Below are 113,603 nucleotides of genomic sequence, written 5' to 3'. Positions count from 1 at the left end.
TCATGCTGTTGGGCTTGGCCAAGACGATGCTGACCGTGGTGCTGTTTTGCAGTGCGATGATGTACGCCCGCTGGAAGAGTATCCTGCAGGGAATGGAATCGCCACAGAGTCCAACTCAACCGCCTTCGGTCTGAGCGGATTTCACTTGCGCGTTTAAGAGCGCTGGAGTTCAGGGCCTTGCGGCTCGGACGACGGCGCCTTAGCCGCCGGCAACTCGCCCCTGCCAGCCTGATAGAGCGCTCCGGCCTCCAACATGATCAGCACCATCAGGGTCAGCAGTACCGGTGCCACCGCCACCCGCTGTAAGGCCACGAACATCAACGCTTCCATCCGTGGATCGGCCTGGCTCATCGACAGCAGCCAGCCCACACCGATCAACGAAGCCCCCACCAGATAGGCCAGCAGCAGAATCCGATTTCGCGCCACGGCCAGACGCCAGTGGGCGGCGATAAAGGCCTGCTGGCTACCGGTCTCCCGCTGCAATTGGTTTGCCTTCCAATGGGTAAACAGTATCACCGCCAATGACAGGCTTAGAGGGCCGGCAACCAGCCACCAACGATACTCCAGCAACGCCGATCCCTGGGGCAGAAAACTGCCGGCCAGCACCGCAATCAGTAACAGCAGATTGATCATCAACAGATTGATCATTGAAAGTTCGTGGGGTGAACGGGCCCGTCGACGGGCGGATTCCGGCATTGAAGCGTCCATGGCGTCAGTCCTTACTGGGGCGAGCATCCCTAGCCTGCAGACCCTGACACTCCAATCCGTTGGTGAAATGCTCAGGTCAGGCTTTAATCAAAAACCGCTTTATTATCTTCTTCTAATAAACAAAAAGCTACCATGCCGCTCCCGATGGTCAGGCCCGCGTCGACATCCGTAGGAAATTAAGAGGATTCGCTCAAAACCGATAGCAGCTGGGCAGCAGCTACCAGTCCATCACCTCTTTGACGAAAGGAATCGTGATCCGTCGCTGCGCCGCCAGCGAAGCTCGGTCGAGCTGATTGAGCAGTGCGAACAGTTCACCGGTGCGGCGCGGGCTGCGGTGCATAATAAACTGTGCCACGTCGTCGGCCAGATCAATGCCCCGCTGCTGGGCGCGGGCTTTGAGCGCTTCGCACTTGCCTTCATCATCCAGCCCCCAGACCCGATAGACCAGCCCCCAGCTCAATCGGGACTTCAAGTCCGGCAGCTGCAGCGGCAGTTGCCGCGGAGGGCGATCGGCGGCGATCAACAGGCTCCGTCCCGCATCGCGCAGACGATTGAACAGATGGAACAGCGGCTCTTCCCATTCCGGTGAGCCGACCGCCAGCTGCAGCTGATCGATACAGACCAGATCCAGTGACTCGAGCCCTTCCAACACCGAGGGGCCATGGCCGAGTAGTTGGTCCAGTGGCAGGTAGAAGGCACTGCGCCCGAGCGCACCGGCCCGATGGCAGGAAGCCTGCAACAGATGGGAACGGCCAGCGCCGCTCTCACCCCACAGAAACAGGTAGGGCTCCCCCTGTCCGGCAGCCAATTGCTTCAGCTGGCGCACCACCGACTCATTCCGAAGCGGGTAAAAGTTTTCCAGCGTCGTATCGTCCCGCATGCCAAAGCTCAGGGCGAGCTGAAACGGGTTATCGACGTCGAAACTGTCAGGCTGGTCGAACAAGGGTGATGAGATCCTGATGCTATAACAAACCACTCGGCACAGAGTGATCCCCGAAAACAGGGTCACCGATTATAGCCCAAGGCTTGGACGCAACGAAGATCTAACCCGAGCAGAATTTCACGACCTGTCCCGATCCAGTAAAAGACAGGGATGACGGCTCACTGATGACTTGCAGTCGCAACCCCGCTCTCCAGCAGTTGCTTCAGCACCGCCACCGCGTCTTCACGCTCGGCGCGGCTGCTGTGGGCAAACCCCAGCACTATGCCCTGGCGGGGTTTGGTGCCCTCGAGGTAGTAGCTCGACAGTGGCGTACCACCAAAGCCCTGTTCATGAAACGCCCGGCATAACACCCGATCATCGACCCCATCGATCTGCAACACCAGGTGCATACCGGCGCTTTCGGCTAACGACTCGACCCGGCCAGCCAGTGGTATCAGCAGGTCGTGGATATGATCCCATTTGCGCTGGTAACACTGCCGCATCCGACGTAGATGACGAACAAAATGTCCCTCGGCGATAAAGTCGGCCGCTGCCGCTTGCAGCAGCATCGGACTATCCCCTCCCTGGTAGCGCTTGGCCGTGGCAAAGGTGTTGGCGAGACTCTCAGGCACGACCAGATAGCCCAAGCGACTGGCCGGCAGCAAGGTCTTACTAAAGCTGCCCATATAGATCACCGGCGTATGCGGCGCCATCCCCTGTAACGCGGCGATCGGCTTGGCGTGGAAGTGAAACTCACTGTCGTAGTCGTCTTCGATAATCCACAGCCTCTGCGAAGCAGCCCAGTCCAGCAGCTGCAAACGCTGAGCTGCCGACAGAATACCTCCCAGCGGATACTGATGAGTCGGGGTGCAGTACATCAAGCGTGCCTCGGTCTGAGACGGCAACGCAGCCGTATCCACCCCCTGCGGCCCCATCGGCAACGGCTCCAACTTTGCCCCGCGAGCAAGTAGGGCTTCGCGGGCTCCGGCATACCCGGGGTTTTCCACCAGTACCTGCTCACCGGGATTGAGCAGCACCAGGGCGCACAACGCCAAGGCCTGCTGTGCCCCCTGGGTGATCAACACCTGTTCGGGCTTACAACGTACCCCTCTGGATGCCGCCAGGTAATTGCTCAACGCCTCGCGCAGCGGCGGATACCCCATCGGGTCGTCAAAGCCCATCAGGCAGGTCCGATCCGAATGGCGCCGTAGGATTCGGCTCCAGGTGGCAGCGGGGAAGCAGGTCAGGTCGGGCAGCCCCACCGTAAAGGGCAGATCGGCGCTCCCCTCATCCGCGTCCGCGCGCATCCTGTATTCCTCAAGCCCTTGGGCATACAGGGACAGCTCGGGAGGGTGGACCGAGCTTTCCCACACGGCCGCATCCAGGCCCAGACAATCCTGCGGTAGCTGCCGGTTGACGTAACAGCCACTACCCACCCGGCTGATCAGAAACCCTTCCTGCTTCAACTGTTCCAGCACCAGCGTGACGGTATTGCGGCTGACGCCAAGGGTTTCAGCCAGCCGCCGGCTCGAAGGCAGTCGAAACCCCGGCCGTAGCCGTCCCTGCAGGATCAGTTGATGAAGCTGTCGATACAGCTGCTGCTGCAAGGGCTTGGCCCGATCCAGCAGAATCTCATCCAGATGGGGCAACTCAATAATTGGACTCATTACTTTGAAAATATCGGAACTATAAATGGAGCCAATAGCATAGAACAATGGTCACCTCATTCGCCAATATCAGGAGTAGAGCCGATGCAGAATCATCCCCAGCCGGCAACTGTCGAATCGAACCAATTGTCCCCCACCGAACGGAGTCGGATTCGCCGCTGTGCCGACCGCGCCAGCTACCGTCGCGACGATATCTACCGCCTGATTGATGATCTGAAAACCGGCCATATCGGCTTTGTCAGCGATGGACTGCCGGTGGTGATACCGATGACGGTATGGCGGGTCGACGATCACCTCTATTTTCACAGCCTGAATAAAAGCCGCTTGCACAAGCTTTGTGAAGCCGGAGCTCAGCTGTGTATCTCCTTCGCCGAGTGCAGCGAGTGGGTACTGGCCAAGTCGGCCTATCACCACAGCGCCAACTACCGCTCCGCAGTCCTGTACGGTCAAGCCGAGCGTGTTACCGACCCGGTGGAGTTCGACCGCGCGTTTGAGGTCATCATCAACCAAATTGAAGCGGGACGCTGGGATCAAGTCCGTGCACCCAACGCCAAAGAGAGGAAGATCACCGCACTGCTGCGGATGCCCATCGACGAAGGTTCTTTCAAGCGTCGCCAGGCCGGCCCCAGCGAAGAACCCGAAGATATGGAGCTGCCGGTCTGGCATGGCACCGTCCCGGTCTGCCCCTTTCATTCCAACGACAAACCCTAAGCGCTCAGTCATAACTTCGACCGGCGGCTACGAATACGTAGCTGCCATCGCCCCCTGACAACGCTTCTCCCGGTGTCGCTCTACAAGATCAGCTTGAATTTCTTGCCCTATGTCACACTAGCGACACATTCTCCCTCGCCTGCGCTATCAGCCTCTAGCCGCCGCTGTGACATATTGCTAATGTCGGCTAAAGTTGGTAAATCCTGCACCAATTGCATGGATATAGCAGCATCAGGGATTTCTCAAAACAATGCAGGTTTCCACCGACCAGAAATTACTACGACTGATCAAGATTACTCCCGTGCTGGTGGTGATGATCTTTGCCGTGCTGGTCAACATCTTCGTGATTCAGGACAACCGCACTCAGGTCAAAAAGGATACCGAAAACCTGCGCAGCGACTTTCTAGAGCAGCAGCGGGAACAGATCAAAGCCCAGATCGATCAAGTCTATCGACAGATCGAGTATGCCAAGGCCAACACCGAGAACCAGCTCAAGCAAACCATCCGCGAACGCATCCACGAAGCCCACCGAATAGCCGAGACGATCTATCAACGAAACTGGGACAAGCCCGAGGCAGAAGTCACCCGGCTGATCACCGACGCACTGCGCAGCATTCGCTTTAATGAAGGTCGCGGCTACTTCTTTATCTATAAAACCACTGGCGAAAACGTCATGCACCCGCTGCTGCCACAGATGGAAGGCACCTCCAAGTGGGATCTGCAGGATGTTCGCGGCAGCTACATCGTTCGGGAGATGGGTGCCAAGGTTAAACAGCTGGGCGAGGCCTACTATCGCTGGTGGTTCGTCAAACCTTCCGACAAAACCAAAGAGTTCAAGAAGATCGGCTTCGGGAAGTATTTTGAGCCCTACGACTGGTTTATCGGCACCGGCGAATACGTGGTGGACGTTGAAAACGACATCAAGGCGAACTTACTGGACCGGATCAACAGCATACGGTTCGGCGATAACAGCTATATTTTCGTGTTCGATTACCAGGGCCATGTGCTGGCCCACGCCCTTCGGGATACGATCGGCTCCAACCAACTGGCGGAGCGAGATAGCAGCGGCCAACCCTTCATTCAAAATCTGATCCAAACCGCTCGCGAAGGCGGCGGCTACGTCCGCTATATCAACCCATACACACCCAGCACAGGTGAAGCCGCCGATAAACTCAGCTATGTCCGCGGGATAGAGGACTGGCAATGGGCCTTGGGCACCGGAATCTATCTGCAGGAGATCGAGGCTTATCTGGGCCAGCGTGAGCAGCAGATCCTGCAACAGAACAGCGATAATTTGACCAAACTCTTGGTCCTGAGTTTTCTGGTCACCGCGATCGTCCTGCTCTTCTCGCTCAGCCTGAGTAAAAATATCGCCCACCGTTTTAACAAGCTGCAGCACCGTATCTCCAACGATTTCAACGAGCTGGAGCAGACCAAAAACCAGATGCAGCAGATGGCCCAGCACGATGCTCTAACCGAGCTGCCAAACCGGCTGCTATTGACCCAGCAAATTCAGCAGTCGATCGAACTCTCGGACAAAGATCATCAGCAACTGGCGGTCATGTTTGTCGACCTGGACGACTTCAAGAAGATCAATGACCTCTATGGTCACTCCACCGGCGACAAGCTATTGCAGGCGATCAGTCACCAGTTTGCCGCATTGATCGGTAAGGGCGATTCCGTGGCCCGCTTCGGCGGCGACGAGTTTGTGTTCTGCTTTCCACAACTGACCAGCCACAATGACGCCCTGAACCGGGTCGAGTTGATCAAGCAGGTGTTCGCCCAACCCTTCGAGATAGATGGCAAACAGCTCTACTCCAGCTGCAGTATCGGTGTGGCGATGTACCCGGCCGACAGCGACAACCCGGAAGAGCTGATCAGCAAGGCCGATATCGTGCTGTATAAATCCAAGGCACGGCAGAAAGGCGATGTGCTGTTCTTCGATCAGAGTATCAACGAGCAGGTTCAGCATGACTTCCTGCTGGAAGAGGAGCTGCGTCACGCCCTATCCCGCGACGAGTTCTATCTGACTTATCAGCCCCAGCATCTGATCGATGGCGATCAACTGCACGGGGTGGAGGTTCTACTGCGTTGGAACAACCAAAGCCTGGGGCAGGTACCACCGTTTGAGTTCATCCCGCTGGCCGAAGATACCGGTCTAATCCACGAGATCGGCTTGTTTGTGATCGAACATGCCTGCCGGGATATCGCCAAGTTCAACGCCGAACAGGGCCAACAGATTCAACTGTCGATCAACCTGTCGCCGAAGCAGCTCATTGCGAAAGACTTTATTAACCAGCTGGTGAAGCGGGTCGATTGCACCGGATTGTCTTACCAGAGCATCACCCTGGAGATCACCGAGAATGTATTGATCAGCGACCTGGTGGCGGTCACCCCGGTACTGCAGCAGCTGCGCGATCTCGGTTTTTCGATCTCGCTGGACGATTTCGGAACCGGCTATTCGTCGCTGAGCTACCTCAACACGCTGCCTATCAACGAGATCAAGATCGACCGTTCCTTTATCAACAAGCTGCTCAGCAGCGATCAGAGTGACTCTCTAGTCAAAACCATCATCGCCATCGGCGCATCCTGCCATATGAAGGTGGTCGCAGAAGGGGTGGAAACCAATGAGCAACTGCAACGCCTGGCCCAATACCGGTGCGACATCGCCCAGGGCTACCTACTGGCCCAGCCGTTGAAGTTTGAACAGTTGTGCGAGCGTTACCCGTCGAGCCAATCGGCGATCAACAGTCCCGCCTGAGTATCCCGTGTGGCGTCGTAGCCAAGTTTACTGCGGGGTTGACGGGGAATCGGTGGAACTGTCGTCCCCACTTTCCAGCGCCCTTCCCTCATTGGCCTGATACAGGTCGCTATCCAGATACCCGGCATGCAGGTGGCGCAGCAGCACCATGATGACTGCAGCGACTGGCAGAGCCAGCAACACCCCGGTAAAGCCGAACAACTGCCCCCCGGCCATGATCGCAAAGATCACCGCAACCGGGTGAAGACCGATCTTATCGCCCACCAGCACCGGGGTCAGGAACATACCTTCGAGCAACTGACCGGCACCAAAGACCAGCCCCACCAGCGCCAGGTAGTAGAGCTCATTGAACTGCAGCATCGCCGCGATCAACGACGCACCGATGCCGACGATAAAGCCCATGTAGGGGACGATACTGGCCAGCCCGGCCAGCAGACCCAGAATCAACGCCAGTTTGAGTCCTACCAGCGCCAGCCCCAGGGCGTAGAACGCCCCCAAACAGAGCATGACCAGCAGCTGCCCTTTCATAAAGGCACCGAGCACCTCGTCGCACTCACTGGCCCAGCGGCTGACATGGGGTTCGATATTGCGAGGCAGCATCAACCGGATCCGCTCGACCATCGCATCCCAGTCCCGCAGCAGATAAAACGCCACCACCGGAATCAGGGTCAGGTTGACCAACCAACCGACAAAAGCCAGCCCCGAACGGGTCGCCTGCCCCAGCAGTTGGGTGGCCAGGTCCCCGCCGGTCTGCCAGTGCTGCATCAGCACCTGACGCAGCCGATCCAGCTCCAGTTTCGGCGCCGGCATACCGGTTACCCGCTCCAGCCAGGGGATCAGGGTCTGTTTAATCCAGTCGAAGAATAGTGGTACCTGGCTGACCAGGTTGTCGATCTGCTGGCCCAGCTTGGGCAGCAACAGCAGCATCGATACGACCAGCAGCAGGCTCAGCCCGGTGAACACGATCACCACCGACAACGTGCGCGACAGCCCTTTCTGTTCCAACCGGTCAGCCAACGGGTCGCCCATATAGGCCAGCAGCATACCGCTCAGAAAGGGGAATAGAATCGGCTCAAGCAGATAGAACAACCCGGCGCAAAGCAGCACCAGGGTCAATACCAGCCAACGTTGTGAATCGGTCATCGTCGTTTCCTTGACTCGGTTGGCGTCAACCCGCCATTACGGGCGCCAACGGTAAAACAGCTGCCCGGGCTGATCCGGCTGCATCAGCTCCAACGGTTGCAAATGCTTGTTCAACCCCAGCGCACCGCGAAGCTGGCCGATGGTACCGTCGATCCGCAGTTGCAGTTGCAGCCGATCCTGGTCCAGCTGCTGCAGTTTGACCTGCTTCACCGCCGGCAGGTCACTCAGATAGCGATTGATCTCGAAATAGCTTTCGATCGAATTAACCTGGTCAATCTCCAGCAGCACCGCGCCGGGATCCAGGTCATCGGTGGAGGCAACAAAGTCGACAAACAGCAGGTCGGCGGCCTGATCCACCGCCGAGCCCAGATGGTTTTGCAGCACGGAGCCTTCGCCATCGAAGTTAAAGCGCTGGCCCTGCCCCTTGAGCAGCAACCACTGACTGCGCCAGCCGCCGCCGCTGCGGTACAGCCGTCCAACCAGCACCGAATCGGCCTGATAACGGCTAGAGGCACGGCGGATTGAATCGGTAAAGAAGCCCCAGGCATCGCCGCTGGACAGCGCCTGCTGGTCCTGCAGGTCCAGCAACGGCCGGAATACCGGCAGGCCACGCTCTACGGCACGTGATTTCATCGCCAAAAATGCCGGATCTTCTTCATCGCCGATAAATTCTCGCTGACCGTTACGCTCTTCCAACAGCCACACCAGCACCCCGGGGCGGATCGTCCCCAACGGTCGCAGGCCGGCATCGGACAGCAGTTGATTGATCAGGGTGCGCTCGAAGTCGATCTTCAATCGATGGGCCAGCACCTCACGGCCATCGTCGGTGGGCAACGGTCTGTTGGTCTGTTGGTAGCTGAACTGCTGGATATAGCGGTTGGCTTCGCCCATCGCCGCTTCGATCGCCGCCTGACGGGTCACATCACGACGCCCACTGACCTTCACCAGCACCTGCGCCAGCGCCTGACTGACCAGTTCCGGCGCCACCCGCACCGATTGCTCGGCCACCAACAGTTCGGCACTGTAGAGGCCGCCGATCCGGGCCGCCTGCGCATTCCCGATCAGCCCCAGCAGCAAACTGCCCAGCACTACCAGTCTTGTCAAAATCGTCAGCCGTCGCACACCCGTTCCTTTCGCTTCAGTGCTACCCAATGCCCGAAAACCGAGCTCAGGAGGCCAAGCATAAACCAACCCGGCCCAAGCACAAACCGCCACCCTGCGACTCAACCGACGGTAAACCATCCAATCGCACAGTCAACGTTGAAAAAATCGACAATTTCGCCTCTCGATAGATGCCCACCAAGGACCGAACTGGTAGAATACGCGCCTTTCAATTTGCGACCCGTTCGCATCTCACACAAGGTCCGCCAGACAGGTTCTAACTCCTATGAGCAACTCTAACGAATCCATCAGTTACAAAGATGCAGGTGTTGATATCGACGCCGGTAACGCGCTGGTCGAGCGCATCAAAGGAGTGGCTAAGCGCACCCGTCGTCCCGAAGTGATGGCGGGACTGGGCGGCTTCGGCGCGCTGTGCGAACTGCCGGCCGGTTACAAGCAGCCGGTACTGGTGTCCGGCACCGACGGTGTCGGCACCAAGCTGCGCCTGGCGATGGATCTGAACAAGCATGACAAGATCGGCATCGATCTGGTCGCCATGTGTGTTAACGACCTGGTGGTCGCTGGTGCCGAGCCGCTGTTCTTCCTCGACTACTACGCCACCGGCAAGCTGAATGTCGATATCGCTGCTGACGTGGTTACCGGTATCGGTGAAGGCTGCGAACTGTCCGGTTGTGCGCTGGTCGGTGGTGAGACCGCCGAAATGCCAGGCATGTACGAAGGCGAAGACTACGACCTGGCCGGATTCTGCGTCGGCGTGGTCGAAAAAGACGAGATCATCGACGGTTCCAAGGTCAGCGTCGGCGACACCCTGATCGGCCTGACCGCCTCCGGTCCGCACTCCAACGGCTACTCGCTGATCCGCAAGATCATTGAGGTGCGCGGTGCCGACATTAACGCTCCGTTTGGCGAAGGCACCCTGGGCGATGCGCTGCTGGCGCCGACCCGGATCTACGTTAAGCCGCTGCTGAAGCTGATCCGCGAATCCCAGGTTAACGCCCTGTCCCACATCACCGGTGGTGGTCTGCTGGAGAACATCCCCCGCGTACTGCCTGAGTCCGCCAAAGCGGTCATCGACGTCAACAGCTGGCAGCGTCCGGAAATCTTCAACTGGCTGCAGCAACAAGGTAACGTCGAAGAGCGCGAGATGTACCGTACCCTCAACTGCGGTATCGGTATGGTGATCGCGGTTCCGGCCGACAAGACCGATGAAGCACTGGCGCTGCTGAAGGCCGAAGGTGAAGACGCCATCATCATCGGCTCGATCCAGGCCGCAACCGACGGCGAAGAGCAGGTCGAGCTGCAAGGGCTGGGTAACTGATGCAGGCGGCAGCCCCCGAGAAGCCGCAGATCCTGGTACTGATCTCCGGCGGTGGCACCAACCTGCAAGCGATCATCGATGCGGTCAAAGCCGAACAGATTGATGCCGAGATCTGCGCGGTGGTCAGCAACCGCCCCGACGTCAAAGGCCTGCAGCGCGCCAAGGATGCCGGCATAGAGGCCGTTACTCTGGATCATACCGACTACACCAGCCGTGAGGCCTTCGACGCCGAACTGATCCACCTGATCGATGGCTTCCAGCCCGATCTGGTGGTACTAGCCGGCTTTATGCGGATCCTGACCGCCGACTTCACCCGCCGCTACGAAGGAAAAATGTTGAACATTCATCCTTCGTTGCTGCCCAAGTACCGCGGTCTGAAAACCCACCTGCGGGCAATTCAGGCCGGTGATAAGGAACACGGCGTCACCGTCCACTTCGTTACCGAAGAACTCGACGGCGGCCCGCTGGTGATCCAAGCGATCGTCCCGGTCCTCGATGACGACAATCCGATCAGCTTGGCCGAACGGGTGCAGCAACAGGAGCACATCATCTATCCTTTGGCGGTCAAGTGGTTCTGCGAAGGCCGTTTGACCTACAACAACGGTCAGGCGTTGATGGATGGGCAGCCATTGCCCAGCAGCGGTTGCCAACTCGATAGCCGCGAAAACGCCTGACCCGCTAATTAAGAAGGGATCTATGCTGCGCTTCACCTCGCTGAGCCGCCGACCGGAGCTGCCGCTATTGCTGGCAGCTCTGCTGTTTCCTGCCATCGCACTAGCCGGTGGTGACCCAGAACCACAACCTACCGCCGTAGCCCAACCGATGGTCGCCAACTCCACGCTGACAGGGACCTCGGTGGTCAGTTCATCCAAGGCCAAGCCGGACAACTCGGAAACTGCGATCAGCCTACAACCGTTTCGGGCCTTCTATCAGGCCGAGTTTGATCTGGGTATTCATGTCAATGGCGAAGCGATCCGCGAGCTGACGCGAACGGCCGACGGCCAGTGGCAGCTGTCGATGAAAGCCTCCGCCATTGCCGCCAGCATCGACGAGCGTAGCCGTTTCGCGCTTGAGCAGGGGCGTGTCACGCCGCAGCACTATCACTACCAACGCAAGCTGTTGACCAAGAAGAAAACCATCGAGCACCGTTTCGATTGGCCCAAGCAACTGCTGACCAGCAACGTCAAAGGCGAGCAGCAGCAGCTGGCCCTAACGCAGGGCACCCTGGATAAAGTCGGTTTCCAGATTCAGCTGTGGCAGGACATCAAGGCCGGCGCCGACGAAGCCACCTACCCGGTCGCCGATGGCCGTCAGATCAAGACCTACGAATTCGACCGCCTCGGCAAGGAACGGATCAGCACCCCGGCCGGTGAATTCGACACCATCAAAGTCGCCCGCGATCGCGGTGACGCCAGCGCCCGTAAGACCTATATCTGGTTTGCCAGCGAGTTGGATCATGTCATCGTTAAGCTGCAACAGATTGAGCCGGACGGAAAACAATACACCCTGGTACTGGAGCGACTGGAGTCGCTGTAACCCAGAACTCGACTACCGTCCTGCTCCAGCCAAGCCCCACACCGCCTGCCCTGACACTGAAGGATATCGGTCATGAGCCAAACCGCCCCATCCACCGACGCCCCGCTGCGTAAGACAAAAATCATCTGCACCATCGGTCCGGTCAGCCAAAGCCTGGAGATGCTGCAGAAGCTCTACGACGCCGGCATGAACGTGGTGCGGCTGAACATGTCCCACGGCGACCACGAATCCCACGCCAAAGTGATCAAGGCGATCCGGACCCTGAACAAGCGGGTTAAGCATCCGATTCCGATCCTGCTCGACACCCAGGGCCCCGAGATCCGCACCGGCGATATCGCCAACGAGCTCAAACTAAAGCAGGGCGATGTGATCTCGGTCTCGGTCCGCGGCAGCGAAGACGTCGAGCAGACCTCGATCCATGTTAACTACGATGACCTGGTCGACAGTGTCCAGATCGGTGACCGGATCACCGTCGACAACGGCCTGATCAATCTCGATGTGCTGAGCAAGGACAACCGCAACCTGCAGTGCAAGGTGGTCGACGGCGGCGTGCTGAAGAGCAAGCGCCACGTCAACCTACCCGGTATCCGGGTCAACCTGCCAGCCATCACCTCCAAAGACCGCCGTGATATCGCCTTCGCGATGGAGCAGGAGCTGGACTACATCGCGTTGTCGTTCGTGCGCGAAGCCGACGATATTCGCCAACTACGCGAACTGCTGGGACCCAAGGCCAATAAAATCAAGATCATCGCCAAGATCGAAGACCAGGAAGGGGTTCGCAATCTGGAAGATATCATCGACGAAGCCGATGGTGTGATGGTCGCCCGTGGGGATCTGGGGGTCGAGATCCATATCGAGCAGCTGCCCAACGTACAGCGCAAGATGGTCCGCCTCTGCATCGAGCGAGGCAAGCGGGTTATCGTCGCCACCCACCTGCTCGAGTCGATGATCGAAAATCCGATTCCGACCCGCGCCGAAGTTACCGATGTGGCCAACGCCATCTACGAAGGGGTCGATGCGGTCATGCTCTCCGGCGAAACCACCGTCGGTAAGTACCCGATCAAGTGTGTCGAGATCCTCGACCGCATCGCCGGCACCTCCGAAGTCGATCCGGGCCTTCATTTCGCTCAAGGCCTGATCAAAACCGATGAGAAGCAGCACCTGGCCAGCGCTACCGTCGAGCTGGCTGAGTCTCTCGGCGCCAAAGGGATTCTGGTTATCACCCGCCGGGGTCTGATGGCCAACTATATCTGCAACTGTCGCCCCCACAACACGCCGATCTACGCCTTTACCAACGACCCGCGCACCCGCCGCCAGCTGTTGTTGAACCGTTCGACTCACCCGTTCCGGATAGAGTTCAGCCGCGATCCGGAAAAGACCCTCAGCGCCGCTTTCGAGATTCTGAAGCTCAAAGCCGGCCTGCATAGCGGCGATCAGGTGGTGGTGATCTCCGATATCCTGGCCGGTACCGGGGTCGATGCGGTCCAGGTGCGACAGCTCCCTTGAGCGCCCGATGACCGCGCCGACGCTGCCGTTTGATTGGGAGGTCAAGTTCACCCGCCGTCGCGGTTCGATCGCCCTGCAGGTGCACCCGGACCGGGTCCGGGTGCTGGCCCCGAAGGGAACTGCGCAACGCGAAATCCGACAGCTGCTGCTTGAGCGTCAGGATTGGCTTGAAAGTGCGCTTCTAAAGCAACGCCAGCGTCCAATCCCCCACAAGAACTACCAGAACGGCGAAAGCTGGCTGTTCGACGGCCTGCCACACCGGCTGCAAGTGGAACTAAGCGATACTGTCGATCACGGCTCCCCTTGTGTTCAACGACTCGATGGTCGCCTGCTGCTTCGATTACAACCCAGCCAGGATAGCCTCGAACAACGTGCCCAGGCCCTGCGCGACTGGTATCAACAACAGGCCCAACAACGCTGGCCCGAACGGCTCGATCACTGGATCGAGATCACCGGATTAAAGCCTTCGGGTTTGAAGATAAGGCCCTACAAAAGCCGTTGGGGTAGCTGTACCCAGGATGGCCGCATCAGCCTCAATACCCTGCTGGCCATGGCACCACCAGAGGTGCTCGATTACGTCATCATTCACGAACTCTGCCATCTGCGCCATCTCAACCACAGCCCCGCTTATTGGCGGCTGGTTGAGCGCTTCTGCCCCCACCCCAAGCAGTACCGAGCTTGGCTGCGCCAACACAGCGATCAACTACGTTTTTGACCAACGCCGACTCCATAGGCTTAATTCCCAACCCAAACATGGGGTTAGGTCGTCAATCGACCCCTTGCGGTAAAAATCCTCTGATCTGAATCAACGCCCTAAAGGTCAGTAGGTGCTAACCTTTAGGGATATGTTTAACGGCAATTATCGTAGTAACAGCAAGTGGAGGCGCAGATGAACGATCTTCGTCTACATCCCCGAATCCCCTGCAGCCTGAGTGCCGAAGTCCACAACGATCGAGATGACCCGATCAACTGCCATATCAGCAACATCTCCCCCGGTGGGATGATGCTTGAGGGCGGCCCGGAGCTAAGAGAATTTGTTTTTTGCGGTCATCAAACTGATCGTGACCCGCTGCGCCATGCCATCGAAGTCAGCGTCGATATCAAACTGCCGGGCCAGACCCAACCGTTCCGCAGTCGAGCCCGCCTGCTCTATATCCGCCGCTTATCGGAGCTGCGCTTCAATCTGGGCTTTCGCTTCGTCGCCATCGCCCAGCTGCAAGCCAAGATGATGGAAGCCTATATCTTCGACCGTGGTTGCGATAACCCACTGCTGAAAAGCTCCATCGGCTCGGGCTAAGGTTGGCTGAGGCTGAACGCACAAGGTCCTTCCCGTCTGCTTTGAGCCCGCTACAATAGCGGTTCTCTCTATAGCCGTGATTCAGCATGTCCGATCAAGCCCATTTCGACCGCCTGTCCGAACGCTTCGGACGCAACATCTATGACACCCCCAAGGGCCGGATCCGGCTGCACTTTCTGCAACAGGATCTGCAAGCCCTGCTGGAGCAAGATAGCGAGCTGCTGATTCTCGATGCCGGAGGTGGTCAGGGCCAGTTTGCCCGTCACTGTGCGTCCCTGGGCCATCGCGTGGTACTGTGCGACCTATCCGAACAGATGCTCGATGCCGCCGACCAATTAAACCGGGAGCAGGGGCTGGAAGATCGGATCGAACTGGTCCGGGATTCAATCGAAAATTTCTGCCATCACGACACCCGTCAGTATCAGCTGATTCTCTGTCATGCCGTGTTGGAGTGGGTCCAGGAATCAGAACCCCTATTGCAGGCCCTGACTCAGCGTCTGGGCAACGCAGGGAGACTGTCGCTGATGTACTACAACCGCCACTCGATCGTATTGCGAAATGCCTTGCGCGGTAACTTTCGCAAAGCTCTCAGCGATCAGTTCGGCGGTGACGGAGGCGGCCTGACACCGACCCATGCCCGTGAACCGCAACAGATCGACTCGCAGCTGCAAGCCTTGGGGATGAGTATCGAAGCTCAGCTGGGGGTACGCTGTTTCTACGATTACCTGCCCCCCAAGGTGCGCCAGACCTATGCATTCGAGGATATTCTCGAACTGGAACAGCGCTTTCGCGATCAACTCCCGTACCGCCAGATGGCTCGCTATATCCACCTGATCGCGGCTAAGACTCAGCAATAAGGTGAACAGCCCTGCTCGACCACCTACCCTGCCGGCTTCTTCCAGGTTAAACAGAGGTCCGAGTTGGTATGCAGGCGCTCGAGAATCGGCAGCAACTGCTCACGGCTTAGGGTGTCGCCATGATGACGTGCTACGACCCGTTGAAAAGGCTCGAAGCTTTCCCGCGGATTAAGGTTTTGATTCAGGCGCATCAACTCCTGCACGCAGCGAATATCGAGCCCAACGCCCAGGCAGATATCCTCAATACGACAGGCCGCACAATCCGGCTTCTGCACCTCTATCGCCGGCATCTGACCGACATCGGTGAGTGGAATCATCCGACCAGTCGAATCCGGTACGGCATCCAGCGCCAACTCGTTGGCCCAACCAATAGTAGTCCCAGTGCCCGATTCGCGTTGCTGTCGACGTTTGACCACCCGGATCCTGAGCACCAGCAAGCCGGAAGCCAACAACAGGGTTGCCGACAACAGCATCAGGACATCCTGTCGCAGCCCGATCAAACAGAGTGCTGCGAAAATATAACCAAACGGCAATAGCTCGTAGAGCGGATCGCTCCAATAATGACGGTTGATCGGGGTTTGGGGCTGACGATGGTTAAGGCGCCGATAATCGGAGCGAAGCACCCAGATCCAGGCCCCCAAAAAATAGAGCAGCAAGCCGAGCACCAGCAGCACGCCGCTGTAAAACAGCAGAATCCAACTACCAGAGACCAGGTAAAAATAGGGCTTTAATTCGTAAACCGACTTGGGTAGCAAAACGACAACTTCCGTACATCACATGAACTGATTTGCTAAGTTCGCAATGTAACAGTCTTTTGTCGTCGATGAACGGTAACTTGCGCTAAAACTGCTCGAAGTCAAGGGATTAGAACAACTCGGTGCGGTCTAGGGAATCTACGAACAAGTCCCTAGGGTTCGCCCTGCGTCTACACCGCCAGTTTGGATTCAAGCCAACTGACCTGATTCCTGCCGGCCTGTTTGGCGGAATACAGCGCCTCATCGGCGGCTTTGATAATCATCTGCGGCTTATCCCCAGCTTCCGGGATCAGGGTACAAACGCCTACGCTGATGGTGACAAACTCACTGATCTCCGAATATTCATGGGGGATCTGCAGCGCCAGCACCGCCGCCCGACACTTTTCCGCCATCGCCAGGCTGTTTTCGGTATCCGCCAATACCAGAGCAAACTCCTCGCCACCATAGCGCGCAGCAAGATCCCCCGGTCGACGGGTAACGGATTTCAACGCCCCGGCAATCGCCCGCAGACACTCATCTCCCCGTAGGTGGCCGTAGTGGTCGTTATAGGCTTTGAAAAAGTCGACATCGGCAAAGACGAAGGAGATCGCAGCTCGATTCCGTATCGCCCGGTACCACTCCTTTTCAAGAAACTCGTCCAGGTGCCGACGGTTGGCCAGCTCGGTCAGGCCGTCAGAGCGTGACAGTGCTTGCAACTCCTGATTGGCCAGATTCAAGGCCAATGTTTTCTCTCGCACGGTCTCTTCCACAATAGCGGCGTGGCGTGCTGTGAGATAAATGTAGAGCGCGATCAAGGCCGTGAAGATCAGGCCGGCCAGACTCAGAATCAGACTGAAATTATCTCCGCGCTGGGTGACGTAGATGTTGGAGGGGGACGCCTGTATCGCCCAGTTACGCCCCCACAGCGAAGGCAGTTCACGCTCAAAGGAGATGCGCTGATAGGGGCTTCGTCCTTTGGGGGCATTGCTGAACAGCAATTCGGGCTTGTCCGGTCGGGTTTTATCGATCAACCGTATATGAAACTCGGCGCGGTTATCGGCGGTCAGGGAGCTGTTAACGATATCGCCAATCCGAAAAACCCCCAGTACAAAGCCCTCGACATTCTCCTTCCTGCTCAATGTGGTTGTCGGCAGGCCGGCAAAGATCGGCAGCACCGCCAAAAACCCCTTCCGTTTCTCACCACCCTGAATCAGATCGATACTTGAGCTTGCCTGTGGAGAGGCGGTCAGAATCGATTGGTTCAGCGTACTCAGACGGGTTGGACTTGAGCCCAGATCGAACCCCAGCGCGGCTTCGTTTCCCATCAGGGGTTCCACATAGTGGACCGGATAGTAAACCTCTCGCGTATCGACGGGCACCATCAACCCCTGAGCATCTCGCTGGGTGAACTCATAGCTGGGGATGTATTGCCGCATCGCCGCCTGAAACTGCTCCTTTTGAGAGTGCGGTACCTTAGGTATCCATTCCAACGCTTGAATATTGGGGTGGCGGCTGAGTATCTCCCGACTCACCTCGCGGAATCGATCAAGACCCGGCACCTGCGATTGGCCGAACAGAATGGAGAGCGAGTGCAGGGTTTCAAAATTGGTCAGCAGCTCGCGCTCCAGGACCTCGCTCCCTTTGATGATATCGGCCTGAAATTCGCTGGCGATACTGCGCTCTTCGGCTTGGTTAACCAGATACCCGGTAGCACCCGATAGGGTGACCCCGGTCAGAATGACCCCGATAATAATTAAACTGACTTTGACCGAAGAAGGCATAACAACTCTATTTCAAGATCCGGATACTGTCGGCTATCCCTGGCGCTAATTCAACGCCTTGATTCGGTTATAAATCAAGGCCTGCAACAGCATCGAACACCGACCTGTTCAGAACTAATCTAGCAGGCATTGTGGTCCGATGAGTAGAAAGATTAATTGGCACTAGCGGATAACAATACGTCGGTCGGTCTTGCCTCTCAACGCCAAACCGCGATGCCCCTTAGGGAACCTGCGAACAAGTCCCTGCTGCTTCTGCAAGCACCTGAAGTGCGCAAGTTCTAGGCGCAAGCTGCAGCTAATGGCCGTCGTCCTTAGCAAAGGTTGCAACGACGAAATTGTGTGCTTCTGGCCTTGCCCTGCGGGGCGTTCAGCTTGATCCGCACTCTGCGTTGCAGCTTTTCGCAAGGTCTAGACATTGCTTCAAAACTGCACCTGGATTGCGAACCAATCTGAAAGCCAGAAGTTAGCAAGGACTTATTCGTAGGTTCCTTAGACAACCCCCCTGCCACCCTTATAAACTCATTGTTCAACGTCAACGGGAGGCCGGTCGATGTCATCGCAACACTGGGACGAAAAAAGCTTCTGCGAGGATTACTCCAGCACCTGGGAGATCTCCGAAGACGAGGTTCATTACGGCTGGCTGGCGCCCGGTGAGCGACAGCTCAACCTGATCGATATCGACCTGGTCAACGCCAACGTGCTGGATATCGGCTGCGGCATGGGTGAGAACCTGATCGCCCTGGCCCACAAAGGCGCCAACGCTCACGGCATCGACATCTCCTCCCACATGCTCGAAGTCGCCCGTAAAAAACTGGCGCCCTACCATGACAGCCTGACCCCGGTACATCTGAAGCAACAGGATATGCGCAAGACCGACTTCTTCCCCGGCATCAGCTTCGATCTGATCCTGTCGGCCTACTCGCTGGAATACCTCAGTAATCCGGGTGAATTGAAAGAGCTGTTCTACAACCTGTTCAAGCGCCTCAAACCCGGCGGCATCTTTATTTTCTGCTTCTCCCACCAACTGCAGCACTACCGCCATAACATGCTGGCCAACCATTCCAGCAAGACCGGCGACGACCAGTTCTCTACTCTGATCTATTCGTTCCGCGACGTGGTCAGCGCGCTAAGCGAAGTGGGCTTTTTGATCGAGCGAGTGGTCGAACAGGGCACCCAGAATCCATCCCAGCTCAGTTACGAAGAAGCCCGCCAATTCCCGTACCACTTTCACCCGGATAAAAATCCCTGCCATCCGCAGTTCGATAAGCAGAGCAACCAGGTCCCACACACGGTGATCTACAAGGTCCGCAAGCTCGACAGCCACGGCCTCAAGCAGGACCAGCAACTGACCTTCAACTACCGCAACAACCAGATCCGGATCTGGGGTCAGAATCGCACCATCGACGAGAGCTTCGACTTTGCGGCCCAGGGCCGCACCTATTGCGCCCATAAGCTGGCCCGTTACGACAACGTGGTCGGCCTCTGCGAAGCTTTCAGCCTCGAGGTCCAATCCCAGCACCTGCAACCCTTCGATGAGGCCGAACTGAAGCTGGATCTGGACGGTAGCGTTCACCACCGCTCAGTACCGGCGAACTCAATCCAAGCGCTACTTCACAGTCAACTGCTGCAGGAGGGCTTAAATCCCTGCTACAGCCGCAGCACCTTTATCGGCAATCAGGAGATGGAGACCGGTCTGTATATCAAGCGCCTCGACCCGATCTACGGCCAGATCGGACGCCTGTTCCCCGACCAACAGCTAGGCATCCTGGTATTCATCAACGGTGAAGAACCGGCCCACGGCACCATCGGTCTGGAAGATATCACCGCCACCGTCGGCGATCGAATTCAGGTGTTCTATATCGCCACCCGCTGGGGTAAAGCCTGGCGACCGAAGAGCCGGACCGACGAGCAACTGGATCTCTTCTGAGCAGCGGGCAAATCGGTGCCGGTGTCATGACGCGGGGGGCCTGACGGCGTATAATCCGCCCGTCTTCAATCCAGTCCAATACCCGGCACCCGCCCCATGGCCAAAGATTCCGATCAGCTCTATGCCCAACCGCTGAACCAGATCGTCGACTTTCAATTCGACGAGCAGGTCGTAGGCGTGTTCGCCGATATGATCAACCGCTCGGTGCCCGGCTACGCCACCGTGGTCAAATCCCTTGGCATCCTGGCCGCCCGCTATGCCCAACCCGACAGCAATCTTTATGATCTGGGCTGCTCACTCGGTGCTGCCACCTTGTCGATGCAACAGCAGGTTCGTCAGCCCAACTGCCGGTTTATTGCCATCGACAACTCACCGGCCATGATCGAGCGCTGCCGCGAGCACCTACAGGTGGCGGCGATGCTGGAGGAGGCCGAGCCCCGGACGGAACTGGTCTGCGCCGATATCAACACGATTGAAATTCGCAACGCCAGCGTGGTAGTGATGAACTTCACCCTGCAGTTTATCGAGCCGGATCAACGCTTCGACCTGCTGCAACGAATCTACGACGGGCTTAAACCCGGTGGGGTGTTGCTGCTGTCCGAAAAAATCGCCTTTGAAGATGACGCGATTCAACAGCGATTGACCGATTGGCATCATGATTTCAAGCGTGCCAACGGCTACAGCGATCTGGAAATCAGCCAGAAACGCTCCGCGCTGGAGAAAGTGATGCGGCCCGAGTCCCTATCACTGCACCAACAGCGCCTTGGCCAGATTGGCTTCAGCTGCGTACAGCCCTGGTTCCAGTGTTTCAATTTCGCCTCCATGCTGGCGATCAAGTAACCCCCGTCGTTATTCACCTCTTACTCTTGGCAGCCTACCGACCATGACCGATCCGCTCCATCCGGCCCTCGACTTCAGCGATTTTTTCACCCAACTTCAGCACAGTGAACTGGCACCCTGGGTCGACCCGCTGCAACAGCGAATCAACGAAAAGCTGACGCGGCTCAACCACGGCGATATGCCCGGCTGGCTGGCCGCCTTCGATGCCCTGCCGGAGCTGACAAGCGATCAGACGGATCTGGATCGTGGCAGCCTGCTGATCGGTACCGAGCAGGGCTGCAGTTCGGATCAGCATCAGCAGCTGGAACAAGCAATGCGGCAGCTGATGCCGTGGCGCAAAGGCCCCTACTCGGTATTCGGGGTTGAGATCGATACCGAGTGGCGCTCGGACATGAAGTGGGATCGACTTAAGGACAGCATCGCGCCGCTGCACAACCGCAATGTGTTGGATATCGGCTGTGGGAACGGCTATCACTGCTGGCGGATGCTGGCCGCAGGAGCCCGCCGGGTTATCGGCATCGATCCGTCATGGAAGTTTCTGCTGCAGTTCCGAGCCCTGAAGAAGTATCTGGGCGAGCTGCCGGTCGAACTGTTGCCATTGGGGATTGAGGAGCTACCGCAGAAGATGCAGATCTTCGATACGGTCTTCTCGATGGGAGTTTTCTATCATCGCCGCAGTCCGATCGACCACCTGCTGGAGCTACAGAGCTTCCTTCGCCCCGGTGGAGAGCTGGTGCTGGAAACCCTGATAATCGACGGCGATGCCCAGCAGATGCTGCTGCCGGCCGACCGCTACGCCCAGATGCGCAATGTCTGGTTCCTGCCCAGTGCCGAGGCCCTGTGTGGCTGGCTTGAACGCTGCGGATACCAGCAAGTTCGCTGTGTCGACATCAATCAGACCAGCATCGAAGAGCAGCGCGCCACCGACTGGATGCAGTATCACTCGCTGGCCCAGTTCCTCGATCCGAATGATCCCAACCGCACCGTTGAAGGCTACCCGGCCCCCAAACGCGGACTGTTTATCGCCCAGCGAGCCTATTAAAAATATCGGATCACAGAGACCGGTTCGCCTGCTGCTCCAGCTCCTGGGCTCGCGTTGCACTGATAGTACGACCCGGCAGGGGTAACAGGCCCGGTACCAGGCGGCGATAATGGCGGTAGGCATCGCCGAATTGCTCGATCAGCTTGCGCTCTTCCAACCGGGAGCCGATCACAAAGTACAGACTGGCCAGCACGCTCAGCAACAGCTGGGCCGCGTCCATCGAACGACTCCAGATCAACACCAGCGCGAGGAAATACCAGGGGTGCCTCACCCATCGGTGCCATCGACCCAACCGCAGCCGAGCCTGCTGTTCCGGATCCCGCACCCCGAGATGACGTTGCCGCCACTGCCGACTACCGCTGAACTCGGCCATCGAGTAATCCCCAGAGCTGCTGAAAAACCCCACCAGCGCCGCCACGGACAGTCCATTCATCAACCAGCCGCTCCAGCCACTCCAATGCACCAGCAAGGGTCCGCTGGCCTGCAGATACAGCCATAGAAGCGGAACCAGCAGCAACACGGCCAATAGGTTGTAGAGCCCGCGATAGGCCGGCATTAATGCAGGCCAGTGCTGCAAGCACCAATGCTTACAACGGCGGGAGGCCAGGAAGGAGTGCAGCAGGCAGTAACCGATAAAGTACAACCCGAGCGCAATCAGCGAAGCCGTCACAGACACTCCTCGATAAGTTTCAACCTAAAGATCAGCCTAGCTGATGGACAACCTCACTGGACAGCTTGACGTTGTCATGGACCGGACAGCGATCGCAGACCCGATCCAGAAACTCGGCTTTTTCGGCGTCGGTCATATCGGCATCAATCGTCGCCGAGATCCTGATCTGCTGGAAGCCGGTCCGGTCTTCGGTGGGTTTGCCCAGCAGACCAGCAGGATTCAACTCCCCTTCAGCAATAACTTCCATGCCACGAAGCTCCAACCTCTCCTGCATCGCGACGGTACGGGCGATCGTTGCTACACAGCCCGACATGGAGAACAGAAACAGCTCCAAAGGCGTCGGCCCTTCGTTGTTGCCACGGGCATTTTGCGGCTGATCGATAGTCAGGTGATGGCCGCGAACATCGGCGGTGATCGTGTAGCTGTTCCCCATCGTCGCACTGACGCTGACAACCTTGTTCGGCATGATAGATCCCTCAATGATAAGAAATCACTAATATACCTAGCCGTATGGATAGCAGCAAGCATCCGTGCGACTCGCATTCAACGCGGGATCAGAACCGGGTAATGGGTCGTGGATGGCCGTTAGAGTCGATCGCCACAAACGTAAAGCAGGCCTCGGTGACCTTCTCCTCGTGATGGGAGTGGTACCGAGTCACCCAACTTTCAACCTTGACCTTGATAGAGCTGGTACCGATCCGCTCCACCTGGCAATAGCAGCTGACTTCGTCACCCACTTTAACGGGCTTATGGAAGGTCATCCCATCAACGGCCACCGTTACCACCGGCCCACCAGCTTCCTTCGCCGCGAAGCTGCCACTGGCAATATCCATTTGCGACATCAGCCAGCCACCGAAGATATCACCATTAGCGTTAGTATCGGCGGGCATCGCCAGGGTACGGCTCGACGGAATCCAGTTTTGCTCTGAAGGGGACATACACACTCTCGTCAAATTAGATAAACAGCTATACTGCCCGGATACTACCAAACTTACCCGAGCCGAGGCCGCTTATGTCACGATTTCTTATTCCTGTATTGAAGCGCTTAGCCGTACTGTCAGTCGCTGCTCTAGTTCTGATCGCTACCGCACCCGACCCAATCAGCCCCATAGCCAACACCTATGCCAAAGGCGGTAATGGTGGTGGCAACGGAGGCGGTAATGGCGGTGGAAATGGTGGCGGCAACGGCGGTGGTAATGGCGGCGGCAACGGAGGAAGCAACGGCAATAGCAGCGGTGCGGACGAGGATGACAGCCAGGATGCTCAAGGCCACTCAAGCCGCGGGCTGGGTCATGGTCACAGCCACAGCCAGGCCGATAATGATCAGGCTGATGATGAGGAAAGCTCAAAGAACGCCAAGCTGGGTAGACTCAATGCCGCCCATGCTTCCGATCGTGCCCGCGAGCGTGCAGCGGAACACTCGGCAGTTGGTCAGTTGGCCAGTTACAGCGATCTAGTTAGCGACACCGAAGCGGATGTCGAAGAACAGGCCCGGTTGGCGCTGGATACCTTGACGACAGCCAGCAACAAGCCGCTGAGCAGCTCGGTAATCGACGAGGTCAATAGTCTGCTTGGTATCTCCGAACCCAATGCTGTAGTCGACGCGATGAAGTCGCTGCTGGAAGACCCGGTAGATGAACCCGTCGATGACGAAGACCCGGAATCAGCGCCGGAGACTGAATCAAACTCCTGATTATTTAGCTTGTTGCTCGTAAGCAAGCTGTGACGATCTCAACTGACTGAGCAAGGGATCATCGATCCCTTGTCCGGTCAGCTTCTTCGCGTTTCTGAATGCAGCAACGGCAGCCCGGGTTCTCGGTCCGGCAATTCCATCCTCAACTCCTGCAGCATAACCGGCATTATTAAGCGACAACTGCACAAAGCGGGTGATGGCTCGCCGAGCTTCCCGCGGATCAATCGAGATTCGGCCGGCAATTTGTCGCTGGACTGCTTGCCAACGCGGTTTGTCGACTCGAGCGCTTAGTTTCTGGATCAACAACGGCGCGGTCTGGTCGCCATTGTGCTCGGCCCGACTCAACCACAGCAGCGCCATCGGTATATTTTCACGCCCCCCCAGGCCGCTGGCATAGATCACTCCCATCGCCAACTGGGCCTCAACCTGGCCATTCGCCGCCGCGCGCTCCATCCACTGCGCTCCCCAGGCAAGTTCCGACTCCCCTCCTCGTCCGTTCAGCATCATCTCGGCGAGGAAGTACTGCGCAGATGCATGGCCAGATTCCGCCGCTTGGGTAAGCAGGGCCCGGGCTGCTGTCGGCTCCTTATCTCCCCCACGTCCCAGTAAGCGGTTCATACCCAATAGGTACTGTGCCCCCGTGTGGCCGCGTTCCGCCGAGTAAGCCAACAGGACGTTGGCTTTATACAGGTCAGCTTTCCTACCTGTTCTATCCAGTATCAACGCCTCTCGATAGGCGCTTTCTGCATCGGTCGAATCCGCAACCTCGTAGGGCTCTTTGACACTGGTCGGCATCAATAGCTGACAACCAGATAACAGCAAGACTGCCAGACCAAACAGCAGCCCCTTTAGCCGACACCAACTCGGTAATGATACTGAACTGATCAGGTACAAATCCGTCTCCTTCCCTTCGCTATCCAACTGGTAACTTAAATGATGCCCCACTAAATCGGAACACCCAGCATGTAAATAATATTTGACATTCCGAACAATATATCTAAACTTCGCGGTCTAGGTCTTTGCATCTGAACGAGGAGCCTCTGTTAGTCACGGCTTCCGTGACGAGCCGAGGTATTGTGCCGCAGGTCATTTTTGTCCTGCGGTTTTTTTTTGCCTGAAAACCGCTAAAGTAGTGGGTCTTCACCAGCTGCTCGGATCTACACCAGCTCGATCAGCAGCGTTGTGGCAATCCGTTTCAATTACCATCGCACTATACGAGTAACGCACATGCACGCCGGAGTCTGGGCTGCCGTCGGCGCCTTTGTACTTTGGGGCTTTCTGCCTCTGTATCTGAAAACTGTAGACCATGCGCAACCCAGCGAGATCCTCGCCCACCGGATTGTCTGGTCACTACTGTTTGTCTTGCTGCTGCTGGGGCTCAAGCGGAATTGGGGTTGGCTTCGAGAAGTGGTTCAGTCGCCGAAGCTGATGCTCACCGGCGTGGGCTGTGCCGTGCTATTGAGTATCAACTGGCTCACCTACATCTGGGCGGTCACCTCCGGCTACATTATCGAGGCTAGCCTGGGCTATTTTATCAACCCGTTGCTTAACGTCCTGATGGGGATGTTGTTTCTGGGTGAGCGCTTACGCGCCATGCAGTGGCTGGTTTTGGCGATCGCCGCCTCCGGGGTGCTCTATATGACCATTGTTTACGGTCAGCCGCCCTGGATCGCCCTGATCCTGGCTTTCAGTTTCGGTTTCTACGGTCTGATCCGCAAAGGGTCTCCACTGGGTTCCACCGAGGGCCTGATGCTCGAAACCGTGATCATTGTGCCGCCGGCACTGGCCTGGCTGATCTATCTGTCAAGCCAGGGAGAGGCCGTCTTCGGTCAAGGGATCATGAGCGACAACCTGTTACTGGCCGGTACCGGCATCGCCACCGCACTGCCGCTGCTCCTGTTCGCCTACGGTGCCAAACGGATCACCCTGACGCTGCTGGGCCTGCTGCAATACATCGGCCCGTCGATCCAACTGGTGATCGGCGTCTGGCTGTTTAACGAGGTTTTCGACGGCCCTAAGGTTGTGGGCTTCAGCCTGATCTGGCTGGCGTTAGCGCTCTATTCGCTGGAAGGTTTTCTGCATCACCGCCGAAAGACCAATCCTCCGGTACAGCATCAATAACCGCCAGCCGGCCGTTGTGGTAGCTCATCAACTGGTTCCAGATCGTCTGGGTGTCGGCCTGGAACAGCAACTCCGGATCCCCGGGAAGAATCAACCACTGGCCGTGGATGATCTCCAATTCCAACTGCCGAGGCGCCCAGCCGGTATAACCGGCGTAGATACGAAAGCGCTGCGGCAACGCTTGTTCCAGCAGTTGCTGAAACTGACCACCCGACAAAGCTACCCGTAACTGCTGTAGCAATACCCCTGGGCTCGACTCGTCAGTCTCATCCGTCGGCTCTTCAAACAGCATCACCCGCTGATCCATCGAAACCGGGCCCCCCCAGAACAGCTTCTGATCCGCCTTGGCATCCGCCACTCGACCTTCAAACTCGGTCCCTAAGGTCAATCGGGTGGGTCGATTGATGATCACCCCCACAGCGCCATTTCTGTTGTACTGCAGCAGTAGCACCACAGCTTGCTTGAAGCGCGGGTCCTTCTGTTGCGGCATCGCAACCAGCAATCGTCCGGGTTTGAGTAATTTTTGCGGGCTCTGCTTCGAGTATGAATCCTGCTTGGCAAAAGGATGGAGGAAGGGCCAAGCCTGAACCGTTGATACGGTCCCCAATAACACCAGCCCAAGCAACAGACAGCGTGACAATCTGGATAAGGTTTGAGAGAAGGAGAACTCAGGCATGGGCGACCTCCGCGACACTCAGTCCACTGGGTCTTCCGGGCGAACCCTCACGAAAACCAGCGTCCCTGCGAGGGCTGAAGCAGCTGAAAAGAAAGCGGCCCTGTGACAGGTCATCAGGGCCTAAAAAGGACAGCTGATTAAACTATAGTCGAAGCTAGCGATATATGCCTAAAAATTGAGCAACTGCCTGTATTCACTGGGGGAATAGCCGGTCCACTGCCGAAACGCGCGGGTAAAGGAGCGCGCTTCGCTAAACCCCAGCTGGCTGGCGATCTCGGCCATGGGCAGCTGCAGTATCCGCAGTTTCTCGATCGCCAGATCCTGCCTGACCTCATCCTTGATCCTCGGATAGGAGCTACCTTCGGCCCTCAGCCGCCGGCGAAGGGTCTGTCCACTTAAACCGAACTCTCTAGCCAGTTGTTCAAAAGGAGGCAAACGCAACTGTTCAGACGCCTGATTCAACAACCTCGAACGAATTCGAGCTCGATAGCTTTCGTTATCATCGGGAAGCACCATCAACGCACGGGGCGAGTCGCGGAGAAACTGTGCCAGATCACGCTGGCTCCGCACCCGCTCCTGGGCCAGGTAGTCGGCTCGAAAACTCAGCTTCAGCATCGGTTGATTGAACCGCTGCTGACAGGGAAACAGATACTTCAGCTCACTGCTGTGGGCCGGGATGGGGTACGGGAAGCTGACCTGCTCCAACCGAATCCGCCGCCCGATCACCCAGCTGGCAAAACGATGCCAGATCACCAACCAGAACTCGGTATAGAAATGGTCCGGATCCAGTTCCGGCCGAGCGAATGAAAACTCGATCTCGGCCAGCTCGCCGCGGCGCTTGAGGTGCATCTGGATGTCATCGGTGAACAGGTTATAGAACTCGATCCCCTGCTGCAGAATCGCCTGCAGATTGTCATAGTGCAGTGCATGCCGGGTCATCATCGCAAACACGCCACGCTTGCAGGGATGGGCCGTACAACCCATGAATTCATCGTCCAACAGGGCCCAGACCTGTTGCACCAGTGCGGCCATCTGCGCCGCCGGCGCCCGCGGCTGTTTGAGCTGCTGGGGCCAGATCCCGACCTGCTCCAGCAGTTCATCGGGGAGATGCCCCTGCCGCTCGGCGCAACGCAATGCCGCCTGGACGTAATGAATATCAACGGTCGCCATCAGTTACCCGCTTTATACTTAAACCATACAACCGGTTTTAATTCCGAGTGTTCACCCACTCACAATGTAACATTTTGTGATCAAAGCGGTCACATATCGTCATTTATTGTGATCTAACAATCACCGATAGTAACTACCCTAAAAGAGGCCCAGATCCTCAAATCAGGCCCTACCCAAGCCTTCATAGCGTAGATACAGGAAGCTATTACCATGAGCCAAGCCAACGATCCTATCGTCATCGTCTCCGCCGCCCGCACCCCGATGGGTGGCATGATGGGTTCCCTGAGCGCTGTCCCCAGCCCCCAGCTGGGCGCGACCGCCATCAAGGCCGCCGTCGAGCGCGCCGGTCTGAGCGGCACCGATATCGACCAGGTCATCATGGGCTGCGTGCTGCCCGCCGGCCTGGGTCAGGCCCCTGCGCGCCAAGCGGCATTGGGTGCCGAACTACCGCTGTCCGCGGGCTGTAACACCATCAACAAGATGTGCGGCTCGGGCATGAAAGCGGTGATGGATGCCCACGACCAGATCAAAGCCGGCACCAGCGACGTGATGGTCGCCGGTGGCATGGAAAGCATGAGCCAGGCCCCCTACCTGCTGCCCAAAGCCCGCGCCGGATTTCGCATGGGCCACGGCGAAGTGATCGACTCCATGTTTTTCGATGGCCTGCAGGATGCCTACGAAGGCGGCCTGATGGGCAGCTTCGCCCAGTCCTGTGCCGACGAGTACAACCTGACTCGCGAAGCGATGGACCAGTTCGCCATCAACTCACTGAACAAAGCCAACAAAGCAATCAACGAAGGCTGGTTCGAGGGTGAAATCGCCCCGGTTACCATCAAGTCCCGCAAGGGTGAGCAGGAAGTCACCTTCGACGAGCAGCCCGGCAATGCCAATATCGACAAGATTCCGCAACTTCGCCCTGCTTTCAAAAAGGACGGAACCGTCACCGCGGCCAACTCCAGCTCGATCTCCGACGGTGCCGCCGCGCTGGTGTTGATGCGCGAGAGCGATGCTCAAGCCCGCGGTCTGAATCCGCTGGCACGAATTGTTGGCCACAGCACCCATGCCCAGAAGCCGTCCGAGTTCACTATCGCCCCGATCGGCTCGGTCCAGAAGCTGCTGGAGAAGATCAACTGGAGCACCGACGATGTCGACCTGTTCGAGATCAACGAGGCCTTCGCCATGGTCACCATGCTGGCGATCCAGGAGCTGGGTCTGGATGCCGACAAGGTAAACGTCAACGGTGGCGCCTGTGCCCTGGGTCACCCGATCGGCTGTTCCGGAGCCCGGATTCTGGTCACCCTGATCTACGCCCTGCAGCGTCTGGGCAAGAAGCGCGGCCTGGCGTCCCTGTGTATCGGTGGTGGTGAAGCGACCGCCGTGGCGATCGAACTGATCTGAGGACCCTGACATGGATATGATGCTCAACGAAGATCAATCGATGATCCAGGAGATGGCGCGTAAGTTTGCCGAGGGCGAGCTGGCGCCGGTGGCTGAAAAACTGGATCAGGAAGGCGATCGCGAGCTGTTTCTGAGCAACCTCAAGCAGCTGGCCGAGCTCGGCTTTATGGGCCTGAATGTCAGCGCCGAGTATGGCGGCACCGAAGCCGGTACCGTCGCCTTCAGCGTTGCGATCACCGAGATCGCCCGTGCCTGCGCTTCCACCGCGGTGACCATGTCGGTCACCAATATGGTCGCCGAAGTGATCCAGGTGGTTGCCTCCGAAGAGCAGAAGCAGCGCTACCTGCCCCGTCTGTGCAGCGGTGAGTATGCAGCCGGCGGCTTCTGTCTGACCGAAACCGGCGCCGGGTCCGACCCCTCCTCGATGAAGACCAGCGCCGTGCTGGATGGCGACGAGTGGGTCCTAAACGGTGCCAAGCAATTTATCACCAGCGCCGAGTTCGCCGGTGTCTTTGTAGTCTGGGCGGTAACCGATAAGGACGCCCCCAAGGGCAAGGGCATCTCCTGCTTCCTGGTCGAGAACAATATCCCCGGCCTGACCGTCTCCAAGGCAGAGAAAAAGATGGGGCAACACGCCTCGGCCACCAACGAAGTGCTGTTTGAAGATTGCCGCATCCCCAAGGATGCGCTGATGGGCAAGCTGAACGATGGTTTCCGTGTCGCCGTAGCCGAACTGGCCGGCGGTCGTATCGGTATCGGCTCGCTGGCACTGGGTATCGGTCAAGCCGCGATGGACTACGCCCGCGTCTACCTGACCGAGCGTAAGCAGTTCGGCAAGCCGATTGCCAACTTCCAGGGCCTGCAATGGATGCTGGCCGACGCCTACACCGAGCTCGAAGCTGCCCGACTGCTGCTGATGAACGCCGCCGCCACCAAGGAGCGCGGCGAGCCGTTTGCCAAGCAGGCATCGATGGCCAAGCTGTACGCCTCCGAAAAAGCCAACGCAGCCTGCTACACCGCGCTGCAGATGATGGGTGGCTACGGCTACATCAAGGAGTTCCCGCTGGAGCGCTACACCCGCGATGCCCGCATCACCTCGTTGTACGAAGGCACCAGCGAGATTCAACGGGTGATCATCGCCCGCGAACTGCTGCGCGAGATCGGCTAATCCCCGCCCTACTGATTTAAGGACAGAGTATGAAACTGCAAGATAAAGTTGTTCTAGTTACCGGTGGTGCTTCCGGGCTGGGACTCAACAGCTGCCGCCAACTGGCCAAGCAGGGTGCCAAAATCGCCGCCTTCGATCTGAATGAAGAAGCCGGTAACGCTTTGGCCGACGAGCTGGGTAATCAGGGCTTGTTCCTGAAGGTCGACATCACCAGCAGCGATGCGGTCGAAGCCGCCGTTGCTCAGGTGATCGAGCATTACGGCACCATCGATGTGGTGGTTAACTGTGCCGGTATCGCGCCGGGCGGCAAGGTGGTCGGTCGTAACGGCCCATTGGCGCTGGAGAAGTTCGCCCAGGTGATCAACATCAACCTGATCGGCACCTTCAACGTGCTGCGCGTTGCCGCAGCCCAGATGGCCACCAACGAAGCCGACGGTAATGGCGAGCGCGGCGTGATCATCAACGTCGCCTCGGTTGCCGCGTTCGACGGTCAGATGGGACAGGCCGCCTACAGCGCCTCCAAGGGCGGTGTCGTCGGTATGACCCTGCCGCTGGCCCGTGATCTGGCCAGTCTGGGTGTTCGGGTAATGACTATCGCCCCGGGAATCTTCGATACCCCGATGATGCAGGCGATGGACGACAAGGTACGTGATCCACTGATTCAGATGGTGCAGCATCCCAAGCGCTTCGGCGATCTGGACGAATTCGCCGGACTGGTACAACACATCATCGAGAACAGCTACCTGAACGGCGAAACCATTCGCCTGGATGGCGGAATCCGGATGGAGCCGCGCTAAGCTCGAATCAGATCGACAAGCTCAGAAACAACAAAGCCGCCTCCGTAAACGGGGCGGCTTTTTTATTGCTTCAGCCTTAGCCGGTTGCTTTATAGGTCGTTGATCTCACGCTGAAACTGGTAGCGTTTCGAGGTGACGTAACCTTCCATGCGGCGCAGCTTTCGATCGATCTCCTGCATCCGCTGATGAATATCCTTGAGTCGCTGTGCCGCCGGCTTCTGGTATTGGAACAGGTGATGCTCCTCCTTTTGACCGTAGGCACCTTCGCTTTGCTCGGTTCTGCGAGGGCGCTTGGCCAGCAGAAAGTAACCGGCGATATAAGCGATCACAAACAGCTGGGTAACAAAGATAAACAAGCTGATCGCGATCAAGCGGGCGGCCCACAACGGAATATCGAAGTAATCCGCCAACCCGGCACAGATGCCTGCCAGCATGCCCCGTTCGGGGTTCCGATAGAGGTTTCGGTTGTAACCATTCGCTTTGTTCGGGGTTTGATCGTACATAGTGATCTCCTTAGTCAGACTCCCGCTTCCAACCGGTGTCCTGGTCGGTCAGGATTCGCTCCAGCGTGTTGATACGCTGTTCCAGGCCTTCAATGGTTCCGGCCATCTGCCGTAGCAGCTGTTGCTCTTCCTGAGACAGACCCTGCTGAGCCTTACGTTTGCTCCAGTAATGCAGGATCAGCCACAAGGGTGCCACGATGGTGAGAAATACGATCGATGGCACGAAGAAAAAAACCATGGTGCTCATAAGCTGCTCACCTATTCAGCGTTGTTTTTCATCTTGTTTTTGATCGCATCCAGCTCCTGCTGGATATCATCTTCGGCAGCCAGATCATTGATCTCGTCGGCCAGGTTGGTCTTCTGAGTGTTGCCCATATCGTAAGCTTCCACCTGCCCTTCCAGATCGTCGAGTCGACGCTCGTACTGGTCAAACTTGTCGAAAGCCCGGTTCAGTGTTTCCCGATTGGTCTTCTTACGAATCTCCAGTCGCGACTGGCCGGTCTGCTCACGAACCAGCAGCTCTTTCTGTTTAGCTTTGGCAGCCTCAAGCTTGCTCTGCAGCTGACCGATTTCGTCGTTGAGCACTTCCAGCTGCTCATTCAGGAAGCTGAGCTCTTTGTTACCCGCTTCGGCGGCCTCTTCGGCGCGGCGCTTCTCCATCAGTGCGCCTTTGGCCAGATCTTCACGACCCTTGCTGATCGCCAGTTCGGTTTTCTTAAGCCAGTCCGCCGCTTCTTCCAGCAGGGTTTCAATACGACGCTGAAGCTCCTTTTTGTCCGCGATCAGCTTGGCCGACGTGGTTCTGACTTCGATCAGCGTATCTTCCATCTCCTGGATCATCTGACGGATCATCTTCTTCGGATCCTCGGCACGGTCCAGCAGCGAGGTGATGTTGGAATTCACGATGTCCTGAAAGCGAGAAAAAATACCCATGATGGTTCTCCTTGTGTTGTTGCCTAAAACTTCAATTACTCCAGATATAGCGATTACCGTGCCAGCTTTAGACAGGCCACTTAACCTAATGTTTTAAAAGAACTTGTTAACAAAAAGCAAAATTAACCATTGAAAGCAGAATGGCTAAAAAATACACTTTTAGCCATATAGATCATTTTGAATGGATTTTTTAGCCAATGGATATGCCAGCTATTCTCGGCGAGTCCGAGCTGTTCAACCAAACCCTGGAACAGCTCAGCCTGGTCGCCCCGCTGCACAAGCCCGTTCTCGTTTTAGGTGAGCGCGGGACCGGCAAAGAACTGATGGCCCAACGGCTGCACTACCTGTCCGAGCGCTGGGACAAACCCTTTATCAAGCTCAACTGCGCAGCCTTGAGCGAGTCATTGCTGGAGTCCGCGCTGTTTGGCCATGAGTCCGGCGCCTTTACCGGCGCCAGTCGCCAGGTCAAAGGCTGCTTCGAGCGAGCCCACGAGGGCACCCTGTTTCTGGATGAACTGGCTACCGCCTCCTTAAGGGTGCAGGAAAAACTGTTGCGGGCGATCGAGTATGGTGAGATCGAACGCCTGGGCGGACAAGAAACCCTACGCGTCGATGTGCGGGTAATCGCCGCAACCAATGCCGACCTGCCAACTTTAGCGCAACAGGGGGAGTTCCGTGCCGACCTACTCGATCGGCTGGCCTTCGATGTCCTGCACCTACCACCGCTGCGCCTGCGCGACATGGATATCCTGTTGCTGGCCGAAAGCTTTGCTATGGCGATGTGCCGGGAGCTGGATTGGCCGGTGTTCGCCGGCTTCACCGAGCACGCCGTCGAACAGCTGATGGACTACCACTGGCCCGGTAATATCCGCGAGCTGAAAAACGTGATCGAGCGGAGTCTGTATCGTCACCCCGATGCCCAGCTACCGCTTGATGAAATCATCATCGATCCGTTTCTACGCCCCTGGGTAGACCCTATGGCGACAACCGCAGCAGCATCGGGAGCTGTTCCGACAACTGACTCTGAAAGCCGGCCGGTAACAGCAACCGAGACTAATCCGGTCAGCCAGGTGGTAGCGACAAGAGATATGAAGCAACAGGTCGCCGATTTCGAGCGCCAGCTGTTACAACAGGGATTGCGTCACAACAGTTATCAACAGAAGCGCACCGCCAAGCACCTGGGGCTGAGCTATCACCAGCTCAGGGGCTATCTGCGCAAATACCCCGAGCTACTAGAGCGCTGAAGCACCATAAAAAAAGCCGCCCTTAGTGAAGGACGGCTTTCTGAAGAACTCAACAAATGGACGCTTACATCTTCGACTGCAGGTAGTTCTGGATACCGATCTTCTTGATCAGCCCGAGTTGCTGCTCCAGCCAGAAGGTGTGGTCTTCCTCGGTATCGGCCAGCAAGCCCTCGAGGATTTCACGGCTCTGGTAGTCGCTCTCGGCTTCGCACAGGGCGATCGCTTTCTTCAGCTCATCGCCGACCTCGTATTCCACCAACAGGTCGTTGTTGAGCATCTCAGGGACATCCTTACCAACCCGCAGCGGGTCACGGTTGACCATATTCGGCGTGCCTTCGAGGAACAGAATCCGCTCAATCAGCTTGGAGGCGTGCCCTTTCTCATCTTCAAACTCGTGAGCGATCCGTTCGTACAGCTCGTTCAAGCCCCAATCGCGGTACATCTCGGAATGGATAAAGTACTGATCCATGGCGGTCAGCTCGCTGGCCAGCAGGCGGTTCAGCTGGTCGATGATTTTTTGATTGCCTTTCATGGGGTTTTCCTCAGCTCATCTGCGACTGCAGGTAGTTCTCGATGCCGGAGTTCTGAATCAGGTATTGCTGCGTCTCGATCCAGTCCACATGCTCTTCTTCGTATTCCAGGATATCCTCGAGCAGATCCCGGCTGACGTAATCCTGCTGGTTCTCGCACTCGGCGATGGCGGCCCGCAGCGCATCCAGCTGCTCCATCTGCAGGGTCATATCGCATTCGAGCATCTCGGCGGTATGCTCACCGATACGCAAGCGATTGAGGTTCTGCAGGTTCGGCAACCCCTCCAGAAACAGAATCCGTTCGATCAGATCGTCGGCCTGTTTCATATCTTTGATCGATTTCTTATAGCTCTTCTCGTTCAGCTCACCCAAGCCCCAGTTGCGAAACATCCGTGCATGCAGGAAGTACTGGTTGATTGAGGTCAGCTCGATCGTAAGTATTTGATTGAGGTGCTTGAGCACCTGATCATTGCCTTTCATGTCGTCCACCTAGTGACAGTCAGTGGTTGAATACGGTCATTATCAAAAATGATAATCCGCAATTGTAGACCCAATTGCTCGGATTAACCAACCGCTAAGTTATTGATTATTCTACCTGGAAGATGTTATCAAAGTGCGAATCGTTCGCGATCTTAAGCCCATGGGAAAAGGCCGACAAACTCGCGCTGCGCAGCGGAATAAATGGCTTGTTGTGCTGTTTGCAGAATCGCTTAACCCGCAGACAGGCATCGTGGCTGACACAATCGATCGGGCAGAACACCAGATCGGCGTTGGCCAAACCGTAGCACAGGCCGGCACGACTATCCTCTTTGCCGCCGTCATGACAGATCAGCTCCCCGTTGAGCGACTCCACAAAGGTCCGTAATCGCGGTGTCACCGTGGCCCGCCCGCCAATATAACCCAGACGCTTTCCTTGTAGATCAAACTCGGCGGAGTCCCACTCCATGCTGTTCGGGCCATCCACGGGCTGGCGTTGAATTAACAACTGCTCCAATGCACGTTCCAGAGTGTCGCGTTCATGACGGGTTTCATCCAATTGCTCCAGCAACCCTTGCTGGCCGTGCTCCAGCTCGGTCAGGCGAAGGTCACGCTGTACCAGCTGTTGCTCCATCCACTCGAATCGACGGCTGAGGGTCCTGGCCTGCTTGCGGCTTTCGCTGAGCTGCTCCCAGAGTTGCTGATCCTGCTGCTGTGCGGGTTGAATCAACGCTCGCATCGAATCCAGCGCCCGCTGCTGTGCTGCCAGTAGATCCTCTTTGCGATTCAACTTGGCGGCATGGTCTAGCTGTATTTTCTCCAGGTTTTGCTGCAGCTCGATCAGCTGCTTCTCCAACCGGGCGGTATATTGCAGGTCAGCCCGGTTCGACGCCCCCTGCAGATGCGACAGCATATGCACTTCACCCAGGGCACGATCAGCCAATATCTGACTGGTTGAATGGTGACTCAGCAGCGCCCAGAACGGCCCGGCAATCTCGCCGCTACGGCGACTCTGATCCCAGAACGCCTGCTGTTGTTGATCAGAGTCCAGCTTGCTGTAGTGCTTGATCCAGCGCTGATACTTACGCTCCAGCAGCTTATGCACACGCCGCGAAGTGGCACCATTCTGCCCCACCAGACTGACTATGCCAGCATGGAGTTGATAGTCACTCAGCCCAGCTCCGATCTCCCTGCGGCAGTTATTCTGCACCTTGCGGAGCTCCGCCATGCTCAAGCAGGTCCCCACCACCGGACAGTGATACTGGCGCGGTATCTCCCAGAGTTTCAGGCGGGCTTTATTCGAAGGAGTTGGCATCATCGGCTTACATTGATCGCACATTGAAGACCCAATCGATTGCATAAAACAGAGGCAATGATAATCAGTATCACTTGCATTAATCAAACACCCTCTATCGAAAACGGAACTTAATATGGATCAAGTTGAGAAGACAGTGCGTGTTGATATGGATTCGCATTTACATTACTATGGTCACCAATCTCACTTGATCAGGAAACAACCATGTACGTCTGTGTTTGCAAAGCCGTCACCGATAGCGAACTTCAGAACAATGTGGAGGCTGGTGCCGAAAACATCCGCCACGTCAGCCGCTCAACCGGACTGGGTACCGAATGTGGCAAGTGTGTCTGCTTTGCCCGTGAGCGAATCGAACACCACCGCTCTGCGATGCTGGAGCTGGCCGAGCAGATCGCTTAAGCCCGCATCGTTACCCCAACCTTTACCAAGCCCTCGCCGACCGGCGCGGGCTTCGTTGTCTCTACCCTTTACGCTGCCGAGTCCCCCCTCTTTTAACCTCACGCACGACGACACCCCTTGGTCAGTTGGCGTATCAGCACAGCCAGGGGCTCGAATCCCATAACCTGATTATTACTCTCCACCGAGGCCATACAGCTGGTATATGCTTGGGAGAGACTTGATTCTTAGAGGCAACAACAAGCGCCTCCGCTCCTGATCAGGCAGCCCCACTGGATCCGGCCTGTTCAATGCCGCCGTAACAATCGACCGTCATGGTCGTCCATCGGCAACGATTTAGAATTTGTATGGAGAGATGTTATGACCCTGGCGACCTTTGCAGCCGGCTGTTTTTGGGGCGTACAAGCCCGATTCGATGCTCAGCCCGGCGTCATTCAAACCACCGTCGGCTATATGGGTGGCCATCTGGATAATCCGGATTACAAAGCGGTCTGCACCGACACCACCGGCCATGCCGAGGTGGTACAACTGGAGTTCGACCCTAGCGTGGTCGACTATCGACAGCTGTTGCAGCTGTTCTGGCAATTGCACGATCCAACCACGTTAAATCGCCAGGGCCCCGATGTCGGCAGCCAGTATCGCTCGGCGGTGTTCTTTCACAGTGAAGAACAGCAACAACAGGCAGAAGCGATGAAGCAGCAGTTGCAGCAACAATCACCGCGTCCAATCGTGACCCAGATCGTAGCGGCAGGCTCCTTTTACGAAGCTGAGGAATATCACCAGAAGTACCTCGCCAAGCAGGGATTGCCCAGCTGCCATCTATAAATGAGTTGCTAGGTAACCAAGGCATCAGAACCCGCAGCTACCGCCCGGACAGCCACCGCCGGTAGCACAGGGAGGCGCCTCCGGGTTCTTCAAAGACCCGGCATTTACCACCACCCCTCCAGTGGCTAACCGCTCCACCGGCGCCTCGGGGTCGATGCTGCCGGTTTCGATTCCTAAACGTTCGCACAGCTCAGCCCAGCTACTGAGCTGCTCATTGATTCCATGACGAACTTCATAGACCTCACCGGTCGCGCTACATCGATAATCGTAGGTGGGCATCAAATTCTCCTGTTCACAAACCAGGCCGATTGGCGGCATCTGGGTGATCCCGACAGTACTGGCCATTAGCGGGTCGGCTGTCTATTATCCGATGACTGCCGCCCAAGGCCAATCCAAATGGCCAACTTTGAAGGCGACCCTGAAAGGAGAGAAGCATGAGCTGCCTGTTTTGCAAAATCATCGATAAGGAGATTCCCGCCGACATCGTCTACGAAGATGAACACGTGCTGGCCTTCCGCGATATCAACCCGCAAGCCCCCCACCATCTGCTGGTGATTCCGAAAAAGCATATCGCCACCATCAACGAAGCCGATGAGGCGGATGCCGAAGTGATCGGCCGACTGTCACTGACCGCCGCCAAGCTGGCAAAACAGCTGGGCTTCGCCGACAGTGGCTACCGCACCGTGATGAACTGCAATGAGCACGGCGGCCAGACTGTTTACCACATCCACATGCATGTACTCGGTGGTAAAGCGATGGGCTGGCCCCCCTATACCGACCAGCTCAAGCAGGCGTAACCTGTCTAATTTATGTGCGCCGCAGCATAAAACTTGACCCCGATCAGGCGCCGTATGATATAGCCGGCGCCAGAACCTCAAACCCCCTTCACCGCAGTGCAATATAGGCATATTATTATCTTCAGATTCCTATCTGACAGATGCAGGTGAACCATGGTTAAGGATACCCCCCCACCGGCCCACAACCAGCTCGAGTACTTTATCAAGCTCACCAGCAACACCGCGCCGGTACCGACGGCCGTCATCCATCCCGTCGATGCCAACAGTCTGATTGGTGCCGTCGAAGCCGCCGAGCGTAAGATCATCGACCCCATTCTGGTTGGTCCGGAAGAGAAGATCCGCTTTGCCGCCCAAGAGCAGAACCTGGATATTGACCGGTTCCGTATCGTCGATACCCAGCACAGTCACGAAGCCGCCGAAACCGCCGTCGCCATGGCCCGCAGCCGCGATGTTCAGATCCTGATGAAAGGCGGCCTGTCGAGCGACGAGATGCTTCGTGCAGTGGTGCACAAAACCAAGGGTGTCCGGACCGAGCGCCGGCTGAGCCACGTCTTTTTGCTCGATGTGCCCAACTATCACAAACCGCTGATGATCACCGACGCGGCGATCAATATCGTGCCGGACCTGAACATCAAGCGCGATATCGTCCAGAACGCGATCTACTTCTGCCAGGCCCTGGGGATAGAGCAGCCCAAGGTTGCGATTCTGGCGGCGGTGGAAAAGGTCAAATCCAACATGCAGAGCACCATCGACGCCGCCGCACTCTGCAAAATGGTCGATCGCGGCCAGATCACCGGCGGCATCCTCGACGGCCCATTGGCGTTCGACAATGCCATCTCGTTGGAAGCCGCCCAGGACAAACATATCCAATCTTCGGTATCAGGTGATGCCGACATCCTGCTGGCACCCGATCTGGAAGCCGCCAATATGATGGGCAAGCAGCTCATCTATCTGGCCGGTGCCAAATCCGCCGGACTGGTGATGGGTGCGCAGGTCCCCATCGTACTGACCAGCCGTGCTGAAAAAACCCTAGGACGACTGGCCTCCTGTGCCCTCGCCGCCCTGCAAGCCACCCGTGGAAAGCAACTATGAGCAGTATCCTGACCGTCAACGGCGGTTCATCCAGCCTGAAATCGGCCCTCTACAAAGTCGTAGCCGATCAGCCGGAACTTCACTACAACTTCAAACTTAGCAATATCCTGGCCCAACCCCGGGCTCAGATTAAGGATGCCGACGGCAACCTGATCACCGATCTAAAACTGGACTTCGCTTCAATCGACGAGAGCGGTCGCCATCAAGCCTGCCTCGACTTCATCTTCGCCTGGATCAACAGCCATGCCCATGAGCATAAGCTCAGTGCCATCAGTCACCGAGTCGTTCACGGCGGTGAACGCTACAGCCAACCGGTCGAAGTTTGCGATCAACAGCTCGAACAACTGCGTGACTACATCCCGCTGGCGCCCCTGCACCAGCCCTACAACCTGAAACTGATCGAAGCTTGCCACGCCCTGCTGCCGGATGTCCCCCAGGTCGCCTGCTTCGACACCATGTTCCACAGCCAGATGCCGCTGGAAGCCAAGCAGTTCGCCCTGCCCCGTGAGATGTACGACGAGGGAATTCGCCGCTACGGCTTCCATGGCCTGTCCTATGAATATATCTACCGCCAGCTGGAACAGCGTGATTGTGCCCAGTTCAATACCATCGTCGGCCACCTGGGTGCTGGCGCCAGCCTATGCGCCATCAAGGATGGTCTGAGCATCACCTCAACCATGGGCTTCACCGCTCTGGATGGACCGCCGATGGGTACCCGCTGCGGCGCTATTGATCCGGGGGTACTGCTGTACCTGATGCGTGAAAAAGCGATGGACGTCGATGCGATTGAAAAACTGCTCTACAAAAAGAGTGGCTGGCTGGGTGTGTCGGGCGGTTTGACCAGCGAGATGGCCGAACTGCTGGCCAGCGACAGCCAACAAGCCCGTGAAGCGGTCAACCTGTTCTGCTACCGGGTCGCCCGTGAGATCGGCAGCCTGGGCGCGGCACTGGAAGGGATCGAACAACTGGTCTTTACCGGCGGCGTAGGCGAGAACAGCGCCGAGATCCGCTCACTGGTTTGCCAGCGCAGCCGTTGGCTGGGTATCGAGATCGACGATGCCGCTAACCGCGCCAACGCCGAGATCATCAGCACCCCGGGTAGCCGGGTCTGTGTCCGGGTTATCGCCACCGATGAAGAGCAGATGCTGGCGCAGCACGCGTTGGAAGTACTGGAGTGATTCAGACTCGAATCTCAGCCAGCTAAACGGGAGCCTGCTCAGCGGGCTCCCTGCTCGATCCAGCGACGGATCAACTGGTACTGCGCTTCAGTTAGCGACTTTTCACCCGGCGGCATCTGACTAAAACGCCCCGGCACCTGTTTGATCATATTGATCAAACGGCCCTTGTCAGGTTTGCCGGCGAAATAGCTCGGACCATTCTTGCCCCCCTCGCGAAGGTTCTCCAACGAATCCATCCGCAGTCCCCCTTTGGGAAACCAGCCTTCATGGCACTCGACGCAATGCTGGTCGAAGATTGGTTTGATCTGATCCTGATAGGTCACCGATTTGTCATCGGCCAAGGCCGTAACCGGAGCCATGAGCGCCGCTGCGCACACTAGAGCATTCAACAATACTTTTCTGGCTACGGCGTGTTTGAGATTAAGACGGGTCATCTACTGCACTTGTTTTTTGGGTCAAATAATTAGCAAACCGAACAAATTTAGTTGCACTGCAACATAAGAGGAATATGCTAAATATCAACGCTTTTTCTTACTAGGAGTCCACATTATGAACGCTGCGTTGATGCAAGGGAAAAAAGTTCTGATCGTCGGCATCGCCAACGATAACAGCATCGCTTACGGCGCCGCCCGTAAACTGCGCGAGCAGGGTGCCGAGCTGTGCATCACCTACCTGAATGAAAAAGCTCGTCGCTTCGTCGAGCCGCTGGCCGAGGAGCTGGGCGCCGAGCTGTTGTTGCCGCTGGACGTGACCCAGCCGGGTCAGCTCGAAGCGCTATTTGCCGAGATCGGACAGCGCTGGGGAGTACTCCACGGGCTGGTCCACTCGATCGCCTTCTGCCCGCTGGAAGACCTGCACGCACCGCTGTCCGAGTGTTCTCGCGACGGTTTCCTGACCGCCATGGACGTGTCCTGCTACTCCTTTATCGAGATGGCCCGCCTGAGTAAGCCGCTGATGAAGGAAGGCGGCAGCCTGATCAACTACTCCTACCTGGGTAGCGCTATCGCCACCGGCGACTACAACATCATGGGCGTCGCCAAGGCGGGTCTTGAAGCGGCAACCCGCTACCTGGCCCGTGACCTGGGTCCGGCGGGTATCCGGGTCAACTGTATCTCTCCGGGTACCATCCAGACCCGCGCCGCTGGTGGAATCAAAAACTTCGATGCGATGCTCGAGCACAGTGCCAGCATGGCCTGCGACGGCAAACTGCCGACGATCGATGAGGTCGGCAACGCCAGCCTCTACTACCTGAGCGAGCTATCCGATGGGGTGACCGGCACCATTCACTATGTTGACCACGGTGTCTGCATCGCTGGCTGATACAACATCGAACGACCGACCCAGCAGGCTGCTGTTTCCAGCCCGCTGGGTTATAGTTCAGTGATTGATTTCCACCAGCCAGTTGAGCGCAATGACAACGGACGACAGCACCTCCAACGGTAAGCCCGATACGCTATCCACACCCGCTGAACCTAGCGCTACCCTAGGGGTTGAAGCCGCCAATCCCTGGACCCGGCTGGCCAGTAAGCTGATCTACGAAAACCCCTGGATCCGAATTCGCGAAGATAAGGTGCTGACCCCCTCCGGTAACGAAGGCATCTACGGCTTGGTGAAATTCCGTAATCGCGCGGTAGCGATCATTCCGATCGACGAACAGGGCTACACCTGGCTGGTCGGCCAATACCGCTATGCACTGGGTGACTACAGCTGGGAGGTTCCCATGGGAGGACACCCGGTGGAACTGGATTCACTCGACGGCGCTCATAAAGAGCTGCGAGAAGAGACCGGTCTGCGGGCACAACAGATGACCGAATTTCTGCGGGTTCAGATCTCCAACTCGGTGACCGACGAGTTGGGAGTCGCCTATCTGGCCCAACAACTAACCCCGGGGGAGACCGACTTCGACGACACCGAGCAGCTGCAGATCCGGCGGCTGCCGTTCGATGATGCTATCGCGATGTGCCTGGACGGCCGCATCCAAGACCTGTTCAGCATCGCCGCGTTGCAGCAACTGGCCCTAAGACGCCATGAGTTCGGCATCTAAGCCCGGTCGCGCCGCGATGGCTTGGTGGATCAGCCTACTGTGGTTTTGCCTGCTGGGCTATCTGGCACTGATTGGGCTCACCTATCTGTTTCAGGATAGTCTTGTATTCCAGCAGCGCGCCCTCGATCCGGCCGATCAGCAGCGATGGCAGGCCTATCAAGTTGAATTTAATCGCGAGGACGGAACCCGACTGCACGGCTGGTTCCGGCAAAGTACCGCTGAGGGTGCACCCTTGCTGATCTATTACGGCGGCAATGCCGAGGAGATCAGCTGGAACCTGGAACCCTTGGGCCGGTTTAATGCTTCGCTGCTGCTGATCAACTACCGTGGTTATGGCCATAGCAGCGGCAAACCTTCGGAGGCAGCGCTGAAGGAAGATGCACTCTGGCTGCTTGATCTGATCACCACCGAGTATCAGATTCCGCTGGAGCGAACCTTTGTTATGGGACGCTCGCTCGGCTCCGGTATCGCCGCTTACGTTGCCGCCGAACGGGCCGTCGCCGCATCCATACTGGTGACCCCTTATGATAACTTTGTCGCCCTGGGCCAGCTCCATTATCCGTGGCTGCCGGTGGACTGGTTGGCCAAACACCGGTTCGAATCGGATCGATTAGCCGCACAGATAGACAGCCCTGTACTGAGCCTGCTGGCGGGCAAGGATCGAATCGTTCCGCCCGAACGTGGCCGACGACTGATGTCACTCTGGGGGGGGGAAACCGAGATTCTGGAGTTTGAGCGGGCCGATCATATCGATATCACCGATCAGCCCGGTTACTGGGAGGCAATTGGCCGCTTTATCGACCAGCATTCGCCAAACCGAACCAGCCGCCACTAAGCTGCTGGCTTAAGTGCTGCTGGCTTAAGTGCTGCTGGCTTAAGTGCTGCTGGCTTAAGTTTCTTCGGCCAGCTGTTGTTTGGCCTGTTGCCAGAGCTGGTCTAGCACGGCTTCGTCGGTGCTGCTCATATCCAGACCCTGCGCGGCTGCCAACAGCTCGACCCGGCGGAAGCGTTGCTCGAACTTGCCGTTGGCCTGACGCAATACCTGTTCCGAGTCCTGCTTCAGGTGGCGTATCAGATTGACGCAGGAGAACAGCAGATCCCCCAGCTCATCGGCGATCGCCTGCTCATCCTGCTGCTGAATCGCCTCCTGCACCTCGACGATCTCGGACTGCAGATTCTCGAACACCGGCGCCAGTTCACGCCAGTCAAACCCGACTGAAGCCGCCCGTTTTTGCAGTTTATGGGCCCGCATCAGTGCCGGCAGACCGGCTGAGATATCATCCAGTACCGAGGCGGCGTCTGTTTTAGACTCGTCATCCGATTCAGCATCCAACTCGGCCCGCTTTGCCGCCCGCTCTTCGGCCTTGATCCGCTCCCAGTTCTGTTTGATCTGGGCTTCAGTGAGCTTGTCGGGACTGCCAAAGCTGCCGAAGGTACCGTCAGGATAGACATGGGGATGGCGACGAAGCAGCTTGCTAACCAGCCCGTCGATAATATCGTTGAACCGGAACTGTCCCTGCTCCGCACAGATCTGGGCATAGAACACCACCTGGAACAGCAGGTCGCCCAGCTCATCACAAAGATGATCATGATCCTGACGCTCGATGGTATCGATCACCTCGTACACCTCATCGAGGGTATGGGGCACAATAGACGCCAGGTCCTGCTTCTGGTCCCAGGGGCAGCCGTGCTGAGGATCGCGCAGCTGGGCCATCAGCCGCAGCAGATCGTCCATTTGGTAAGCCATTGTTGTTCGCGTCCTTAATCCATCGGGCTCAGCGAGCTGCCAGAAACCCTACTCGGTCCCCGGCAACATGCGGTGTACATCGGAGATATTCGGTAGCTGACCGATCTTGTCCATCACCCGCCCCAGGTCTTCCAGACGATTGATCTCGAAGGTGATCAGCACCCTGGCAGTGCCCTCTTTCTTGTCGGTCCGGGTATTCACCGAAATCACGCTGATCCGCTCGTTCGACAGCACCACCATGATGTCACGCAGCAAGCCGTGTCGATCCAGCGCATCGATACGGATATCGACCGGGTAGGCCTGGTTGGCGTCTTCGTTCCCCCAACTGACCTCGATCATCCGCTCGTGGTCGCTCGACTCCAACTGCAGTGCGTTGATGCAATCCTGACGATGGATCGAAACCCCGCGACCCTGGGTGATGTAACCAACGATGGCATCCCCGGGTACCGGTTTACAGCAGTTGGCCACCACCGTCAGCAGGTTACCGACACCTAGAATTGACAGGTCGCCGCTACGCGGACTCGCTGATGTAGGCTCGGAGCGCGGTAGCAGATCCAGATCGAGTTGCTCGTCGTCTTCACGCTTGGCTTCAATCTGGCGCTGGGCCGCCCCGAGAATCTGGCTCAGGCGCAGGTCTCCAGCCCCTACTGCGGCATAGAGATCGTCAACCTCGGCGTATCCCTGGCCATGGGCAACGCCTTTGAGATCAACATCGCTCAAGGCCAGACGCTTGATCTCACGCTCGATAATCTGACGACCATCATGAACGTTCTGATCCCGGTTCTGGTCTTTGAACCAGTGGCGGATCTTGGCTCGCGCCCGCGATGAGGTGATGTAACCCAGATTCGGGTTCATCCAGTCACGGCTGGGCCCACCCTGCTTGGCGGTCATGATCACTACTTGATCACCGGTCTTCAGCTTGGCGGTGAGTGGTACGATCTTGCCGTTTACCTTGGCGCCACGGCAACGATGGCCGACTTCGGTGTGGACCCGGTAGGCAAAATCCAACGGTGTCGAGCCTGCCCCCATATCAACCACATGGCCATCCGGGGTGAAGGCGTAGATCCGATCGTCCTCGATATTACCGCGCAACTGATCGATCAGATCGCTGGCATTACCGACATCGTCCTGCCACTCCAGTACCTGCCGCAACCAGGCGATCTTGCCTTCGTAGCTGTCGCTCTTGGAGCTGGTATCGGTGCCCTTGTAAAGCCAGTGGGCACAGACTCCCAGCTCGGCATCATCGTGCATATCGTGGGTGCGGATCTGAATCTCCAACACCTTGCCTTCGGGGCCGATCACCGCCGTATGCAACGAGCGATAGCCGTTCTTTTTCGGCGAGGCGATGTAGTCATCAAACTCGTGGGGGATGTTTTTCCACAGTCCGTGAACGATCCCCAGGGCGGCGTAACAGTCGCGCACTTCAGGCACCAGCATCCGCACCGCACGCACATCGTAGACCTGATGGAAGTCGATGTTCTTGCGCTTCATTTTGCGCCAGATGCTGTAGATATGCTTGGCCCGACCCATCAGCTCGGCGTCGATGCCGATATTGGCCATCTCGGTTTTCAACCGGTACAGCACATCGTCAATATATTGCTGCCGATCCAGCCGCTTCTCGGCTAACAGGCTGGCGATCTGCTTATACGCATTGGGCTGCAGGTAGCGGAAACTAAGGTCTTCCAGCTCCCACTTGATATGGCCGATACCGAGTCGGTGTGCCAGCGGGGCATAGACATCGAACACCTCGCGAGCGACCCGGTAGCGCTTCTTGCGATTACCGTTCTTGACCGCACGGATGGCACAGGTGCGCTCGGAGATCTTGATCAGTGCGACCCGCACATCCTCGATCATCGTCACCAGCATCTTTCGGACGTTATCGAGCTGACCTTCACTCTGCCCCAATACCGAATCGGGCGTTGGGTGCAGCAGAGTACCAATAGCCGCCATCTGCAGCACGCCGTCGATCAGCTTAGCGACCGGGGCGCCAAACTCGTCACGCACCCGCTCGAGTGGCAAGCGCTTCTCACGCACGGCGCGATAAAGGATCGATGCAACCAATGCATCTTGGTCCAACCGCAGCTCGGCCAGGATTCCGGCCATCTCCAGGCCGGTAACGAAGCTGTTGGTGCCCTCTTCCTGCCAGATATCTTCCTGCGGGCTCTCCTGCTCGTGAGCCCAATGACTGAGCTCACAGGCACGCACTAACAGCGCCTCGTCGGTCACGTTGACATCGGTACGGATACGTTCGAGCCAAGCGGTCAGGTCGACTGAGCCTGATTCGTCCAGCGGGTGGTCCTGACGGACTTTAACCATCGGTCACTCTTCTCCTCTACACCGTCGGGTGGCCACCGACGATGGTGCTATTTCTTTCAGGTCGCTGGTGGAATTAATCGTTGAAAACCCCGGTCGACAGATAGCGGTCACCACGGTCGCAGATAATACAAACGATCACCGAGTTCTCGAGCTGTTGGTTCAAGCGCAGCGCTCCGGCAACCGCACCGCCGGAAGACACACCGCAGAAGATCCCTTCCTGGCGGGCCAGCTCACGCATGGTATGCTCGGCTTCCTGTTGACCCATATCGATAATGCTATCGACTCGATCGGCGTTATAGATTTTGGGCAGGTAGGCCTCCGGCCAGCGGCGGATTCCGGGGATGCTGGCGCCGTCTTCCGGTTGCAGGCCGACAATCTCGATGGCCGGATTCTGCTGCTTCAGATAACGGGAAACGCCCATGATGGTGCCGGTGGTTCCCATCGAGCTGACGAAGTGGGTTATCTTACCCTGGGACTGCTGCCAGATCTCCGGCCCGGTGGTATCGAAATGCGCCTCGGGGTTATCCATATTGGCGAACTGGTCCAGCACCTTGCCCTTACCCTGGTCCTGCATGCTCAGAGCCAGGTCTCTGGCCCCCTCCATGCCCTGCTCCTGGGACACGCTGATCAGTTCAGCGCCGTAAGCGGTCATCGCCGCACGACGCTCATCGCTCATATTCTCAGGCATGATCAGGATCATTCGGTAACCCTTGATCGCCGCAGCCATCGCCAGGGCGATGCCGGTGTTGCCACTGGTCGCCTCGATCAGAGTATCGCCGGGCATGATCTCGCCCCGACGCTCGGCCCGATTGATCATGCTCAAAGCGGGACGATCTTTAACCGAACCGGCCGGATTGTTACCCTCCAGCTTAACCAGTACGGTATTGCTGGTGTTACCGGGAAGGCGCTGCAGCCGTACCAGCGGGGTGCCTCCCACATATGCTTCAATCGTGGGGAATACTGAATCCATCGATAATACCTACTCGTTTAATTCGGTCTGAAGTGTTCGGTGCTCGCCTGTTTTCCAACCAACCGCACATGGAACAAAAATCAACTATTGATCGGGTGCACAGCTTATTGCTCCAGCACCACAAAAGCTACTACATGGTCCTGCTCATCGGACAAGGTCAGGTGAATACGGTTCACCCCGAGTTGTTCGGCACGTTCGGCGGCACCTTCACTAAACCGTAGTTGGGGAGCCCCCCATTCATTATGGTCAATATGAAAGTGCTGCCACGAAACCCCGCGACCAATACCGGTACCCAACGCCTTGGACGCGGCTTCCTTGACCGCAAAACGCTTGGCAAGGAACACGGTCGGACGAGCATGTTCTTGCCATTGCTGCAACTCATCCGGGGTCAGAATGCGGGCCGCAAACTTTTCGCCCAACCTATCGCTGCTAGCACCGATCCTGGCGATCTGAACAATATCGGTTCCTATCCCAACAATCATGATAACGCCTCCTGAGGTGGATGCGGGGCAACGGGCGATGCCTGAAACAGCTCCCGGCTACGTAATGGACGGTCACCCAGATGAACCGCCAGCAGGCTTCGCATCAGGCGCTTTGCTGTGCGACGGACTTCCTCATCCTGAAAATCATCCCGAGCTATCGCTAATAGCTCACGGCCCTGGTAGCCGCCGGACTCCATTTGTCGTGATCGGATAAATCCCTGATGCGGATCAAGGCGATAGGCGCTTTCAGCCTGAATCGACTGGTCATTCAAACAACAGTCAAAGTCGATTCCCAGTCCGAGCTGCTGCAACAACTGGCGCTCATAGATCCTCAACACCGGCTCCTGCTGCTGCGGATCGGTCAGTCGTTCCAGCGCCAGCTGATAATAAGCAAACAACTTGGGAAACGGGTCTGCCGGGGGGATCAACCGCAACGTCAGCTCATTGAGATAGAGGCCACACCAGAGCGCCCTCCCCTGAAGCAATGACAGGGATCCCATCGGCTCGCCGCTCAACAGGGTCTTCAGCTCGCCTCGACCACGCCAGTTGAGCTCCATCAGTTGGAACGGCTGGGTCAGCATACGCTGCTTGGATCGTGCCCCTCGAACGCCTTTAACTACCGCTCGTACCAGCCCCTGCTGCTGACTGAAATAATCCACCAGCGCGCTGGTTTCGCGATAGGGACGACTATGGAGTACGTAACCCGATTGTCGTTCGAACCGATCAGCCGATGTCGTCATAACCCAAGGTACGCAGCGCCCGCTCATCATCGGACCAGCCGCGTTTAATCTTGACCCAAAGACGCAACATCACCTGGGTATCGAACAGTCGCTCCATATCGACACGGGCTTCCTGACCGATACGCTTGATCCGATCACCCCGATTACCGATCAGGATCCGTTTCTGGCCATCCCTCTCCACCAGGATCAAGGCGCTGATATGCAACACCGAACCGTCGTGGCTGAACTCTTCGATCTCAACGGTAATCTGGTAGGGAAGCTCATCACCAAGTTGGCGCATGATCTTCTCACGCACCAACTCAGCCGCCAGAAAGCGGGAACTGCGATCGGTAATCTGCTCTTCCGGGAAATAGTGGATACCTTCGGGTAGCCGCTTGAGCACCTGCTGCTCCAGCAGGTCGACATTGTGGCCGTGCTTGGCCGACAGTGGAATCACCTCGGCAAATGCCATTTTCTCCGACAGCTGTTCCAACTGCGGCAGCAGTGACTGCTTGTCATCGATCCGGTCGGTTTTATTCACCGCGAGGATCACCGGTAGGCGGCTATGTTGCAGTTTCTCCAACACGGCCTGATCCTCATCGGTCCAACGGTCACGGTCGACGATAAAAATAACTATATCGACATCACGTAGCGCCGAACTGGCGGCCCGGTTCATATAGCGGTTAATCGCCTTGCCGCCATCCTTGTGCAACCCGGGTGTGTCGACGTAGATCGCCTGAGTGCCCTGTTCGGTTTTGATACCCAGAATCTGGTGCCGGGTGGTCTGCGGTCGTCGGGAGGTGATACTCAGCTTCTGACCCAGAATCCGATTCATCAACGTAGACTTGCCCACATTAGGGCGACCTACAATAGCCACATAGCCACAGCGGCTGATGGTGGATTGCTCAGAGGATGATTGTTCAACCATTACTTATCTCCAACGCCAAGGGCATCCAAGGCCGCTTGAGCCGATTGCTGCTCAGCAATCCGCCGACTCCGCCCTAGTCCCTGGGATCGTTGATTCAATAGCTGCACTTCACACTCGATATGGAATGTCTGATCGTGAGCTTCACCCTCGACCTTGATGAGATGGTAGATCGGCAGCTCAGAACGACGGGATTGAAGAAACTCCTGCAGCCGGGTTTTGGGATCCTTCTGGGTATCCTCCAGCGACAGCCCTTCAAGACGACTACGATACCAGGTCAGTATCCGCTCTCGACAAACTTCCAAACCGGCGTCAAGATAGATCGCCCCGATCAACGCCTCTACCGCATCGGCCTGGATCGAACGCCGGTTAAAGCCGCCACTTTTCAATTCACCGGCCCCCAGGCGAAGAAACTCCTTGAGTTGCATCTCTTCTGCCAACTCGGCCAGAGTCACCCCTTTGACCAAACGGGCACGCAATCGGCTCAGCTGGCCCTCTTTGGCATCGGGAAAGCGCGCAAAGAGGTCATCGGCGATAACAAAGTTAAGTATAGAATCGCCAAGAAACTCCAACCGTTCGTTGTTCTTGGAGCCGCAGCTCCGGTGGGTCAGGGCTAACTGCGCGAGAGATTCATCCTCGAAACGATAACCCAGCCGTTTACCAAGTCGAATAATGGGGTCAGTCAATGGGTTTGCCTTTATACTGCTCTTTAAACATCACCACGGCTGCCACGTTGTAGAACATCGGGATCCGGACTTCATAGTCTACGTCCATCGTCACCTCACCTTTGTCCTTGGTGATTTTGATAAACTCTTGGGGCAACCTTAAGTTATTGATTCCCATTTTCTTCCGAATACTTAACTCGATCTGACGCTTATTCTTGGCCAGCATCTGCTGGTCCAACTCAACACTGCGCATAATTGACTTCAGGGTCTGATGATCTGCGTAAGCGGGTGCCAATTTGAAGCCAACGGCAACAAAGATTCCCGCTACCAGTAGGAATGTCAGCAGACCCAGAAAGGTCCAACCGCCCTGATATGAACGCTTCAATTTAATCATGCGACTGCTCCTTGGTTGAATAGTCTCAATAGTGCCGACCCTGGCCCTAGAGCTCTTGGTTATTGGATTGAGCCGTTGTTGCTGAAGCTGGGCAGACTACCCCAGGATTTCCAGTGCATCCAGACCGCAAAGGCCTTACCGACAATCAACTCATCCGGCACAAAGCCCCAGAAGCGACTGTCATTACTGTTATCCCGGTTATCGCCTACCATGAAGTACTGCCCTTCGGGAACGATCCACTCGGCTGGCTGACGGGGCATGGTTTTGTCGATATAGATCTGATGCTCGGTGTCACCCAGTTGCTCATTCAACAGTCGACGCATCCCCCGCTGACTCGGCAACTCAGCCAGCAGTTCCAGCGCTGCCGGCTCACCATTGATCGTCAGCTGCTTATTGGCATAGCGAATACGATCGCCCGGTAGTCCCACCACCCGCTTGATATAGTTTATCCGCGGATTATCCGGATACTTGAACACCATCACATCACCCCGTTCGGGGTTATTCATCGGGATGACCTTGGTTCCGACCACCGGCAGTCGAATACCGTAGTGGTATTTATTGACTAGGATAAAGTCGCCAATCTTCAGGGTCGGCAACATGGAACCAGACGGAATCTGGAACGGCTCCACTAAAAAAGAGCGCAACACCAGCACCAATGCCAGCACCGGAAAAAAGGATTTGGAATACTCCACCAGCACGGGCTCGGGAGCCAATTTGTCGAGGGTATCCTCATCCAGCTCAACCGAAGACTGGGTTTGCGCCTCGGTTACCAACTGCCGCCTGCCCTTGGCTAGAAACAACGCATCGAACAGCCAGATCAGACCAGTAACCGCAACCAGGATCACCAGTACTAATGAAAAATCGATATCCATGAATACGCTGTCCTTAGTTGTCCATCTTCAACACAGCAAGGAAAGCATCTTGCGGGACTTCAACCCGCCCTACTTGCTTCATCCGCTTCTTGCCTTCTTTCTGTTTCTGCAGCAGTTTTTTCTTCCGGCTGACATCACCGCCGTAACACTTGGCCGTCACATTTTTACGCAGCGCCTTGACGGTCGTACGTGCGATGATCTTGCCGCCAATCGCCGCCTGTATCGCCACATCAAACATTTGTCGCGGTATCAGATCCTTCATCTTTTCGCACAGCGCACGACCACGGTACTGGGCGTTATCCTTGTGCATGATAACCGCCAGCGCATCGACCCGCTCGGAGTTGATCAGAATATCCAGACGCAATAGCTTGGCCGGTTCAAAACGGACAAAGCTGTAGTCGAGCGAAGCATAACCGCGACTGACCGACTTCAACTTGTCGAAGAAATCCATCACTACCTCGCTCATCGGGATCTCGTAAGTGATCGAGACCTGGTTAGCCAGGTACTGCATATCCTTCTGCACACCACGCTTCTCGATACAGAGCGTAATCACCGGCCCCAGGTAGTCTTTGGGAACCAGCATATTGGCCTCAACGATCGGCTCGCGCATCTCCCGGATGGAGCCAAAATCGGGCAATTTGGAGGGGCTGTCGACGTAGATCACCTCACCGGAGTTCAGTTCCACCTCGTAGACCACTGTCGGCGCTGTGGTGATCAGATCGAGATTATACTCACGCTCCAGTCGCTCCTGAATGATCTCCATATGCAGCAGACCCAAGAAGCCGCAGCGGAAGCCAAAGCCCAACGCGTCGGAGCTTTCAGGCTCGAAAAACAGTGAAGCATCGTTCAGCGTCAACTTGCTCAGGGCATCACGGAAGTCTTCGTAGTCGTCCGAACTGACTGGGAACATCCCAGCATAAACTTGCGGTTTGATCTGCTGAAATCCGGGCAGACTCTCCACATCAGGGGTCTTCAACAGGGTAAGAGTATCGCCCACAGGGGCGCCCTGAATCTCCTTGATCCCGGCCACCACATAGCCGACCTCACCGGCTTTCAACTCGCCGGTCGAATTACGCTTAGGTGTGAATACACCCACATCGTCGACCATATAGTTCTGGCCGGTGGACTTGACCAGAATCTTGTCTTTCTTGCGCAGGGTGCCCTGGGTCACCCGCACCAGAGATACCACTCCCAGATAGTTGTCGAACCAGGAGTCGATGATCAACGCTTGCAGCGGTGCATCGACATCACCCTCGGGTGGGGGAATCAGCTCGACCAGTTGCTCCAGCGCATCCTCGACCCCCATGCCTGACTTGGCGCTGACCGCCACCGCGTCCTGGGCATCGATGCCGATCACCTCTTCGATCTCCTGCTTGACCCGCTCCGGTTCGGCCTGGGGCAGATCCATCTTGTTCAAGACCGGCATCACCTCCAGGCCCTGTTCGATCGCGGTATAGCAGTTGGCTACCGACTGGGCTTCGACTCCCTGGGCAGCATCCACCACCAACAGCGCGCCTTCACAGGCCGCCAATGAACGAGAGACCTCGTAGGAGAAATCCACATGCCCCGGGGTATCGATAAAATTCAGCTGGTAGACTTTGCCATCCCGAGCCTTGTAATCGAGCGTCACGCTCTGAGCCTTGATGGTGATGCCGCGCTCACGCTCGATATCCATCGAGTCGAGCACCTGCTGCTCCATCTCACGCTCGGACAAGCCGCCGCAGATCTGGATAAAACGGTCGGCCAGGGTCGATTTACCATGGTCGATATGGGCGATGATGGAAAAATTACGGATATGACTCAGATCACTCACGGGGGCACCAACTCTGGCTGGGTAGGCAAAAACAAAGCGCGAAATTGTAGCCTATTTTCGCCAAAGGCACGACTACCGGCGCGAATTAAAAAAGGGCGCCTGTGCGCCCTTTTAATCCCGTCCATTACTCGACCGGTTTGATCTTCAATGGCAGAAACAACGGGCTGCCGCGCCGGATTATCCGCATCGGTACCGGCTTGTTCTCCGGCAGGTCGCCACTGACCTCGGCAAAGCTGTTCAGATCGGTGATCGGCTGACCATTGAGCATCGTAATCACGTCACCAACAACCAACCCAGCTTCGGCTCCAGGCCCGGAATGCAGCGAACGCACCACGACACCGCCATCGATCTTCCACTCTTCGGCCCGCTCCGGTTCCAGCGCCCCGACCTGAATCTTCAGCGGGTTATCACCACCAGAGGCACGCTCACCATCTGCTCCCATCGCCAACGAACGCTCATCCGGCAACTCACCCACAGTCAACGCCAGGGTCTTGTTGCTGCCGTCGCGCACCACACCGATATCGACCGTCTTGCCCGGTACCACTCGCCCAACCAACTGAGGCAGTTCGGCAGAACGCTCGATAGAGCGTCCATCAAGGGAGATAATTACATCGCCAGCCTGGAGCTTGGCAGCCTCGGCCGGGCTGTCAGGCAGCACCTTCGCGACCAGCGCCCCCATCGGCCGATCCAGACCAAAGGACTCGGCCAGATCACGGTTGACCTCCTGGATGATCACCCCTAGCCAGCCCCGGGCCACATGCCCCTTACTCTTGAGCTGCTCGACCACCTCCATCGCCATGCTGATCGGGATTGCGAAGGAGAGCCCCATAAAGCCTCCAGAACGGGTATAGATCTGCGAGTTAATACCCACTACTTCACCATCCAGATTGAACAGCGGCCCGCCGGAATTGCCGGGATTAATCGCCACGTCGGTCTGAATAAAGGGAACATAGTTTTCATTGGCCAGGCTGCGGCCGGTCGCACTGACAATCCCTGCCGTGACACTATGATCAAAACCAAACGGTGAGCCGATCGCCAGCACCCACTCTCCCACCTTGAGACGATCCGAGTCCCCCAAAGGCACGGTGGGCAGATCGTCGGCATCAATCTTCAACAGCGCCAGGTCAGAGCGCGGATCCGCCCCCACCAGCTTCGCCTCCAGTTCGCGACGATCACTCAAGCGCACCAGAATGCTGTCGGCATTTTTAACGACATGATTATTGGTCAGCACATAGCCGTCATCAGAAATAATAAAACCCGACCCCAACGATTCCGGATACGCTCGACGAGGCTGCTGATCAAACTCCTGCCCCCCGAAGCCCCGGTCTCCAAAAAAGCGTTTGAAGATTTCCGGCAACTGTTCCTGCGGGCGGCTGGCAGAGGATTTAGCATCGGCATTGCGAACCGAGCTGATATTGACGATAGCCGGTGAAGCTTGCTCTACCAACTCGGTAAAGTCAGGAAGTTCCGCTGCACGAAGCGGAGCTGCAAGCAGCACCCAGCTCATTAAAACAACAACAGATTTTGTGAAAACAGCCATATTAATCAAGCTTCCTCCACTTCAATAAAGTCATAGGCTTTCTGCTTCCCTACAATCTTCGGCTGGAGCTGACAGCCCTGTCGCTCGCCACGATCCCAGTAACGCACGCCGATAAAACCGATCAACAAGCCGGCAAAACCCATCGCTATTTGCAACGGTTCAGCCAACCCCATCCCCTGCCCCAGCAGCGCAAAAAGCACCAACCCAAACAGTGGTAACAGATAAGTGATCAGCGAGGCTTGTAAGAACGAGCTTTCTTCGATGCCCAGCTCAATCCGATCACCGGGTTTGAGCGTGAATTGCTTCGGATTAGCCACGAGAATTTGAAAACGCTGCGCCTGCCCAAGTTCAGCCAATAGTTTCTGGCCACAACCGGACTGGGAGCGACAACTGTCGCAGGCGCTACGTCGAACCGTCTCTACCCGCACCCCCTCATCGGTGACCTCTACAACTTCGGCCTGTTCGGTCAGCATGGCTTACTGCAGCTTGGTTTTCACCGAGGAGGCGATACGGTCGGCGATCATCAACGGCACATCGCCAACCACGGTGACGAACTGGTCGCCTACTTGCTTGCCGACCGCCACGGTCTCGCCGGTCTGAATAGCACCTGGATTGGCTTTCTTAGATGCGAAGGGCTGCACGGAGACGGATACTTCTGTACGGCCATTGCTGTACAACAGCACCTCGGCATCGTAGATATGATCGTGTTCAACAATTCGGAATCCGTCCGGAACCCAACCTACTTGCCACTGCGGCGACTGCCGCTTAACCAGCGCCCGATGGCGATCCACATAGTGCTCCATCGGCGATGAAAGCCGAATCACGTCAGGCTCCTGAGCCGAGGGCATAACCATCGACGGCTGCCCATACTGAACCGACATAACTTCAGGATTTACAGGCTTGGGACCCGTCAAGACAATGTTCGACGGATTCTCCTGCGGGACGGAGCTGCCTTGGAAGGTCTGAGCTCCAAAGATCACCATCATCGTTACTGATGCGGCGATAGCGACGCTACCAAACGGACGCCAATTGAACCTTGAGGTTGATTTTTGGGATTGAGGCTTTTCACTGTAAGTCGGCTCTGACTCCAGCGCAGCCATTACCCCGGCACTGATATCCAGCGTAGGATCTATCGGAGCCTCGGCCTTCAGCGCTGCGCGACTGACCTGGTAACGCGACCAGGTCGACGACGCTTCCGAGTCCAGCTGCTCCAGTGTTCGGCGCAACTCAAACTCGCTGACTTCATCATCCATTAATGCGGATAGAGACTCATTGATTCTATCGCTCATCGATCAGATCCCTCGGTTGGGGTTAGTCTGTTGTCTTTCACTGGCCCTGTCATATGACAAGACAACTCAATTCATCATTGGTGCGACGACTTTGTCGACCGCCTCCCGGGCACGGAAGATACGTGAACGTACCGTTCCGACCGGACAATCCATAACATGGGCAATCTCTTCATAGCTCATGCCTTCAAACTCTCGCAGGGTCAGCGCCATGCGAAGATCTTCCGGCAATCGCTCCAGCACCTGCATCACCGCCTGTTCAAGCTCATTCTTGAACAGCTGATTTTCGGGCGTCTCCAACTCCTGCAGCACCGGGTTGTCGAAATGCTGCGCATCGCCGACATCCACATCCACATCCGGTGGTCGACGGCCTTTGGCAACCAAATGGTTCTTCGCCGTATTGATTGCGATCCGGTACATCCAGGTATAGAACGCACTATCTCCTCGAAAGTTCGGTAGGGCACGATAGGCCTTGATAAAAGCCTCCTGAGCCACATCCATCGCCTCGTGCTGGTCGTAGACATAACGACCGATCAACCCGATTATTTTGTGCTGGTACTTCTTGACCAGCAGATCAAAGGCGCGCTTATCGCCTTGCTGTACACGCTCCACCAACTGCTTGTCAGTTGGTGCACTCTTTCCTGTAGACAATCCGTTGAGCCCCTGCAACAGGTGATGGGATAATAATCCGGCTAACCTACCTTTTACCCAGCGCTAATACAACTGAGCCACCAGGCCCCTCCGCACTCACCTGCCGGGGCAGCTACAGAGTAGGAACACAAGCTGTGCGGTTAGTTCCAAATGGATGCCAGCATTTTTTCGGTTTGCTATGCTAGCCCCCTTTTTCAAGGTACAAAGCCGGGCCTGGCAGATCTGGACACGATGGTGAAATGAGCAAAGAACTGCATTTTGATGTACTGGTTGTCGGTAGCGGCGCATCCGGACTAACCCTAGCCCTACAGCTGGCCGACGAGGCGCGGGTTGCCGTGCTCAGTAAAGGGTCGCTGACCTCTGGCTCGACCTTTCAAGCTCAAGGCGGTATCGCGGCCGTCTATGACAAGCAGGACTCCAGCCAGGAGCACTGCCAGGACACGATGGTAGCCGGCGCCCAACTGAGCCACCAAGACGCGGTTGAATTCACCGTCAACCATGGCAAGCAGAGCATCGACTGGCTGGTGGATCAGGGGGTCCCTTTCACCCGAGAAAAGAGCGACAACGAACTGCATCTCACCAAAGAGGGCGGCCACAGCCACCGCCGTATCGTCCACGCTGACGATGCCACCGGCAAAGCGGTGTTGGAAACTCTGCTGCAACGGGCCAGAGCCCATAGCAACATCACCCTGATGCCGCAGGCGATAGCCATCGACCTGATCACCCGACATAAGATGAAGCTGGCCGATAACCGCTGCATCGGTGCCTATGTGCTGGACCAGAAAAGCGGCCACGTAGTGACAATGCTGGCCCCCTTCGTGGTACTGGCCACCGGTGGTGCCAGCAAAGCTTACCTTTATACCAGTAACCCAGACGGCTCCTCCGGTGACGGTATCGCCATGGCTTGGCGGGCCGGCTGCCGGGTCGCCAACCTGGAGTTCAACCAGTTCCATCCCACCTGCCTGTACCATCCTCAGGCCAAGTCGTTCCTGATCACCGAAGCCGTTCGCGGCGAGGGCGGACACCTGTTACTCCCAGACGGGTCGCGGTTTATGCATCGCTATGACGAACGCCTGGAACTGGCACCACGGGATATCGTCGCACGGGCGATCGACCATGAGATGAAACGCCTGGGCTGCGACTGCCTCTACCTCGACATCTCCCACAAGCCCAGCGAGTTCGTCCGCAGCCACTTCCCGACCATCTACGCCAAATGCCTAGAGTTCGGTATCGATATCACCGAGGACCCGATCCCGGTAGTGCCGGCAGCCCACTACACCTGCGGTGGCGTGATTACCAACCATCTTGGCCAGACCGACATCCCCGGACTCTATGCCATCGGAGAAACCGCATTCACCGGATTGCATGGTGCCAACCGGCTGGCCAGCAACTCCCTGCTTGAATGCGTGGTTTACGGCACGTCGGCGGCAACGGATATCCGCAACAAACTGGATTTCTCCAACGGCCTTCCCGACGCCCCGTTTTGGGATGAAAGCCAGGTTACGGATTCTGACGAAGACGTAGTAATTGCTCACAACTGGGATGAACTGCGCCGATTTATGTGGGACTACGTCGGCATCGTGCGAACCAAGAAGCGCCTGCAGCGCGCGCTGAATCGGGTCACCCTGCTGCAGCATGAGATCCTGGAGTATTACAGCAACTATAAGGTCAGTAAGGATTTGCTGGAGCTTCGGAACTTAGCGGTGGTCGCCGAGCTGATTATCCGCTCAGCGATGAAACGCAAAGAAAGCCGCGGGCTGCATTACACCCTGAACTACCCGAACCAACTACCAGATCAACGCGACACCATCCTGACCCCGGTTAACTATGACTGGAGCCGCGCAACTTCAATAGCACCCGCAGTCGACGAATAGGCCGCCGATTGTCGCTGTCAGAAAGTACCAGTTGAGAGAAACTCTTCCCCTGAGCGGGGTCAAGCGGGTGAAAACAGAGCAGATCAACAACGGGCCACAATCGACACCCGTCGCCAGGCCGCACCTGGTACTCCGACTCCGGTTCAACCCTTAATGCCGCATACCAGCCGTTATGGTCCCAACGCAGATAGACCGGGCTTTGAGGGTGTGACAACCAGGCAAAACGGCGCAGCAGCTGGATCCAGGATATCAGCAGCAACAGCAGGACGATGAAATAAAGCAACGCTGGCAGACTCGCCAGCAGTAGTGCCAAAGCAGCTACAAGATGAGCAGCACTGATCAGAATGACCAGCGCCGATGAAGGTTTGAACTCCAAGCGATCAGGTTGGAACACTTTCCAAAATCAGATCGACGATACGCTTCAAATCAGCATCTTCAGGCTCAGCGTTGCGCATAACCCAGCTAAAAATATCCTGATCTTCACACTCGATCAGCTTTTCAAAACGCTGCTGATCATCCAATGCCAGGCCGCGGAACCGATCCTGAAGGAAGGGGATCAGCAGCACATCCAGTTCGAGCATACCGCGACGGCAGTGCCAGCGCAGACGGTTGATATCAGTTTCGCTATACATCCTAATCAGTCTCCCACTCGGCTAGCGAAAAAACAGAGCGCATCATAGCACAGCGATAGTTACCGCATCAGGATCAGGAAAAGCCCCATGAGCAAAAAATAGGAATTTTTCCTATTCCCATATAATTCACATGGGATAAGATCACTCTCGAACGCTAGAGGTGAAAGGATTCACCTGCGACGAAGGAGCGTCGCACGTTCATACTCGACACAGGGAAAAGTGTGCCAGCATGGAACGCTGAAGACAGGGCCTATGACCGGATGTCATAAGGCCCTTTCTTTTTTCTCGGTTCCAGGCACATTTAACGGCTGATCAGCCCGCATTACCCCGAATATTCAGTTCAACCCGACGATTTTGCGCTCGTCCCTGGGCGGTTGCATTGTCAGCAACCGGGTATCGCTCACCCCAGCCTCGACTCTGCAGTCGAGTGTTGGCCACCCCAACCCCGGCCAAGTATGACTGCACACTGTAAGCACGGCGCTCCGACAGCTGCTGGTTGTATTCAAAACCACCCTGACTATCGGTGTAGCCATCGATCTGCAACAACGTTTGATCGAACTTCTTCAGCACCTTGGCAACCGAGTTCAACACCGGCAGGAAGCTGCTTTCCAGCATTTCCGAGCCTGTAGCGAAGGTGATATTACCCGGCATGATCAGGCGAATTTCATCACCACGGCGTTCCACCTGCACTCCGGTACCTTGCAGCTCCTGACGCAGCAGTGCTTCCTGCTGATCCATGTAATAACCAATACCACCACCCACGGCGCCACCAACCAAGGCTCCGGTCAGAATCCCTTTCTCACGATCTCCCTTGCTGCTGACAGCAGCCCCCAGCACCGCGCCTGCAACCGCACCAATGCCAGCTCCCTTGGTGGTATTACCCACCTTTTGTTCACCGGTATAAGGATCGATGGTCTGACAGCCTGAAGCCAATGCCACCATCATTGAGGCAACCAAAATTTTTTTCTTCACTCTCGTACTCCTGTTACGAATATCAAACCGATGCTAAGCCATTGATGACCCCGGTTCGGGGGTTCAGTTCCCCTCCATCGATCATTAGACATGGTCATTCTGCAGTAATAGCCCTAGTATCCGCTCAACTCTACTTATAAAATGCAGACAGTTCACCCGATACAGCCTGTCTTTGAGGATTCTTTGTTGTCCAACCTACCCGTCATTATCGGTTACGGAGGCGTCAACGCCGCCGGACGTTCATCCTTCGATCACGCCTATCGACGCCTGATTCTCGACAAGCTGTCAGAAGCGGACCAGCATTCGACCCTGCTCGGCCTGGCCACCCTGATGGGCGAGATCCAGAACCAGGAGGGCCAACTGCTCGACCGGGATGGAATCGCCATCGATCCAACCCGACTTTCGGACCGTTTTAGGCCCTATCTGCTGAACAACACCTTAATTCGACGAATTCATCCGGACTGGTACGACATCGATAAGGTCACTTTCAACCGTGCCGCCAAGCTGGAGCTACCCGCCGAGCAGCGTAGCTTTTTCCTGCGCAAACGCCAGCTGCCGAATCAAGTGCCGAGCGAGTGGAAACTGACCGAGCTCGACGGCGGGCTGATTCAGGTTGAGATCGACGACTCGCTGGATACGATTCTGCCGGACAGCAAGCGCTCCTCGGTCCGCGCCGCCGGTCAACTACCCACCGGATTCAAACCCGGAACCCTGTACCAATCCCGCAACCATCCGCGCAATCTGCAGATGAGCATCTACAGTGCTTCGGACGCGATCAAAAGCATGGGCATCGACTGGGAGCAGATCCGCGACCGACTGGCGCCGGATCAGATCGCCGTCTACGCCGGCAACTCCATCGGCCAGCTGGATGACTGTGGTTTCGGGGGCTTGCTGAAATCACCCTCGATCGGCAAACGGACCACATCCAAGCAGATGCCGCTGGGCTACGGTCAGATGCCGGCCGATTTCGTCAACGCCTACCTGCTCGGCAACCTGGGCTCTACTGGCTCATCACTCGGTGCTTGCGCCTCCTTCCTCTACAACCTGCGTACCGGTGTCGAAGATATCCGCAGTGGTCGTCGCCAACTGGTTCTGGTCGGCGCCAGCGATGCCCCGATCACCGAAGAGATTATCGAAGGCTTCCGCGCCATGGGCGCGCTGGCCGAAGAGAAAGGCCTACTGGCCCTGGACGACAAGCAACAGCTAGACGATAACGACCTTCGCCGCACCTCACGACCATTCGCCAACAACTGCGGCTTTACCATGGGCGAATCCTCCCAATTTGTGGTGCTGTGCAGCGATAGCCTAGCGCTGGAAATGGGAGCCCAGATCTTCGGTTCGGTCCCCGACGTCTTCGTCAATGCCGACGGTTTCAAGAAATCGATCTCCGCCCCGGGCGTAGGCAACTACATCACCCTGGCCAAATCGGCGGCCCTGATCCGCTCGATGCTCGGTGAAGAATCACTACGCTATCGCAGCTACGTCCAGGCTCATGGCACCAGCACCCCGCAGAACCGGGTCACAGAGTCCCATGTACTAAACCAGACCGCCAAGGCATTCGATATACCCAACTGGCCTGTCAGCGCACTGAAGTGCTATATCGGCCACTCACAGGGAACCGCCGGCGCCGACCAGTTGGCCCTGTCCTTAGGCACCTGGCGCTACGGCTACATTCCGGGCATCGCCACCATGGATCAGGTTGCCGAAGATGTGCATGCCAGCAACCTTCGATTTGAGCAACAACACCTTGAGGTAGGCCCCCAAGGCATGGACAGCGTACTGCTCAACTCCAAGGGTTTTGGCGGCAACAACGCCAGCGCTGCGGTACTGGCCCCCCATATTACCGAGCAGCTGCTGGAGCGTCGGCACGGCAAAAAGGCATTGTCTGCTTACCGCGAACGCGCCGAAGAGGTACGTCAGAACGCCGCTGAATACGATCAGGATGCTTGCACCGGTCTCAGCAAGCCGACCTATCTGTTTGGTCATAACGTGCTGGAAGGTGAAGAGCTGCAGATCGATGGCCAACGGATCCGCATCCCCGGCTACGAGCAGCCGATTGAACTCGAGCTGGATAATCCATTCGACGATATGTGCTGAGCCACACACGCAAGGAGAGCACCGTGAAGATATTGTCCCGCTTTGGCTTGATATTGGTGGCGCTAGCCGCCGTGAGCGCCTGCAGCATCCAGTTGCCCAAAGTACCCAGCGGCAGCCTGATTCTGGACATAGAGGCTCAGGTGCTCTGTCTGAACAATGCGGCATCCTGTCGGTCACTATCACTGATTGCGACCAACGCTAAGCGCAATGAACTGCTGCGCCATTGGCAGGGCGATCCCTGGGATTGGTCTCGATTACAAACGCCCAGCGATCTGGCCAATCTGCTTCTCAGCCCTCCATACGGCAGTTACCGGGTCGAGCAACTCAGCGATAGTCAGTATCAGCTATCGATCTCGCCCGTCACCCTTGATGCATGGACGATTCTGAACGACGAATACAAGCTACGCTATCTCGAAAGGAACTGATTATTCGAGCAGGCTGATTTGGGACCCAGACTACTCGCTTTAGGACTCCAACCTCGGCAGCACCGCCAAGGTATTGCTCCAGAACTGTTGCGCTAACACAGCCGCCGGCTGCTGCAACAACTCCCCCATGACTTGCAAAACACCCGGCAAGTAATCCGGTCGATTGAGCTGCCCCTGCCTACCGCACAACGGCATATCTGGAGCGTCGGTTTCCAACACCCAGGCCTCCGGTCCAAGCTCCTTCACGGTGCGACGCAAACGCTGGGCCCGGGGATAGGTCACCGCACCACCGATCCCTAACTTGAACCCCATCGATAGATACTGCTCCGCCTGCTGCCGACTACCAGAAAAAGCATGCACGATCCCCCCAAATTCAAACCGCTGCCGACGCAGCAGCTGAATCAACGGATCGTGGCACTTACGCGCATGCAGTAGCAGCGGCAGCCGATAGCTACTCGCCAGATCAAGCTGCTGCTGCAGCAGCTCGAGCTGAGGCTCACGCTCAGCATCAGGGGACCAGAAATCCAGCCCCAGCTCTCCCAGAGCAACCGGCAACTGCTGCTGCAGTAACTGCTCCAATCGAACCAAATGTTGTTGCCGATGATCGGCCATAAAGCAGGGATGCATACCCAGCGCCGGCAATAACCTGGGCGTGTCGGACGTCAGCTGCCCATGGCTTCGACACAACTCTATCAAGCCATCCCAGCCAGCGGCACGCACACCGGGAACAACGATCACCTCGACTCCGGCCTCGACCGCTTGACGCATGATTGTCTGGCGTTGTGAATCAAATACACTGAAATCCAGATGGCAGTGACTGTCGCACAAACGCACATTCATCGACCAAGCTCCCGCCGCTCACACCATCGGCAGAGCCGACCTATGGCTAAGCGATTCAATCAACGTCCTCGTTCTTGTCGCTCTCAACCTGCGCTGCAACCGCCTCAAGCAACTCCTGATTCAGCTCGGCGGCTTGTTGCTGCTGAGCCTCTGCCAGCGTCTCGTTGAGACCCTCCGATGTGAACGCCCCCAATTGACGCACCGCCTGCTGCATCAACTGCAACAACGAATCCATCGAGTCCTCAAATAGGTCAGCCAGTTCCAGCGCATTAGCCAGACCAGCCACGTAGGATTGCAACCCTTGGTCGATGGAGCCTACACCTGCAACCTGCTGATAACTTTGGGCCGCTCGATGGCGGTACTGATACTGTTCGGTACGACTCATCTCCAGCGACAGGCTGACAACCTCTCCAGTATCCAGCCCCAGTTCCTTTAGCTGCTCCAAGCTCTGCTGCGGCTGCTGGTCAAAAAACTGCCCGGCCAGCTGGCCCACCTGCTCCATCAATCGCTCAATATCCTCCAACTCCTGTGCATCCAGCTCACCTTGGATACGGAAATCCAAAGCTTGGCGAGAGCGACTTTCCAGCTGTAACTGCTGCAACTCGATCTGCCCCCCTGCAGCCTCTAACTGAGCGCTGTCGGACTGATAGCTGAAGCTTTGAGCAGCGAAGATCTCCAGCTCGACGACATCACCGTCCCTCGTGGTCAGACTCAAGCTCAAGGACTGCTGCTGTCGGGCCTGCATGGAAACTGACTCGGAGCGAAGCTGGAAAGCTTCAGGCCGACTTGGTGCGGAAACTCTGTCGGTCGGTGGCAAGGGGGCTGCCCGGGAATCTGCCGAGGGCTGCCCAAAGGCAGGCGTGGACTCGAGCCCCTGTCGTGAAGATAAATTGCCGCCCAAAGCGCCTGCTAAACCAACCAAATTCATAACCAACTCCAAAATAACGGCTTCAGGATTCCCACCAACCCCTCAAAGCTTGATGCGAAAAGCCCCACAACAGGCTAACGGCACCGGAACGCAGGGCTAAACTGAAAATTAATCCAGTTAAATTAAATTTCGTTAGAAGATTTTCAACAACCGTGACAGCAGAGCCTTTCCCCAGTGGTAGAGATAGGCAGAGGAGAGATCAAAAAGTCCCGATAAACAGAGAGATGGATCGTAACGCCTAGCCCGCAGGGACCGGATGGCTACGATAGATCGCCCGGATGATCCACACCAGCGCACCTGCCAAACAGAGCACAGCCCCAGGAATGGCGCCATAGATTCCGGGGATATGGCTCAAGGTGGCGATGCCCACAGCCATATAGATAAAGGGGAGATATTCGTAGATCTGTTCAGGAAACAGCCAACGATTCTTACGGTTCTCAACCTGATGGCGTGAATTTTTACGACGGTAAGATGAGCGCGTTACCCAGACGATAGCGCCCGCCGCATACAGACAGGCGGCCGAAACCGATACCAACGGGCTACCGAGCAGCATAAAAAGGGCTACACCGATGGCAATATAGAGATAGGGCAAGGCCTCATACAACGTCTTTGGTATGTACAAGGTTCTCCTCCTGGGATATCCCCACGCCGACGCGCTACTACTGGTGAAACGCGACCCTACTACGCTTACACCGGGTGAATAAACTATCCTTCCTTGGCTTGAGTAAATGGTTAAGCATTATCTGGGCCATTGCTTCAATCTTATTTAGAGTCAACAGCTTAAAAAACAACCAAACAACCGTTTAGATTTGTCGTAAAAAATATTGACGCTGAAGTAACAGCCCAGCAAAGTCATCGAAATTCGACTATCCGTGTCTGACCTCAGCGGTCATTCCATAGCCCTGCACATCAACCCGATTAATGCTCGCGGGTCGCCCGGAAGCGGATATCCGGCCAGCGCTCTTCGGTCAGGCTCAAGTTGACTCGAGTCGGAGCCAAGTACGTCAGCAAGCCACCGCCATCTATAGCCAGGTTGTCATGACCCTTGCGGCGGAACTCTTCCAGCATCTTATCGTCATCACACTCGACCCAACGGGCAGTCTGAACCGAGATTGGCTCGTACACGCAATCTACCTTGTATTCATCCTTGAGCCGGAATACGACCACTTCAAACTGCAGCTGCCCCACCGCACCCAGAACCAGATTATTGTTCTTGAGCGGCATAAACAGTTGGACCGCGCCCTCTTCCGAGAGTTGCTGCAAGCCCTTTTGCAACTGTTTCATCTTCAGTGGGTCTTTCGGCCTAACCGCTTTGAACATCTCCGGGGCAAAGTGCGGGATACCGGTATACTTCAGCACCTCCCCTTCGGTGAAGGTGTCTCCAATCTGGATCGTGCCGTGGTTGTGCAGGCCGATGATATCGCCGGACCAGGCCTGCTCGACGTTGGCCCGATCACCGGCCAGGAAAGTTACCGCATCGGCGATTTTGATATCTTTGCCGATCCGACAGTGACGCATTTTCATGCCCTGTCGATAACTGCCCGAACAGATGCGCATAAAAGCGATCCGGTCGCGGTGCTTGGGGTCCATGTTCGCCTGGATCTTGAAGATAAAGCCGGAGAATTTAGCCTCATCGGCCACCACTTCGCGTGACTCGGTGGCACGCTCCGAGGGTGCCGGAGCCCACTCGACAAAGTCGTCGAGCATCTGTCGAACACCGAAATTAGCCAGCGCAGTACCAAAGAAGACAGGAGTCAAAGTCCCTTTCAGGAACGCCTGCTGGTCATATTCATGGCTAGCGCCACGGACTAGCTCGATCTCATCGCAGAAATCGTCATAGATATCACCGAGGAACGCCTTGGCCTCGTCCGACTCCAAGCCCTGAATCTGCTCATCCTCATGGAGTACATTGTTGTTGCCTTGATCAAATTTGATCAGGGTATCGGTATAGAGGTTGTAGACGCCTTGAAAATCCTTACCCATGCCGATCGGCCAAGTGATCGGCGCCGCTTCAATCTTCAGCACCTCTTCGATCTCATCAAGCAGCTCAATCGGATCACGGATATCGCGGTCCATCTTGTTCACAAAGGAGAAGATCGGAGTATCGCGAAGACGGCAAACATCCATCAACTTGATGGTTCGATCCTCGACCCCCTTGGCGCCATCGACCACCATCAAAGCCGAATCAACCGCAGTCAAGGTTCGGTAGGTATCTTCGGAGAAGTCTTCGTGACCCGGCGTGTCCAGCAGGTTGACCACTCGATCCTTGTAGGGAAATTGCATCACCGAAGAGGTGATCGAGATTCCACGCTGCTGCTCCATCGACATCCAGTCGGACGTCGCATGCCGATCACTCTTGCGCCCCTTTACCGTTCCGGCCTTTTGGATCAACTGCCCCAACAACAGCAGTTTTTCGGTAATCGTGGTCTTACCCGCATCCGGGTGGGAAATGATGGCAAAGGTTCTGCGAGCCGCGACTTCTGCGGCAACTGAAGCGTCTGACATGGTCGATCTCTAAAGTATGTACACCAAGCTGTACACAAATAAAAAAGCCCCCCAGCAGTAGCCAGGGGAAAAGATCGCGCGATTATACATGATCACCCGGTGAGCAGCGATGTCAGTCAGATCCAGATATTGGACCAACTCAGAGATCCTCTATCGCAGAACTTACCAGTACTTCGGGTAGCTCAATCCCCGGCACAGGTTGTTGTAAACCAACGCCACCGCAACGATCAGCAGAGCACCCAGCAATGTCGGCAACAGCAGAAACTCCCACCCCGGCAGCATCAAGAAAACGATAACCGGATTGGAGCCCGCAGGCGGATGCACCGTTCGGGTCAACATCATCAACGCAATCGCCAGACCGACCGCCAGCCCCAGCGACCATACCTGCGGACCAAACAGCGTCAAACAAGCCAAGCCAATCAACGAACTGAGGAAATGACCCGCCACAATGTTTCTAGGTTGAGAAAATGGCGCATCGGGAAAACCAAACACCAGCACACAGGAAGCCCCAAACGAGCCCAATACCAGCGCCAGGCCGAGATTCTCTGCCAAGCCCGCCAGCACCAGCATCATCACGAAACCACCTAGCCCCGCCATCAAGATCTGCCGAGGCGCGGCCCTAGGCGGCAATGCGCTTTTATCGCCAGCAAACCGGGCACGCCAACTCCCCACCGGTATTTCCACCATTTCCCGATCAGATCGCAACATAGTGACCTCCATAGCAAACCCACAATAAGTAGACCGACCTGTCTACCTCCAGACACAAAAGTAGACAACACTGTCTACTTTTGTCAACATTCTTTTCGAATAAGCTGATGGGAAGAACCGTGTCTGCCAAACGAATGCTACTGATCGAAACAGCCTTTGCGCTGTTCTACTGCAAAGGAGTTCATGCGGTTGGGATCAATGAAGTCCTAGCCGAATCCGGGGTAGCCAAGAAAACCCTCTACCACCATTTCGATAGCAAAGACGCGCTGATTGCCGCCGTGGTTGATTACCGGGACCAACGTTTTTTGAGCTGGCTTGAGTCGAGGTTTGAGGCCGTTCAGCCTGGTATAGCGAAGATCGATGCGCTATTTGATGCGCTGGATGACTGGTTCAACGACCGGGTCACTGACTTGATGCCCTTCCATGGCTGTTTTTTTATCAACGTCAGCGGTGAGTTCGGTGAGCCAGACCATCCGATTCATCAGCAATGTGCCCGACATAAACAACGGGTCGCCGCACTGATCGAATCTCAGCTACTGCTGCAAATGAGCTCACCGGAAGAGTGTCGCGAGATCTGCCAAACCCTGTGCTTATTAAAAGAAGGGGCCATCACCCAAGCCCATGTTCAAGGCGATAGAGACGCGGCCCTGAAAGCCAAAAAAGCCGCTTTACGTCTGATGGAACGCTAGGATTTTTTGCAGGTTCCCTAGGCTAAATCGGCTTTACCGACCCAGCGGCAAGTTTCCGATTGTAGATCAGCGTGTAGCCTCCGCTCAAAACGATGATCAACCCACCGGCCAGGGTTGCCACATCGGGTCGCTCCGCAAAAAAGAGCGCCGCGAGAATCAACGCGAAGATCAAGCGGGTATAGCGAAATGGCGCCACCACGGAGACCTCACCGGTTCGCATCGCGATCGTTAGTGCGTTGTACGCCACAACGCCGCAAACCACCGCCGCTCCAATCAAGCCCGCCGTCGCGGAATCCAGTAAGACCGGCTGGCCGTTGTATAGGTGCAAGCCCACCCCTGTGGGGATCAGGATGAAAAACCCGTAGACACCCAATTGTCGATTAGACAGCTCTGACGGTGCTGCTCGGGTCGCCAGATCGCGTCCGGCAAAGCCGACCATCCCGATCACGGCCAAGATCGAGGCCGGTTCAAAACTTCCCAACCCGGGACGGATAACCAGCAACACACCGACAAAACCGAGGACGATGGCAAGCCAACGCCTTAGCCCCACCTGCTCGTTGAACAACAGTGCAGCCCCGAGCACAACCACCAGCGGGGTCGCCTGCAGAATCGTTGAAGCACTGGACAGCGAGCTAAGCGTAATCGCCAACACGAAGAACAATCGCCCGACTACTTCGCAGACAGCACGAATCAAGATCGGAGTTGATAGTAGTGCCGGGTGAAGCAGGCTCTCCCGTTGACGAAAACACAGCAGCGAAAAGACCAAGGTCCCGCCCAGCCCAAATAGTGCCAGTACAAACCCGGTCGAGACGCTGCCGGCAGCTGCCTTAATCAGCATATCTTCGACGGCGAAGGCCGCCATAGCCAGCATCATAAAGAGACTACCGCGGGTATTATCCGCTGCTGTATTCACTCCAAAGCCTCAAGGTGTGTTGCTGCTCGGAGCCGGTCCGATAAAGACCGCCTTACGCGTCGCGTTGATCTCCTCGAGCGAGGTTGAAACGCTAAAGGCGATCTGCTGACTATCGGATACCAACCATTTTGCCGGAATCCGCACGAACACTTCGTGGGCGGTAACACCCGAAGGGGCCAACAACACCGGTTCGGAAACTCCCACCGCTTTCAAGCCTGCCGCGCCGGTTACGGTTATCTTGGCTTCCAGCGGTTGATCGGTTTTGTTCAGCAGTTTCAGCTGGTAGCGGTTCTGGATTGAACCATCACTTTGCATCACGAACATCGGCTGGCGATGATGGATCACCTTAAGCTCCAATCCATCCAGCGTTGCCAGTCCCCAGGCACCACCGACCACCGAGAATGCCAGGATACCGAAATAGACCCAGACCCTGGGGCGTTTGAACCAGCGCGCCTGGGTTTTGCCCAGCAGGCCATTCAAGGAATCGTAACGGACCAACCCTTTGGGCCGACCGATCTTTTCCATCACCGAATCGCAGGCATCGATGCAAAGGCCACAGGTGATACAGCCCTGCTGCTGACCGTCACGGATATCGATCCCGGTCGGGCAGACCGCCACGCATAGGTTGCAATCGATACAATCCCCCAGATGATCGTCCGACTGGCCTTTCTTACGTCGACCACGGGACTCACCGCGTACCGCATCGTAGGCCGGCAGCACCGTATCCTGATCCACCATCACCCCCTGGATTCGGGAGTAAGGGCACAGCCACATACAGGTCTGCTCGCGCATAAAACCGGCCAGGCTGTAGGTGCCGAACACAAAGGCACCAATAGTGATCGTGGCTTCCAACGGCAGCGACAACGCCAACATGCCCTGCCACAGCTCTCCCGCATCCATAAACCAGGCCACAAAACTTACCCCAGTCAGCAAACCAATCAATAACCAGAGCCCATGCTTGATCGCCTTGATTCGCAGTTTGGTCAAACTCCAGGGGGCTTCATCCAGTTGCTGGCGCTGACGGGGCTTGCCCTCAAGCCACTCCTCGATCAATACGAACACGTCGGTCCAGACCGTCTGAAAACAGAAGTAACCGCAAAATACTCGACCCGCCAAAGCGGTCACCACCGCCAACAGGATGGCGAAAAACAGCAGGATCATCGCCAGGATCCACAGATCCTGGACCAAGACGGTGAGCCCGAACAGATAAAACTTCTGTGCCGGCAGATCAAACAGCACTGCCTGTCGGTCTCCCCAATGCAGGTAAGGGCCGAGAAAAAACAGCAGCCAGACACTGCTGGTCCACCATTTAACCGAGCGCCAACGCCCGGGCATCCGCTTGGGGTGGATTTTCTGCTCCCCGACATTGACGTGCCACTGGCCAACCTCGGCGTAGATATCATCAATCTGAGTGCTGTCGATCTGAGCAACATCAATCAGTGAATCAGCGCTTTTCATGGCGATTCTCCTTCGAGTCGGCAACCGAACGATCACCGGAGAAAATTTGAGCCCGGACCTTGAACCCAACCACGATCAACAACAGTGCGGATCCGACCACGGACAGAATCGATAACACCGCAACCAGGTCTAGATTGTTCATATACGGAAACCTCAGGTTTTGTTAACGCTGTTGCTAGCGCTAGAGAAACGAAACTTAAACGGCGTACGGGGGCTGTAGATCGAGCCTTGGTAGCTCAGATTCATTCCCTCCAGCATCGACATCGCCGTCTCCAGCGACTCCCCCGGTTGCAGGGCGATGGCGTTGAAGCCACAACGGCGCAACTGTGGTGCCTGATCGGCAATCAATTGACCGAAGGCGCGTAGCTCCCCGCCGTAACCATGGCTCTCGCGCAATAGCGCGCCGAGGGAAAACCCGGTGCCGTCCTGAAAGCTGTTGAACCGGATTGCGATGGCCGGCAAGCGATCCAGGTGGTCAATCAATGCCGCGATATCCGCATCACCGTCAAACCAGACCCCCGCTAGCTTTTGGCCTTCCGTTATCTCCATACCGGACTGCATGACCAACCAGCGAGACAACGGCAGAAATACCGATTGCTGCAGTGATGAGTGAATCGGGGTGTCCTCATCAATCTCGATGATCCGAGCCGAGTCATCGACGATGCCACCATCTTTAATGATCCTGGGCATACACAGCCTCCTTAAACGGCGCCACACCCAAGCGAGCGAACAGCTCAGCAAAAGATTCCTGGGCGCTCAAGCGCAGTTTTAGATACACGGAAAAAATCTGATCGATCGCCCCATCGACAGCCTCAGCTGCCAGCGCCGGACCCAGCACCTTGCCGATTTTCGAATGGTTGCCGGACTGGCCGCCCAGGGTGATCTGATAAAACTCTCGGCCGGACTTCTCCAATCCGAGGATGCCGATATCGGCGATATGGTGATGGGCGCAGGCGTTGATGCAGCCGGAGATCCGCAACGACAGCTCACCCAGCCGATATAGCTTGTCCAGATCAACCAGCCGCTGTTGAATCGCGGCGCTGATCGGCAACGAACGGGCACTGGCCAGGTTGCAGAAGTCAGCCCCTGGGCAGCAGACCAGATCCGCTGCAGTCCCCTGGGTCGGTGTCGCCAGCTGCTCGCTTTCGAGCGCCTGCCAGAGCGCAAACAGATCCGACTTTTTAACATCCGGCAGAACCATGTTCTGTTGCTGGGCAGTGCGAACCTCGGCAAAACCAAAGCGCTCTGCCAGCGCTGCCACCGCCTCCAACTGTCGGTAGTGGATATCACCGGGAGCACGCCCCACCGCTTTCAACGACAGGGTGACGGCCGCATAGCCCGCCACCTTGTGGGCGTGAACGTTATGGGTCAGCCACTGCTCGAAATCCGGATGCTGTTGTCGCTGCTCAGCAAGCAGGGCTTCGCCCTCCAGCGGATCGATCAGCGGGTAGTTGGGAGCACTGAAAAACGAGCGCGCGTAGGCCAGCTCGTCGGGCTTGAGCAGATGATCGCTGCGGCTGGAGGATTTGAACTCGTCCTCCACCTGCTCCTTGAAGCGCTCAATGCCCAGCGCCTTGACTAGGATCTTGATCCGCGCCTTGTACTTGTTGTCCCGACGGCCGTGGCGGTTGTAGACCCGCAGAATCGCTTTCAGATAGGCCAGCAGTTCGGCCTGGGGCAGGAAGCTTCGAATCCGCGAACCCAGCATCGGAGTACGCCCCAACCCGCCGCCAACCCAGACCTCAAAGCCCAAGGGGTTCACACCGGAAGGGCCAACCCCGTCAACACCGGGCTGCTCAACCAGTCGCAAACCGATATCGTGTAGCTGAATGGCCGCTCGATCTTCATGGGCGCCAATCACTGCGATCTTGAATTTTCGCGGTAGAAAGGCGAACTCCGGGTGCAAAGTCGACCACTGGCGGATAATCTCGCAGTAGGGACGCGGATCGGCAACCTCATCCTGGGCCACCCCGGCCAACGGATCGCTGGTGGTGTTGCGGATACAGTTGCCGCTGGTCTGGATCGCATGCATCTCAACCTCGAGCAACTGCTCCAGAATCTCCGGCACCTGCTCCATCTTCACCCAGTTAAACTGTAGATTCTGTCGCGTGGTGACATGGCAGTAACCACGGTCATAAGTCTTGGCGATCTGCGCCAGCTTGCGCAGCTGAGTTGACGCCAACACCCCGTACGGCACCGCCACCCGTAGCATCGGCGCATGCTTTTGCAGATACAGGCCGTTTTGCAACCGCAGCGGCAAGAAAGTCTGCTCGGCGATCTCGCCATTCAGAAACCGACTCATCTGCCCCTTGAACTGCTGTACACGATCCTGAACGACCTGGCGGTCGTAATCGTCATACTGATACATCGTTTCAATACCCCGTCAGCGACAGAAAAAACCTGTCTAGTCATGTGCACAGGGTATGGGAGAGACAAAAATGGTTACAGATTCAGATTTATTCAATTTCACAGGCTCAGCGTGCTACGATTAAAATCTGCACCTGTGATTTTTTAGAATCTGTACCTATGAGCGACTTTCTTTACCGCCAGCTGGTCCGTGAACTCACCGAAGAGATCCGCACCGAGCGCCGTCCTGTGGGCTCGAAGATGCCGTCGATTCGGACCCTGAGTCAGCAACGCGGGTTGTCCAAATCGACCGTACTGACCGCCTATGACCGTCTCGAAGCCGACGGACTGATCAGCGCACGCCCCCGGTCGGGCTACTACGTTAACGGGGTACAGGCCACCGACACCCTGCCGATCACCAAGCCGCTGACCAGCAAACCCGAGTCCACCCCGCTACCGGTCACCAGCGGCCAGGTACTGGTGGATATCATGGAGCGCGGCGCCGCCTTCGACTTGATTGGCCATCAAAAGAGTGAGATCGGTAAGGAATCACTGCGCCGCTGCCTGGCCCGGGCCCAGCGCAAACAAACCACCCGGGAGCAGAATAATTACGACGAACCAGCTGGGCTGTACGAGCTTCGCAGCCAGATCGCCAACCGGCTACTGGCCGGAGCCAGTCACCTGAATGCCGACGAGATCATCATCACCGCCGGCTGTCAGCACGCGCTGCTATTGGCGCTGATGGCCACCACCCAGCACGGTGATGTGGTGGCGGTCGAATCGCCCGGGTTTTACGGCGTTTTCCAGTTATTCGAAGCCCTGGGACTCAAAGCGCTGGAGCTACCCAGTTCGCCGGAAACCGGGCTCAGCCCGGAAGCGTTGGAGCTGTCACTACAGCACTGGGATATCAAAGCATTGGTGGTTTCACCCAGTTACAGCACCCCCACCGGGGCCAGCATGCCCGAGGCCAATAAACAGCGGATTCTGGAGTTGGCTCAAAGCCGTGACCTGCCGATTATCGAAGATGATATCTACGGCGAACTCTCGTTTAACGAACAACGCCCCCGCACCCTGCACAGCTACGATAAAACCGGCCAGGTTCTGCTGTGCTCCTCGGTTTCCAAAAGCTTGTCACGGGATCTTCGGGTCGGCTGGATCGCTCCGGGCCGCTATCGGGAGCGAGTAAAGCAGCTCAAGCTAGTCACCAGCTTGGCCAGCTGTCAGGCCCAGCAGCGAGGACTGGTGGATTTTCTGCAGGAGGGCAGCTTCGATCGCCACCTACGGGTCCAGCGTCAAAAACTCCGCCAGCAGTATCAGCAGTTATTGGAGATGCTCGGCCGCTATCTACCCACGATGCAAAGCTGCAGCCGTCCTGAAGGCGGACTGGCGCTCTGGGTCGAACTACCCGAACCGATCGACACCCTGGAACTGTACGGCCGCTCCCTGCAGCAGGGCATCATCCTGACTCCCGGACGCCTGTTTACCGCCCAGGAGCGCTACCGTAATGCGTTACGAATCAGCTTTGCCTTCCCGTGGACCGAGCATCGCCAAGATGCCCTCAAGCGGCTGGGACAGCTGGTAGCCCAGTATCCGGCCAGCAACACCTAGCGACTTTCCAGCGGTTATGCCGACTCGGCCTCAAAAGTCTCGATAAAGCGCGCCAGCGAAGGCGTCCAGCTATCCGGTGCGGCGGTCGCAAAGTAGGTGTCCAACTCCCCAATCTGCGCCGGCAACGCCAGATAGTCGATCTCGAAGCGCTGCCGATAAGCCTCAACGGTGGAGAGCGGCATCAGCGTGTACCCCATCCCGGCAGCCACGCAACCCAACATACCGTCGATACTGCCGAATTCGAACATCCGGGTCGCACTGACCCCGACCGAAGCCAGGAACAGCTCGACCCGTTGGCGGTAACTACAACCCTGCCGAAACGCCAGGAAGGTCGATTCCAACAGCTGTTCCGCACTGGGCTGCCGGGTCATTGGCTTGGGGCCGACCAACACCAACCGCTCGCTGAACGCCTTGATCAGATGAAAACGACCGTGCTCGGGCTGGCCGGCAACGAAGATCCCATCCAAATTCCCATCGAGGAACCTGGCGATCAGGTCTGCGGTCGGCCCGGTCTGTACCGTTAGATCCACTTCGGGAAAGCGCCGGTGGTAGTTGGCCAGGATCGGCGGCAAGCGCACGGCGGTGGTGGTTTCCATCGCCCCTAGACGCAACCGACTCGAACGGCCTTTATCCCCCTGGAACAGACCCACCACATCATCGTGGGCCTGCAGCATCGGTCGGGCGTAATCGGCCAGGGTTCGGCCAGCAGAAGTGACCCGCGCCCCGCCCTTGCGATCGAACAGTTGAGCTCCCAGCTCCTGTTCAAGCTTCTTGATATGAGCGGTCACATTCGACTGCACCGTGTGACGGCGCTCAGCCGCCGCCACGAAACTGCCGGTGTCGACCACATCCATAAACAGCTGTAGCGATTTTAATTGCATGGCGCTCTCTAAACCGTCCTTCAAAGCCTAGTACACAATCATTAAAACAGATTCACTTGATCATTTTAAATCATTTCTAATGAACACCAACTTCACTTTATGATCGACTCAGTGAGTACAAAGAGCCCCAACCGATAACACCTTTTGAAGCAACAAAGCGGCTGAGCTACCGACCAAGGAGATCCGAACCGATGTTAAGAAAACAGGAACACCCTGCCCTGCTGGTCGGTATGACCGCGACGCTAGCCGGTATCGGAATCGCCCGCTTCGCCTATACCCCGCTGCTGCCGGAGCTGGTTCAGCAAGGCTGGTTTGAAGATACCCAGGCCGTCTATCTGGGGGCGGCCAACCTGCTGGGTTATCTGATCGGCGCCCTGTCAGCTCACCGTCTGTCCGAACGGCTGCCGTTACGACGGTTGATGGGACTCTGCTTTGCTGCCATCGCACTAAGCTTCATCCTCTGCGCTCAACCATCGAGCTTCGAATGGTTTTTCAGCTGGCGGCTGGTTGCCGGTGTCACCGGTGCCATCCTGATGGTGGTCGGACCGGCGACCGCGCTGACCTCGACCGAAGCCGGTCGACGGGCCAGCGTCGGCGCGCTGGTCTTCACCGGTATCGGCCTCGGCGCAGTGCTTTCGGCTTCGGTGGTACCGCTGTTGATGCAGCAGGGCCTATCGGCCACCTGGCTGGCGCTGGGAAGCCTAACGCTGGTGGCTGGCCTCATCTGCGATCGCAGCCTGATCCGGCTGGAAGCTGCCAAGCCGGCATCACTGAATCAACCGACGGCAGTTACGACGACGGTGACTAAACCGCTTGGTTGGGTGTTGCTCTGTGTGATGGCCGCCTACGCGCTAGATGCCGTGGGTTTCGTTCCCCACACCCTGTTCTGGGTGGATTATCTGGCCCGAGAACGAGCCCTTGGCACCGAAGCGGCCTCACTTCAATGGGCGGCTTTTGGTCTTGGCGCCGTCTGCGGTCCGCTGATCGCCGGCTGGGTCGTACAACGCTGCGGTTGGCACAAAGGTCTGGTACTGGCCTTCAGTGTCAAAGCCGTTGCGGTGTTGTTGCCGCTGCTGTCGATCGCTCTGGTCAGCCGAACCCTGTCATCCTTTATCGTCGGCGCTCTAGTACCCGGCATCGTGGCACTGACGTCCGGCCGAATCGCTGAACTGGTCGGCACCTCCGATCACAAACGTTACTGGGGGCTGGCAACCGCCGTCTTTGCGATCGCCCAGGCCCTCTCCGGCTACTCGATGTCGGCCCTGTACGAGATCTGGGGCAGCTACTTCTACCTGTTCTACGCCGGCAGCGCAGCGCTGGCCGGAGGTGCGGTATTGATCACACTGAGCCGCTTTTTTCAACACCAGACGTCGATCAGCACGTACCGCTAGCTTTGATCATTACTGATTCTCGATAACCACAGATAACAACGGAAATAGAGGCCAACAATGCAACTCTTACTGAACAAAACATCTCCTTATGCCCGTATGGCACGCATCGCGATGCTGGAAAAAGGGCTGCAAAACCAGATCGAACTTTGCTGGTGCGATCCTTGGAACGACGACCCCCAACTGCTGCAGCACAACCCGGTCGGTCGCATTCCCGCGTTGGTTACCGATCAGGGTGTCACGCTTAGTGAATCCTTACTTATTGCGACCTATCTGGACAGTCTGGTCGCTCACAACCCTCTGGTTCCCGAGGATCAGAAAGCTCTGGTGCTTCACTTTGCCGGTCTGGGACAAGGACTGATGGATGCTTCTTTCAATGCAGTGATCGCCCGCAAGTACCTCGATGAAGCCGCCAACAACTCGGTGCTGAGTGAGCGGCGTTGGAATGCGATCGATCGGACCCTGGCACAACTGGAACACTCGGTCGAACAGCTCGCAGCCACCCCATCCATCAGCCTGGGTGAAATCTGTGTGGCCGTGGCCATCGACTACCTGCTGTTCCGCTTACCCGAGCTCGATACTTGTTCCCGTTATCCCAAGCTAGCTGCTTGGCACCGGTCACGGGTACAACGACCCAGTTTCGAAACCACCGCATTTTGCTAGACCTGACGTGGGCGATGATCTTCTGATTTCGCCCACCAATCAGACTCGTCAGCGCACTCTGGCATGGAATCTTTAATCACCCATCTATGCAGGCACTGTTGCAGCGCCCGAATTGCGTTCCTGGTTGGTACTGGCTGCGACTGCTCCACCGACAAATCCGACAACTGGATCAAACTCGGTGATCAACTCTTGACAGACGGCAGTCGGGCCAGCACCCGACCCTGCTCCGCCACCGTCGAAGCGATTCGACTGCGACGTAGCTGGGAATCAGGTAACAAACCCTATCTCGTCACCAACGCAGGTGTGATTGAGTGGGAGGAGTTCAAGCAGTGGACCAGTGTGCCCACGCTTACCCAAACAGAAACAACGAAAAACCCCTAGGCTCCTGAGAGCACAGCAAGAACGAATTCAATCCCGCTTATCCAGCACTGCCCGGTAAAAAGCCTCAACATGGGGTAAGACATCGGTATTGGGCATGCAAACACCGATAGAACGATCGATACTCAGATCCTTAATCTCGATAAACCGGACATCATAGGGAGTGGTCCGATCAGTGATGATCGACACCCCTAGATTGGCGGCAACCAACGAGAGTACAAACTCATCACTCTCGGCTTGCATCACCGTCAAGGGCTGAATCTGTTGCTGTTGAAACTGCTGATTAACCGGTTCCCAGAAACCACAGCGGATACGTTCGATAAACCGTTCGCCATCCAAAGACTTTAACTCGATCAGCCGCTCATTGGCCCAGGGGTGCCCCCCGGGAACCACGATACAAAGAGACTCCCTGATAATTGGCTGAAAGTTATCCGCCTGGGTATCACTGTTAACGATAATCAGGTCGACCTTTTTCTCCGCCAACATGCGACTCAAGGCAGCATCGGCATCGACGACCAACTCGATCAGAATATGCGGGTGAATTGATCGATATGAGCTGATGATCCGGGCTACGTGGTCCATATGGATGTTGGAGAGGACCCCGATGACAATCTTCTCTGGTTGTTTCCTCAACTTTGAGCGCACCAGCACCAACTGGTTATATGACTGTCGTGCCGGCTTCAGAAACTGCTCACCTTCAGCCGTCAGGGTTGCGCTACGACTTCCGCGATTGAACAGGGTCACACCCAACGATTGCTCCAGCTTACGAATTCCTGCTGATAGGGTCGGCTGAGTCACATGCACCTGTTTCGATGCAGCCAAAAAGGTGCCGTTATCCACCACGGCCAAGAAATATTTAATTTGCTGCAGATCCATATAGACACTATCTATATTTAATAGAAATATTATTGATTATTAATATACAAACAGCCTAGCTAAAGTGACCCGACCAATCAATCGCATCACCAGTCGAGGTTACGTAGATGTTTAACAACCAAACCATCATCATCACCGGCGCTTCATCCGGCATGGGAAAAGCCATTGCTGAGTCCTTCCTGGCCAACGGTGCCAACGTCGTCATCAACGCACGTCGTCAGGACGAACTGGACCGGTTCGTCGCAGATAATGCTGATCATACAGACCGCATCAAGGTTGTTGCTGGAGATATTGGCAATCCCGAAACGGGTACCACGTTGGCCAAGGTGGCGCAGGAGCACTTCGGTACTATCGATGTGTTGATCAACAACGCAGGCATCTTTGTCCCCAAGCCCTTTCTTGAAGAAACCGAAGAAAGCCTGGATCGCTACTACTCGGTAACCATGAAAGGCAGCTACTTCACCTCCCAGGCAGTGATCCCGTTTATGCAGTGCCAAGGTGGCGGCAGCATTATCAATATCGGCTCCATGTGGGTGGAGAATCCCATCGAAGCCACCCCCGCCTCCGCCTCACAGGTTGCCAAAGGCGGCATGCACACCCTGACTCGCCACCTGGCGATCGAATTTGCCAAAGACAACATCCGTGTCAACACCATCGCACCGGCAGTGATCGAGACGTCGCTGTACGACAACCTGATGGACAAAGACACCCTCCAAAGCCTTTCGGGTCTGCACCCACTACGAAAGCTGGGCCAACTGCAGGATATCCTGGCCTGGGTCGAGCACCTGGCCGGTAACGGCGGTCGGTTTGTGACCGGCCAGACTCTGTTTGTCGACGGAGGCATCACCGCGGGATCCCATTCTGCCTGATCGAAGCTAAAAAACCGGGAGCATACGATGATGCTAAGACGACTCGTTGAACAACAGGGATTGGTCCTTCCCCAGGCACCAACACCGGTGGGCAATTATGCCGCCGCCCAACTGGCTGGGGGCCTACTGTATATTTCTGGGCAACTGCCATTACGTGATGAGGAGCTTATCTATCAGGGCAAGCTCGGACGTGATTTGAGCGTAGAGCAAGGCCAACAGGCAGCTGAACTCTGTGCTCTGAATCTGTTGAGCCAGTTGGACCGGTACATAGCGAATCGACAGCTAGAATCGGTGGTCAAGCTGGAGGGCTATATCAACTCCAGTGATTCCTTTGTGGAGCACGCCAAGGTATTGAACGGCGCATCCGATCTACTGTTCAAGGTATTGGGGGCGAGTGCCGGCCATACTCGTATCGTGATCGGCTGTACCAGCTTACCACTCAACGCGCCTGTCGAGATCGCAGCAGTGGTAGCGTTGCAATAGCGCTTTCCTAAACCTAATAGGGTTACGCTGAAACCAGTCATCGAACAAAACTCATGGCTGGTTTTTCTACATATAAAGAACTTTCTGCAATCACTAAAAAAATCCTAGCAGTAATAACAAGCAGCGATAACTGATCATAAAATCAATAAGTTAGCGGATCATGAATTTCGCATATACACTTGTGTGTAGCCCATCAACAGGTCTTCACCCATGCTGTTTCAGCCAGCCCGATTTATTCTTGCTGCTCTGCTTTTCCAACCCTTCTTGGTACAGGCCGAGGAGTGCACCCGAGTCGTCGCTACAGCCCACCCTGACTATCCGCCCTACCAGTGGTTTGATGGCCAACAGATGCGTGGAGCCAGCATCGAGATCAATCGCATTATTTTTGCCGAGCTGGGTATCCCCTTCTCGGTGATCTATACCGGTCCTTGGAAACGGGTATTACACGCCGCTCAACAGGGACAGGTTGACTTGGTTATGGCGTTGAAGAAGACTCCCGCCAGGCAAGAGTTCCTTAACTTCACCAGTGCCCCTATTCTCCCGAACCCTTTTGCTGTCTTTGTCGAACGCAGCCAGGTGTTCGATTTCAATCAATGGGATGACTTGAAGGGTAAGATGGGTGGAAAAAATGCCGGGGACCGGTATGGCGCTGCATTCGACCAGTTTTCCAGTGAGCAACTGGCCCTGGAAGAGGCAGACACCCCACAAACCAATTATAGAAAGCTGATCGCTGGTCGAATCGATTATTTCATTCACAGTCGCTATTCCGGAGCAACTTACCTTCACACCCATCCCGAAGGTGACCGAGTCATTGCATTGGAAAAAAACATTAATGAAGGCTTTATCCATAGTGGCTTCAGCCGGCTTTCACCCTGCTATGATCTATTGCCCTATCTGAACCGCCGTTACCGGGAGATGATGAGCGATGGCAGTGCCTTACAGCTGTTGGAGAGCAATTTAGTGTCTTGGCAGCGGTCGACACTTAACCAGGATTAACTGGTTTATCACCCTAACCGACGATTGTTGTTGTGCCACTTAGCTGGTAAAACAATCGAATCTTGTCAGTTGAGTTTGTCGTCAAGGTGAAATAACAATGATAAAAACCCTGCTCTCACTTTCGCTCAGCACCCTCCTTTATTCGACGTCCCTCCAGGCGATGGAGGTCACCTTTCTGAATCCGGGTAAGCAGGGTGAGCGTTTTTGGGACATGGTAACCGAGACCATGCAAGCCGCTGCCAACGACTTGGATATCGAGCTCGAAGTTGTTTATGCACAGCGTAACCGGGTCAAAATGGTCGAAATCGGCCAACAGATCACCTCGCGCAACAACCCACCGGATTACCTGATTCTGGTCAATGAAGAGCAGGCCGCTGAGAAAATTTTCCTGTCCAGTAAAGGCAGTAAGACCAAAACCCTGATGCTGCTTAATGATTTCCTTCCTCCTCAGAGAGCAAAGGTTGGTTACCCCAAACCCGACAACCCGAACCTCCTGGGTGCAGTCATACCCGATAACCATGGTGCAGGACGTCGAATGATGCAGGCATTGCACCAGTGCGCCAAAGCGACCAACGATTCAGGGCCATACCATATGCTGGCAATAGGCGGTGACCAGTTGACGCCAGCCTCTATCGATCGGAATCGGGGAGCGATGTCGGTGATCGAACAGCAAGCCGATATCAAGCTGGATCGTTTTCTGTACGCCAATTGGAATCAGCAGGAAGCCTCGGACCTAACCGACAGTTATTTGAAGTGGGCTACAAGAAACGACATCCAACCGGTCGGCATTTGGGCAGCCAACGACCCCATCGCCATGGGCGCCAGAGATGCACTGAAAGCCAATAGTGTTAAGCCGGGAAGCGATGTCTGCCTGGTGGGGCTGAACTGGTCCGCTCAAGGACTGGAGATGGTTCGCAATGGCGAGATGCTGCTGACCGATGGTGGCCACTTTCTGGCTGGGGCCTGGTCCATGGTCATGCTGTATGACTATCACCAACGTAGCCTGAAGGGCGAAACCGCCCCGCTGGGTCGGGTCGACTTTCAGATGCAGAGTATCGATCGCAACAACATTGACCAATATTCCCAAAACTTGGGAGATGAAAACTGGGATAAGATCGATTTCCGAGGTTTCAGCCTGAAACCATCGCAGGGCTATGGGGAGTATGACTTTTCACTGCAGAAAGTACTCTCGCATATCAAGTCTCACTGATCGTAATCCCAATGCTGAAACGACTTCCCTCCCTAAAGCTGAAACTGCTGCTGATATTGATCCCGGCAGCCGTAGTGGCTCTGACACTGACGCTTGGCCTGATGCTCTACAACGCGGAGCAGCAGTTCAATCTGAAGCTGGAGCAGAAGCAGCAGACCCTGGGCAGCTATGCCGATCTGCTGGCGGACCCGCTATGGAATTTCAATACCAAACGGGTCGAGGGTATTGTCGAAACCATCATGCTCGATCCGGATGTCATTCGGATTGTCATCCGAGATGAAAGTGGCAACGCCGTTGCGGATAAGTTCGCCTCTGAGCAGGCCATGAGTCAGGTGATATCCAGCGACTACGCCTACCCAATCAATTACAGCAATGCCCATATCAAGCAAAGGGTAGGCGAGCTGGAGATCGTACTGGGCTACCAATCGCTGGAGGACGAAAAGGCGCAATTTATCCTCTCCGGGCTGTTTGCCATCCTACTGGTGATAATCGCACTCGCGGCAAGTGTCTGGCTGATCTTCTCTCGACTGATGGACGCACCATTGCAGGCGTTGATTGAAGCGATCGATCGCAGCAGGGATAGTGGTGCCTTTATTCGGGTCAGTGAATCCACCAATGACGAGCTCGGCGTAATCAGCAAGGCGTTCAACGAAATGCAGGGCAGCCTGGAAAAGCAGCACAATAAGACCCTGCAGAGCAAAGATCGTCTTCAACTGCTCTACCACTCGACCCCTTCGTTGCTGTTCAGCTTCAACCGCGAAGGGGTGATTCAGGACACCAGTGACTACTTCTTACAGCAGCTGAGATTTCAGCGGGCCGAGGTGGTTGGTTGCAAGCTGAGTCGGCTGCTGGACGTGGAGCATCAACAACAGCTGCTGGATCCTGCCCTGGCCGCTCTGTGGGAAAGCAAAACCCTGGCCGAGCTGCCTCTGCACCTGATCAACGGTCGGGGGCAGCGGGTCGAAGTGCTGATGGACGCCACCTTGAGTGCTGAAGACTCCTTTCCGGGAGCGCTAGCGGTGATGACCGACGTCACCAGCCTGAATCAGGCTCGGCGTAAGCTGGAACATCAGGCCAATACCGATCACCTATCCGGCATCGCAAACCGCTACCACTTCCAGTCCTACCTGGATCAGCTCACCTACGACAGACGTCAGTCACAGAAACCCTTTGCCCTGCTGTTTATCGATCTGGACAACTTCAAGATCATCAACGATACCTACGGGCACCAGGTCGGGGATCAGTTGCTGTGTCAGGTTACCAAGCGAATCCAATCAACTTTGCGTGCTGAGGACCTGATTGCTCGACTGGGAGGGGATGAGTTTGCCGTGATCATCAAAGAACTCGACCCAAGCTTTTCCGCCGAGCACGTGGCGGAGCGGATCATCACGCATTTGGAAGCCCCCTTCCCCCTTGAGGAGAGCAACGCCTTTATCTCGGCCTCCATCGGCATTGCCGTGTATCCGAAGGATTGCCAGTCCCCGACCCAGTTACTTCAGTATGCCGATCTGGCCATGTATCGCGCCAAGGACGAAGGCCGCTCCCGTTTCTCTGCCTACTCCTCCGAGCATAGTCGCCTGATTCAGCGACGCTTGAAAATTGAAGCCCTGCTACGCCGGGCAATCGACGATGAGTTGCTGGAAGTCCACTATCAACCCATCGTCAGCCTTGCCCAAGGGAAGACCGTGGGTATCGAAGCCCTGCTCAGACTCAGAGACGATCAGGGCGAGCTGATATCACCGGCTGATTTTATCCCGGTCGCCGAGGAGACCGGGCGAATTATTGAGATTGGCGAATGGTGCCTGCGACAGAGCTGCCTCCAACTGGCCAACTGGCACCGTCGTTTCGACCCCGAGCTTTACCTGTCCGTCAATGTCTCGACCCGCCAGTTCCAGGCCCACTCATTCAACAATACCCTTGAAGGTGCGATCCATGATGCGCAGATACGGCCGCAGCACCTGATGATCGAGATTACCGAAAGCCTGTTGCTGCACGACAACCAGAATAATCTGGATCGGTTCGAACAGTTGAAGTCGCTGGGTTGTCAGATCGCGATCGATGACTTCGGTACCGGCTACTCGGCGCTGAGCTACCTAATGAAATTCCCGCTCAGCGTGCTGAAGATCGACCGTTCCTTTATCAGCCCCGATACGGAAGAAAATTTCGAGCAGGGCATTGTTGAGGCCATCATTCAGATGAGCCAGAGCATGAATCTGAAGGTTATCGCCGAAGGGGTTGAGACCCAGCAACAACTCGAGATGCTCCGACAACTCAGCAGTGACATCGCCATCCAGGGATATCTGATCTCAAAACCCCTACCGGTGGACGAAATGAGTCAATTCTTTGAATCCTCCAGGCAGGCCGATACCCGGGTTTCTTCAGGCCAATAGCGAACAGCTGTTCGCAGAGCCACAAGCAACCTGTTGCAGCATCGGTTGCAAGCGAAGGGGTCGAATAGAGAGCAGTACGAGTGCAGTAAGCCGGGCGACTCCAGCCATGATTCTCAACTGGTTAAGCGGACAATGCAGTAGCTTGCTCCTAAGATCTGGTACCTCTGATAACCAAGCCTTTTTGATTCCTAGGAAGGCGGTAGCTTCCTGGACTGCCCTACAAGTCCTGCTTTTGCCTGGCGCTCGATGTTGGAACTATCTTAGGATCCAGTTCGGATAGCACATCACCCAGTATTGAGTTCTGTGCCAGCCCCGTTAATCGGGACCTGTCCCGAACCTTGAGCACACCGTTCTCTGCTCGCAAAAACACCTGCCCCGTCGCTTCATCCAGAAAATCAACCTTGGGGATAGCTGACAGGCAGCGCTTCAACAATTTCACGCTATACCCATCAACTTGAGCCCTGGAATCCAAATACACGGCTTCTGGCGATTTCGCGCTGACATTGATCTTTTGATATCGCTCGATATTAAGAAATGCCGGAAGATCTACAATCGTAAGCGTCTCACGATCTCCGTAAGCGATTGTTTTAGGAAAGGTTCCCTTTGGAACACTGTTGTCCAGAAATTGGTATTTCAGTTTCGGTTTATCGTGAGCCAACCACTTGAAGAGAATTCTGGGCATGCCTTCGTAAGCTTCCACGCTGTGGCCTAGAAAGTCCTCCACGGCTTTGTATCGACCTCGGTTTAGGCCTCGCTCCCAGCCTCTTTCCACCGTGGCCTCCGGCGGCGTGACAACAAAATAGAGGTACATCGTATCGGCGAACTTGAGATACGTATCAAGAAGGATGCGCCCGATTTTCTCGCTTGAGAAACTATCAAATCTAAACCGGTCGAGAAGCAGGTGTGGGATAGATCCATCGACCAGTGCCTTGTCTCTTATGTACTGATCGAGCTTGGTGTCGACCGCAGAAACCTCGTGACTGGTCAGACGCCCGGCATATTTGTAGTTTGCACCTAAGGAGCTGTAATCCAGCAGTAGTCGCCGCCAGATATCCGGACTGATGGTGGTGTATCCATCCATGGCAATGCCCAGTTGACCGATCATTTTTGTAAGCATGGGCCGCAGAGAGCTTTTTCCGGCTGCCGAAGCCCCTTTAAGGCTGATAACTATCGGTTTTTCCGCGACTTTTGATCGAGTGTAGCCTTCACGATCGATCGCATCCCTCACTGCCGGAGCGATGATCTGCCCCACTATTTGGCTTCCGTACAGATTACACACCCGATCGGTCACCAGCTTGGCCAACAAGGATTTCTCCACTCCGATATAACCGCGGGACACAGCGATGGTGCCAAGCACCTTATACAGGGCCTTATAAATGGCCGCTAAGAACGGATCCTGCGCCTTGAGCCCTGACTCTTTGTACTGCCTCAACACGCGATAGGTTTTCTCCAGGGTCGATTCGATCCGATGCGGACGCCGATCTCTGCGCCGAAAGTAACGATCTAGCAAAGACCTGGAAGGGGCTTCTGGCTCATCCGAAGCAAACAGGGAGGTGTCGAGTACACCGAGCACGGCTTCGGAAGCCCTTGTGCGAAGTTCTTGATAAGCCTCGACAATCTCGTCCTCCCTGGGCTGGATGTAGTTATCCATGACCTCGGAAACGATGTTGCGAAAGTGCTTGCCTAGATCCTCCTCTTCGATCGCTTCCTGGACGACAACATCGGCATTGATCCGTACGATCAACTCATGCAACGCAAGTCGCTCTGGCCGGAAGACCACGAGTTCCTGCATCGGTATTCCTGTCCATTCGGCTAATTCCACCACCTCAGCCAAGCAAGAGGTTACGTTTTCTGCCCGATGGATGGTTTCTAGTGGGAGCAGCTCAGCAGGGAGGTCCGGCTCTATCCCCGGATTCCAAGCTGAAAAAGTTTGAGATTCTTCTGGCAATGGCTCTTGCTGCACATCCATTCTCGCCACCCAACAAGCTATGACCCAACAAACCACGACCCAACAGGCCATGGAAGGTAAATAAGACCGAACTCCTTCAGCCTACTTGCTTAGGCTCACACATCCAAATAGGACATCCATCCACTGGATTATAAGCTTAACGAACTCAACCAGGCGGCAGGCATAGATCGGCAACTTTGGAAGGGAGAGACTCAATCGGATTGATAGCCCGATCGATAATGCTGGCAACTCAGGTGAGGGTTACAGCTACGGTTCTGAACGCACCTGCTCCCTATCAGTCTCGCTTCTGGAGATAGGGAGCCGGTAAATGCCCCTGTACCACTTGAGGCACTCAACATCTTTTAAGTTCAAGAACTTATCAAGATATTGAGTAAAAGAAGAAGTTGAGATCGCCGTAAGCCGGGTTCTGTCGTGGACAGTCATTCATCTGGGACCTGCGTCGCCGCAGGCCTCAAGCAACCTACCCGGATCCAGCGCGGGCCACGCCAATGGATCCCTATTTGGTCTTGCTCCAGGTGGGGTTTACCATGCCGTGGAATGTTGCCACCCACGCGGTGCGCTCTTACCGCACCCTTTCACCCTTACCGGCTATCCGAGGATAGCTTAGGCGGTCTACTCTCTGCTGCACTGGCCGTAGGCTCACGCCCCCCAGGTGTTACCTGGCACCCTGCCCTTTGGAGCCCGGACTTTCCTCCCCCGTCCGAAGACGGCAGCGACTGTCTGGCGATCTCAGCGGCGGATGGTACGTGCTTTGCGAACGGGGTTCAATCAATCAAGATCAAACAAAGCGATTCAAGCCAGGCGGATCAATTGCCATCGTCGGCACGCATCGCCAGCGCCGCCTGATAGAACTGCTTTTTCTTGCCCGAGCAGATCTTCGCCGCCAACGCCGATGCCTGCTTGACGCTAAGCTCCTCCAGCAGCAACGACAGAACCCTAAGCTCCTCCGCCCCCAGATCACCGCCTTCGGCCTCCGGCTCGGCACCCTGCAGCAACAGTACAAACTCGCCTTTGCGCTGGTTGGCATCGGCTTCGACCCATTCGATCAGGTTGCCCAACGAATCGCCGTGGATGGTTTCAAAGGTCTTGGTCAGCTCTCTTGCCAGCACCAGATAGCGGTCCGGCCCAAACACGTCCAGCATCGCCCTCAGGGTTTCCAACAGACGATGGGGCGACTCGTAAAACATCAGTGTACGGGTGTCTTCGGCCACGGCCTGCAACCGCTGTAACCGGGCCTGGTTTTTGGCCGGCACAAAGCCTTCAAAGGCGAACCTATCGGTGGGTAGTCCTGATGCTGACAACGCGGCGATCAACGCACAGGCCCCCGGCACCGGCACGACCTGAAAGCCGGCATTGCGTACCGCCCGGACCAAATGAAAACCCGGGTCGGAGATCAACGGCGTACCGGCATCCGAGATCAGTGCGATATTTGCTCCCTCGGACAAACGCTGTACTATTCTATCCGCCTGCGCCCGCTCGTTATGGTCGTGCAGAGCCCACATCGGCGTAGTAATACCGAAATGCTGCAGCAGCCGGGCCGAATGTCGGGTGTCTTCCGCCGCAATCAGTTCGACCGATTGCAGGGTTTCCAGCGCTCGGGCAGAGATATCCCCCAAGTTGCCGATCGGGGTTGAAACTATATAGAGGCAGGCTGCTGTCATAATGATGAATTCCCCTAGCGGTCCGCAACCACGCACAGACGGGTCAAAAACGAAAGTGAAGCTGTTCAGAAGCGTTAACGCCGTGCTGCTGCTCGGCCTGCTCGTGGCAGGCTGTACCAGCCAGCCCCCCTCCACAACGCCGCCCTCGGAGCCGGAAACGCCGCAAGGACGTGAACTGACCGAGGTCGAACAGTTATTGCTGCAGGCTGAAACGGCAGCGCCGTTGGCGAGAGCGGAGTATACACTAGCGGCTGCCGAAAAATTGCTGCAGCAACAGGAATACGCCAGTGCCGCCGAACTGCTGGCCCAGATCAATCCGCTATTGCTGCCCGAGCTGCAACAGTTACGCCTGTGGTTGCTCCAAGCCGAAGCAGCCAATGCCTTGCAATTGGCCGAGCAGAGCCAGCAGTGGCTGGCCCGAATCGAGAATCCCCGCCTACTGGTTGCCGAGGACTACCGTCGTTATATTGCCTTGCGCAGTGATAACTTCCGCCAGCTCGGCGATACCCAGGCCACCCTGAAGGCCCTGATCAGTGAGTCGGAAAGCGCGCCGCTGGAGCAGCAATCGCAACTGGCCGACGAGATCTGGCTGCTGCTGGAGCGGATCGACCCTGCCGAACTGGTGCAGATGCTGCAGCAGGAGAACAGCTACCTGGAACAGGGCTGGTACGAGCTGGCCCAGCTAAGCCAACGCCCCGATCAGGATGTGATCCAACTGACCGAAGCGCTGGAGGGCTGGTACAGCCTCTGGGGTATGCACCCGGCCGCAACCAACCTGCCGCAATCACTGCAGCAGCTGCGTCAGTTCAGCGCCGACCGGCCGACCCATATTGCTGTATTGCTGCCGCAGACTGGCAAGCTGGCCAAACCGGGCCGTGCGGTGATCGAAGGGCTAATGAACGCCCATTACCAGCAACTGCAACAGGGGCAGTCGCCGGCCCGGGTCAGCTTCTTCGATAGCGCCCGGATTGAAGATCTGCAGCAGTTCTACCTCGAAGCGCAACAGCAACAAGTGGATCTGGTGATCGGACCGCTGGATAAAGACCGACTGCGTCAGCTGACCGAACGCCCCGGGCTGCCGATTCCAACCTTGGCCCTGAACAGCGTCGACAGTTCCACCAGCACCCTGAATCTGTTCCAGTTCGGCCTGCGTACCGAGGATGAAGCGATTCAGAGCGCCGATCAGGCCTGGGCCGACGGCCACCGTGTCGCCCTGACCCTAACTCCGGCCACGTCCTGGGGCGATCGTATCCAACAGGCCTTCAACCAGCGCTGGCTGACCCTGGGCGGAGTTCTTGCCGGCGGCGAGCGCTTTACCGGCGAAAAAGATTTCTCTGATCGCATCAGCCACCTGCTGGCCACCGATGCCAGTGAAGCGCGGGCCAAACAGCTGGCCAATCTGATCCGTCAACCGTTCGAGTTCGAACCCCGTCGGCGCCAGGATCCGGACCTGCTGTTTATGACTGCGCTCAACAAGGATGCCCGTCAGATCAAGCCGACCCTGGCCTTCCACTACGCCAGCGACCTGCCGGTCTATGCCACCTCGCACCTGTTTGACGGCCAGCCCGACGCCAACCGCTATCAGGACCTCAACGGCATCCGCTTCAATGCCATGCCTTGGGTGATCGAACCGCAGAATCCGGCCCGGGCCCGGCTCGAACCCTACCGCGACAACACCCGGAGTCGTTTCGGTCGGCTTTATGCCCTGGGTATCGACAGTTACCGGCTGATTCCCTACCTGAAGCTGTTGCAAGAATTACCCGGCGCCCACCTTCAGGGTCAGACCGGTCGCCTGTCGATCGATCTGCTCGGTCAGGTTAGCCGGACCCAGCCCTGGTCGCTGATCAAGGATGGTCTGATTCTGCCGCAGAACGCCGAACAGCCATGAGTCGCAGCCGTGGTGAAGCGGTTGAACAGCAGGTCGAACAGTATCTGGTAAACCAGGGACTGACACCGGTGATGCGTAACTTCAGCGTCCGCTGCGGTGAGATCGACCTGATTATGCGCGACGGCAATACGCTGGCCTTCGTCGAGGTGCGCTACCGCCAGCGCGCCGGCTTCGGCAGCGCCGCCGAGAGCGTCGACTGGCGTAAGCAACAGAAGCTCAGTCGCAGTGCCGCACTGTTCCTGCAGCAACATCCTCAGTATCAATCGCAAGCCTGTCGGTTTGATGTTGTCGCCTGTCAGCCTGATAATAGCGGCTCGCTGCAGATCGACTGGCTTAAAAACGCCTTTGACGGTTGCAGCAATTAACCGATCGGATTAAAAAAGTCATCGTCGTTAACCCGCCCAGAGCCCGGCTATGGATCTGCAACAACGCGTTATCAACCACTTTCATCAAAGTCTCGACCTCAAAGCCCATGTGATCGAGACCTTCACACCCCAGATCGCCCAGGCGGCCGAGCAGCTGTTTCACTGTCTAGTGGCCGAAAATAAAGTTCTCTGTTGTGGCAACGGCGGCTCAGCCGCGCTGGCACAGCACTTCAGCGCCCTGATGCTGAACCGCTACCAGCACGAACGCCCCGGTCTGCCCACGATCACCCTCGGGGCCGAGAGCGCCACCCTGAGCGCTATCGCCAACGACACCCACTTTACCGATGTCTACGCCAAGCAGATCCGCGCCCTGGGTCAGCCCGGCGACATTCTGCTGACGTTCAGTTCCGATGGCCGCTCCACCAGCCTGATCCAGGCGATCCAGGCGGCCCACGATCGCGGTATGGGCGTGATCGCCCTGACCGGCGGCGACAGCAAGGATATCGGTGCGATCCTCAGCAACAATGAATTGGAGATCCGCATTCCCAGCCCTTCTAAGGCGCTGGTGCATGAGGTACATTTGCTGGTCACGCACGCGCTGTGCGACCTGATTGAACATCAACTTTTCGGTGGATACGAGTAATCATGAAAGCCCATTCCATTGCCGTTATTGTCCTGCTCAGCCTGTTTGGTCTGTCCGGCTGCTCCAATCTGATCAGCGCCACCAAGGAGGAGCCGATCAACGAAGAGCCGACCACCCGCACCACCGGTAGTTTTATCGATGATGAGCTGATCGAGATTAAATCGCTGGTCAACATCTCCAAGGCCTCCGAAGAGCTGAAGCAATCCCATATTGCCGTCACCAGCTTCAACGGTATCGTGCTGCTGACCGGCCAGGTTCCTAACGAAAATGCCCGCCAACTGACCGAGTCGGTGGTCGGCCAGGTCCGTAAGGTCCGTAAGATTCACAACGAGCTGAGCGTCGCAGGTCCGACTTCGGCGATCGTACGTAGTAACGACACTTGGCTGACCGCCAAGATCAAAGCCAAGATGCTGGCCGAAGAGAATCTCAAATCCACCCGCATCAAGGTCGTCACCGAAAACGGCGCCGTCTACCTGATGGGCCTGGTGAGCGAAGATCAAGCCCGCATGGCCGTGGAGATCACCCGCAACACCGTTGGGGTACAGAAGGTCGTGAAGATGTTCGAATACGTCAGCTGATACCAGTTAGCCTCCAGCCCGGCTGATTTCAGCCGGGCTATCCCCCTCCGTCGATACCAGCCCCCCACCCTCCCAAGCCAGCACACGTTACCTGACAGCCGTTCCGATGGCCCCTACGTCCAGGCCGTGCTAAAACTTTCTATAGCCTTTCGCAACGGCACCACACTCAGTAGCAGCCCCCAGGGAGTGGTCGATGGCTGACAGCAGTCTTCTTGAGCAGTTTCCCGGTTTGATCCAAAGCCTCGGTGGCCTCGGGCTGTTCCTGCTCGGCATGGTGATTATGACCAGCGGATTGAAGGCACTGGCCGGGGAACGACTTCGCGATTGGCTGATGCGCTCAACCCGCACCCCAACCTCAGGGGCTCTGGTTGGCGCCTGTTGCACGGCTCTGCTTCAATCCTCCAGCGCCACTACCGTCGCGGCAGTCGGTTTCGTCGCCGCCGAACTGATGAGTTTCAGTCATGCGCTGGGTATCATTTTCGGCGCTAATCTGGGCACCACCATCACCGGCTGGCTGGTGGCCCTGCTTGGCTTCAAGCTAAAACTCAGCACCCTGGCCTTTCCGCTGATCTTTATCGGCACGATGTTGAAGCTGTTTGGCCGCGGCCGTCTGGCCGAGGGCGGTCTGGCACTGGCCGGTTTTGCACTGATATTTATCGGCATCCAGCAATTGCAGCTGGGTATGACCGGGTTACAGCAGCTGTTCAGCTTCGAGCAACTACCCGCCGATACCCTGGGCGGGCGACTGCAACTGGTGCTGCTGGGGATCGCCTTTACCCTGGTGACTCAATCCTCCAGTGCCGGCGTTGCCACCACCCTGACCGCGCTGCACAGTGGCTTTATCGGTTTCGAGCAGGCCGCCGCGCTGGTGATCGGCATGGATATCGGCACCACCGTCACCGCACTGATGGCGACCCTGGGCGGCTCAGTCGGCAGCCGCAGAACCGGTTACTCCCATGTGATCTATAACCTGTTGACTGGCGTCATGGCCCTGCTGCTGATCGGCCCTTTCGTCTGGCTTTGCGGGCAGATTGATCCCCAGTTACCGCAACAGCAGGCCGAGCTGTCACTGGTCGCCTTCCACAGCAGCTTCAATCTGATCGGCGTGCTGCTGATCCTGCCGTTCAGCCGTCAATTTGCTGAGCTGCTGCAGCGTTTGGTCCCCGATCGCGCCCCCCGCTATACAGGCAATCTGGACCCGATCCTGCTAGAGCAGCCCGAGCTGGCCCTCAATGCGGTACAACTGAGCCTAGATCGTCAGTTGGCCGCGCTAACCGGTCACACCAATGCCTTGCTCGGTGACCCCCAGTGCCAGAGGGTCGAACTGGCACCTTTGCAGCGGGCACTGGACGATACTCACCAGTTTATCGATCAGATTCACCTGCAACCCTCCAGCAGCCTGAATTGGCAGCGACTAGTCGCGATGATCCATTCTCTGGATCATATGCAGCGGCTGCATGAGCGCTGTGAAGAGGAGGAGGATCGGGCCAGTTGCGCCCGGGTCAGCCCGGACCTGGAACAGGTCAGGCTGGGGTTAATCGACAGCAATCGGACCATTCTCGACGCTATCGCGCAGCGTCGCTGGCAACCCGCTGAGGTCGCCAGTCGCCAGACCCGAGCCGAAGTGGAGACGCTGGCCCCACCGCAACGGGATCGGATCGCCAACGCCATCGGCCATGGGCAACTGAATGTTCCCCAAGGTACCGACCAGTTGGAGGCGCTACGCTGGCTCAGACGGGTCAGCCATCACCTTTGCCGGATCAGTCATCACCAACATCAGGCCGCTCTCAGCAGCGGCAGCACCATACCGAGATCAATCGGACGCTCTTAAGCGCAGCAACTAGCCCCGATTGTCCCGGGTTCTTATTGCCGATTAAACCGCTGTTGCACCCAACCTCGGTAGAGCCGCTGTAGCATCTAACCCTGGTAGAAACGCTGTAGCACTCGGAACAGGTTATAGGCGTCTTCGCTGCCGGCCAGTTCGCGAATCGAGTGCATGCCGAAGGTCGGCACCCCAATATCCAACGTCGGGACGCCAATCCGGGCGGCGGTTAACGGCCCGATGGTGCTACCGCAGGCCATGTCGGTCCTGACCGTAAAGGCCTGCACCGGCACCTGTTCCAGTTCGGCCAGCTGACGGAACAGCGCACTAGTCTTGGAGTTGGTGGCATAACGTTGATTGGCGTTGATCTTGATCACCGGCCCGGCATTCAACAGCGGTCCATGGTTGGCATCGTGCTTGTCGCTGTAGTTGGGATGAATGCCATGGGCGTTATCGGCCGAGATCATCACCGAATTGGCCAGCATCCGCTGACGCGGCTCGATCTCCGGTACCAGTCGCTCCAGCAACTGCTCCAACATCGGGCCATCGGCACCCGAATCCGACACGCTACCCACCTCTTCGTGATCGTTGCATACCAGCAGCATGCCCTGATCATCATCACCTTGCTCCAATGCGCCCAGCATCGCCTGCAGACCGACGAAGCAGCTGAGCAGATTATCGAGTCGAGCCGAGGCGATAAATTGCCGCTGCAGCCCGATCATCGCCGGCGGATTGGTGTCGTAGCAGCACAGGTCAAAATCCAGCACCCGCTCGGCATCCGAGTCTTGGAGGCGCACCTGCTCCAGCAGCAACTCACGCAACTTCGGCTCGCTGTTCTCCGGTGCGATCGCCAGTACCAGCGGCAGATGCAACTGCGGGTTGACGGTGCGCTCCTTGTTAGCCTCCCGGTCCAGATGGATCGCCAGGCTCGGCACCACCGCGATCGGATCCTGGAAGTCCACCAGGCAGTGATTCAGTTCGCCCTTGGCATCGATATAGCTGACCCGCCCGGCCAGCGACAGGTCGCGATCGAACCAGGGGTTGAGTAAGGCGCCGCCGTAGACTTCGACCCCGAGCTGGAAGTAACCCTGTTTGACCCGCTCCGGCTGCGGTTTGACCTTCAGGCAGGGGCTGTCGGTATGAGCACCCACCATCCGCAGACCGGTTTCGGCCAGTGAGGCCTTCTTGGGAAGAACAAAGGCGATCACCGAGGCATCGGAGCGCACCAAGTAATAACGCCCCCCCGCTTCGAGCTGCCAGGCCTCACCCTCTTCCAAGCCGATAAAGCCGGCCTGCTTGAGTTCTTCCACCAGATTGGCGGTGGCATGGAACGGTGTCATGGAGCGCTGCAGGTAATCGAGCAGCGACTGGTTAAAGGTATCGGACTTGATCGCCAGCATGTTATTCGACCTCCACCAGCTCCAGTTCAAAGATCAGAGTCGACTGAGAGGGGATCTTCGGTGACGGGCTACGTTTGCCGTAGGCCAGTCCGGACGGGACATACAGTTCCCAGTGGTCTCCCTCCTTCATTAGCTGCAGCGCTTCCTGCCAGCCCGGAATCAAGCCGCTGACCGGAAACGACGCGGCTTCGCCGCGGGCGTAGGAACTGTCAAACTCGCTGCCGTCGATCAACATCCCCCGGTAATGGGCCCGGACCCGGTCCTGCAGCGTCGGTGACGCCCCGCTACCGCTCTTGAGTACCCGATACTGCAACCCGCTGTCGGTGGTGATCACCCCCGCCTTGGCCCCGTTTTCGGCCAGGAACTTCTGACCCGCCAGGGCGTTGGCTTCGGCTTGCTGTTCCAGGGTATCGATTCTCGACAGCAGCTCGTTGTCACATCCGGCCAAAGTCAGCACTACACTAATAGTCAATAAAAGCTTAGTCAGAGTTTTTGTCACAGTTATCACCGCCGGCTCCATTGCAAAGGGTACAGATGGTATCCTGCCGTTTGGGAACCTGCCAGCGCTTTGGTCGGTCCTAACTCTGTGTAAGCGTCATCTAAAACAATCGGTAACCTTTGCCCATGCGATCCATCTCATCATTGTTTACGCTGTTGTTGACCCTGACCTGGTTCGGTACCACGCCGGTACAGGCCAGTTACTCGACACTGGAACCGGACCCCGTCCACCAGGAGACTCTCAAGAGCCTGGCCAAGACCCTGCGTTTTGGTCACTACAAGAAGCGCTACCTGGACGACGAACTCTCTTCCGAGTTGCTCGATCTGCAGCTAGAACGTCTCGACCCGTCGAGGCTTTATTTCCTGCAATCGGATATCGACGAGTTCGAACAGTACCGCCACCACTTTGATGACGCGATCCGCGCTGGCGACAGCGAGCCGGCGTTCATTATCTACAACCGCTACCAGCAACGGGCCACCGAGCGGCTCAACTTCATGCTCGGCCTGATTGAGCAAGGGCTGGACAAGCTCGACTTTGCCCGCGACGAGCGAATCGTGACCGAGCGCAGCGAAGCACCCTGGCCCATTGATCATCAAACTCAAGACCAACTCTGGCGCAAGCGATTGAAAAGCCTGGTTCTGAACCTGAAGCTTTCCGATAAAACCCTTGAAGATGCCGCTAAGACCCTGAGCCGACGCTATAAGAATCAGTTGCACCGGCTGTCCCAAAGTACCGCCGAAGATGCCTTCGGGGTGTTCGCTAACAGCTATGCCGGCCTGTTCGACCCCCATACCCAGTATTTCTCGCCAAGATTGACCGAAAACTTCAACATCAACATGCGGCTGTCGCTCGAAGGCATTGGCGCGGTGCTGCAGATCCAGGACGAGCACACCCGGGTCGTACGCCTGGTTCCGGCTGGGCCCGCCGACAAGCAGGGTCAGCTGAAGCCGTCGGATCTGATTACCGGGGTTGGTCAGGGAGAAGAGGGCGAGATTGTCGACGTGGTCGGCTGGCGCCTGGACGAAGTGGTCGAACTGATTCGAGGACCTAAGGGATCCACCGTACGACTGCAGGTCAGCGCCGCCGAAGACAAAGGCAAGAACCCGAAGGTTATCCGCATCGTTCGCAACAAGGTCAAACTTGAAGAGCAAGCGGCACAGAAAAAACTGCTCGAGATCGAACGCGATGGTCAACCCTACAAGCTGGGTGTCATCAGTATCCCGACCTTCTACATCGATTTCCGCGCGCTGCAGGCGGGCGATCCCAACTATCGCAGCACCACCCGTGACGTTGAACGCCTACTCGGCGAACTGATCGACGAAGGCGCCCAGGGGCTAATCATCGATCTGCGCAACAATGGCGGCGGTTCGTTGAAAGAGTCGGTGGAGCTGACCGGGCTGTTTATTCCGCAAGGACCGGTAGTGCAGATCAAGGACGCCTGGGGTCGCATCCGAGTGGAGTCGGACCATAACCCGAAATTCTTCGATATCCCGCTGGCGGTGATGGTCAACCGGCTCAGCGCCTCGGCCTCGGAGATCTTTGCCGGCGCCATCAAGGATTACAATCGCGGTCTGGTGATCGGCAGCCAGACCTACGGCAAGGGCACCGTGCAGGCCCTGTTCCCGCTCAATCACGGTCAGCTGAAACTGACCCAACAGATGTTTTACCGGATCTCCGGCACCAGCACCCAGAACAAGGGCGTGACGCCCCATATCTCCCTGCCCGGCCGCTTTGATATCACCAAGGTGGGTGAAAGCAGCGAGTACGGCGCCCTGGCCTGGGATCAGGTCAAAGCCCTGCCCCACAACAGCAGCCAGGCCCTGTCACAAAGCCAACTGGCCGCAATCGAGCAGCGCCACCGCCAGCGCGCCGATACCGAACCCGATCTGATCGCACTCAAAGAAGAGTTCGATCACCGTCAACAGCGCCAGCTCGACAGCCTGCCACTGAATGAACAGGCGCTGCGCGAACTGCGCCAGCGTACCGAAGCGGAACAGCTGCAGATCGAAAACCGCCGTCGTCACGCCAAAAATCTGCCCCAGTTGGCCACCCTGGCGGAGCTGCAGGCCGAGCAACCTAGCAATGACGATATTGACCTTGAGCAGGATGCGCTGTTGCGCGAAGGCACCGAGATCCTGATCGACCTACTCAGCATCCAGACCACGGCGATGCACTGACCTGGTAGATTAACAACGCAACAGGATCTTCTATGTCCCCCAAACAGATCATTATGATCGGCATCGGTGTGGTTGTGCTGGCCATCGCCGGTGTTGCCGGCTACTTCATCTCGATTGAAGTCGAGAAGGTCCATAGCGAGAACGTCGAAAGCCTGGCTGACTTCGGTTCCAAGGTGATTCCGATGTCTTCCGGTCCCGACGGTGCCACCTACGGACTGGAAGATGGTCAGGTGCAACTGCCTCCCTCAATCCAGGAGAAAAAACTCTCGCCCACCGAAAAGGTCATTCTGGCGTTGAGCCGAGACAAGGATGAGTTGCTGGTCGAAGTTACCAAGCTGGAACATGAATTGGGGCAGTTAAGCGTTCCGTTGAAGGAACTGCGCAGCTACCAGGCCGAGAATGAGCGCTTCGCCCCGGAGCGCCTGACCGAAGAGCGTGTTCGCGCCCAGAGCATCCTGCGCGAGTACTTCGACACCTCCTCCGATGTCGCCGAGTTCAGCCGTTTCCAGCGCCAGGCGGTCCATCTGGCCAGTGCCAACCTGTTTACCGAAATAGTCCGCGCCAATGGCCTGATCCTGTTCGAAGAGGTCAAAGACCAACTGATTAAACTGCTGCCCTCCTACGGCCTCTGTCTCGGCGAGAACCTGCCGTTTGTCACCAATAATCGAGCCGAAGAGATACAGATCCTGCAGGCGCTGTCGGATGACGGTACCGATTCGCTGACCGGCAACCTGGGACAGGACTACCAGAGCATCCACCTCCCCTGCCTTAAGGCATTGAATCGCCAGGTCGACGAACTGCTCAAACGCTCCGATCTGGATCCGGCCAAGGTGGTTAAACCAACCCAAAAGACCGGAGAGCGCATCGAGCATGTGCAGGCCGAGCCCGTTGTTGCACCGATGGTTGTGACCAGCGCCTCCGCCGCCGACGGCTCCCCCACCAACCAGCTGATCTCCTCGCTGGAATCCGACAAAGCCCAGCTGCTGGCACGGGTGATCAGTCTCAAACAGCAGCTGGAAGACCAGACCAAAGAGCTTGCGGAACTCGAACAGTACCGGCAAGGCACCGAGCGCTATGCGCCGCTGCCGATCGCCGAGGAGCGCAAGCGTGCCCATGAAATCCTGAACCAGCTGTTCGAGCAGCTGCGCGAGACTAACCGTTTCAGCAACTTCCAAAAGCAGGCCATGAGCCTAGCAGCGGCCAACCACTATGCCGCCTTCAGCAGAAAGAACCGTTTGATCCTGAACGAGCAGACCAAAGACGAGATCATCAACAACCTGCTGACACGCTATGCCTTCTGTTTTGCCGATAACCTGAAATTCGTTATCGACAATGCCCTGAGCGAACGGCAACTGCTCAACGCCCTGCGCGAGCAGGATCTGGAATACATGCCACCGGCGTTACAGCGCACGGTTGCAGAGTTCACCCAGCCTTGTGCAGAACAGCTGGACCAACAACTGCAGGCATACCTCTAACCTCGGCCTCCCCCGCGAGAGGCCGGAATCGGATAATTTTCGCCGCTTTCTATGCACAGCGGCGAGATCTCCTGTATAATTTTGCATCTTTTTATCTTTTGCGTGCTATGAACCGTCAGCGGGGCACGTGTAAAGATACTATTGAACTGACCTGTATCGCTGACAATACAGGCTTACTGTGGAGTCTGACTTGGGTACCCGGAACGGGGCCACAGGTTGCTCCCGTATAGGACTAAAAATGAGCGAAAGCTTTGCTGAACTGTTTGAGGAGTCGATCAAAGAGATCGACATGAAGCCAGGTTCACTGGTAACCGGTACCGTTATCGACATCGACGACGACTGGGTTACTGTTAACGCCGGCCTCAAGTCCGAAGCAGTTATCCCCCGTGCACAATTCGTCAGCGCCTCCGCCGAACTGGAGATTGAAGTTGGTGACGAAGTGACCGTAGCTCTGGAAGCTGTTGAAGACGGCTTCGGTGAGACCAAACTGTCCCGCGAGAAAGCCAAGCGTGCCGAAACATGGCAGAAGCTGCAGAAGGCCTTCGACGCAGAAGAGACTGTTACTGGTGTCATCAATGGCAAGGTCAAGGGTGGCTTCACTGTTGCGATCAACAACATTCAGGGCTTCCTGCCTGGCTCTCTGGTTGACGTGCGTCCGGTACGCGACGTAGACCACCTGGAAGGTAAAGAGCTGGAGTTCAAGCTGATCAAGCTGGATCCCAAGCGCAACAACATCGTTGTTTCCCGTCGTGCCGTTCTGCAAGAAGCCAACAGCGCTCAGCGTGAAGAGCTGCTGGCCACCATCCAGGAAGGCATGGAAGTTAAAGGCTTCGTTAAGAACCTGACCAACTACGGTGCATTCGTAGATCTGGGCGGTGTTGACGGCCTGCTGCACATCACCGACATGGCTTGGAAGCGTATCTCTCACCCGAGCGACATGCTGACTCCGGGCGACGAGATCACCGTTAAGGTCATCAAGTTCGACAAGGAAACCGGTCGTCTGTCTCTGGGTCTGAAGCAACTGCAGGAAGATCCGTGGGCCGACATCAAGCAGCGCTACCCGTCCAACACCAAGGTTGCTGCTCGCGTTACCAACCTGACCGACTACGGCTGCTTCGCGTCTCTGGAAGATGGCGTTGAAGGTCTGGTACACGTTTCCGAAATGTCTTGGACCAACAAGAACATCCACCCGTCCAAAGTTGTTCAGGTCGGTGATGAGATCGAAGTTATGGTTCTGGACGTCGACGAAGAGCGTCGTCGTATCTCTCTGGGCATCAAGCAGTGCACCGGCAACCCGTGGGTTAGCTTCTCTGAGAAGTTCTCCACTGGCGACAAAGTTTCCGGCACCATCAAGACCATCACCGACTTCGGTATCTTCGTTGGTCTGGAAGGCGACCTGGACGGTCTGGTACACATGTCCGACATCTCCTGGGAAGCTGACAACGAAGCTGCACTGCGCAACTTCAAGAAAGGCGAGCAGGTTGAAGCGGTTATCCTGTCCATCGATGCCGAGAAAGAGCGCATCTCCCTGGGCATCAAGCAGCTCGACGGCGACCCCTTCAGCGACTACGTTGCTGCCAACAACAAGGGCTCCATCGTTACTGGTACCGTCAAGTCTGTTGACGCCAAAGCCGCTCAGATCGAGCTGGCCGAGAGCGTTGAAGGCTTCATGAAGGTTTCTGAAATCAGCGTAGACCGCGTCGAAGACGCCCGCGACGCGCTGAAAGAAGGCCAGCAGGTTGAAGCCAAGATCATCAACGTTGATCGTAAGAACCGTTCGATCAGCCTGTCGATCAAGGCTAAAGACGCTGCCGACGAGAAGGAAGCGATCCAGCAGCTGAACCAGCAGCAAGCCGCCGAAGTATCCGGCCCGACCACCATCGGTGACCTGATCAAGCAGCAGATGGAGAACAAAGGCTAAGCCTTTGATCCATACGCAAAGCTGAAAAACCAGCTGATAAAAAGGAGCACCTCGGTGCTCCTTTTTTTGTGCATCCCCGACAACCCCGTCTACAATTTTCTAGATCTTAGCTAAACGAGGTAGCCATGACGGCATAGCACCCAATCCCCTCATCAAGAGGAAAACCCCATGGATAACAAAACGAAGTCAACTGTCAGTGAATTCTTTGCGGCCAATCCGCAAAAGGCAGACAAAGAATTTTTTGGCCGCACTTCATATGCAGACCGTCGCGGCTTTCTTAAAAACGCAGGCCTGGCAACCATGATCACCATGGTTGGAGGCGCCATCCCCTTTCACCGCAACATGCCCTCCGGGCTGATTCCGGCGGCCTTTGCCGACGAGGCTGTACTGGTCGGAAAAGACGGGCTAACCCTGCTCAACGACCGCCCCGTCAATGCCGAAACCCCGCCGGCATTGCTCGATGATCCTATCACCCCGACAAACCGACACTTTATCCGGAATAACGGCATACCTCCCAGCGAGGTAAACCCTGAAACCTGGGAGCTGACCATCGACGGCTTGGTCGAGAATCCGCTGACGTTGAGCATCGCCGACCTGAAAAAGCAGTTTGAGGTGGTCACCCGAGCCCTGACGATCGAGTGCGGAGGCAATGGCCGTGCTTTCTTTGACCCACCCGCCAAAGGGAACCAGTGGACCTATGGCGCAGTGGCTTGCTCGGAGTGGACCGGAGTACGCCTCAAGGACGTCCTCGAAAAGGCCGGGGTACAGAAAAGCGTTGTTTACACCGCCCACTACGGCGCCGACGCCCATCTTTCCGGCAAGCAGGGAAAACTCCCCATCTCCCGGGGTCTACCGATCGACAAGGCAATGACCGACAACATTCTGATCGCCTTTGAGATGAACGGTGAACCTCTACATCCCCACAACGGCGCCCCCCTGCGCCTGGTTGTTCCTGGCTGGCCCGGATCCTGTTCGCAAAAATGGCTTAAGCGTATTCAACTGCGCGATGTGGTCCATGACGGTCCTAAGATGACCGGAACCGCTTACCGGGTTCCCAACCGTCCTGTGGCTCCGGGCACCAAGGTGGATAAGAAAGATTTTGTCATCATCGAACGCATGCCGGTTAAGTCATTGATCACCTATCCGGCCAACAATGCAGTTTCAGGCCTGGAAACCGAAGTTCGAGGCCACGCCTGGTCGGGTGACCGCACGGTTAAGAAACTGGAGATCTCGATCGATTTTGGGGCGACCTGGCAAACGGCTGAACTCGATAGCCCCGTCAATGACGGCGCCTGGCAAAACTGGCTCGCCAAGGTCAAATTCCCGCAGTCGGGTTATTTCGAAGTCTGGGCACGGGCCACCGATAGCGAGGGAGTGATGCAGCCTTTCGCCATCAACTGGAACCCCAAGGGCTACCTCAACAACACCATGCACCGAGTGGGACTCAACGTCTCCTGACAAGCCAACACCGGGCATCCTGACGAGGTGCCCGGCTTTAGCTACCGACCACCCGGACCTAATCCAGCAGCACCCGACCAAGCTCGAAAACTTACTACCTGCTGACCCTGGTCATCACGACAGCAGACCTGTGGAGCCCACCCGTGCAAACGAGACCGATCGTACCCTCAACCATTATCGCGACACTGCTCGGCACCCTGCTGCTGCCAGCCGGTGCCGACGCAAGCAGTGTCCTTGAACAACGACTGGCTACTGCAAACCCTGAAAAAGGGGCAAAGCTGTTTCGCCTGTGCGCGGCTTGCCACTCAATCAACAACGGCGGTGAGAACAAGATCGGCCCCAATCTGTACGCACTCATCGGACGTAAGATTGCCACCCATGCCGGCTTTGGCTACTCCGATGCGATGAAAGAGCAAGGCGGGAACTGGACGCTGGAGCGCTTGGACCGCTTCCTGGCCGACCCGGGCAGTACCGTTAAAGGCACCCGAATGACCTTCGCCGGGCTCAAGAAAGACCGGGATCGCGCCGACCTGATCGCCTATATGAATAGCCAGTCCTCCGCCCCCTTGAGCTTTATCGGCTCAGCAAGCAGCGAAGCCAAAGCGACAACAGCGACGGAGGCTTCAACATTCGGCCTTCTGGTACCCGCCCCAGGCGTCGAGGTCACCTACTACACCTGCACGGCCTGTCATTCCGAGCGCCTCGTGGTCCAGCAAGGACTGACCCGTACAGGCTGGGAAGAGATCTTCGATTGGGTGATACAGGAACAAGGGATGGCGGAACCCTCCGCAGAAGATCGTCAGACCATCCTGAACTATCTGACGGCCCACTATAATACCGACCGCCCCAACGCCCCGAAGAACAGTAATGCCACGGCGACAACCACACTCACAGCCCCTCAAGAACAGCTACCCGATGGCGCCGGAACAGAAGCCTCCGAGTACGGGGTCCTTTTTCCGGCTCCCGGTGTTGATACCACCTACTATGCCTGCACCGCCTGCCATTCCGAACGAATCATTGCGCAGCAGGGACAAACCCGCGAGGGCTGGGACGAAGTGATTGACTGGATGATCGACGAACAGGGACTGGACAAGCTCGACGATGCCGATCGCACCGTGATCCTGGATTACCTCTCCACTCACTACGGGCCGGATCGTAAACATTTTGTGAAATGAGCACCGCTCAAACTAGCTCTACCCACAGCCTCGATCACCGTCAAGCCGGAGTCTCGCTGCTCAAGGAATTCACTTTGTTGCCAGCTATCTTAGTGGTAGCTTAAGAGCCTGCGGATATACTCCAGCGGGCTCGACCATCAACTCTCAGCATCTTTAATCCGGCCACACTCCATGACTCCTGAAAGCGCCTTTACCTTCTTCTTGGCTATTCTGATCTTTGCCGTCACACCGGGCCCAGGGGTCTTTGCTCTGCTGGCACGGGCACTGGTGTTTGGCCGAAACAGCTGCTGGATGCTGGCGCTGGGGATGACCATCAGCGACATCCTTTACTTGATCGCCGCCTGCTTCGGCCTGGCTGCCATCGCCCAGAACTGGGGCGAAGCCTTTACCCTGATCCGCGTAGTCGGCGCGATCTATCTTTGCTACCTGGGTTGGAAAATGTGGAATGCGCCACTGGATCTGGAGAACATAGAGCACAAACAAACCCGCAAAGGCCACCTACTCAGTTTTACCCAGGGGTTTCTGATCTCCGCCTCCAACCCCAAGGTAATCCTGTTCTATATCGCCTTCCTGCCGACGTTTATGGATCTGGGCAGTCTCAGCGGCGCTGATATTCTGCTGGCTAGCGTACTAACGCTGCTGGGTTTGATGATCGGATTAATGCTGATCGCCCAGTTTGCCGATACCGCACGCCAATGGTTTCGCTCCGAAGCAGCGGTGAAACGCCTGAACCGCAGCGCCGGTTCGATTATGGTCGCTGCCGGGGCTTATCTAATGTCACGCCACTAGGTCAGACGGAGATAAACTGCTCTGAAAACTAGAGTTCGGCTCCATCCAACACGTAGTCGAACCACTCGTCATCACGAACCCGGGCCTCGCTGACCGCCCAACGGATCACCGAAACCTCGGCATCGACCACCGTTTGTGGATCACCGCTGATCAGCGGGTGCCAATCGGGTAACGACTGCCCTTCCGCCAATAGTCGATAAGCGCAGGTGCGCGGCAGCCAGTGGTAATTATCCGAGGCTAGTTCGCGAACATTCAGACACTCGGGTACCGCCTTGAAACGCCGCCCATAGGAACGGCAACGAGCGCAGTCTAGATCCAGCTCTCGACAAGCGATCGCGGTAAACAGCAGCTCCTCGGTATCCTCATCTTCGATCTTGTGCAGACAGCATTTACCACAGCCGTCACACAGAGATTCCCACTCCTCGGGGCTGAGCTGCTCCAGCGTCTTGCGCTGCCAGAAAGGCTGAAAAGCGACCATCGGTGATCAGTTACCCAGATCAGTACTTGGCTTCGGTCGGGGCCCGATAGAGATCGAGCATATACTCTTCTTTGGGAGGCGGCATCTGCAGGTAGTAACCCGGATCGCGCAGGGCCGACAGCAACTTCGGGGCTTCGACCCGAGCCAGCTTCTTACCCGGAGTGACCAGCAGCGTCATCGCTTCCTGGGGCTTACCGAACATCTCCAGCAGCGCTTCCGGGACCCGAGCTAAGCCCTCCTTCTTATCAACATAGAGATACATGTCGGGCTTCTTCGGGCTTTTGTAGACGGAACAGATTACTTTCATGCCTGGGTCTCGTTGGATGTCTCGCTATTGTTCTCATTCAGCAGCGCCTGCAGGGCGTTGCCGATTACCTGTTGGCGCCAGCCCTGCAAACCGGCGGGCAGGACCGCCTCGCCAGTGTCGAGCTGGCTGCGTACCAGCGCCTCCATGTCTTTGCGCTTCACCATCAGCTCAGGTGCAATATCCAGCACCTCGGCACGCTCATTGACCAGCGCCTTGAGCTGTTTCAATTGTGCACCACAGCGGCTCGGAAGCGGCCGCTCCGGCGCAGGGATCCGAGCCTGATCATCCCGCTCAAGCCCCTGTTTGACCAGTTCAAGCAGGGTTTTGCCATCCTTGGACAGCGTGCGACCACGAATTCGCTCCACCTTGGACAGCGCCCCCATCGAACCGGGCAACCGGGTCGCAATCGACTGCAGACTGCTGTTATGAAGCACGAAGTTGCGCGGCATATCCCGTTCTCGGGCCTCACGCTCGCGCCAGCCGGACAGGGTGTAAAGCACCGACAGCTGCTCCTGGCGCAGCTTCCAAGCCTGCTTAAATCTTAGGTAGTAGTTATCCATCTGCGGCGGGGCTAAGGCCTCAGCGGCCGCATATCCGCACTCTTCCAACACCCAGTCAAACTTTGATTCAGCCTCCAACCGGGGTAGCAGTCGCTGATAGATCAACTCCAGAAAGACCACATCCTCAGCAGCATAATGGCATTGTGACTCGGTCAGGGGTCTTTGCAGCCAGTCAGAACGGGTCTCCTGCTTATCCACTTCCAGCCCAAACAGCGTGCTGAGCAGACGCTGGTAGCCCACCGACAACCCCAGTCCCAGAAAAGCACAGGCAGTCTGGGTATCGAACAGCGGTTTCGGCACGGCACCGAAACTGTGAACGAACAGCTCCAGATCCTCGCTACCGGCGTGTACCAGCTTGAGTACCGCCTCATCATTAAGCAACTCGATCAGCGGTGAGAAATTAGTAATCGACTGGGGGTCGATCAAAAAGGCCTGCCCCTCACTGCCCACCTGAATCAGACCGGGAATCGGATAAAAGGTATCGGTGCGCTGGAATTCGGTATCGATGGCGACCCGATCCTGTTGGCGCCACTGACGGCATAAGTCAGCCAGCCGTGCATCGGTATCGACCCACTCGGCATTGTCGATCGCCTGTCGGCAGGCCTGCAGCTGGTCTTCTTCCAGAGGTTGATTGATCACAGGGCTTTACGTCCATTGAATGCGTGGGTCAGGGTGCTGCCGTCGACATATTCGAGCTCGCCACCCAAGGGGACTCCATGGGCGATCCGGGTGACATTGAGACCCATGGGCCGCACCTGCTCGACGATATAGTGCGCTGTGGCTTCACCTTCGACCGTAGGATTGGTGGCGATGATGAGTTCCTCGACCTCCGACTCCTGCAACCGCTCCAGCAGTTGCGGAATACCGATATCGTCCGGCCCCAGTCCATCCAGCGGCGATAGATGCCCCTGCAGCACGAAATAGCGTCCACGAAAGCTACCGCTCTGTTCGATGGCGACCACATCCGCCGGACTTTCGACCACACAAAGTAACTGTGGATCACGACTATGACTGGCGCAAATGCCACACAACGGCTGCTCGGTCAGATTACGGCATTGCGCGCAGTGTCCGACATCGGCCATCGCCTGCTGCAGAGCCTCAGCCAGCAACCGGCCTCCCTGTCGATCCCGCTCCAGCAGTTGAAACGCCATCCGCTGAGCGGATTTGGCGCCCACCCCTGGCAGGCAGCGCAACGCGGTGATCAGCTGATCAATCAGTGGGCTGTAACTCATAAGACTGTCGACACCGAATTAGAACGGCATCTTGAAACCCGGAGGCATCATGCCGCCGGTGATGCTGGCCATTTTTTCCTGGCTGGTGCTTTCCACCTTGCGCACCGCATCGTTAACGGCGGCGGCGAGCAGATCTTCCAGAATCTCTTTGTCTTCCTCCATCAGGCTGTCATCGATCGAAACCTGACGAACGTCGTGGCGACCATTCATCACCACCTTGATCAATCCCGCTCCGGACTCACCAGTCACCTCAGCATTGGCAATCTCTTCCTGGGCCTGCTGCATCTTTTCCTGCATCTGCTGGGCCTGCTTCATCAGATTGCCCATTCCACCTTTCATGATCTTCTCCTCATTAATTGATTGTTCTGTGCTGGCCGCGACTTGTCTCAAGCTTGCTCGGCATCGATGGGACGCACCGAAGCCAAGTCGATCCGGGCATCGAAGGCCGCCACAATCGCCCGCACATTGGCATCGGTTTCTATCGACCTGACCGCTTCAGCCTGGCGCTCTTCTCGTTTGCGCTGTCGGAATCCGGCCGGGGTTTCGGCTTCACTACTGCCTTCGACCACCTCAACCTGTTGCGGTTGCCCCAAAAAGTCCGATAACGCCTTGGCTAAACGCTGTTGATGGGTATCGTTGAACAGGTGCCGGCGATCGTTGGCCAGGCAAAAACGCCAGCGCCCCTGCTGCTCATCGTCGAGCCAGGCGTTTGCGGCAATATTATACGTCATCCCGCTAAGGCCGATCTGATCGATCACCTCCACCCAACGTCGAGCCAGATCTCCACCACGAACATCCAATTCCTGGACGGGATGTGGTTGAGCGGTAGTGACGACGCTATCACTGGCTTCAGAAGGTGGCTCTGGCGCCTGATCGACCGGCATCGCTGTTGACGACTCTGCTGATGATTCCCTGTCGGAGCTGAAGGTTGCCGATGCCACCTCGGTGTCAGCCTGAGCAACCGGCGATCCAGCCAGGGGCGATTGCGGCTGAGGATTTGGAGTAGACGGCGCCGGCTCGTCGGAAGATTCCCAGGGTGGGCGGGATACGGATTCCGACTCTGAGGCGGTCGGCGCCTCAGGCTTTTTTGACTCACCCCCGGCCAGCATCGGCGTAGGCTCCCCCCAGGGGGGCGGATCGTGCGGTTCAGCCACCGGTGGCTGTCTATCAGCAGCCGGCTCGGGAACGACCTGCGACTCAACGGGAGCCTGGGCGGGCGCACTTGACACCCGATCATGTTCAGGCTCGATTGTTGCTGACGGGGGCACAACGGGCGGTTGCTGGGATTGTTGCCCAGCCGCCGAAGCATTCGCCTGAGCAGCAGCAGGCTCGGATTCAATCGGCTCGGGCTTGCTCGCCAATTGCGGGACGTCTCCCTGAGGCAGCGCCAGCTCACCAGCGGCGACCGGCCGGAATGCCAGCATCCGCAGCAACGTCATCTCCAAGCCTTCTCGCGCCACCGGGACATGGGGCAGATCACGTCGACCGTTAACTCCGATCTGGTAGAACAGTTGCACATCTTCGGCGCGCAGCGACTGGGCCAGCGCTAGGATCGCGTCCCGATCGCCCTGGCTGTTATCGACCGCCTGGGGCAACATCTGGGCGATACCGATCCGGTGCAACAAGCTCAGCAGCTCAGCCAAGATGGCATCGCTGTCGGCACCCAACTCGCTGATCTGGCGCACCAGATCCAGTACCCCCTGTGCCGATCCTTGGGCCAACTGCTGCAGCAGCCCCAGCACCTGATGCTGATCGACGGTTCCGAGCATCGCCCGAACATCGGCTTCGCGCAGCTCACCACTGCCGTAGGCGATACCCTGATCGGTCAGACTCATGGCATCCCGCATGCTGCCATTGGCACCACGGGCCAGCAGCCACAAGGCTTGCTCTTCGAAGCGGATCTGTTCGGCCCGCAATACCTGCTGCAGGTGGGCGACGATCTTCTCCGGCACCATGTTCTTGAGATTGAACTGCAGACAGCGTGACAAAATGGTCACCGGCAGCTTCTGCGGATCGGTCGTCGCCAGCAGGAACTTGATATGGGGCGGTGGTTCTTCCAGGGTTTTCAGCAGGGCATTGAAGCTGTGGGTCGACAGCATATGCACTTCGTCGATCAGGTAGACCTTATAACGTCCCCGAGTCGGTGCGTACTGGACGTTCTCCATCAGCTCGCGGGTATCTTCAACCTTGGTCCGCGATGCCGCATCCACCTCGATCAGATCAACGAAGCGCCCTTCACTGATCTCACGGCAGGGTGAACACTGGCCACAGGGTTTGGAGCTGACCCCGTGCTCGCAATTGAGCGACTTGGCAAACAGGCGGGCGATTGAGGTTTTACCGACCCCTCGGGTACCGGTAAACAGGTAGGCATGGTGAAGACGATCACTGTCTAGCGCGTTAACCAGAGCTTGTAAAACATGCTCCTGCCCCACCATTCCTTCAAAGGTGGAGGGGCGCCATTTTCGCGCCAGAACCTGATAACTCATAGATTGATCGATCCGCCAGATACCGCAAATTCAAGCCGTCTGCACGGCTTTCAACAAGGTCTCTATGCTATCGGGAAGGGGGCACGAAAACCAGCGAACGAGTCCACGACAGGACAGAAAATCCGCCCTGCCGAGACATTCTTTGGATCAGCTGGCGGCGTTCTGCAGCAGCACCTTGACCGCACTGAGCAGATCCTTGCTGTCAATCCCGTTAACGGTCATATTGATAGCCGCATGGGGACTGGCTGTTTTATCCTCGATGATCTTAACCGTAACCTGAGCCTGGCCCTTGCGGATCACGAACTCGTCGGCATCGTCGGCGGCACCATCGCCCCCGTTGGCCTGACACAATCGAGAAAGTTGCTTACCCAACTCCTGATTATTCAACACCTTCAGGGTCTGACGTTCGCGGGTCAGGTACTCTTTGCCCAGGTCCGTGATCATATCGAACAGGGTACGCAGATTCCCCGTGGCCGAATTCATCTCTTCCGGCGTCGACTCCCACGAATGCCCCGGCGGGTGACTGATGCGAATCGCGGTGGCGACACCGGTAGTGGGTGCCATCTCCACTTCCACAAACAGCGTCAGGGTGTACTGCAGTGCCGAACCGGATTTGAACGGTATCTGTATCGTGCGACTGCAGATCCCCGACGGTAGGATGGTGATATCGGAGTACTTGCCGCGCAAGATCTGATCAAGCTGTTTGATGGCTTCTTCTGGTGACATTGAGTTATCCCTCGCAGTGGGTGAGCAGCCTAAGGCTTGCCACAACGCCCACCTTTTGAATCAAGCTGTTAACTAGCGTAGCCAAGATAGCTTGATGCGCAACCCAAAGCGTTGCGCCAAGACAATAAAACGTCCGTTTGGACCAGGATCCTGTCGATAAGCCGACTCAAGCTGGGGATCCGCGCTCTTATCGACAGCAGAGCGCCGACACATTGATCGGTCGTGAGTCGCGACTTATCCGGCCGGAAACAGCTTTGCCAACCGGGTCGCCAGGCTCATATCACCGGAGACTTTCAACTTGCCGAACATAAACGCCTTCATCCCATCGAGTTCACCCCGCCCCAACTTCTGCAGGGTATCGAACTTCATCTTTAGGGTGACGCAGGGGGCACCATGTTCACCGCGATCGAGTACGCAGCGCTGGTCACTGACCGTCAGATAATAACTCTCTCCCTCAGCCAGTCGGTACTGAATGACAGCATCGAGATCGACCGCAGCCTGTGGCTGAAAGCGCGCTACCATCGCCTCGAAAAACTGATCAACCTGGTTCATCGACATACCTCCAATTGGTTTTTGTTGTTAACGGGGGGAGGCATAGCTTGGATGATCGACTCGGCAACAGCGAGGGTTGATCCGCTCAAGTTTATTGACAAAAACGATCAGGCCGGAAAACACCGAAACAGCGGTTCTAACTACGTTTAAAGGCGCCGCAGCTATCAGGCCGAGTCAGCCGAATCGGCCTGAGGCCTGAGTTCAGGCTTGGAAGAGGGATTGGAATCTTGTCGCGGCCGGGAGGGCCGACTCCAGATATAGACTAACGCGATCACGGCCACCCCCAGCATACTGGCATCGATACCCCAGTGCAGTGGTTTGAAAAAAACCGGATAGCTGATCATCAACAGCATCATGGTGCTAGAAATCCACTTTACTTTGAGAGGAATTACGCCATGGGCTTCCCAATCCCTGATGATCGGGCCGAACAGGCGATGCCCCACCAGCATCTGATGAAAGCGACGGGAACTGCGCGAAAAACAGTAAGCCGCCAGAATGATAAAAGGTGTCGTCGGCAGCAGCGGCAGCAACACGCCAATAAGGCCTAACAGCAAACAGACCCAGCCCATGCCGAAAAACAGCGCTTTACGCAATGGCGTCACTCCTTCAAGTCTCGATCCAAATGTTCATATAGCGATTCTTTCCCGGCAATGGCTCTACCGGGTTGATCGAGCAACCATATTAACAGCTCTCTTCTAGCCTAGTCCGACCGAACACTAACGAGCAATCAAAGTTAACGATATCAACGCGATTAGCGGTAGCAACCAACACGCCGCTGTCTGCTGTCAAAAAAAAACGCACCTAGAGGTGCGTTAAAAAGAGATGGTAATAGGTCACCAGGCCGCTGTTGCTTTGACTGGCAAAGCCGTGACGGTTAGTGGTGTAGAACAGAAGCGACTATACAGCTAATGCGATTGCTTATCAACTACTCATGCTAATAAATATCATTACATGGAATATGCAGAACAAACAGGCTATCAAAGCTCGATTGCGATAAACGAGCAGGATCAAGGAAACCTATTGAGCGGGATAAAAAAAACGCACCCGAAGGTGCGTTAAGAGATGAGTGTGACCGTTCGGGGGGGTACCTGCCGATTCTATTGATGACCAATCAGCTGAGCCGGCATCCGCCAGATCGGTTGCCCGATCCTTTGGTAGGTACCCCAGGAGCCCTGAACAAGGCCAGATTAATTCAAGTGATAATCGTTATCAATAGCTTTTGCGAAAATATCTCAATTTAATTCCCTATACTAAATCGGTCACTGCACCGGCTCGACCCCCCCCCAAAAGTCCAGGCTATCGGATAAACTGACACTATGCGCCTGTTTACCGCCATCGAGCCCCCTGTCCAGCTGCTGCCGCAACTTACCAAACTGTGTCAGGGAGTACCGAGCATACGCTGGAGCGATCCTAATCAGCTCCATCTGACTCTGGTATTTATCGGAGAGGTACCCGACACACAGCTGAAACCGATCTCAGAAGCCCTGGGACAGATTGAGTTTGCAACCTTTGAGCTGCGCTGCCGCCGAATCGGGCTCTTTCGCTCAGGCTCTCTGTGGCTGGGCGTCGAGCCTTGCCAACCGTTACAGCAACTGCAGCAGAAACAACAACGGATCTTACAACGCTTTCCGTCAATCCGGATCCGATCGCGACGCTTTTTGCCCCACTGGACCCTGGGGCGCTTCCGCCGACAGCAGCGACCGGATCTGAGCAGTTATATCGAAAGGAATCAGGATCTGGACATCAACATCCCGGTGGATCGTTATATCCTCAAGTCCAGCCGGCTGCTTGAGCAAGGCGCGCAACATCGCAGCGAGTACGAATATCTCGCTGAATAGCTGGGTTTGCTGCGGTAGACCGCGAGGGCCTTTAGCTGGAGTACTTAGAGCGCTTTTTGAAACTCATCCCAACTGATCCCCGCTTTTGCCATCAAGCCACGCATCTGTTTCAGATTGCGATCGCCAATCCGTTGGTTTTGATTGTCGTGTCGTTCTTGGATCAGTCCTTCGATCCATTGCTGGGCGGTGATTAGTT

The 113,603-nt window shown here is 56.7% G+C and carries 115 protein-coding genes and 1 other RNA gene (2 of these 116 running past the window's edge); 51 read left to right on the top strand and 65 right to left on the bottom strand.

Annotated features, from left to right (window positions below):
- Nucleotides 1-134 carry the end of a DUF2069 domain-containing protein gene (locus DV711_RS09245; protein ID WP_114695383.1) on the top strand. The gene continues 295 nt to the left of window position 1, outside the view, so only the last 134 of its 429 coding nucleotides appear in the window; its start codon lies beyond the left edge, outside the window; the stop codon is at nucleotides 132-134.
- A 19-nt stretch (nucleotides 135-153) separates the two neighbouring features.
- Here DV711_RS09245 and DV711_RS09240 read toward each other — a convergent pair whose 3' ends face one another.
- The 3 genes from DV711_RS09240 to pdxR all read right to left on the bottom strand — a co-directional run bounded on the left by DV711_RS09240 (nucleotide 154) and on the right by pdxR (nucleotide 3,297).
- Entirely contained in the window at nucleotides 154-708 is a 555-nt protein-coding gene (locus DV711_RS09240) for a hypothetical protein (RefSeq protein WP_133297433.1), read from the bottom strand.
- Nucleotides 709-925: 217 nt separating this feature from the next.
- Nucleotides 926-1,651, bottom strand: coding sequence for a DnaA regulatory inactivator Hda (gene hda, locus DV711_RS09235; RefSeq protein ID WP_279386514.1), 726 nt, complete (start codon nucleotides 1,649-1,651; stop codon nucleotides 926-928).
- Nucleotides 1,652-1,809: 158 nt separating this feature from the next.
- Nucleotides 1,810-3,297, bottom strand: coding sequence for a MocR-like pyridoxine biosynthesis transcription factor PdxR (gene pdxR, locus DV711_RS09230; protein WP_114695687.1), 1,488 nt, complete (start codon nucleotides 3,295-3,297; stop codon nucleotides 1,810-1,812).
- Nucleotides 3,298-3,381: 84 nt separating this feature from the next.
- Here pdxR and DV711_RS09225 point away from each other — a divergent pair, with 84 nt between their 5' ends.
- Both DV711_RS09225 and DV711_RS09220 read left to right on the top strand, forming a co-directional pair.
- The gene (locus tag DV711_RS09225; protein ID WP_114695381.1) at nucleotides 3,382-4,008 is read left to right on the top strand and encodes a pyridoxamine 5'-phosphate oxidase family protein; all 627 of its coding nucleotides are present in this window, start codon (nucleotides 3,382-3,384) and stop codon (nucleotides 4,006-4,008) included.
- 250 nt (nucleotides 4,009-4,258) lie between these two features.
- Nucleotides 4,259-6,769 carry a bifunctional diguanylate cyclase/phosphodiesterase gene (locus DV711_RS09220; protein ID WP_114695380.1) on the top strand — a complete coding sequence of 837 codons (2,511 nt, stop codon included), beginning with the start codon at nucleotides 4,259-4,261 and terminating at the stop codon, nucleotides 6,767-6,769.
- 27 nt (nucleotides 6,770-6,796) lie between these two features.
- On the opposite strand, the gene DV711_RS09215 is transcribed toward DV711_RS09220, so the two are convergent.
- Nucleotides 6,797-7,912 (bottom strand): AI-2E family transporter, encoded by a 1,116-nt coding sequence (locus tag DV711_RS09215; RefSeq protein WP_114695379.1) that lies wholly within the window; start codon nucleotides 7,910-7,912, stop codon nucleotides 6,797-6,799.
- A 36-nt stretch (nucleotides 7,913-7,948) separates the two neighbouring features.
- Complete coding sequence (locus DV711_RS09210) at nucleotides 7,949-9,016, bottom strand: DUF2066 domain-containing protein (RefSeq protein ID WP_165840057.1); 1,068 nt, start codon at nucleotides 9,014-9,016, stop codon at nucleotides 7,949-7,951.
- A 283-nt stretch (nucleotides 9,017-9,299) separates the two neighbouring features.
- Between DV711_RS09210 and purM the strand changes: the two genes are divergently transcribed.
- The 7 genes from purM (at nucleotide 9,300) to DV711_RS09175 (ending at nucleotide 15,548) form a co-directional block, all read left to right on the top strand.
- Nucleotides 9,300-10,352 (top strand): phosphoribosylformylglycinamidine cyclo-ligase, encoded by a 1,053-nt coding sequence (purM, locus tag DV711_RS09205; protein ID WP_114695377.1) that lies wholly within the window; start codon nucleotides 9,300-9,302, stop codon nucleotides 10,350-10,352.
- Nucleotides 10,352-11,026: a phosphoribosylglycinamide formyltransferase gene (gene purN / locus DV711_RS09200; RefSeq protein WP_114695376.1), complete on the top strand. Its 675-nt coding sequence runs from the start codon at nucleotides 10,352-10,354 to the stop codon at nucleotides 11,024-11,026. Before purM ends, purN begins: the two co-directional genes overlap by 1 nt.
- A 22-nt stretch (nucleotides 11,027-11,048) precedes the next feature.
- On the top strand, nucleotides 11,049-11,888 hold the full coding sequence (locus tag DV711_RS09195) for a DUF3108 domain-containing protein (protein WP_165840056.1): 840 nt from the start codon (nucleotides 11,049-11,051) through the stop codon (nucleotides 11,886-11,888).
- A 72-nt stretch (nucleotides 11,889-11,960) separates the two neighbouring features.
- On the top strand, nucleotides 11,961-13,394 hold the full coding sequence (gene pyk, locus DV711_RS09190; protein WP_165840055.1) for a pyruvate kinase: 1,434 nt from the start codon (nucleotides 11,961-11,963) through the stop codon (nucleotides 13,392-13,394).
- Nucleotides 13,395-13,401: 7 nt separating this feature from the next.
- Entirely contained in the window at nucleotides 13,402-14,109 is a 708-nt protein-coding gene (locus tag DV711_RS09185; protein ID WP_165840054.1) for a M48 family metallopeptidase, read from the top strand.
- 174 nt (nucleotides 14,110-14,283) lie between these two features.
- Nucleotides 14,284-14,691, top strand: a complete 408-nt coding sequence (locus DV711_RS09180) for a PilZ domain-containing protein (RefSeq protein ID WP_114695373.1) — start codon at nucleotides 14,284-14,286, stop codon at nucleotides 14,689-14,691.
- An 86-nt stretch (nucleotides 14,692-14,777) separates the two neighbouring features.
- Nucleotides 14,778-15,548 carry a methyltransferase domain-containing protein gene (locus DV711_RS09175; protein WP_114695372.1) on the top strand — a complete coding sequence of 257 codons (771 nt, stop codon included), beginning with the start codon at nucleotides 14,778-14,780 and terminating at the stop codon, nucleotides 15,546-15,548.
- Nucleotides 15,549-15,571: 23 nt separating this feature from the next.
- Here the strand turns inward: DV711_RS09175 and DV711_RS09170 are convergent, their stop codons facing one another.
- Together DV711_RS09170 and DV711_RS09165 are read right to left on the bottom strand one after the other, a co-directional pair.
- On the bottom strand, nucleotides 15,572-16,303 hold the full coding sequence (locus DV711_RS09170) for a hypothetical protein (protein WP_114695371.1): 732 nt from the start codon (nucleotides 16,301-16,303) through the stop codon (nucleotides 15,572-15,574).
- A gap of 170 nt (nucleotides 16,304-16,473) precedes the next feature.
- Entirely contained in the window at nucleotides 16,474-18,063 is a 1,590-nt protein-coding gene (locus DV711_RS09165; protein WP_114695370.1) for a CHASE domain-containing protein, read from the bottom strand.
- A 550-nt stretch (nucleotides 18,064-18,613) separates the two neighbouring features.
- Between DV711_RS09165 and DV711_RS09160 the strand changes: the two genes are divergently transcribed.
- The 3 genes from DV711_RS09160 (at nucleotide 18,614) to cmoB (ending at nucleotide 21,872) form a co-directional block, all read left to right on the top strand.
- Nucleotides 18,614-19,990, top strand: a complete 1,377-nt coding sequence (locus DV711_RS09160; protein WP_114695369.1) for a class I SAM-dependent methyltransferase — start codon at nucleotides 18,614-18,616, stop codon at nucleotides 19,988-19,990.
- Between the two features lie 96 nt (nucleotides 19,991-20,086).
- Nucleotides 20,087-20,830: a carboxy-S-adenosyl-L-methionine synthase CmoA gene (cmoA, locus tag DV711_RS09155; protein ID WP_114695368.1), complete on the top strand. Its 744-nt coding sequence runs from the start codon at nucleotides 20,087-20,089 to the stop codon at nucleotides 20,828-20,830.
- Between the two features lie 43 nt (nucleotides 20,831-20,873).
- Nucleotides 20,874-21,872 carry a tRNA 5-methoxyuridine(34)/uridine 5-oxyacetic acid(34) synthase CmoB gene (gene cmoB, locus DV711_RS09150; protein WP_114695367.1) on the top strand — a complete coding sequence of 333 codons (999 nt, stop codon included), beginning with the start codon at nucleotides 20,874-20,876 and terminating at the stop codon, nucleotides 21,870-21,872.
- Nucleotides 21,873-21,882: 10 nt separating this feature from the next.
- On the opposite strand, the gene DV711_RS09145 is transcribed toward cmoB, so the two are convergent.
- The 3 genes from DV711_RS09145 to DV711_RS09135 form a co-directional block, all read right to left on the bottom strand.
- A complete protein-coding gene (locus DV711_RS09145; RefSeq protein ID WP_207802588.1) occupies nucleotides 21,883-22,542 on the bottom strand; it encodes a methyltransferase family protein in 660 nt (219 codons plus the stop codon).
- Nucleotides 22,543-22,573: 31 nt separating this feature from the next.
- Nucleotides 22,574-23,008: an OsmC family protein gene (locus tag DV711_RS09140; protein ID WP_114695365.1), complete on the bottom strand. Its 435-nt coding sequence runs from the start codon at nucleotides 23,006-23,008 to the stop codon at nucleotides 22,574-22,576.
- Nucleotides 23,009-23,096: 88 nt separating this feature from the next.
- Nucleotides 23,097-23,480: an acyl-CoA thioesterase gene (locus tag DV711_RS09135; RefSeq protein ID WP_243633776.1), complete on the bottom strand. Its 384-nt coding sequence runs from the start codon at nucleotides 23,478-23,480 to the stop codon at nucleotides 23,097-23,099.
- Between the two features lie 74 nt (nucleotides 23,481-23,554).
- Here DV711_RS09135 and DV711_RS19465 point away from each other — a divergent pair, with 74 nt between their 5' ends.
- Nucleotides 23,555-24,235, top strand: a complete 681-nt coding sequence (locus tag DV711_RS19465) for a hypothetical protein (protein ID WP_165840053.1) — start codon at nucleotides 23,555-23,557, stop codon at nucleotides 24,233-24,235.
- On the opposite strand, the gene DV711_RS09120 is transcribed toward DV711_RS19465, so the two are convergent.
- Nucleotides 24,236-25,129, bottom strand: a complete 894-nt coding sequence (locus DV711_RS09120) for a peptidoglycan-binding protein (RefSeq protein ID WP_114695362.1) — start codon at nucleotides 25,127-25,129, stop codon at nucleotides 24,236-24,238. It abuts the gene before it with no gap.
- 333 nt (nucleotides 25,130-25,462) lie between these two features.
- Here DV711_RS09120 and rarD point away from each other — a divergent pair, with 333 nt between their 5' ends.
- Nucleotides 25,463-26,356: an EamA family transporter RarD gene (rarD, locus tag DV711_RS09115; protein ID WP_114695361.1), complete on the top strand. Its 894-nt coding sequence runs from the start codon at nucleotides 25,463-25,465 to the stop codon at nucleotides 26,354-26,356.
- Here the strand turns inward: rarD and DV711_RS09110 are convergent.
- The gene (locus tag DV711_RS09110) at nucleotides 26,265-27,032 is read right to left on the bottom strand and encodes a YqgE/AlgH family protein (RefSeq protein ID WP_114695360.1); all 768 of its coding nucleotides are present in this window, start codon (nucleotides 27,030-27,032) and stop codon (nucleotides 26,265-26,267) included. The two genes, rarD and DV711_RS09110, sit on opposite strands and share 92 nt — an antisense overlap.
- Before the next feature lie 168 nt (nucleotides 27,033-27,200).
- Nucleotides 27,201-28,202, bottom strand: coding sequence for an AraC family transcriptional regulator (locus DV711_RS09105; RefSeq protein WP_114695359.1), 1,002 nt, complete (start codon nucleotides 28,200-28,202; stop codon nucleotides 27,201-27,203).
- 210 nt (nucleotides 28,203-28,412) lie between these two features.
- On the opposite strand from DV711_RS09105, the gene DV711_RS09100 reads away from it, so the two are divergent.
- The 3 genes from DV711_RS09100 to DV711_RS09090 are packed head-to-tail and all read left to right on the top strand — an operon-like array spanning nucleotide 28,413 to nucleotide 31,565.
- Nucleotides 28,413-29,600: an acetyl-CoA C-acyltransferase gene (locus DV711_RS09100; protein WP_114695358.1), complete on the top strand. Its 1,188-nt coding sequence runs from the start codon at nucleotides 28,413-28,415 to the stop codon at nucleotides 29,598-29,600.
- A gap of 10 nt (nucleotides 29,601-29,610) precedes the next feature.
- Nucleotides 29,611-30,768, top strand: a complete 1,158-nt coding sequence (locus DV711_RS09095) for an acyl-CoA dehydrogenase family protein (RefSeq protein ID WP_114695357.1) — start codon at nucleotides 29,611-29,613, stop codon at nucleotides 30,766-30,768.
- A gap of 29 nt (nucleotides 30,769-30,797) precedes the next feature.
- Nucleotides 30,798-31,565, top strand: a complete 768-nt coding sequence (locus DV711_RS09090; protein WP_114695356.1) for a 3-hydroxyacyl-CoA dehydrogenase — start codon at nucleotides 30,798-30,800, stop codon at nucleotides 31,563-31,565.
- Between the two features lie 89 nt (nucleotides 31,566-31,654).
- On the opposite strand, the gene pspC is transcribed toward DV711_RS09090, so the two are convergent.
- The 3 genes from pspC to pspA are packed head-to-tail and all read right to left on the bottom strand — an operon-like array spanning nucleotide 31,655 to nucleotide 33,001.
- The gene (gene pspC / locus DV711_RS09085; RefSeq protein ID WP_114695355.1) at nucleotides 31,655-32,068 is read right to left on the bottom strand and encodes an envelope stress response membrane protein PspC; all 414 of its coding nucleotides are present in this window, start codon (nucleotides 32,066-32,068) and stop codon (nucleotides 31,655-31,657) included.
- A gap of 10 nt (nucleotides 32,069-32,078) precedes the next feature.
- Complete coding sequence (gene pspB / locus DV711_RS09080; protein ID WP_114695354.1) at nucleotides 32,079-32,315, bottom strand: envelope stress response membrane protein PspB; 237 nt, start codon at nucleotides 32,313-32,315, stop codon at nucleotides 32,079-32,081.
- 11 nt (nucleotides 32,316-32,326) lie between these two features.
- A complete protein-coding gene (pspA, locus tag DV711_RS09075; protein WP_114695353.1) occupies nucleotides 32,327-33,001 on the bottom strand; it encodes a phage shock protein PspA in 675 nt (224 codons plus the stop codon).
- Nucleotides 33,002-33,198: 197 nt separating this feature from the next.
- On the opposite strand from pspA, the gene pspF reads away from it, so the two are divergent.
- Nucleotides 33,199-34,245 carry a phage shock protein operon transcriptional activator gene (pspF, locus tag DV711_RS09070; RefSeq protein WP_114695352.1) on the top strand — a complete coding sequence of 349 codons (1,047 nt, stop codon included), beginning with the start codon at nucleotides 33,199-33,201 and terminating at the stop codon, nucleotides 34,243-34,245.
- 64 nt (nucleotides 34,246-34,309) lie between these two features.
- On the opposite strand, the gene bfr (DV711_RS09065) is transcribed toward pspF, so the two are convergent.
- From bfr (DV711_RS09065) to DV711_RS09055, 3 genes are all read right to left on the bottom strand, one after another.
- Nucleotides 34,310-34,777 carry a bacterioferritin gene (gene bfr, locus DV711_RS09065; RefSeq protein ID WP_114695351.1) on the bottom strand — a complete coding sequence of 156 codons (468 nt, stop codon included), beginning with the start codon at nucleotides 34,775-34,777 and terminating at the stop codon, nucleotides 34,310-34,312.
- Between the two features lie 10 nt (nucleotides 34,778-34,787).
- Nucleotides 34,788-35,255 (bottom strand): bacterioferritin, encoded by a 468-nt coding sequence (gene bfr / locus DV711_RS09060; protein ID WP_114695350.1) that lies wholly within the window; start codon nucleotides 35,253-35,255, stop codon nucleotides 34,788-34,790.
- Nucleotides 35,256-35,361: 106 nt separating this feature from the next.
- The gene (locus DV711_RS09055; protein WP_165840052.1) at nucleotides 35,362-36,591 is read right to left on the bottom strand and encodes a DUF2325 domain-containing protein; all 1,230 of its coding nucleotides are present in this window, start codon (nucleotides 36,589-36,591) and stop codon (nucleotides 35,362-35,364) included.
- Nucleotides 36,592-36,771: 180 nt separating this feature from the next.
- Here DV711_RS09055 and DV711_RS09050 point away from each other — a divergent pair, with 180 nt between their 5' ends.
- Both DV711_RS09050 and msrA read left to right on the top strand, forming a co-directional pair.
- Nucleotides 36,772-36,966: a (2Fe-2S)-binding protein gene (locus DV711_RS09050; RefSeq protein WP_114695348.1), complete on the top strand. Its 195-nt coding sequence runs from the start codon at nucleotides 36,772-36,774 to the stop codon at nucleotides 36,964-36,966.
- A 357-nt stretch (nucleotides 36,967-37,323) separates the two neighbouring features.
- Entirely contained in the window at nucleotides 37,324-37,788 is a 465-nt protein-coding gene (msrA, locus tag DV711_RS09045; protein ID WP_114695347.1) for a peptide-methionine (S)-S-oxide reductase MsrA, read from the top strand.
- Between the two features lie 24 nt (nucleotides 37,789-37,812).
- Here msrA and DV711_RS09040 read toward each other — a convergent pair whose 3' ends face one another.
- Nucleotides 37,813-38,067: an FmdB family zinc ribbon protein gene (locus DV711_RS09040; RefSeq protein ID WP_114695684.1), complete on the bottom strand. Its 255-nt coding sequence runs from the start codon at nucleotides 38,065-38,067 to the stop codon at nucleotides 37,813-37,815.
- 155 nt (nucleotides 38,068-38,222) lie between these two features.
- Here DV711_RS09040 and DV711_RS09035 point away from each other — a divergent pair, with 155 nt between their 5' ends.
- The 3 genes from DV711_RS09035 to DV711_RS09025 all read left to right on the top strand — a co-directional run bounded on the left by DV711_RS09035 (nucleotide 38,223) and on the right by DV711_RS09025 (nucleotide 40,855).
- Entirely contained in the window at nucleotides 38,223-38,585 is a 363-nt protein-coding gene (locus DV711_RS09035) for a histidine triad nucleotide-binding protein (protein ID WP_114695346.1), read from the top strand.
- Nucleotides 38,586-38,738: 153 nt separating this feature from the next.
- Nucleotides 38,739-39,677, top strand: coding sequence for a bifunctional enoyl-CoA hydratase/phosphate acetyltransferase (locus DV711_RS09030; protein WP_114695345.1), 939 nt, complete (start codon nucleotides 38,739-38,741; stop codon nucleotides 39,675-39,677).
- A complete protein-coding gene (locus DV711_RS09025; protein ID WP_114695344.1) occupies nucleotides 39,674-40,855 on the top strand; it encodes an acetate/propionate family kinase in 1,182 nt (393 codons plus the stop codon). Before DV711_RS09030 ends, DV711_RS09025 begins: the two co-directional genes overlap by 4 nt.
- A 38-nt stretch (nucleotides 40,856-40,893) precedes the next feature.
- Here the strand turns inward: DV711_RS09025 and DV711_RS09020 are convergent, their stop codons facing one another.
- Nucleotides 40,894-41,214: a c-type cytochrome domain-containing protein gene (locus tag DV711_RS09020; protein WP_165840051.1), complete on the bottom strand. Its 321-nt coding sequence runs from the start codon at nucleotides 41,212-41,214 to the stop codon at nucleotides 40,894-40,896.
- Nucleotides 41,215-41,404: 190 nt separating this feature from the next.
- Between DV711_RS09020 and fabI the strand changes: the two genes are divergently transcribed.
- The 3 genes from fabI to DV711_RS09005 all read left to right on the top strand — a co-directional run bounded on the left by fabI (nucleotide 41,405) and on the right by DV711_RS09005 (nucleotide 43,734).
- A complete protein-coding gene (gene fabI / locus DV711_RS09015) occupies nucleotides 41,405-42,175 on the top strand; it encodes an enoyl-ACP reductase FabI (RefSeq protein ID WP_114695342.1) in 771 nt (256 codons plus the stop codon).
- A 91-nt stretch (nucleotides 42,176-42,266) separates the two neighbouring features.
- A complete protein-coding gene (locus DV711_RS09010) occupies nucleotides 42,267-42,899 on the top strand; it encodes an NUDIX domain-containing protein (protein WP_114695341.1) in 633 nt (210 codons plus the stop codon).
- Nucleotides 42,883-43,734, top strand: coding sequence for an alpha/beta hydrolase (locus DV711_RS09005; RefSeq protein WP_133297432.1), 852 nt, complete (start codon nucleotides 42,883-42,885; stop codon nucleotides 43,732-43,734). The genes DV711_RS09010 and DV711_RS09005 overlap by 17 nt, the downstream gene beginning before the upstream one ends.
- Nucleotides 43,735-43,788: 54 nt before the next feature.
- Here DV711_RS09005 and mazG read toward each other — a convergent pair whose 3' ends face one another.
- The 14 genes from mazG to rpoE all read right to left on the bottom strand — a co-directional run bounded on the left by mazG (nucleotide 43,789) and on the right by rpoE (nucleotide 57,279).
- Complete coding sequence (mazG, locus tag DV711_RS09000; RefSeq protein WP_114695339.1) at nucleotides 43,789-44,646, bottom strand: nucleoside triphosphate pyrophosphohydrolase; 858 nt, start codon at nucleotides 44,644-44,646, stop codon at nucleotides 43,789-43,791.
- Between the two features lie 48 nt (nucleotides 44,647-44,694).
- Nucleotides 44,695-46,962 carry a GTP diphosphokinase gene (gene relA, locus DV711_RS08995; RefSeq protein WP_114695338.1) on the bottom strand — a complete coding sequence of 756 codons (2,268 nt, stop codon included), beginning with the start codon at nucleotides 46,960-46,962 and terminating at the stop codon, nucleotides 44,695-44,697.
- Nucleotides 46,963-47,035: 73 nt separating this feature from the next.
- Nucleotides 47,036-47,932, bottom strand: a complete 897-nt coding sequence (cysM, locus tag DV711_RS08990; RefSeq protein ID WP_114695337.1) for a cysteine synthase CysM — start codon at nucleotides 47,930-47,932, stop codon at nucleotides 47,036-47,038.
- A 104-nt stretch (nucleotides 47,933-48,036) separates the two neighbouring features.
- Nucleotides 48,037-48,414 (bottom strand): holo-ACP synthase, encoded by a 378-nt coding sequence (gene acpS / locus DV711_RS08985; protein ID WP_207802587.1) that lies wholly within the window; start codon nucleotides 48,412-48,414, stop codon nucleotides 48,037-48,039.
- Nucleotides 48,411-49,154, bottom strand: coding sequence for a DNA repair protein RecO (gene recO / locus DV711_RS08980; RefSeq protein ID WP_114695335.1), 744 nt, complete (start codon nucleotides 49,152-49,154; stop codon nucleotides 48,411-48,413). The genes acpS and recO overlap by 4 nt, the downstream gene beginning before the upstream one ends.
- Nucleotides 49,138-50,061 (bottom strand): GTPase Era, encoded by a 924-nt coding sequence (gene era / locus DV711_RS08975; RefSeq protein WP_114695334.1) that lies wholly within the window; start codon nucleotides 50,059-50,061, stop codon nucleotides 49,138-49,140. Before era ends, recO begins: the two co-directional genes overlap by 17 nt.
- Entirely contained in the window at nucleotides 50,061-50,744 is a 684-nt protein-coding gene (gene rnc, locus DV711_RS08970) for a ribonuclease III (protein WP_114695333.1), read from the bottom strand. The genes era and rnc overlap by 1 nt, the downstream gene beginning before the upstream one ends.
- A complete protein-coding gene (locus DV711_RS08965; protein WP_114695332.1) occupies nucleotides 50,737-51,117 on the bottom strand; it encodes a DUF4845 domain-containing protein in 381 nt (126 codons plus the stop codon). Before DV711_RS08965 ends, rnc begins: the two co-directional genes overlap by 8 nt.
- Before the next feature lie 59 nt (nucleotides 51,118-51,176).
- Complete coding sequence (gene lepB / locus DV711_RS08960; RefSeq protein ID WP_114695331.1) at nucleotides 51,177-51,989, bottom strand: signal peptidase I; 813 nt, start codon at nucleotides 51,987-51,989, stop codon at nucleotides 51,177-51,179.
- 13 nt (nucleotides 51,990-52,002) lie between these two features.
- The gene (gene lepA / locus DV711_RS08955; protein WP_114695330.1) at nucleotides 52,003-53,802 is read right to left on the bottom strand and encodes a translation elongation factor 4; all 1,800 of its coding nucleotides are present in this window, start codon (nucleotides 53,800-53,802) and stop codon (nucleotides 52,003-52,005) included.
- Nucleotides 53,803-53,926: 124 nt separating this feature from the next.
- Nucleotides 53,927-55,309, bottom strand: coding sequence for a DegQ family serine endoprotease (locus DV711_RS08950; RefSeq protein ID WP_114695329.1), 1,383 nt, complete (start codon nucleotides 55,307-55,309; stop codon nucleotides 53,927-53,929).
- Between the two features lie 38 nt (nucleotides 55,310-55,347).
- Entirely contained in the window at nucleotides 55,348-55,815 is a 468-nt protein-coding gene (locus tag DV711_RS08945) for a SoxR reducing system RseC family protein (RefSeq protein WP_114695328.1), read from the bottom strand.
- Between the two features lie 3 nt (nucleotides 55,816-55,818).
- On the bottom strand, nucleotides 55,819-56,631 hold the full coding sequence (locus tag DV711_RS08940; protein ID WP_114695327.1) for a MucB/RseB C-terminal domain-containing protein: 813 nt from the start codon (nucleotides 56,629-56,631) through the stop codon (nucleotides 55,819-55,821).
- Between the two features lie 66 nt (nucleotides 56,632-56,697).
- Nucleotides 56,698-57,279, bottom strand: coding sequence for an RNA polymerase sigma factor RpoE (rpoE, locus tag DV711_RS08935; RefSeq protein WP_114695683.1), 582 nt, complete (start codon nucleotides 57,277-57,279; stop codon nucleotides 56,698-56,700).
- A 239-nt stretch (nucleotides 57,280-57,518) separates the two neighbouring features.
- Here rpoE and nadB point away from each other — a divergent pair, with 239 nt between their 5' ends.
- Entirely contained in the window at nucleotides 57,519-59,153 is a 1,635-nt protein-coding gene (gene nadB / locus DV711_RS08930; protein WP_114695326.1) for an L-aspartate oxidase, read from the top strand.
- On the opposite strand, the gene DV711_RS19325 is transcribed toward nadB, so the two are convergent.
- The 3 genes from DV711_RS19325 to DV711_RS08920 form a co-directional block, all read right to left on the bottom strand.
- Nucleotides 59,101-59,547 (bottom strand): protein YgfX, encoded by a 447-nt coding sequence (locus tag DV711_RS19325; protein ID WP_133297431.1) that lies wholly within the window; start codon nucleotides 59,545-59,547, stop codon nucleotides 59,101-59,103. The two genes, nadB and DV711_RS19325, sit on opposite strands and share 53 nt — an antisense overlap.
- Complete coding sequence (locus DV711_RS08925; RefSeq protein ID WP_114695325.1) at nucleotides 59,534-59,785, bottom strand: FAD assembly factor SdhE; 252 nt, start codon at nucleotides 59,783-59,785, stop codon at nucleotides 59,534-59,536. The genes DV711_RS19325 and DV711_RS08925 overlap by 14 nt, the downstream gene beginning before the upstream one ends.
- A 312-nt stretch (nucleotides 59,786-60,097) precedes the next feature.
- Nucleotides 60,098-60,730: a YiaD family glycine zipper/OmpA-like lipoprotein gene (locus tag DV711_RS08920; RefSeq protein WP_114695324.1), complete on the bottom strand. Its 633-nt coding sequence runs from the start codon at nucleotides 60,728-60,730 to the stop codon at nucleotides 60,098-60,100.
- A 213-nt stretch (nucleotides 60,731-60,943) separates the two neighbouring features.
- Between DV711_RS08920 and DV711_RS08915 the strand changes: the two genes are divergently transcribed.
- Together DV711_RS08915 and DV711_RS08910 are read left to right on the top strand one after the other, a co-directional pair.
- Nucleotides 60,944-62,854 (top strand): beta-ketoacyl synthase, encoded by a 1,911-nt coding sequence (locus DV711_RS08915; RefSeq protein WP_114695323.1) that lies wholly within the window; start codon nucleotides 60,944-60,946, stop codon nucleotides 62,852-62,854.
- Between the two features lie 23 nt (nucleotides 62,855-62,877).
- Nucleotides 62,878-63,279 carry a hypothetical protein gene (locus DV711_RS08910; RefSeq protein ID WP_114695322.1) on the top strand — a complete coding sequence of 134 codons (402 nt, stop codon included), beginning with the start codon at nucleotides 62,878-62,880 and terminating at the stop codon, nucleotides 63,277-63,279.
- 39 nt (nucleotides 63,280-63,318) lie between these two features.
- Here DV711_RS08910 and DV711_RS08905 read toward each other — a convergent pair whose 3' ends face one another.
- The 5 genes from DV711_RS08905 to DV711_RS08885 form a co-directional block, all read right to left on the bottom strand.
- Nucleotides 63,319-64,119: a TatD family hydrolase gene (locus DV711_RS08905; RefSeq protein ID WP_114695321.1), complete on the bottom strand. Its 801-nt coding sequence runs from the start codon at nucleotides 64,117-64,119 to the stop codon at nucleotides 63,319-63,321.
- A gap of 55 nt (nucleotides 64,120-64,174) precedes the next feature.
- Nucleotides 64,175-64,864: a hypothetical protein gene (locus tag DV711_RS08900; protein ID WP_114695320.1), complete on the bottom strand. Its 690-nt coding sequence runs from the start codon at nucleotides 64,862-64,864 to the stop codon at nucleotides 64,175-64,177.
- Nucleotides 64,865-65,285: 421 nt separating this feature from the next.
- Nucleotides 65,286-65,669, bottom strand: coding sequence for a hypothetical protein (locus DV711_RS08895; RefSeq protein WP_133297430.1), 384 nt, complete (start codon nucleotides 65,667-65,669; stop codon nucleotides 65,286-65,288).
- 296 nt (nucleotides 65,670-65,965) lie between these two features.
- A complete protein-coding gene (locus DV711_RS08890; RefSeq protein WP_114695318.1) occupies nucleotides 65,966-67,552 on the bottom strand; it encodes a peptide chain release factor 3 in 1,587 nt (528 codons plus the stop codon).
- Between the two features lie 162 nt (nucleotides 67,553-67,714).
- Nucleotides 67,715-68,260, bottom strand: coding sequence for an HPP family protein (locus DV711_RS08885; protein ID WP_243633773.1), 546 nt, complete (start codon nucleotides 68,258-68,260; stop codon nucleotides 67,715-67,717).
- A gap of 119 nt (nucleotides 68,261-68,379) precedes the next feature.
- On the opposite strand from DV711_RS08885, the gene DV711_RS08880 reads away from it, so the two are divergent.
- Nucleotides 68,380-68,949, top strand: coding sequence for a TetR/AcrR family transcriptional regulator (locus tag DV711_RS08880; RefSeq protein ID WP_243633772.1), 570 nt, complete (start codon nucleotides 68,380-68,382; stop codon nucleotides 68,947-68,949).
- A gap of 22 nt (nucleotides 68,950-68,971) precedes the next feature.
- Here the strand turns inward: DV711_RS08880 and DV711_RS08875 are convergent, their stop codons facing one another.
- The 5 genes from DV711_RS08875 to DV711_RS08860 are packed head-to-tail and all read right to left on the bottom strand — an operon-like array spanning nucleotide 68,972 to nucleotide 73,688.
- The gene (locus tag DV711_RS08875) at nucleotides 68,972-69,862 is read right to left on the bottom strand and encodes a DMT family transporter (RefSeq protein ID WP_243633771.1); all 891 of its coding nucleotides are present in this window, start codon (nucleotides 69,860-69,862) and stop codon (nucleotides 68,972-68,974) included.
- Nucleotides 69,863-69,871: 9 nt separating this feature from the next.
- The gene (gene ccoG / locus DV711_RS08870) at nucleotides 69,872-71,320 is read right to left on the bottom strand and encodes a cytochrome c oxidase accessory protein CcoG (protein ID WP_114695315.1); all 1,449 of its coding nucleotides are present in this window, start codon (nucleotides 71,318-71,320) and stop codon (nucleotides 69,872-69,874) included.
- Nucleotides 71,307-71,462: a hypothetical protein gene (locus DV711_RS19460; RefSeq protein WP_165840050.1), complete on the bottom strand. Its 156-nt coding sequence runs from the start codon at nucleotides 71,460-71,462 to the stop codon at nucleotides 71,307-71,309. The genes ccoG and DV711_RS19460 overlap by 14 nt, the downstream gene beginning before the upstream one ends.
- Before the next feature lie 11 nt (nucleotides 71,463-71,473).
- Entirely contained in the window at nucleotides 71,474-72,010 is a 537-nt protein-coding gene (locus tag DV711_RS08865) for a DUF934 domain-containing protein (protein WP_114695314.1), read from the bottom strand.
- Nucleotides 71,994-73,688 (bottom strand): nitrite/sulfite reductase, encoded by a 1,695-nt coding sequence (locus DV711_RS08860; RefSeq protein ID WP_114695313.1) that lies wholly within the window; start codon nucleotides 73,686-73,688, stop codon nucleotides 71,994-71,996. The genes DV711_RS08865 and DV711_RS08860 overlap by 17 nt, the downstream gene beginning before the upstream one ends.
- A gap of 158 nt (nucleotides 73,689-73,846) precedes the next feature.
- On the opposite strand from DV711_RS08860, the gene DV711_RS08855 reads away from it, so the two are divergent.
- On the top strand, nucleotides 73,847-75,274 hold the full coding sequence (locus tag DV711_RS08855) for an aminotransferase-like domain-containing protein (RefSeq protein ID WP_114695312.1): 1,428 nt from the start codon (nucleotides 73,847-73,849) through the stop codon (nucleotides 75,272-75,274).
- A 14-nt stretch (nucleotides 75,275-75,288) separates the two neighbouring features.
- On the opposite strand, the gene DV711_RS08850 is transcribed toward DV711_RS08855, so the two are convergent.
- Nucleotides 75,289-76,155, bottom strand: coding sequence for a LysR family transcriptional regulator (locus DV711_RS08850; RefSeq protein ID WP_114695311.1), 867 nt, complete (start codon nucleotides 76,153-76,155; stop codon nucleotides 75,289-75,291).
- A 191-nt stretch (nucleotides 76,156-76,346) separates the two neighbouring features.
- Between DV711_RS08850 and DV711_RS08845 the strand changes: the two genes are divergently transcribed.
- Both DV711_RS08845 and DV711_RS08840 read left to right on the top strand, forming a co-directional pair.
- Nucleotides 76,347-77,546 (top strand): YbfB/YjiJ family MFS transporter, encoded by a 1,200-nt coding sequence (locus tag DV711_RS08845; protein ID WP_114695310.1) that lies wholly within the window; start codon nucleotides 76,347-76,349, stop codon nucleotides 77,544-77,546.
- A 57-nt stretch (nucleotides 77,547-77,603) separates the two neighbouring features.
- Complete coding sequence (locus DV711_RS08840; RefSeq protein ID WP_114695309.1) at nucleotides 77,604-78,206, top strand: glutathione S-transferase; 603 nt, start codon at nucleotides 77,604-77,606, stop codon at nucleotides 78,204-78,206.
- A gap of 408 nt (nucleotides 78,207-78,614) precedes the next feature.
- Here DV711_RS08840 and DV711_RS08835 read toward each other — a convergent pair whose 3' ends face one another.
- Complete coding sequence (locus DV711_RS08835) at nucleotides 78,615-79,460, bottom strand: LysR family transcriptional regulator (protein ID WP_114695308.1); 846 nt, start codon at nucleotides 79,458-79,460, stop codon at nucleotides 78,615-78,617.
- A gap of 107 nt (nucleotides 79,461-79,567) precedes the next feature.
- Between DV711_RS08835 and DV711_RS08830 the strand changes: the two genes are divergently transcribed.
- From DV711_RS08830 to DV711_RS08810, 5 genes are all read left to right on the top strand, one after another.
- Entirely contained in the window at nucleotides 79,568-80,329 is a 762-nt protein-coding gene (locus tag DV711_RS08830; protein ID WP_114695307.1) for an SDR family NAD(P)-dependent oxidoreductase, read from the top strand.
- 30 nt (nucleotides 80,330-80,359) lie between these two features.
- Nucleotides 80,360-80,812 carry a RidA family protein gene (locus tag DV711_RS08825; protein WP_165840049.1) on the top strand — a complete coding sequence of 151 codons (453 nt, stop codon included), beginning with the start codon at nucleotides 80,360-80,362 and terminating at the stop codon, nucleotides 80,810-80,812.
- Between the two features lie 210 nt (nucleotides 80,813-81,022).
- A complete protein-coding gene (locus DV711_RS08820) occupies nucleotides 81,023-81,808 on the top strand; it encodes a substrate-binding periplasmic protein (RefSeq protein WP_114695305.1) in 786 nt (261 codons plus the stop codon).
- Nucleotides 81,809-81,905: 97 nt separating this feature from the next.
- On the top strand, nucleotides 81,906-83,018 hold the full coding sequence (locus DV711_RS08815; protein ID WP_114695304.1) for an ABC transporter substrate-binding protein: 1,113 nt from the start codon (nucleotides 81,906-81,908) through the stop codon (nucleotides 83,016-83,018).
- 11 nt (nucleotides 83,019-83,029) lie between these two features.
- Entirely contained in the window at nucleotides 83,030-85,408 is a 2,379-nt protein-coding gene (locus tag DV711_RS08810; protein WP_114695303.1) for an EAL domain-containing protein, read from the top strand.
- 217 nt (nucleotides 85,409-85,625) lie between these two features.
- Here the strand turns inward: DV711_RS08810 and DV711_RS08805 are convergent, their stop codons facing one another.
- The 3 genes from DV711_RS08805 to rsmI all read right to left on the bottom strand — a co-directional run bounded on the left by DV711_RS08805 (nucleotide 85,626) and on the right by rsmI (nucleotide 89,038).
- Entirely contained in the window at nucleotides 85,626-87,377 is a 1,752-nt protein-coding gene (locus DV711_RS08805) for a DEAD/DEAH box helicase family protein (protein ID WP_133297429.1), read from the bottom strand.
- A 380-nt stretch (nucleotides 87,378-87,757) separates the two neighbouring features.
- Nucleotides 87,758-88,109: RNase P RNA component class A (gene rnpB / locus DV711_RS08800), an RNA gene on the bottom strand.
- A 74-nt stretch (nucleotides 88,110-88,183) separates the two neighbouring features.
- The gene (rsmI, locus tag DV711_RS08795; RefSeq protein WP_114695301.1) at nucleotides 88,184-89,038 is read right to left on the bottom strand and encodes a 16S rRNA (cytidine(1402)-2'-O)-methyltransferase; all 855 of its coding nucleotides are present in this window, start codon (nucleotides 89,036-89,038) and stop codon (nucleotides 88,184-88,186) included.
- 55 nt (nucleotides 89,039-89,093) lie between these two features.
- Between rsmI and DV711_RS08790 the strand changes: the two genes are divergently transcribed.
- The 5 genes from DV711_RS08790 to DV711_RS08770 all read left to right on the top strand — a co-directional run bounded on the left by DV711_RS08790 (nucleotide 89,094) and on the right by DV711_RS08770 (nucleotide 94,343).
- Entirely contained in the window at nucleotides 89,094-90,926 is a 1,833-nt protein-coding gene (locus DV711_RS08790; protein WP_165840048.1) for a penicillin-binding protein activator, read from the top strand.
- Nucleotides 90,923-91,291 (top strand): YraN family protein, encoded by a 369-nt coding sequence (locus DV711_RS08785; protein WP_114695299.1) that lies wholly within the window; start codon nucleotides 90,923-90,925, stop codon nucleotides 91,289-91,291. The genes DV711_RS08790 and DV711_RS08785 overlap by 4 nt, the downstream gene beginning before the upstream one ends.
- A gap of 49 nt (nucleotides 91,292-91,340) precedes the next feature.
- Nucleotides 91,341-91,934 (top strand): SIS domain-containing protein, encoded by a 594-nt coding sequence (locus DV711_RS08780; RefSeq protein ID WP_114695298.1) that lies wholly within the window; start codon nucleotides 91,341-91,343, stop codon nucleotides 91,932-91,934.
- A 2-nt stretch (nucleotides 91,935-91,936) separates the two neighbouring features.
- Nucleotides 91,937-92,512: a BON domain-containing protein gene (locus DV711_RS08775; RefSeq protein ID WP_114695297.1), complete on the top strand. Its 576-nt coding sequence runs from the start codon at nucleotides 91,937-91,939 to the stop codon at nucleotides 92,510-92,512.
- A 193-nt stretch (nucleotides 92,513-92,705) separates the two neighbouring features.
- Nucleotides 92,706-94,343 (top strand): Na/Pi cotransporter family protein, encoded by a 1,638-nt coding sequence (locus DV711_RS08770; protein ID WP_114695296.1) that lies wholly within the window; start codon nucleotides 92,706-92,708, stop codon nucleotides 94,341-94,343.
- A gap of 86 nt (nucleotides 94,344-94,429) precedes the next feature.
- Here DV711_RS08770 and DV711_RS08765 read toward each other — a convergent pair whose 3' ends face one another.
- Both DV711_RS08765 and bamJ read right to left on the bottom strand, forming a co-directional pair.
- The gene (locus tag DV711_RS08765) at nucleotides 94,430-95,734 is read right to left on the bottom strand and encodes a M18 family aminopeptidase (protein WP_114695295.1); all 1,305 of its coding nucleotides are present in this window, start codon (nucleotides 95,732-95,734) and stop codon (nucleotides 94,430-94,432) included.
- A gap of 1 nt (nucleotide 95,735) precedes the next feature.
- The gene (bamJ, locus tag DV711_RS08760) at nucleotides 95,736-96,191 is read right to left on the bottom strand and encodes a BamJ family beta-barrel-assembly machinery protein (protein ID WP_424398988.1); all 456 of its coding nucleotides are present in this window, start codon (nucleotides 96,189-96,191) and stop codon (nucleotides 95,736-95,738) included.
- A gap of 167 nt (nucleotides 96,192-96,358) precedes the next feature.
- On the opposite strand from bamJ, the gene DV711_RS08755 reads away from it, so the two are divergent.
- The 6 genes from DV711_RS08755 to DV711_RS08730 all read left to right on the top strand — a co-directional run bounded on the left by DV711_RS08755 (nucleotide 96,359) and on the right by DV711_RS08730 (nucleotide 105,228).
- Complete coding sequence (locus tag DV711_RS08755; protein WP_114695293.1) at nucleotides 96,359-98,410, top strand: carboxy terminal-processing peptidase; 2,052 nt, start codon at nucleotides 96,359-96,361, stop codon at nucleotides 98,408-98,410.
- 32 nt (nucleotides 98,411-98,442) lie between these two features.
- Nucleotides 98,443-99,885 carry a hypothetical protein gene (locus DV711_RS08750; RefSeq protein ID WP_114695292.1) on the top strand — a complete coding sequence of 481 codons (1,443 nt, stop codon included), beginning with the start codon at nucleotides 98,443-98,445 and terminating at the stop codon, nucleotides 99,883-99,885.
- Between the two features lie 238 nt (nucleotides 99,886-100,123).
- Nucleotides 100,124-101,806 (top strand): 30S ribosomal protein S1, encoded by a 1,683-nt coding sequence (rpsA, locus tag DV711_RS08745; protein WP_114695291.1) that lies wholly within the window; start codon nucleotides 100,124-100,126, stop codon nucleotides 101,804-101,806.
- Nucleotides 101,807-101,974: 168 nt separating this feature from the next.
- A complete protein-coding gene (locus DV711_RS08740; RefSeq protein ID WP_114695290.1) occupies nucleotides 101,975-103,264 on the top strand; it encodes a sulfite oxidase in 1,290 nt (429 codons plus the stop codon).
- A gap of 143 nt (nucleotides 103,265-103,407) precedes the next feature.
- Nucleotides 103,408-104,439, top strand: coding sequence for a c-type cytochrome (locus DV711_RS08735; protein WP_207802586.1), 1,032 nt, complete (start codon nucleotides 103,408-103,410; stop codon nucleotides 104,437-104,439).
- Between the two features lie 171 nt (nucleotides 104,440-104,610).
- Nucleotides 104,611-105,228, top strand: a complete 618-nt coding sequence (locus DV711_RS08730) for a LysE family translocator (protein WP_114695289.1) — start codon at nucleotides 104,611-104,613, stop codon at nucleotides 105,226-105,228.
- A 28-nt stretch (nucleotides 105,229-105,256) separates the two neighbouring features.
- On the opposite strand, the gene DV711_RS08725 is transcribed toward DV711_RS08730, so the two are convergent.
- From DV711_RS08725 to DV711_RS08685, 9 genes are all read right to left on the bottom strand, one after another.
- Entirely contained in the window at nucleotides 105,257-105,706 is a 450-nt protein-coding gene (locus DV711_RS08725) for a YcgN family cysteine cluster protein (RefSeq protein ID WP_114695288.1), read from the bottom strand.
- A 19-nt stretch (nucleotides 105,707-105,725) separates the two neighbouring features.
- The gene (locus DV711_RS08720; RefSeq protein ID WP_114695287.1) at nucleotides 105,726-106,013 is read right to left on the bottom strand and encodes a YcgL domain-containing protein; all 288 of its coding nucleotides are present in this window, start codon (nucleotides 106,011-106,013) and stop codon (nucleotides 105,726-105,728) included.
- A complete protein-coding gene (gene rnd, locus DV711_RS08715; protein ID WP_114695286.1) occupies nucleotides 106,010-107,212 on the bottom strand; it encodes a ribonuclease D in 1,203 nt (400 codons plus the stop codon). Before rnd ends, DV711_RS08720 begins: the two co-directional genes overlap by 4 nt.
- Nucleotides 107,209-107,805, bottom strand: a complete 597-nt coding sequence (gene recR, locus DV711_RS08710) for a recombination mediator RecR (RefSeq protein ID WP_114695285.1) — start codon at nucleotides 107,803-107,805, stop codon at nucleotides 107,209-107,211. Before recR ends, rnd begins: the two co-directional genes overlap by 4 nt.
- Nucleotides 107,806-107,823: 18 nt before the next feature.
- Nucleotides 107,824-108,147: a YbaB/EbfC family nucleoid-associated protein gene (locus DV711_RS08705; protein ID WP_114695680.1), complete on the bottom strand. Its 324-nt coding sequence runs from the start codon at nucleotides 108,145-108,147 to the stop codon at nucleotides 107,824-107,826.
- 44 nt (nucleotides 108,148-108,191) lie between these two features.
- The gene (dnaX, locus tag DV711_RS08700; RefSeq protein WP_114695284.1) at nucleotides 108,192-110,291 is read right to left on the bottom strand and encodes a DNA polymerase III subunit gamma/tau; all 2,100 of its coding nucleotides are present in this window, start codon (nucleotides 110,289-110,291) and stop codon (nucleotides 108,192-108,194) included.
- 147 nt (nucleotides 110,292-110,438) lie between these two features.
- A complete protein-coding gene (locus tag DV711_RS08695; protein ID WP_114695283.1) occupies nucleotides 110,439-111,017 on the bottom strand; it encodes a hypothetical protein in 579 nt (192 codons plus the stop codon).
- Nucleotides 111,018-111,251: 234 nt separating this feature from the next.
- A complete protein-coding gene (locus DV711_RS08690) occupies nucleotides 111,252-111,569 on the bottom strand; it encodes an SCP2 sterol-binding domain-containing protein (RefSeq protein WP_165840047.1) in 318 nt (105 codons plus the stop codon).
- Between the two features lie 164 nt (nucleotides 111,570-111,733).
- A complete protein-coding gene (locus DV711_RS08685) occupies nucleotides 111,734-112,162 on the bottom strand; it encodes a YbaN family protein (RefSeq protein WP_243633770.1) in 429 nt (142 codons plus the stop codon).
- Between the two features lie 723 nt (nucleotides 112,163-112,885).
- Here DV711_RS08685 and thpR point away from each other — a divergent pair.
- Nucleotides 112,886-113,407, top strand: coding sequence for an RNA 2',3'-cyclic phosphodiesterase (thpR, locus tag DV711_RS08680; protein WP_114695281.1), 522 nt, complete (start codon nucleotides 112,886-112,888; stop codon nucleotides 113,405-113,407).
- A gap of 44 nt (nucleotides 113,408-113,451) precedes the next feature.
- On the opposite strand, the gene DV711_RS08675 is transcribed toward thpR, so the two are convergent.
- Nucleotides 113,452-113,603: the 3' portion of an H-NS family histone-like protein gene (locus DV711_RS08675; RefSeq protein WP_114695280.1), read on the bottom strand. It continues 70 nt past the right edge of the window; only the last 152 of its 222 coding nucleotides appear in the window; its start codon lies off the right edge, out of view — the gene reads right to left on this strand; its stop codon occupies nucleotides 113,452-113,454.

It is taken from the genome of Motiliproteus coralliicola (genome assembly GCF_003345655.1).
In the GTDB taxonomy this organism is placed as follows: Bacteria; Pseudomonadota; Gammaproteobacteria; order Pseudomonadales; family Balneatricaceae; genus Motiliproteus; species Motiliproteus coralliicola.
The sequence above is the reverse complement of the archived record's forward strand: the minus strand, read 5'-3'. Positions and strand labels throughout refer to the sequence as shown.

Coding starts and splice junctions, on each gene's coding strand:
- DV711_RS08945 (WP_114695328.1), bottom strand. CDS start 55,815: ATGCTGACCGAACAGGCCGAAGTTGTAGAGGTCACCGATGAGGGGGTG.
- DV711_RS08890 (WP_114695318.1), bottom strand. CDS start 67,552: ATGTCAGACGCTTCAGTTGCCGCAGAAGTCGCGGCTCGCAGAACCTTT.
- rsmI (WP_114695301.1), bottom strand. CDS start 89,038: ATGACAGCAGCCTGCCTCTATATAGTTTCAACCCCGATCGGCAACTTG.
- DV711_RS08940 (WP_114695327.1), bottom strand. CDS start 56,631: ATGAGCGATAGAATCAATGAGTCTCTATCCGCATTAATGGATGATGAA.
- DV711_RS19460 (WP_165840050.1), bottom strand. CDS start 71,462: ATGAACAATCTAGACCTGGTTGCGGTGTTATCGATTCTGTCCGTGGTC.
- DV711_RS08950 (WP_114695329.1), bottom strand. CDS start 55,309: ATGAGCTGGGTGCTGCTTGCAGCTCCGCTTCGTGCAGCGGAACTTCCT.
- era (WP_114695334.1), bottom strand. CDS start 50,061: ATGGTTGAACAATCATCCTCTGAGCAATCCACCATCAGCCGCTGTGGC.
- cmoB (WP_114695367.1), top strand. CDS start 20,874: ATGACCGATCCGCTCCATCCGGCCCTCGACTTCAGCGATTTTTTCACC.
- msrA (WP_114695347.1), top strand. CDS start 37,324: ATGACCCTGGCGACCTTTGCAGCCGGCTGTTTTTGGGGCGTACAAGCC.
- DV711_RS09160 (WP_114695369.1), top strand. CDS start 18,614: ATGTCATCGCAACACTGGGACGAAAAAAGCTTCTGCGAGGATTACTCC.
- pyk (WP_165840055.1), top strand. CDS start 11,961: ATGAGCCAAACCGCCCCATCCACCGACGCCCCGCTGCGTAAGACAAAA.
- DV711_RS08925 (WP_114695325.1), bottom strand. CDS start 59,785: ATGTATAGCGAAACTGATATCAACCGTCTGCGCTGGCACTGCCGTCGC.
- DV711_RS09140 (WP_114695365.1), bottom strand. CDS start 23,008: ATGCCGAACAAGGTTGTCAGCGTCAGTGCGACGATGGGGAACAGCTAC.
- DV711_RS08775 (WP_114695297.1), top strand. CDS start 91,937: ATGAAAGCCCATTCCATTGCCGTTATTGTCCTGCTCAGCCTGTTTGGT.
- DV711_RS08785 (WP_114695299.1), top strand. CDS start 90,923: ATGAGTCGCAGCCGTGGTGAAGCGGTTGAACAGCAGGTCGAACAGTAT.
- DV711_RS09010 (WP_114695341.1), top strand. CDS start 42,267: ATGACAACGGACGACAGCACCTCCAACGGTAAGCCCGATACGCTATCC.
- cysM (WP_114695337.1), bottom strand. CDS start 47,932: ATGGATTCAGTATTCCCCACGATTGAAGCATATGTGGGAGGCACCCCG.
- DV711_RS08900 (WP_114695320.1), bottom strand. CDS start 64,864: ATGCAGGCCCGACAGCAGCAGTCCTTGAGCTTGAGTCTGACCACGAGG.
- DV711_RS08825 (WP_165840049.1), top strand. CDS start 80,360: ATGCTAAGACGACTCGTTGAACAACAGGGATTGGTCCTTCCCCAGGCA.
- DV711_RS08740 (WP_114695290.1), top strand. CDS start 101,975: ATGGATAACAAAACGAAGTCAACTGTCAGTGAATTCTTTGCGGCCAAT.
- DV711_RS08730 (WP_114695289.1), top strand. CDS start 104,611: ATGACTCCTGAAAGCGCCTTTACCTTCTTCTTGGCTATTCTGATCTTT.
- DV711_RS08690 (WP_165840047.1), bottom strand. CDS start 111,569: ATGAACCAGGTTGATCAGTTTTTCGAGGCGATGGTAGCGCGCTTTCAG.
- DV711_RS09100 (WP_114695358.1), top strand. CDS start 28,413: ATGAGCCAAGCCAACGATCCTATCGTCATCGTCTCCGCCGCCCGCACC.
- DV711_RS09240 (WP_133297433.1), bottom strand. CDS start 708: ATGGACGCTTCAATGCCGGAATCCGCCCGTCGACGGGCCCGTTCACCC.
- DV711_RS08905 (WP_114695321.1), bottom strand. CDS start 64,119: ATGAATGTGCGTTTGTGCGACAGTCACTGCCATCTGGATTTCAGTGTA.
- DV711_RS09055 (WP_165840052.1), bottom strand. CDS start 36,591: ATGTGCGATCAATGTAAGCCGATGATGCCAACTCCTTCGAATAAAGCC.
- purM (WP_114695377.1), top strand. CDS start 9,300: ATGAGCAACTCTAACGAATCCATCAGTTACAAAGATGCAGGTGTTGAT.
- DV711_RS19465 (WP_165840053.1), top strand. CDS start 23,555: ATGTCACGATTTCTTATTCCTGTATTGAAGCGCTTAGCCGTACTGTCA.
- fabI (WP_114695342.1), top strand. CDS start 41,405: ATGAACGCTGCGTTGATGCAAGGGAAAAAAGTTCTGATCGTCGGCATC.
- DV711_RS08750 (WP_114695292.1), top strand. CDS start 98,443: ATGTCCCCCAAACAGATCATTATGATCGGCATCGGTGTGGTTGTGCTG.
- nadB (WP_114695326.1), top strand. CDS start 57,519: ATGAGCAAAGAACTGCATTTTGATGTACTGGTTGTCGGTAGCGGCGCA.
- bfr (WP_114695351.1), bottom strand. CDS start 34,777: ATGAAAGGCAATCAAAAAATCATCGACCAGCTGAACCGCCTGCTGGCC.
- DV711_RS08845 (WP_114695310.1), top strand. CDS start 76,347: ATGTTAAGAAAACAGGAACACCCTGCCCTGCTGGTCGGTATGACCGCG.
- DV711_RS09195 (WP_165840056.1), top strand. CDS start 11,049: ATGCTGCGCTTCACCTCGCTGAGCCGCCGACCGGAGCTGCCGCTATTG.
- acpS (WP_207802587.1), bottom strand. CDS start 48,414: ATGATTGTTGGGATAGGAACCGATATTGTTCAGATCGCCAGGATCGGT.
- DV711_RS08855 (WP_114695312.1), top strand. CDS start 73,847: ATGAGCGACTTTCTTTACCGCCAGCTGGTCCGTGAACTCACCGAAGAG.
- DV711_RS08920 (WP_114695324.1), bottom strand. CDS start 60,730: ATGATGGTGGCATTGGCTTCAGGCTGTCAGACCATCGATCCTTATACC.
- DV711_RS08830 (WP_114695307.1), top strand. CDS start 79,568: ATGTTTAACAACCAAACCATCATCATCACCGGCGCTTCATCCGGCATG.
- DV711_RS09135 (WP_243633776.1), bottom strand. CDS start 23,480: ATGTCCCCTTCAGAGCAAAACTGGATTCCGTCGAGCCGTACCCTGGCG.
- DV711_RS08805 (WP_133297429.1), bottom strand. CDS start 87,377: ATGGATGTGCAGCAAGAGCCATTGCCAGAAGAATCTCAAACTTTTTCA.
- relA (WP_114695338.1), bottom strand. CDS start 46,962: ATGGTTAAAGTCCGTCAGGACCACCCGCTGGACGAATCAGGCTCAGTC.
- DV711_RS09175 (WP_114695372.1), top strand. CDS start 14,778: ATGTCCGATCAAGCCCATTTCGACCGCCTGTCCGAACGCTTCGGACGC.
- DV711_RS08765 (WP_114695295.1), bottom strand. CDS start 95,734: ATGCTGGCGATCAAGTCCGATACCTTTAACCAGTCGCTGCTCGATTAC.
- rarD (WP_114695361.1), top strand. CDS start 25,463: ATGCACGCCGGAGTCTGGGCTGCCGTCGGCGCCTTTGTACTTTGGGGC.
- DV711_RS09005 (WP_133297432.1), top strand. CDS start 42,883: ATGAGTTCGGCATCTAAGCCCGGTCGCGCCGCGATGGCTTGGTGGATC.
- DV711_RS09225 (WP_114695381.1), top strand. CDS start 3,382: ATGCAGAATCATCCCCAGCCGGCAACTGTCGAATCGAACCAATTGTCC.
- DV711_RS09220 (WP_114695380.1), top strand. CDS start 4,259: ATGCAGGTTTCCACCGACCAGAAATTACTACGACTGATCAAGATTACT.
- DV711_RS09020 (WP_165840051.1), bottom strand. CDS start 41,214: ATGGCTCCGGTTACGGCCTTGGCCGATGACAAATCGGTGACCTATCAG.
- DV711_RS09035 (WP_114695346.1), top strand. CDS start 38,223: ATGAGCTGCCTGTTTTGCAAAATCATCGATAAGGAGATTCCCGCCGAC.
- rpsA (WP_114695291.1), top strand. CDS start 100,124: ATGAGCGAAAGCTTTGCTGAACTGTTTGAGGAGTCGATCAAAGAGATC.
- pspC (WP_114695355.1), bottom strand. CDS start 32,068: ATGTACGATCAAACCCCGAACAAAGCGAATGGTTACAACCGAAACCTC.
- pspA (WP_114695353.1), bottom strand. CDS start 33,001: ATGGGTATTTTTTCTCGCTTTCAGGACATCGTGAATTCCAACATCACC.
- DV711_RS09105 (WP_114695359.1), bottom strand. CDS start 28,202: ATGGCGACCGTTGATATTCATTACGTCCAGGCGGCATTGCGTTGCGCC.
- DV711_RS08810 (WP_114695303.1), top strand. CDS start 83,030: ATGCTGAAACGACTTCCCTCCCTAAAGCTGAAACTGCTGCTGATATTG.
- DV711_RS08840 (WP_114695309.1), top strand. CDS start 77,604: ATGCAACTCTTACTGAACAAAACATCTCCTTATGCCCGTATGGCACGC.
- DV711_RS09025 (WP_114695344.1), top strand. CDS start 39,674: ATGAGCAGTATCCTGACCGTCAACGGCGGTTCATCCAGCCTGAAATCG.
- pspF (WP_114695352.1), top strand. CDS start 33,199: ATGGATATGCCAGCTATTCTCGGCGAGTCCGAGCTGTTCAACCAAACC.
- pdxR (WP_114695687.1), bottom strand. CDS start 3,297: ATGAGTCCAATTATTGAGTTGCCCCATCTGGATGAGATTCTGCTGGAT.
- DV711_RS09040 (WP_114695684.1), bottom strand. CDS start 38,067: ATGCCCACCTACGATTATCGATGTAGCGCGACCGGTGAGGTCTATGAA.
- DV711_RS09050 (WP_114695348.1), top strand. CDS start 36,772: ATGTACGTCTGTGTTTGCAAAGCCGTCACCGATAGCGAACTTCAGAAC.
- DV711_RS08860 (WP_114695313.1), bottom strand. CDS start 73,688: ATGTATCAGTATGACGATTACGACCGCCAGGTCGTTCAGGATCGTGTA.
- DV711_RS08885 (WP_243633773.1), bottom strand. CDS start 68,260: ATGTTGCGATCTGATCGGGAAATGGTGGAAATACCGGTGGGGAGTTGG.
- dnaX (WP_114695284.1), bottom strand. CDS start 110,291: ATGAGTTATCAGGTTCTGGCGCGAAAATGGCGCCCCTCCACCTTTGAA.
- pspB (WP_114695354.1), bottom strand. CDS start 32,315: ATGAGCACCATGGTTTTTTTCTTCGTGCCATCGATCGTATTTCTCACC.
- recO (WP_114695335.1), bottom strand. CDS start 49,154: ATGACGACATCGGCTGATCGGTTCGAACGACAATCGGGTTACGTACTC.
- lepB (WP_114695331.1), bottom strand. CDS start 51,989: ATGGATATCGATTTTTCATTAGTACTGGTGATCCTGGTTGCGGTTACT.
- DV711_RS08695 (WP_114695283.1), bottom strand. CDS start 111,017: ATGTCACCAGAAGAAGCCATCAAACAGCTTGATCAGATCTTGCGCGGC.
- DV711_RS09110 (WP_114695360.1), bottom strand. CDS start 27,032: ATGCCTGAGTTCTCCTTCTCTCAAACCTTATCCAGATTGTCACGCTGT.
- DV711_RS08835 (WP_114695308.1), bottom strand. CDS start 79,460: ATGGATCTGCAGCAAATTAAATATTTCTTGGCCGTGGTGGATAACGGC.
- recR (WP_114695285.1), bottom strand. CDS start 107,805: ATGAGTTACAGCCCACTGATTGATCAGCTGATCACCGCGTTGCGCTGC.
- DV711_RS09180 (WP_114695373.1), top strand. CDS start 14,284: ATGAACGATCTTCGTCTACATCCCCGAATCCCCTGCAGCCTGAGTGCC.
- DV711_RS08865 (WP_114695314.1), bottom strand. CDS start 72,010: ATGCCCAGGATCATTAAAGATGGTGGCATCGTCGATGACTCGGCTCGG.
- ccoG (WP_114695315.1), bottom strand. CDS start 71,320: ATGAAAAGCGCTGATTCACTGATTGATGTTGCTCAGATCGACAGCACT.
- DV711_RS09185 (WP_165840054.1), top strand. CDS start 13,402: ATGACCGCGCCGACGCTGCCGTTTGATTGGGAGGTCAAGTTCACCCGC.
- DV711_RS08815 (WP_114695304.1), top strand. CDS start 81,906: ATGATAAAAACCCTGCTCTCACTTTCGCTCAGCACCCTCCTTTATTCG.
- DV711_RS09165 (WP_114695370.1), bottom strand. CDS start 18,063: ATGCCTTCTTCGGTCAAAGTCAGTTTAATTATTATCGGGGTCATTCTG.
- mazG (WP_114695339.1), bottom strand. CDS start 44,646: ATGGCTTACCAAATGGACGATCTGCTGCGGCTGATGGCCCAGCTGCGC.
- DV711_RS09030 (WP_114695345.1), top strand. CDS start 38,739: ATGGTTAAGGATACCCCCCCACCGGCCCACAACCAGCTCGAGTACTTT.
- DV711_RS09215 (WP_114695379.1), bottom strand. CDS start 7,912: ATGACCGATTCACAACGTTGGCTGGTATTGACCCTGGTGCTGCTTTGC.
- DV711_RS08850 (WP_114695311.1), bottom strand. CDS start 76,155: ATGCAATTAAAATCGCTACAGCTGTTTATGGATGTGGTCGACACCGGC.
- DV711_RS08820 (WP_114695305.1), top strand. CDS start 81,023: ATGCTGTTTCAGCCAGCCCGATTTATTCTTGCTGCTCTGCTTTTCCAA.
- thpR (WP_114695281.1), top strand. CDS start 112,886: ATGCGCCTGTTTACCGCCATCGAGCCCCCTGTCCAGCTGCTGCCGCAA.
- DV711_RS09090 (WP_114695356.1), top strand. CDS start 30,798: ATGAAACTGCAAGATAAAGTTGTTCTAGTTACCGGTGGTGCTTCCGGG.
- bfr (WP_114695350.1), bottom strand. CDS start 35,255: ATGAAAGGCAATGATCAGGTGCTCAAGCACCTCAATCAAATACTTACG.
- DV711_RS08755 (WP_114695293.1), top strand. CDS start 96,359: ATGCGATCCATCTCATCATTGTTTACGCTGTTGTTGACCCTGACCTGG.
- DV711_RS08725 (WP_114695288.1), bottom strand. CDS start 105,706: ATGGTCGCTTTTCAGCCTTTCTGGCAGCGCAAGACGCTGGAGCAGCTC.
- cmoA (WP_114695368.1), top strand. CDS start 20,087: ATGGCCAAAGATTCCGATCAGCTCTATGCCCAACCGCTGAACCAGATC.
- DV711_RS08965 (WP_114695332.1), bottom strand. CDS start 51,117: ATGATTAAATTGAAGCGTTCATATCAGGGCGGTTGGACCTTTCTGGGT.
- DV711_RS08720 (WP_114695287.1), bottom strand. CDS start 106,013: ATGAAAGTAATCTGTTCCGTCTACAAAAGCCCGAAGAAGCCCGACATG.
- DV711_RS08770 (WP_114695296.1), top strand. CDS start 92,706: ATGGCTGACAGCAGTCTTCTTGAGCAGTTTCCCGGTTTGATCCAAAGC.
- DV711_RS09095 (WP_114695357.1), top strand. CDS start 29,611: ATGGATATGATGCTCAACGAAGATCAATCGATGATCCAGGAGATGGCG.
- purN (WP_114695376.1), top strand. CDS start 10,352: ATGCAGGCGGCAGCCCCCGAGAAGCCGCAGATCCTGGTACTGATCTCC.
- DV711_RS08780 (WP_114695298.1), top strand. CDS start 91,341: ATGGATCTGCAACAACGCGTTATCAACCACTTTCATCAAAGTCTCGAC.